This is a genomic window from Diaphorobacter sp. MNS-0 (assembly GCF_019602835.1).
Lineage (GTDB): Bacteria > Pseudomonadota > Gammaproteobacteria > Burkholderiales > Burkholderiaceae_C > Diaphorobacter > Diaphorobacter nitroreducens.
The window spans coordinates 1,660,333-1,773,602 of sequence record NZ_CP080761.1 but is presented as its reverse complement, the minus strand read 5'-3'; the positions used below and the strand labels follow the sequence as shown (position 1 = coordinate 1,773,602).

The window sequence follows — 113,270 nt, the reverse complement described above, 5'->3', positions numbered from 1 at the left end:
GGTAGCGACATTTGGTAACCCGCCTCCTGTGGACGGCCCCTAGAATCCGACGGCCGGGCGCAGATCCGGCGCGGCACGCAGCGCGTGCCCACGACCGCAGGACCGCTTTCACGGCCTGCCTTCCCGACACAGGAGCGAAGGGTGCCGCGCCGTCCTCAGGGACGGCTGGCAGTGTCGACCACTCCCAGCCAGCGCAATGCGGCCAGGCACGGCCTGGGCAGCGCATTGGACTGGTGACGAGCCCATTCCGGGTCGGGATGTGATTGGTGATGAACACGGCGGGCGGCAGGCCTGCCCAGCAATGGAGGTGCCGCGTTTTGGCAGACAAAATGGACAACCCCCGGGTGAACCCCCTCAGCCATGACGGCCGCGCGCCGAGCCTGGCCTACAACAGCGCACTGGACGGACTGCGCGGCGTGGCGATCCTGCTGGTGATCCTGTCGCACGCCCATGCGCCGCTGTTCGACGGCGCGTTCTACGGGGTGGACCTGTTCTTCGTGCTCAGCGGTTTCCTGATCACCTCGTTGCTGCTGCAGGAACTGCAAAGCAACGGCCGGCTGGACTACTGGCGTTTTTACCGCCGCCGCTTCTTCCGCCTGATGCCCGCGCTGGCGCTGTTCCTGGGGGCGTACTGCGTGTTCGCGCCGCTGCTGTGGCCGGACCTCACGGACGTGTATTCCGACGCGCTGGTGTCCCTGTTGTACCTGGCCGACTACGGCATCGCCTTCTTCGACAGCCCCGACACGCTGCTGCACATGTGGTCGCTGTCGGTGGAAGAGCACTTCTATCTGGTCTGGCCACCGCTCCTGGTGGTGTTGGCGCGTTTTACGCCGCGCGGCGCGCTGTGGCGCCCGGTGCTGGGACTGCTGGTGCTGGCGTGGGCCTGGCGCGTGCTGTGGGTGGCGCAGGGCCAGCAGTTCTACGAGATTTTCTTCCGCTTCGACACCCGCGCCACGGGCCTGCTGGCCGGCAGCCTGCTGGCTACGCTGCTGCACGAGCAACCCGCCTGGTTCCAGGCGCTGCGCCAGCGGCTGCACCATTTCATGTGGGTGGTGCTGGCCGTGCCGCTGCTGATGGCCCAGTCCTGGGACGACATGAACGCCATGCTCTGGGGCATGACGGTGGTGGAATGCGCCGCCCTGGTGGTACTACTGGCGGTGCAGCAGCACCGCGGCGCGCTGCACCAGATGCTGAGTGCACCGGCCCTGATGCTGGTGGGCAAGCTGTCGTACGGCATCTACCTGTGGCACTACCCCGTGGTGCGCTACCTGCGCGCCGACCTGCCGTGGCCGGCCGTGGTGGTGCTGGGCCTCCTGATCTCGGCGGCGCTGGCGGCGCTGTCGTACTACACCGTGGAACGCTGGGCCATGCGCTGGCGCGATGCCCGCCCCGCCCAGCGCAAGCCGGCCCCCGTGCGGACGGCGCGGCCGGCTACCGCACGCGGTTCGCTGGCGCTGTCGGCGCGCGGCGAGCGCTGATGGCTGGGTCGGCGCTATTATTTAAATAGCTGCCCACGCTTTTCCCGCGGTGGATTTCAGAAGAAAACCCTTCGGAAACCATCACAATCAAGCGCTGGCAGCTATTATTTGAGGAGCGTTCCTCCTCCCTCCCCGCGCTGCCCGCGGCACGGCGCGCAGCCCGCTACACTGCGGCCTGCGCTTGCTGGCGCCCCTGCCCTGGTACAGGCGCACGGGAGCCGCGAGCGCTTTTCGTCTCCGCCCCTCTTTTCACCGCTCCACCGCCAACCCTTTGACGCACCGCCCATGTCCACGGTCTTCAACTTCACCTTCGTTCCCTGGTTCCGGTCCGTGGCGCCGTACATCCACAAGTTCCGGCACCAGACCTTCGTGGTGGGCCTGACGGGTGAGGCCATCGCCGCGGGCAAGCTGCAGAGCATCGTGCAGGACCTGGCGATGATCCAGGCCATGGGCGTGAAGATCGTGTTGGTGCATGGCTTTCGCCCGCAGGTCAACGAACAGCTGCACGCCAAGGGGCACGCCCCGCGCTACTCGCACGGCATGCGCGTGACCGATTCCGTGGCGCTGGACTGCGCCCAGGAGGCCGCGGGCCAGCTGCGCTATGAGATCGAGGCCGCCTTCAGCCAGGGCCTGCCCAACACGCCCATGGCAGGCTCGCGCGTGCGCGTGATCTCGGGCAACTTCCTGACGGCACGACCCGTGGGCATCGTCGATGGCGTAGATTTCCAGCACTCCGGCCTGGTGCGCAAGGTGGACGTCGAGGGCATTCGCCGCACGCTGGAGTCCGATGCCATGGTGCTCATCTCGCCCTTCGGCTTCTCGCCCACGGGCGAGGCTTTCAACCTGGCCATGGAGGAAGTCGCCACACGCGTGGCCACCGAGCTCAAGGCAGACAAGCTGCTGTTCCTGACCGAAGTGCCGGGCATCCGCATCCAGCCGCTGGAACCCGAAGCCGAGGACAACCCCATCGACACCGAACTGCCCCTGGCCGCAGCGCGCCAGCTGCTGGCCCAGTTGCCGCCCGCGCAGCAGCCGACCGATGTGGGTTTTTACCTGCAGCATTGCGTGAGGGCCTGCGAGCACGGCGTGGAGCGCAGCCACATCCTGCCGTTCGCGGTGGACGGCGCGCTGCTGCTGGAGATCTACGTGCACGACGGCATCGGCACCATGGTCATCGACGAAAAGCTGGAAGAGCTGCGCGAAGCCACCATCGACGATGTGGGCGGCATCATCCAGCTCATCGAGCCGTTCGAGCGCGACGGCACGCTGGTCAAGCGCGACCGCACCGAGATCGAGCGCGACATCGCCGCCTACACCGTGATCGAGCACGACGGCGTGATCTTCGGCTGCGCCGCGCTCTACCCCTACCCGGAGGCCGGCACGGCCGAGATGGCCGCCGTCACCGTGTCCCCGCAAAGCCAGGGCACCGGCGACGGCGAGAAGCTGCTCAAGCGCATCGAGCAGCGCGCGCGCATGCTGGGCCTGTCCAGCATCTTTGTGCTGACCACGCGCACCATGCACTGGTTCATCAAGCGGGGCTTTTCGCCCGTGGACCCCGACTGGCTGCCCGACGCACGCAAGCGCAAGTACAACTGGGACCGCAAGAGCCAGGTGCTGGTCAAGAAACTCTGAGCTTCACCCTGCGGCCGCCAGCCATGCGGCCGCCAGCGACCCCACCTCGGCAATCGCCGCGTCGCGCTGCGCGGGCGCGGCGGGGCACTGCGTGAGATAGCACGCCACCACGGCCGGCGCCCCACCCTCCGGCCACACCACGCCCACGTCGTTGCTGGTGCCGTTGGCGGTGCCGGTCTTCTCGCCGATGCGCCAGCCCGCCGGCATGCCCGCGCGCAGCCGCTTGTCGCCCGTGAGGTTGCCCAGCAACCAGCCCTGCAACCGCGCCCGTGCCTCGCCAGACAGCGCATCGCCCAGCACCAGTTTCTGCACGGTGTGCACCATAGCGCGCGGCGTGGTGGTGTCGCGCAGTTCGCCCGCAGGCACATCGTTGAGCGCGGGCTCGATGCGGTCCAGCCGTGTGTGCGCATCGCCCAGCGTGCGCAGCCAGGCCGTCAGGCCGGCGGGCCCGCCCTGGCGGCGCAGCAGCAGGTTGGCGGCGCTATTGTCGCTGAGCACCATGGTGGCCTCGCACAGCTCGGCCACGGTCATGCCGGCGCCGCCCGCGTGCGGCTCGGTGCGCGGGGAATATTCCACCAGATCCTCCCGGCCATAACGCACGCGTGCATCCAGCCGCTCCAGCCCCTGGTCCGCACGCTGCAGCACCTGGCCGGCCAGCAGCAGCTTGAAGGTGCTGCACAGCGCAAAGCGCTCGTCGCCGCGGTAGGTCGCAAGGGCGTCCGAGCCCGTGTCCAGCACGGCCACGCCTAGCCGCCCGCCCACGCGCCGCTCCACCCGGCCCAGCGCGGCCTGCAACTGCTGCGCGGCCTGAGCCCTGTTTTTCTCGACCCCGGTTTGGGCACACCCCATCACGGGCAGCAGCGCGGCGCCCAGCAACCAGCTTCTTCGGTCCATTGTTTTACCTCGTCATGTGTGGAAAGAAGGCGCCACGATAAGGCGGCACAGGGGGCTTGACCATCGACAATAATCGCCACCAGCCCTTAGAAAAACTTCACCCATGCACCTGCCCCTGAATGCGCTGCGGGCCTTCGAGGCGGCGGCCCGCCACCTGAACCTGACGCGCGCCGCGGAGGAACTGCACGTCACCCAGACCGCGGTGAGCCAGCACATCCGCAACCTGGAGGAACGCGTGGGCAAGCCGCTGTTTCGCCGCCTGCCGCGCGGCCTGGCCTTGACCGATGAGGGCCGCCAGTTGGTGCCCGTGCTGTCCGACAGCTTTGCGCGCATCGGCCAGGCCCTGCAGCGCCTGGCCGACACCCGCCCGCGCGAGGTGCTGACCGTGGGCGTGGTGGGTACGTTCGCCGTGGGGTGGCTGCTGCCGCGCCTGCGCGCCTTCCATGAAAGCCACCCCTTCGTCGACCTGCGCCTGCTCACACACAACAACCGCGTGGACCTTGCGGGCGAAGGGCTGGACTGCGCCATCCGCTTCGGCGACGGCGCCTGGCACGGCACCGACGCCGAGCGGCTCATGCCCGCGCCGCTGGCGCCCCTGTGCGCGCCAGAAGTGGCTGTGCGCCTGCACGAACCCGCCGACCTGGGCGCCGAGGCGCTGCTGCGCAGCTATCGCACCGACGAGTGGCCTGCATGGTTCGCCGCTGCCCATGCACCCTGCCCCGTGCTGCGCGGCGCGGTGTTCGACTCGTCGCTGACCCTGGCCGAGGCCGCAGCCCAAGGCGCGGGCGTGGCGTTGCTGCCCGTGCGCATGTTCGAGCGCGAACTGCGCCAGGGGCGGTTGGTCCAGCCCTTCGCGTGCACGGCAGCGCTGGGCGACTACTGGCTGTGTCGTCTCAAGTCACGCGCCCCGACCGATGCCCTGCAGGCGTTCCGCGACTGGCTGTTGCGCGAGTCCGCGCCGCCGCAGTGATGCCACCCCGCCAGCAAAACCGCATCAAAAAAGCCTTTCAGGCTTATAGATCAAGCGCCGGCAGCTATAAAACTGGAAGCACCCTGGTTGAAAAATGCCTGCGCGGCGCCGCCCCGCAATGGGCATAATCGCCGCCATGAACTGGCCCCGCCTCTCGCTCACACTGCGCACCTGGATGCTGGGCTGGTTCATGGCTTCACTGGGCGTGGCCGTGGCCTCGCCGTTGGTGCATCCACAGTCCCTGCAGCTGGTGTGCTCGGCCTCGGGCGCGGTGATGCTGATGGTCCAGGCGGACGACGGCAGTGTGGGCGCCATGGGCGCGTCCGGTATGGACTGCCCCTTGTGCGCGCCCGCAGGCGCACCGCCCGCCCCCGAAACCGCGGTGGTCGAGCCGCCTCCACCTTTGGCCCATGCGCTGCGGCCCATCGAGGCGGCGCGCATTGCCGCGGCCACCGCCGCGCCGCTGCCGGCGCGCGGCCCTCCCTCGACTCTCTGACCCTGCCGGGCCGCAAGGAGCCTGCTGGCTCCCCAGGCGGCCCTTGCCACGCCCACGCACTGGGTGTGCCTTGCCGCACGAGACAGCACCACCCCCCGCACACCACTGGGGCGGCGCGCTGCACTCGTCGGCCGTTCTTCCGCAGAGACCGAGAGAGTTTTCACGCATGTTCCGTATCGACATACGCCAGAGCGCCGGCGCGTTCACCTTGGCCGCGCTGGCCGGTGCCGCCCCCGCCCAATCCACCGACCCGCTGACGCCCACCCTGCCCACCGTGGAGGTAAGCGACGCCACCCAGACCCCCGGCCTGCTGCCGCTGGACACCCCGGTGGAGACCGGCAGCCGCCTGGGCCTGACCCCGCGCGAGACGCCCGCCAGCGTCACCGTGGTGGACCGCAGCACCATCGAAGCGCGCGGCGCCCAGGACACCCAGGAAATCCTGCGCGCCATCCCCGGCGTTTCTGCCCACAACGCCCCAGGCTCCATGTCGGCCAGCTACCGTGGCTTCACCGGCAACTCGGTCACCCAGCTCTACAACGGCATCACCGTCCACTACGGCAGCGCGACGCGCGCCGTGGACAGCTGGATTTCGGCAGCGCGACGCGCGCCGTGGACAGCTGGATTTACGACCGCGTGGAGGCCGTGGGCGGTGCATCGAGCTTTCTGTATGGTTCAGGCGCCGTGGGTGGCTCCCTCAACTACATCACCAAGACGGCCGAACGCTACGATTTCAGCGAAGGCCAGCTGCGGCTGGGCCAGAACAACCTCAAGGAAATCTCGCTGGGCCTGAACCGCCGTCTGGGAAGCAGCGATGGCACGGCGGGCACGCAGCATTTCGCGCGCATCGATCTGAACCACCGCAATGCCGGCAGCTGGGTCGAAGGAATGCACACACAATCCACCCAACTGGCTACCTCGCTGCTGTCCGACTTCGGGGGCGGCTTCACGCACACCCTCGCCTACGAACTGCAAAAAGATAACGTGGACCGCCCTTACTGGGGCACACCCACACTCAATCCGACGGCCGGGGAAACCCGAATCGACCGAGCCACCCGGTTCAAGAATTACAACAGCGCCGACGGCATCTACGCTCACCAGGTGCAATGGCTGCGCTCGATTGCCCAATGGCGCACCTCCGATGCGCTGCAGTTCAAGAACACGCTCTATGCCTATGACGCGCTGCGGGACTACCGCAACGTGGAAACCTACCGTTTCAATGCCAGCAACACCCAGGTGATCCGCACGGGCACCTACCTGCAACGCCATGACCAGAAAGTGCTGGGCAACCGTTTCGAAGGCACCTACAAAGGCAGCCTGGCTGGCCGCAAGAGCGACTGGGCCTTCGGCCTGGATGTGAGCGTGAACCGGCAAACGCGCTTCCCCAACGGACTCTCCAGCATCGTGAGCACGGTGGACCCCTACCAGTTCACGACTGAGAACTTCTTCGACATTCCCGACATGCAACCGGGCTTCAACCCGGACCGCGACAACAAAACCACGTCCACGGCCTTGTATCTAGAGAACCGCACTGCGGTGCTCCCCGCCCTCCACCTCGTCACCGCCCTGCGCCACGAGCGCATCGAGCTGGACCTGACCAACCGACGCGCCGTCACGACCGCCAACCCCGCGACCTTCAGCCGCGGCTACCGCCCCACCACGGGACGCATCGGTATGGTCTGGGACATAGCTCCCGACGCGAATCTCTACGCACAGTACGCCACCGCCGGCGATCCGCCCTCCGGCTCGCTCTCCACCGCGACCTTCGGGGATGTGCGCAACAACAGCGAACTGACGACCGGGCGCCAGTTCGAGCTGGGCAGTAAATTCGATTTCTGGGACCGCAAGGGCTCCGCAACCCTGGCCGCTTTCCAGATCACACGCAACAACATCGCCTCGCAGGACCCCAACAACCCCGGCCTGACCATCCTGGTCGGCGAGCAGTCCTCCCGTGGCATTGAACTCGCGGTGGGCCTGCGCCCTTCCGTCCAATGGCAAGTGCAGGCCAACCTGATGGCAACCCGTGCCCGGTACGAGAACTTCATGCAGGGCGGGGTTTCGCTGGCCGGCAAGACCCCACGTTCACGCCCGAACGCGTCGCCAACCTGTGGGTGACCTACGCCATCACCCCCATCCTCCATGCCAGCGCGGGACTGCGCCATGTGGGCAAGACCTATGCCGACGCAGCCAACACCATTTACTGGCCGTCATACACGCTGCTCGATCTGGGGCTGTCCTGGAAGATCAGCAAGACAGCCTCGCTAACCGGGCGCCTGCGCAATGCCACCGACCGGATCTACGCCGCCGAAGGACGCCCGGGCCAGGCCTACCTGGGCGCGCCGCGCACGGCCGACGTGACGCTGCACGTCGCCTTCTGAGCAACCGGAGGCCATGATGGTGCATGCCAAACGCTGGCTGTTTCTGGTCCACCGCTGGCTGGGCGTGCTGCTGTGCGCCTTCTTCGCCATGTGGTTCGTCTCCGGCGTGGTGATGATGTACGTGGGCTATCCCAAGCTCACGCCCGCCGAACGGCTGATGCACCTGCCGCCGCTGCGCGGCGCCGCCGTGGCGCTGGAGCCCGACCAGGCCCTGGCCGCCGCCGGGCTGCAGGGCCCGCTGCGCGACCTGCGGCTGGCCGTGGCCAGCGGCGGGCGGGCGGTGTACCTGGCCACGCCCCAGCCGTCCAAGGCCGCCCCGCCCGGCAACGCACGCCCGCGCGGCGCCCCGGTGGTGATCGACGCCCGCACCGGCGCCGTGCTCACGGCCGTCGACGCGCCACGGGCATTGGCCAGCGCTGCAGCCTACGCGCAGGGTCCGTCCCATGCCGTACACGAAGGCACGCTGCAGGAAGACGCCTTCACCCACTCCCGCGCGCTGGACATGCACCGGCCCCTGCACCGCGTGCGCCTGGGCGATGCACACGACACGGTGCTTTACATCTCCGGCACGACCGGCGAGGTGGTGCGCGATGCCACACGCACCGAGCGCCAATGGAACTACGCGGGCGCGTGGCTGCACTGGCTGTACCCGCTGCGCGGCGGCCTGGTGGACCGCTACTGGGCGGACATCGTCAATGCGCTGTCGCTGCTGGGTATCGCCGCAGTGGTCACAGGCGGCGTGATCGGCATCCTTCGCTGGCGCTTCGCGGGCACCTACCGCAGCGGCCGGCGTACGCCGTTCCCGTCCGCATGGGCGCGCTGGCACCACGTGGCGGGCCTGCTGTTCATGGTCGTCACGCTCGCCTGGATCTTCAGCGGCCTGATGTCCATGAACCCCTGGCGCATCTTCGACAGCGGCGCACCCGCTCTGCGCACCAACGCCATGCACGACGGGCCCCTGCAGCTGCCGCACGCAGGCGCACCCGTGGCCGCCCTGCTGCAGGCCGCGCCCACCGACACGCGCGAACTGCGCTGGACGCGCACCGCCGGCCATACGCTGGTGCAGGCGTTGCCCGCCTCTGGCCCGCCCACGGTGCTGGACGCGCATACCGCCCTGCCCCACGCATGGCAGCCGGGCGAGCTGGAAGCCGCCGCCGCCCGGCTGGTCGATGCGCCGCTACAGCGCGTCGAGACCCTGCGCGCATACGACGCTTATTACTACACGCGGGATGCCCACACCATGACCGGCGGCACCGACAAACCGCTGCCCGTGCTGCGGCTGGTGTTCGGCGACCCGCACGCCAGCTGGGTGCACCTGGACCCACACACGGGCGCCGTGCTGGGTCGGCTGGACCGGCACCGCCGCACCTCGCGCTGGCTGTTCGGCCTGCTGCACAGCTGGGACTGGCTGCCGCTGCTGCAGCGCCGGCCGTTGTGGGACGTGCTGCTGGTGGCATTGAGTGTGGGCGGCACGGTGATCAGCCTGAGCGGCGTCGTGCTGGGCTGGCGGCGCGTACGGCGCAAGCTGGGCTGGCGTACACCTGCCGCACCCCAGGCCCCGATGCGGTGATGGACAGCGCTGCATACTCGGGCGCATGCCCGCCACGTCTGCCCTGCCCGTTCTGTATTCGTTTCGCCGCTGCCCCTATGCCATCCGCGCGCGCATGGCGCTGGTGGTGAGCGGCCAGCGCTGCGAACTGCGCGAAGTGGTGCTGCGCGACAAGCCGGCGGCGCTGCTGGCCGTATCGCCCCAGGCCACGGTGCCCGTGCTGGTGCTGCCGGGGCAGGTGCTGGAGCACAGCCTGGACATCATGCGATGGGCCTTGGCGGCCCATGACCCGCACGGCTGGCTCAACCCCGGCCGGGGCGACCTGGGCGCCATGCTGGAACTCATCGCGCAGTGCGATGGTCCGTTCAAGCGGGCGCTGGACCGTTGCAAGTACCCCAACCGCTACCCCGACGCCAGCCCGGCGGACGAACGGGCCGCCGCCCATGCCTGGCTGCGGGTGCTGGAACAGCGCCTGGCCTTGGAGCCGGGCGGGCACCTCTTCGGCCCACGCGCCGCCTTGGCCGACATGGCCATCGCGCCCTTCGTGCGCCAGTTCGCCGGCATCGACGACGCGCAGTGGCAGGCCGCACCCTGGCCGCACCTGCGCGCATGGCTGGTGCGCTGGCAGCGGTCGCCGCTGTTGCTGGGCGTCATGCACAAGTACGAGGCCTGGAAGCCCGGCGCGCCGCCCGTGGTCTTCCCACCCCCAACCGCGTGAGATGGGTTGGAGACGGGGTGAAGACGAGGTGAAGCGCCGCGGGGCGCCCGAAGGCGCCCCGCGAGAGGTCAAAAAAGACGCGTAGTTATGCCCGGGCCAGCGTGTCCGGCGCGCCGCGCCCGCCGCGCACCAACAGCACCAACAGCAGCACGGCAAACACCAAGAACCAGACAAACGACCAGTTGGCGATGGAGCCGCCGAGGAACGTCCAGTCCACTGCCGTGCAGTCGCCCGAGCCGCGGAAGATCATGGGAATGGCGCGGCTGATGGGATAGTTCTCGATCATTCCGTAGAAGTCGCGCCCGCAGGTGGCGATCTCGGGCGGATACCACTGCAGCCAGCTCTGGCGCGCGGCCGTGAAGCCGCCAAAACCCGCTGCTGCCAGCGCCAGCACTGTCCAACCCATCCACCAGCCTTTTATACCTCTAGCGCTTGCCAGTCCTGCGAAGACCGCTACACCTATGAGAGCATAGCGCTGCACGATGCACATCGGGCAAGGCTCCAGTCCCACCACATGCTGCAGGTACATGCCAAAGGCCAGCATGGCCACGCAGGCGGCACTGATCAGCGCCAGGATGCGGCCCGGGGCGGTATCAATCCAGTTCAACAACACTTTTTGTTTTCCTTGCAGGGAGCGGCCTCCGCATCCGCTCCCTTGGCAGGCAGCGGCGCTCAGATGCCGGCGGCTTCGTCCAGAAACACCTTGGCGCGCCGCGGTGTCACCACCAGCGTCTCGCCCTCACGCAGCCCCATCTCGTGGAATTGCTGCGCCGGAATCTGCGCTTCGATCAACGCGTCCGAGGGCGCATTGTCCGCCGATTGGGTATCGCCCTCGGGGATTAGTTCCAGCCGCGCGATCGGCCCCACCACGATGGCGCGCGCCAACTGCACCACGATGCCGCGCGGGCGCCCGTGCGCGTCCAGCGCCTGGCCGGGGGAATAGCGCTCCACGTCCAGGTCGTGCGGGCGCACGTACGCGAACGCGCGCGCATCGTCGGCGTGCTGGGCCTCGGGGCTTTCCAGCTGCATGCCGTCGTCCAGGTACACCCGGCCGTCGTTGGCGCGGCCCTTGAACAGGTTCACGTCGCCCAAAAAGCCATAGACGAAGGGGCTGGCAGGGTTGTCCCACACCTGCTGGGGCGTGCCCTGCTGCTCGATGCGTCCCTGGTTGATGACGACCACGCGGTCGGCCACTTCCAGCGCCTCCTCCTGGTCGTGCGTGACGAAGATGCTGGTCACGTGCAGTTCGTCGTGCAGGCGGCGCAGCCAGCGGCGCAGTTCCTTCCTGACCTTGGCGTCCAGCGCGCCGAAGGGCTCGTCCAGCAGCAGCACCTTGGGCTCCACGGCCAGCGCGCGCGCCAGGGCGATACGCTGGCGCTGCCCGCCCGAAAGCTGGGAGGGATAGCGGTCGGCGATCCAGTCCAGCTGCACGAGTTTGAGCAGGCTCATCACCTTCTCCTTGATCTGCGCTTCGGACGGCCGCTCCTTGCGCGGCTTCATGCGCAGGCCGAAGGCCACGTTGTCGAACACCGTCATGTGCCGAAACAGCGCGTAGTGCTGGAACACGAAGCCTACGCCGCGCTCGCGCACGTGCACGTCGGTCGTGTCCTCGCCGCTGAAGTGGATGCTGCCCACGTCGGGGGTCTCCAGCCCCGCGATGATGCGCAAGAGCGTGGTCTTGCCGCAGCCCGAGGGGCCCAGGAGCGCGATGAGTTCACCCGACTGGATGTCCAGGCTGACGTCGCGCAGCGCCTGGAAGTCGCCGAACTGCTTGCTGACGTTGCGGATTTCAATGCTCATGTGTTCATCCTTCAGCGCGGCGCGCCAGGCGCGGGCGCAGGCCGCTCGGGCGGCAGCGCGGCAGCAGCCTTCATTTCCTGTTCGCTCTTCCACTCGGCCACCGACTTGATGACCAGCGTGACCAATGCCAGCAGCGCCAGCAGCGAGGCGGCTGCGAACGCGGCCACCGATTGGTATTCGTTGTAGAGGATCTCCACGTGCAGCGGGATGGTGTTGGTCTGGCCGCGGATGTGGCCCGACACCACCGACACCGCGCCGAACTCGCCCATCGCCCGGGCATTGCACAGGATCACGCCGTACAGCAGGCCCCACTTGATGTTGGGCAGCGTCACGTGCCAGAAGGTCTGCCAGCCGCTCGCGCCCAGCACCACCGCCGCCTGCTCCTCGTCGTTGCCCTGCGCCTGCATCAGCGGGATCAGTTCACGCGCGATGAACGGGAACGTGACGAACACGGTGGCCAGCACGATGCCCGGCACGGCGAAGATGATCTTGATGTCGTGCGCCGCCAGCCAGGGCCCCAGCCAGCCGTTGGCGCCGAACACCAGCACATACATCAGGCCCGCCACCACGGGCGAAATGGAGAACGGCAGGTCGATCAGCGTGGTCAAGAAGGCCTTGCCCTTGAACTCGTACTTGGCGATGCACCACGCCGCGGCGATGCCGAACACCAGGTTCAGCGGCACGGCGATCACGGCCGTGAGCAGCGTGAGCTGGATGGCGGACCAGGCGTCGGGCTCGCGCAGGCCCTCCAGGTAGGCATTCACACCCTTGCGCAGCGCCTCGGTGAACACGGCGGCCAGCGGCAACACCAGGAACAGCAGCAGGAACACCATGGCAAGGCCAATCAGCGCCCACTGGATCCAGCGCGCCTCGGTCGTTCCGGCCTGCGCGCGCCGCACGGTATGGGTGTTCGCGGCGCTCATGCGGGTGCTCCTGCGTGGCGGCGCTGCCAGGCCTGCAAGGCGTTGATGACCAGCAGAAGGACGAAAGAGATCACCAGCATCACCACCGCCACGGCAGTGGCGCCTGCGTAGTCGTACTGCTCCAGCTTGCCGATGATGATCAGCGGCGTGATTTCAGACACCATGGGCATGTTGCCGGCGATGAAGATGACGGAGCCGTACTCGCCCACGGCACGCGCGAACGCCATGGCAAAGCCGGTGAGCAGCGCGGGCGTGATGGCCGGCAGGATCACGTGGCGAAAGATCTGCCAGCGCGTGGCGCCCAGGCTGGTGGCCGCTTCTTCCAACTCCTTCTCGCTGTCTTCCAGCACCGGTTGCACCGTGCGCACCACGAACGGCAGGCCGATAAAAATCAGCGCAATCACAATGCCGTTGGGGTTGAATGCGAGCTGGATGCCCAGCGGCTCCAGGTACTGCCCCACCCAGCCATTGCCCGCGAGCAGTGCGGTGAGCGAAATACCGGCGACCGCCGTAGGCAGCGCGAACGGCAGGTCCACCAGCGCATCCACGATCTTCTTGCCCGGGAACTTGTAGCGCACCAGCACCCAGGCGATGAGCAGGCCGAACACCAAGTTCACGCAGGCGGCGATGAACGAGGCACCGAACGTGAGGCGGTACGACGCCAGCACGCGCGGCGACGCCACCGCTTCCCAGAACTGCGGCCAGGTCATGGTGAACGTCTTGAGCAGCAGCGCCAGCAGCGGGATCAGCACGATGATGCTCAGGTAAAACAGCGTGTAGCCCAGCGTGAGGCCAAAGCCGGGCAATACCCTCTTGGCTCGCCTGGGGGCGCTTTTCTTGCCACTCATATGGAGTTATCCGTTATTCGCCGCCGGTCAAAAGCCGGTGCGGCCCACGCCCGCAGGCACCGCGCTTGCATGCGCGGGCACCGCCACCCTACCCGGGCAGTCAGGCCGGGGTGAAGGCGCCAGGCGGCTCAGGGGCGTGTTCACTGCTTACTTGCCAGGCGTGTAGAGCTTGTCGAACTGACCGCCGTCGTTGAAGTGCACCTTCTGCGCCTCGGTCAGCGAGCCAAAGTACTTGGCCACCGTGAACTGCTGGATGGGCTTGAACAGGTCGGCATGCTTCTTGAGCACCGCCTCGGAGCGCGGGCGGATCGCGTGCTTGGCGGCGATCTCCTGCGCTTCATCCGAGTACAGGTAGTCGAGGTAGGCCTTGGCCAGCTCGCCCGTGCCCTTCTTGGCGACCGTGCGCTCCACGATGGCCACGGGGTTCTCGGCCGTCACGCTCACCGAGGGATAGACCGCATCCACCTTGCCCTTGCCGAACTCACGCTCCACCGACACCACCTCCGACTCGAACGTGATCAGCACGTCCCCAATGTTGCGCTGCAGGAAGGTGGCCGTGGCATCACGCCCACCCTTGGCCAGCACGGGCACGTTCTTGTAGAGCTTGCCCACGAACTCGGCCGCCTGCGCGTCGCTGCCGCCCTTCTCGCGCACCGAGCCCCAGGCGCCCAGGTAGGCGTAACGGCCGTTGCCACCGGTCTTGGGGTTCACCACCACCACCTTCACATCGGGGCGGATCAGGTCGTTCCAGTCCTTGATGTTCTTGGGATTGCCGTGGCGCACCAGGAACAGCATGGTGGAGGTGGTGGGCGATGCGTCATGCGGGAATTTCTTGGCCCAGTCCTTGGCCACCACGCCGTTGTCCGCGAGGAACTGCACGTCGGTGGTGGTGTTGAAGGTGACCACGTCGGCGGCCAGGCCATCGTTCACGGCGCGCGCCTGGGCGCTGGAGCCGCCATGGGCCTGGTCTACCTTGATGTCCACGCCCTTGGTTTTCTTGTAGTGGGCGATGAAGGCCTGGTTGTAGTCCTTGTAGAACTCGCGCGCCACGTCATAGGAGACGTTCAGCAGCGCATTGGCCTGGGCCGAGGCCAGCCCGCTGGCCGCCAGGGCCAGCGTGGCGAGAAGGGTCTTGAGCTTGGTTGCCGGGGTCATGGGAGCGCCTCCACGTTGCAGGAAATCATGCATTGTGGAGAGCGCAGGTTAAAACTCAAAAGAATATATTTTTGTAAATTTATCCACGGATGAGCATATGCAATGCCATCTGGCACACAGGCTCCCGGCACCGCCATGGAAAGTCAAATGGGTCTCTAGCCCTTATGCGATAAGCGCTACCAGCTATCAAAAGCAAAGCGCCCTTACATCGATCCCCCACTGGGGATCAAGCCGCACCGCCCATGCATCCCGCGCTCTTGCGTACACCACGCGCCGCCGCATCAGCGGGGCAGTGCCGCGCCGGCCGTGGCCGTGTCGCCCCGCTCACAGACCGCAGCGGAATGGCCGGGCACGGTTTCACCCAGAAAGTCCAGGAAGCTGCGCACCGCCGGCGACAAGCCGCGCCGCGACGCAAACACTGCATGCACCACGCTGCGCGGCTGCGTCCACTGGGGCAGCAGGTGCACCAGCCGGCCCTCCTGCAATTCGGACATGCACATGTAGTCCGGCATCCAGCACAAGCCCGTGCCCGCCAACGCGGCGAATTTGAGCGTCAGCAGGTCGTCGGCCACGTAGCGCGGCGTGAAGTGCACGGTTTCCTCGCGCCCCTCGGGGCCGATCAGGCGCAGGCTGGCGCGCCCGTCGGCCGCGGACATGGCCAGCGTGTCCAGCAGCGCCAGGTCGCGCAGCGAGGTGGGCGTGCCCTGGCGCCGCAGTTGCTCGGGGCTGGCCACCAGCAGCAGGCGCACCTCGTCCAGGCGCTTGACCACCATGCTGCCGCTGTCCTCCAGCGTGGGGCGCACGCGCAGCGCCACGTCCACGCCCTCTTCCACCACGTTCACCACGCGGTTGGTGACCTGCATCTCCAGGCGCACCTGGGGGTGGCGCTGCAGGAACTGCGGCATCAGCTCGGCCACCACCGTCTGCGCCAGCGTCACCGGGCAGGTCACGCGCACGGTGCCGCGCGGTTCGGTCTGTACCTGGTCCACCGTGTCCTGCGCTGCCTGGGCCGAATCGCGCATGGCCTGGCAATGGCGCAGGTAGGCCTCGCCCACCTCGGTGAGCGAGAGCGTGCGCGTGGTGCGCTGCAACAGGCGCACGCCCAGGCGCGCTTCCAGCTCGGCCACGCGGCGCGACAGGCGCGACTTCGGGATCCCCAGCGCCCGGCCCGCCACGGCAAAGCCGCCGCGCTCGGCCACCTCGGCGAAATAAAGCATGTCGTTCAGATCCTGCATCGCGCGCCTTTCGTTCCAAATTCAGAACAATCTATCGCAGCACCGCCTGCTTATCAAACATTCAGTCCAAAACGACAATCTATCCATCGCCCCATTGCGGGTTTATCCCTATCCCCAGGAGATTTCCATGCAACTGCTGCACATTGATTCCGCCATCACCGGTGACCAGTCCGTCTCGCGCCAGCTCACGGCGCAGATCGTCGAGGCCTGGAAGGCCAGCCATCCCGCCACCCAGGTGAGCTACCTGGACCGGGTGGCCGACGCGCCTGCGCACTTCACGATGGATGCGATGGCACCGCGCACCGGCCAGACCGACGGCCTGAGCGAGGCGCAGCAGCGCGAGAACGCCGTGTCCGAGCGGCTGGTGAGCCAGTTCCTGGCGGCCGACGTGGTGGTGATCGGCGCACCGTTCTACAACTTCGCCATCCCCACGCAGCTCAAGGCCTGGATCGACCGCATCGCCCAGCCCGGCCGCACCTTCCAGTACACCGCCAACGGCCCCGAGGGCCTGGCCAAGGGCAAGACGGTGATCGTGGCGTCGAGCCGCGGCGGCGTGTATTCCACCAGCGAAGGCGGCCGCGCCATGGAGCACCAGGAAAGCTACCTGCAGACCGTGCTGGGCTTCTTCGGTGTGACCGACGTGCGCTTCGTGCGCGCCGAGGGCGTGGCCATGGGTGGCGATGCCAAGGCCCAGGCCCTGGCCGCCGCCGCCCAGGCGATCGAGGCCCACGTAAAGGCCCATGCCGCCAACCAGGACCGCGTCAGCCAGGCCGCCTGATCGGCCCCGGCGCCTCGCCAAACAAAACCCGCCTCCGGCGATGCCGGGCGGGTTTTTTCATATCAAAATGGGCTCTAACCCTTGATAGTCAAGCGCAAACAGCTATCTAATCGATAGCAATCGTCAGCCGTTGTGGCGCTTGACCCAGGCGATGTACCGGTCCATCCAGCGCTGCAAGAAGTCCTTGCTGCCCTCGCCGATGGTGCCGTCTTCGTTGAACAGGCCGTCCTTGGCATGGATGAAGGCCTCGGGCTGGCCCAGCGTGGGCATGTCCAGGTAGGCCAGCACATTGCGCAGGTGCTGCTGCGCCATCGCCGTGCCCATGGCGCCGATGGACACGCCGATCACACCCGCGGGCTTGCCCGCCCAGGCGCTCTGGCCATAGGGGCGCGATGCGTTGTCGAGGGCGTTCTTGAGCACGCCGGGGATGGAGCGGTTGTATTCCGCGGTGACGAACAACACGCCCTGCGACCCGGCGATCTCCTTCTTGAGCCGTTGCACGGACTCGGCCTGCTGGCCGTCGTCGTCCTGGTTGTACAGCGGCAGATCGTCGATGCGCACCTGGTGGAATTCGCAGTCCGCGGGCGCCATGCGCGCGAGCGCGTGGGCCAGCTTGCGGTTGAACGAATCCTTGCGAAGGCTGCCGACGACGACGGCAATGCGGTAGTGGCTCATACGGACCCTTTCTGGCAGAGGTAGGCGCCGCGCAGCGCCATCGCGATGGCGGGCGGCCGGACCATCTTACGGGCCGCCGTGGAACGCTGCTGTCAGACAAGCGGCGGTCACGGCACCGGGGCCGGGGGCCGGTCGAGGCCCCCCGCCGCGCGCCATCACCAGCCTGCCAGCACCGAGCCCTTGAACTGCGTCTCGATGAAGCGGCGGATCTCCTCGCTCTGGTAGGCCTTGACCAGTTGCGCCACCCAGGGCTTGTTCTTGTCGGCCTCACGCACCACGAGCAGGTTGACGTAGGGGCCGTCCGGGCTTTCCTGCGCGATGGAATCGGTCTTGGGGTTCAGGCCGGCGGAGATGGCGAAGTTGGTGTTGATGGCCGAGGCGTCCAGGTCGTCCAGCGAGCGCGGCAGCTGCGCAGCGTCCAGCTCCACGAACTTGAGCTTCTTCGGGTTGCCCACCACGTCCAGCGGCGTGGCCTTCAGGCCTGCGCCGTCCTTGAGCTTGATGAGGCCCTGCGCCTGCAGCAGCAGCAGCACGCGGCCGCCGTTGGTGGGGTCGTTGGGAATGCCGAAGCGCGCGCCTTCCTTCAGGTCGGCCAGCTTCTTGACCTTCTTGGAATACAGGCCGATGGGGAAGTTGACGGTGTTGGCCGCCACGGCGAACTTGTAGCCACGGTCCTTGGTCTGCGCATCCAGGTAGGGCTTGTGCTGGTAGCTATTGGCGTCCAGGTCGCCGGCGGCCAGGGCCGCGTTGGGCTGCACATAGTCGCTGAACTCCACCACCTGGATCTTCAGGCCCTGCTGTTCGGCCACTTTTTTGACCTGCTCGAAGATCTGCGCGTGCGGGCCCGCCGTCACGCCGATCTTCAGCGGCTTGTCCTGCGCCAGGGCATGGCCCGAGAGGCCGGCGGCCATTGCCAGGGCCAGGGTCGATTGGAGCAGGGAGCGCTTGGAAATCACGGGAAACCTTTCATACCGTTACAGGGAGAGCCGGCATCGTAGCCCCTGCGGCGCGCCCTCAGAACGAATACTTTTCCATATCCAAAGAACCCGCACACATGAAGAGCACCCGGGCAGCAGAGCACGTGCGAAGGTGAAAGGCCGCGCATCCTCCACCGCCCCGGGAAGGCCGCAGCGCCGCCCCGTCAGCCCTTGAGCGCCACGTTGTTGAGCTTGTCCAGCCGCGCGGGCCAGCCGCCCTCCTCGGCCGACTGCAGCAGGATGCGCGTCCAGGCGATCCAGGCGTCCCACTGCACGCGCTTGTCCCAGGCATTGCCCCAGGCGCTGAAGGCCTGCAGCGCCCCGCGTGCGGCGCACGCCGCGTCCTGCGCGCGGCCGGCCGACAGGTACAGCTGTGCCAGCACCATCTGCGGCTCGCCCACCCAGGGGTTCAGGCGCACGGCCTGCTCCAGCGTGGCCGTGGCGCCGTCCAGGTCCACCAGCGGCTGCGCCAGCTGGATCACCGACCAATACAGGGCCGTGGCGGCCGCCTCGTCCTGCGCCGTCAGGCCCTGGCTGCACTGGTCGAACACGGGCGGCAGCGGCAACTGCCCGCGCAGCCCGGGGTGCTGCAACGCCAGGCCCAGCGCCGCGATCTGGCTGACCATGCGGGCCGTGGGGCGCATGGGTCCGGGCCACAGCGACGCGGCCCAGTGCACGGCCTGCGGGCGCGAAGGATCGACGGCGGGAAAGCGCGAGTAGATGTCGTCCTGCCAGCTGAACCACTGCTCGATCGTGTCGGCCATGCTGACGATAGTGAAAGCCGCCACCTCGTAGGGTGCGAGGTGCACGGTCTGGCGCGGCGCGGGGCCGTTCTTCTCCACGACCAGCGAGCCGTCGGCCTGCAGCTCGCCGGCCAGCACCTTTTGCACGAACTGCGCGCGGCTCATGGTGCAGAACAGGTACACCAGGTGCTCGGCGCTCTCGCCCACCAGCGCCTGCAGGCGGCCGCGCTCGCTGGCCGCGTCGAACTTCACCAGGTCGACGAAGGCATTGCCGTACACGCTGTGCAGCAGCCCGAGCAGACGCACGTCCCGGGGCTGGCCCCACAGCGCCAGCGACCGGGCCACGCCCACCAGGTGATGGCGGAAGGTTCCGGCCTTGTGCCAGTCCTGCCCCACACCGCGCGCCAGCACCATGGGCAGCACGGGAGCCAGATCGGCATCGTGGGCCAGCCATTCATCGTCCAGCAGGGACTGGGCGCGCTGGAACAGCGCGTCATCCGGTGGCGCAAAGGCGGGCAGTGCGGACATGGCGGGGTCTCCTTCGTGGTAGTGGCTTTGCCATCGAGTATCGGCCAAGCCGCCCGCACACGCAGGCCTTCTGTCAAAACAGCCCGCAGCGCCCGCTGCACAAGCGCCAAAAGCTATCAAATCAGGAGCTTACACATCCCGTGTGCGCCCCCCTGTCCTGCATCAGCGGTGCGACAGGCGGCGCACGGCCCAGTCACCCAGGCTCTGGATGGCTTGCACGAAGAAGATCAGGATGACCACCACGGCCAGCATGATGTCGGGCAGGAAGCGCTGGTAGCCGTAGCGGATGCCCAGGTCGCCCAGCCCGCCGCCGCCGATGGCCCCGGCCATGGCCGAGTAGCCCGTGAGGCTCACGAAGCTGATGGTCAGGCCCGCCACGATGCCCGGCAGGGCCTCGGGCAGCAGCACCTTCCACACGATCTGGCCGGTGGTGGCGCCCATGGACTGCGCGGCCTCCACCAGGCCGTTGTCGACCTCGCGCAGCGCCGTCTCCACCAGCCGCGCCACGAACGGCGCCGCGGCGATGGTCAGCGGCACCACGGCCGCCCAGGTGCCGATGGACGAGCCGGTGATGAAGCGCGTGAACGGGATGATGGCCACCAGCAGGATGATGAACGGCGTGGAGCGCACGGCATTCACGATCCAGCCCACGATCTTGTTGGCCGGGCCGTTCTCCAGCACGCCGCCCGCATCCGTGAGGCGCAGGAACACACCCAGCGGAATGCCCACCAGGCCGCCGACGATGCCGGACACGCCGACCATGATGATCGTCTCCCACAGCGAGGTGACGAACAACTCCAGCATCATTTCAGAAAAGTTCTCGAACATCGCCCGCCCCTCAGCCTGTCACTTCCACGGTGCGCACCACCACGCCGTTGGCACGCAGATAGTCGATGGCCGCGCCGATGCGCGCCATGTTGCCGCTGGCGTACACCGCCAGCGAACCGAAGGTCTGGTCCTGGATCTCGTCGATCTGGCCATGCAGGATGGACAGGTCCAGTTCCAGCTCGCGGATCAGGTGCGACAGGATCGGCTCGTAGGCATGCTCGCCCGCATACGACAGGCGCAGCAGCTGGCCGCTCGCGCCCGGCTCCAGCCGCGCGGCCAGGCTGCGCACGCGCGCCAGCACCCCGGCGGGCAGCTCCTGGGGCACGATCTCGTCGATCAGGCTCTTGGTGATGTCCTGCTGCGGGCGGGTGAACACGTCGACCACCGGGCCCATCTCCACGATGCGGCCCGCGTCGATCACGGCCACACGGTCGGCAATCTGCTTGATGACCTGCATCTGGTGCGTGATCAGCACCACCGTCACGCCCATTTCGCGGTTCACCTGGCGCAGCAGGTCCAGGATGGAACGGGTTGTCTCGGGGTCCAGCGCGCTGGTGGCCTCGTCGGACAGCAGCACCTTCGGGTTGCTGGCCAGCGCGCGCGCAATGCCCACGCGCTGCTTCTGCCCGCCCGAGATCTGCGCCGGGTAGCGGTCGGCCAGGTGCGCCAGGCCCACCAGGTCCAGCAGCGGGTCGATGCGCTTCTTGATCTCGGCCCGCGGCATGCCCGCCAGCTCCAGCGGCAGCGCGGCGTTGTCGAACACCGTGCGCGACGACAGCAGGTTGAAGTGCTGGAACACCATGCCGATCTCGCGGCGCGCGGCGCGCAGGTCGGCGTCGGACAGTTGGGTCATGTCGCGCCCCGCCACCATCACCTGGCCGGCGGTGGGCCGGTTGAGCAGGTTGATGACGCGGACCAGCGAACTCTTGCCCGCGCCCGAACGGCCGATGATGCCGAACACCTCGCCCGGCGTGACATGCAGGTCGATGCCGCGCAGGGCTTCGACGGGGCCCTGCGGGCCCGGGTAGATCTGGGTGATACCCCGAAGGTCAATCATGAAATGCAATGCAAAGCGCGCGCAGGCTGCCCCCTCAGGGATGGCCAGCCGCGGCGGGTGAAGATCAAAACAGCGCGTGAATGTAATTGTTCGTTATGAAAAACCCAACGAACAAAAAGTAGGCACATAAGACGACCCCGTTATGAGGCGTGCTTCAGCGAGCCGGGCGCTGCCCCTGTCGGGCGGCAGTGCCACGCAGTAGCGGAGCACAGGGGCGATTTTAGGTGACGGGGCAAATCCCCGGGCCGGCGTGCGCCTGCGCCTGGGGAAGGAGCACGCGCAACTGCAGCCGTCCTGCCAGGGCGAATGGCAACCGGTGCCAACCCGCCCAGCGATGCGCAAGACTCGCCTACCACCGACAGCACAGGCGTGTGGCGCGCCACCTATCCACGGCTGCGTGGCGCGTGGGGTCTAGCGCCGGCGGCCTGCATGGGGCCCCTCGCCCACCGTACCATTCACCGTTCCCGACACGCCCCGCTGCCGGCTCCCCGTCGCCGCCGCGCCCCACCGCGCGGGCTTTCTCCCTCCACCTATGCAAGAACGCTCCTGGTCTCCCGTTGTCTGGATTGGCTATGCCATGTGCGTCGGCGTCATGGGCACGGCGCTGGCCAGCCCGCTGTACCCGCTCTACCAGCAGGCCTGGGGGCTCAAGCCCAGCGACATCACGCATCTCTTCGTGGTGTACATGTTCGGCGCGCTCACCAGCCTGCTGTTTCTGGGGCGGCTCACGCAGCGCCACGGCTTCCTGGCCATCCTGCGCACGGGCCTCGCGCTGATGACCGCGGGCGTGGTCCTGTCAGCCCTGGCGTGGAATGTGCCCGTCTTCATGCTGGCGCGGCTCATGATCGGGCTGGCGTCGGGAATGATCACCACCTCGGCCTCCATCGGCATGGTGCAGGCCCGCCCCGGGCGTGATCCACGGCGCACGGCCGCACTGACCACCGTGGCGATGACGCTGGGTTTCGGCCTGGGGCCGCTCGTGGGCGGCTTGATGGCCCAGTGGGTGCCCCACCCGCTCGTCACCGCCTACGTGCCCACGGCGGCCATGGGCCTGCTGGCGGTGTATGCGCTGCACCAACTGCGCGGGCTGCCCACAGGGGGAACGCGGGACGATGCCCTGCCGCCCGGCACCTGGCGCGGCGTGATCGCGCAGTGGATGCCGCGGCTCACGCCGCCGCCGCGCCTGCGCCGGCGCCAGTTCTGGCTGGCGAGCATGGGCGCCTTCAGTGCCTTCGGCATGTTCAGCCTGTACTCATCGCTGGCGCCCAGCTTCATGCAGGAGATCGTGCCCTGGCATGGGCCGGCCGTGAGCGGACTGTCGATCGCGATGATCCTGTTCCTGTCGTCCGCGTTCCAGTTCATGGTGCGCAACTGGCGCACCAAGCGCGTGGCCCTGGCCAGCGGCTGCGCGCTGGTGCTGTGCAACCTGCTGCTCATGGCGACCACGCTCACCGGCGCCACGCTGGTGTTTGGCGCGGCGGTGATCGCCACGGCCTTCGGCCATGGGCTGGCCAATGTGGCGGGCATGGGCGTGGTGGCCAAGCTCACCACGCCCGAAGAGCGCGGCGGCCTGCTGTCGTCCTACCTGATCGTGGGGTACCTGGGCACCATCGTGCCCATCCTGGGCATGGGCTGGCTGTCGGACCACGTGGGCCTGAACCGCGGCTTGCTGGTGTTCTGCGGCGCCATGGCCCTGCTGAGCGCCGTGGTCACCGCGCTGGGCATGCGCACCGTGGAAATCCCCGTGCCGCAGCAGCACCCTTAATTGCTGATGTCAGCGCCAGCCGATCAGCAGGATGGCAATGTTGACCAGCAGCCCCGCGCCCCACACCAGGCTGCGCGCCGTGGGCATGTCGCCCACGTACATGGTGATGTAGGACACGCGCAGCATCACGAACAGGAAGGCCAGCAGGTCCAGCATCATCTGCGGCGCGCCCAGCTGGTGCGCGATGATGACCGCGCCGATGAAGAACGGCAGCGCCTCGAAGCTGTTGGCCTGCGCCGCATTGGCACGGGCGCGCCAGCCGGTCTGGCGCGCCAGCCACGCACGCGGGTCGTGGTTGTCGCTGCCGCGAAAGCCCCCCCGCTTGGCCAGCAGCGCGCAAGCCATGGGCAGCAGCGCCGCAATCAGCACGCACCAGTAGGCCACGGTGAAGCGGGCCACATGCATTGTTGTGTTCATTTTTGCAGTGTTTTTGGCCTCCAGCGCTTATCCAACAAGCGCTAGCAGCTATTGTTTTTGATATTCAGCGCCGATCCGCCAGCGCATGAGCGATGGTGCCCAGGTCCACGTATTCCAGCTCGCTGCCCACGGGCACGCCCCGCGCCAGGCGCGTGACGTGCATGCCGCGGCGCTTGAGCGCCTCGCCGATCGCGTGGGCCGTGGCCTCTCCCTCGGCCGTGAAGCTGGTGGCCAGGATCACCTCCTGCACCACGCCGTCGCTGGCGCGCTCCAGCAGGTTGTGCACACCGATGTCGCGCGGCCCCACCCCATCCAGCGGCGACAGCCGCCCCATGAGCACGAAGTACAGCCCCTTGAACGCCGCGGTGCGCTCCATCGCGGCCTGGTCGGCGGGCGTCTCCACCACGCACAGGCGGGTGGCGTCGCGCGCCGGGTCCAGGCAGGTCTCGCACACCGCGCCCTCGGTGAAGGTGTGGCAGCGCTCGCAATGGCGTACCTGCGTTGCCGCCTGCGCGAGCGCCTGCGACAGCACCTGCGCGCTGGCGCGGTCATGCTGCAGCAGATGGAACGCCATGCGCTGCGCCGACTTCACGCCCACACCGGGCAGGCGCCGCAGGGCCTGGATCAGTGCGTCAAGGGAGCTGGTGTCGGACATGAAGAATGGATTTCGGAGTGCACATGCCGCCCCCAAGGGCGTAGCGAGCGCCTGCCAGGCGAGGCGGACGGAGCACGGCAACCGGAACGTACTTGCCTAGTACGTGAGGATTGCGAGCACCGCCCCACGACGCATGGCCGGCGCGCAGTAGCCTGCCCTCAGAAGGGGAATTTCATGCCGCCGGGAAGGCCTGGCATGCCGGCCGTGATCTTGGCCATCTTCTCCGCCGAAGTCTCCTCGGCCTTGCGCACCGCGGCGTTGAAAGCGGCTGCCACCAGGTCTTCCAGCATGTCCTTGTCGTCGGCCAGCAGGCTGGGGTCGATGGTGACGCGCTTGACGTCGTGCTTGCAGGTCATCAGCACCTTCACCAGGCCGGCGCCGGATTCGCCCTCGACCTCGATATTGGCCAGGTCATCCTGGGCCTTCTTCAGGTTGTCCTGCATGGCCTGGGCCTGCTTCATGAGGCCGGCGAGCTGTCCCTTGTTGAACATGGATGGTTTCCTTTGCGTTTCAAAAATGGTTATGCAGGCTTGATGCTGCCCGGCACGATTTTCGCCCCGAAATCACGCATCAGCTGCTGCACGTAGGGGTCGTTGTGGACGATCTCCTCGGCCACGCGCTGGCGTTCGGCCGCGGCGTGCGCGTTGCGGCGCGCGGGGCTGTCGATCACCACACCCACCTCCACGCTGATCTGGCGCGCATGGCCCGCGGCCTCCAGCGCCGCGCGCAGGCGCTCGCGCGCCGTGGGCTGGTTGAGCGACTCCCGCTCCACGCGCAGCAGCCAATGGTCCGGATCACGCGCCACCAGTTGCGACTGCAGCGCCAGTTCGCGCACCAGGGCGGTGATGGCCTCCTGGGCAATGAGCTGCTGCACGGTGGCATGCCAGACATCGCCCTCCTCCGTGCGCACCAGCCGCGCGGGTGCCGGGGCCGCCGATGGCAAGGGCTGCAGGCGCGCGCCGGGTTCCGGCGCGGTACGCACGGGTATTGCTACCGTTTCAGGAGCTGCTTGCGCTGTCTGAGCGGGCGCTGGAGGTGTTTTTTGCCTTAGATCCTCAGGGGAGCGTACGGGCAGACGCACAGGCGCTGCGGCCCGTACGGGCGCCTGGGCCGCGTCGCCGGCTTCCCACGGGGGAGATTCGCGGTCGCCCGCGTCCAACGCGTCCTGCACCGCCTGGTTCACATCGTCCGGCGTGGCTTGCGCCAGCGCGGGCGCCGCCGACGCGGCGGGCCGGGCGGGCGCGGCAGTCGCGCAGTCCATCGCGTGCGCCGCGACAGGAGCCGGGTGCACCGACACCGGCGACGGTGCGGGAGCCCGGTCCGCGGCGGCCGGCACAACCTGCGGTGCCTGGACTACAGACGTATCGGCCGGCGCATGGGCCGACGGCGCTGCGGCTTCAGGCCGCGTCAGAGTTTTTTTTTCAGCCGAGGCAGCCGCGCCGCCTTCCGAAGCCGCCGGCTTGAACGCCAACAGGCGCAGCAGCACCATGGTCAGCGCGGCATATTCGTCGGGCGCCAGACCCAGATCGGCGCGGCCGTGCAGGCAGATGCTGTACAGCAACTGCGTCTCGTCGGCCGGCAGGGCGGCAGACAGGCGCGCAACCTCTGCCGCTTCGGGGTCGCTGGCGTCCACGGCCGCAGCCATCTGCGGAACGGCCTGCAGCACGGCCATGCGCTGCAGCACGGCGCTCATGTCCTCCAGCGTGGAGGCGGCGGACAGGCCGTTGATGCGCAGGGTGTCCGCCGTCTCGACCACCGTGCGGCCATCGCCCTGCGCCAGCGCGTCGATCAGACGGAACACATGGCTGCGGTCCACGCTGCCCAGCATCTGGCGCACAGCGGCTTCCTGCAATTGGCCGCTGCCGAAGGCAATCGCCTGGTCGGTCAGGCTGAGCGCGTCGCGCATGGAACCGCGCGCGGCGCGGGCCAGCAGCCGCAGGGCCTGCGGCTCGGCGGGCACGTTCTCGGCAGCAAGCACGCGGGTGAGGTGCTCCAGCACCGTCTCGGGCGCCATGGGCCGCAGGTTGAACTGCAGGCAGCGCGAGAGCACCGTGACCGGCACCTTCTGTGGATCGGTGGTGGCCAGCACGAACTTGAGGTATTCGGGCGGCTCCTCCAGCGTCTTGAGCATGGCGTTGAACGCCGTGTTCGTGAGCATGTGCACTTCGTCGATCATGAAGACCTTGAAGCGCCCCTGCACCGGCTTGTAGACGGCCTGCTCCAGCAGCCCCTGCACCTCGTCCACGCCGCGGTTGGAGGCGGCATCCAGCTCGGTGTAGTCAGGAAACCGGCCGCTGTCGATGTCGGTACAGGCCGGGCACACGCCGCAGGGCGTGGCAGTGATGCCGCCTTGGCCGTCCGGACCCTGGCAATTGAGCGACTTGGCCAGGATGCGCGAGACCGTGGTTTTGCCGACGCCGCGCGTGCCAGTGAACAGGTAGGCGTGGTGCAGCCGCTGCTGCGTGAGCGCGTTGGAGAGCGCCTGCACCACGTGCTCCTGCCCCACCATCTCAGAGAAGGTCTTGGGACGGTATTTGCGGGCGAGCACAAGATAGGACATGGGGCGTGATTCTATGTGCGGGCCAGACACGCAGCGCGCCAAGGCTTCTAGCTGGCCCGGGCCTACGCAGGCCACCGCGCCAACCGAGGGTGATCTGCTTTCTGCCAGGATTCATACTCCCCGGGAATGACTGCAAACTGCCAGTCGCACCGTACCGCCATGTTGCCCGCCCTGCTTCCATCCCTTGCGGCCCGCAGGCGGCTATCGCGACAAGGGTTGCTGACCCGGTCGGCTGGGGTGCGTCTCGCCTGCTGGCTACCGTGTCTGTGCCTGCAGCCACCAACGCAAGCACAGGAGGATTCCCAAAACACCGCCGCTGCCGATCCGCCGACGCAGCAACAGCCATTACCTGCGGCTTTGGATGTGCGTGCGCGTAACCACCCCGAGCCAGACGGTTACTCGCTGCCCAGCACGCCCGAGTTTGGCGCCATCGGCGTGCAGCTGCAGGGCGACTCACGTTTGCTGCTGCGCGTCCGGCGCGGCGGCCCCATGCTGTACTACCGGGCAAAGTTCTGACAGGCCACGGGCAGAGCGTGGTTCGTCGTACAATCACAGGCGACGGGCCTCCCCGCATGGTGAAGCGGCCAACCGGGTCAGGTGGGGAACCAAGCAGCCCTAACTGTGGAGCCAGTGCCGGGGGTAAGGCTCGTCACCTTCTTCTTTTCTTCCCCCTTCTTTTTTTGCGTCGCCTGAGCGCTTTGCGTTTCATCGGGCGGTTGCGGCGTTGCCTGCACATGAACGCCGTGCGTCAGCTCCGTCCTACAGTGGAACAAGCACGGCGATCGCGACAAGCACGTGCCCGCGGTCCATACTGCGCCCCAGGAGTTCTCGCCACCGATCCACTTTCTTGCTGTCCCGTGCCGCCATGCTGTCTGCCATGTCCGCGCTGCTTGCAAGTCATCTGCTCCGGCCGCTGCCACGGCCGGCCATGGATTGGGGCATTGTGTGCCTGCTGTGCCTGTGCGCGGCATTTCCCGCCCGGGGCGATGAGAGCCTGGCAGACGGCGCTGCGGCCGCATTGCGACAGGCTCAGGATGAGCCTTCTTCCGCCGCCTTCACGCAGGACACCGCCACCTACCCCGACCTGAACGGCAGCGATCTTCCGCGCGCAGCATTCGGCAACAGCGTTCAGTACACGGACATCACCCGTTGGCTCACGCCGCTGCAAGCCTCACGCCTGGGGCTGACGCTGGGCGTGGTGGTTCCGTCGGACGGCGCGGCCCGCGCAGGAGCCGTCAGCCCGGCCTACCCGTCAGGCACCCCGCTGGCCTACGACCTGGGTCTGCGCTGGCGATCACAGTTGCAGCCGCGCGTACGGCTGGACCTGCAGGCCTGGGCCCGCACCCACCCGCACACGGGCCTGCACGACGCCATGGGCATGATCTGGGGTCGCGACCAGGGCAGCAACTTTGGCACCCGTCTGGAGGTGCAATGGTCCGCATCGCGCACGCGCGGTCTGGTCCCCGAGCTGGGCGCCATCGGCGTGCAGTTGCAAGGCGATGCGCGGCTGGTGCTGCGCGCCCGCCGCGGCGGGCCCATGGTGTATTACCGCGCGAAGTTTTGACCGCGCGCTCAGCAACGCTCTGGGTTGACGCCGACCTTCTTGCAATGACCGCAGAGCATGCCCTAAAGCGGCGCCCCTGCTGTACTACGCCTGCGTTGCCAGCCAGTGCGCGGCACCCGCCCCTGCCGCACGCCCGGTGGCATAGCACGCAGTCAACAGATAACCCCCGGTGGGCGCCTCCCAGTCCAGCATCTCGCCCGCGCAGAAAACCCCGGGCATGGTGCGCAGCATGAGGCGCGTATCCAGCGCTTCGAAGGCCACGCCGCCGGCCGTGCTGATGGCCTCATCCAATGGGCGTGCTGCCACCACGGTGATGGGCAAGGCCTTGATGGCATGGGCCAGCGCCACCGGGTCGGACATACCGTCCTTGCCCAGTTGTTCGTAGAGGACGGCGGTTTTGATGCCGTCCAGGCCCAGCCGGCTCTTGAGGTGGGTGGAAAGGCTGCGCGAGCCGCGCGGGTGGCGCACCTCGGCCAGCACGCGCTCGGGCGTGTGGTCGGGCAGCAAGTCCAGGTGGAAGGTGGCGTGACCGTGTGCCACGATCTCGTCGCGCAGCAGGCTGGAGACCGCATAGACCAGGCTGCCTTCCACGCCCGTGGCCGTGGCCACGAATTCCCCGCGCCGCTCAAAGCGCCGGCCCTGGCTGTCGGTGAAGGACAGCACCACCGACTTGAAGGGCTGGCCCGCGAAGCGCTCGACGAAATGCGGCGTCCAGCCGACGGCGGGCGCGCCTCGGCCGATGAGCTCCAGAAAGAACTCTCGCCGCGTCTCGCCCACGGGCGCATCCACGCGCGGTACGTCGAAACCGCAGTTGGACGGCGCCAGCGGCGCTACAGGCACGCCGCGCTGCGCCAGCAGCGGCGCCCAGGTACCGTCCGAGCCCAGGCGGCCCCAGCTGCCGCCGCCCAGGGCCAGCACGACGGCGCGCGCCCTTACCCGCACCTCTCCCGCCGGCGCGGCAAAGCGCAGCACAGGCGGCGTGATGCCATTCAATGCGTCGGCCCAGCCCATCCAGCGATGGCGCATGTGCAGCTGCACCCCCTGCCCGCGCAAGCGCTGCAGCCAGGCACGCAGAAGCGGCGCGGCTTTCATGTCCTTGGGGAACACCCGGCCCGACGTACCGACGAAGGTCTGCGTGCCCAAGGCATCAGCCCACGCGCGCAAGTCCTCGGGGCCAAAGTCTCGCAGCCAGGGCGTCAGCGCCTGCTGGCGATCGCCATAGCGCGCCATGAAGGCCGCCAGCGGTTCGGAATGCGTGAGGTTCAGCCCGCCCCTGCCCGCCAGCAGGAACTTGCGTCCCACCGAAGGCATGGCGTCGAACACCTGCACGCTCAGGCCCGCCGCTGCGGCGGTCTCGGCGGCCATCAGGCCAGCCGGCCCCGCGCCAATCACAGCGATCTCGCAAGATCGCAGATCCGTATCCATCATGGTGTTGCTTTCATCAACCCACACGCCGCAGCAGGCGCACGTGCATGGGCCGCACGAAGTGCGCTCCCTGCATCGTGCAATGCGGCGCGAAGGCCGCCGCCACGCGCTCGCGCAGGGGCGCGTCGATGCGGTGGTCGGCAAAGGTGGGGTTCATCATCCGCCGCTCAAACTGAGCGAAGTCCTCGAAATGCACAGGCATGTCGAATCGCCGTTGCGCCACCTGCTCCCAGGTGCTGCGGACGGCCAGGGCGCGGTCCAGCGCCGCCTGCGCAGCGGCGCGCACGATGCCTTCGTCGTTGTACAGGCGCACGATCTCGTTGAGCGCGCCTTCGTAGACCGGCTCCGAAACGTACAGATGCCCGCCGGGACGCAGCACGCGCGCCACTTCGGTCAGCGCCTGGTCCATCGCATCCAGCGGCACGTGGTGCAGGGACTTGAGCATCAGCGCCAGGTCGAACTGCGCGTCATCGCCTGCAATGGCCTGCGCACCACCCACGGCAAAGCGCATGCGCGGCGGCGTGTCCTGCAAGTTGATTGCGTGCTGCCGGAGGTCCACTTCCAGCCCCAGATACCGCATGTCCGGCCAACGCTGCAGCATCTGCCGCGCCATGCGCGCTCCGCCGCATCCGAGTTCGATGACGCGCGTGCCGGGGGTTGGCAGCAACTCGACCAGGACATCCAGTTCATCAGGGACGAGGGTGTGGTTCATGGGTCATCGATCAATCGGCAGAATCAACCGATGGTACCTACCCCTGCGCGCGACGCGGGGTATTCCCGTACGCCGGCCACAGGCCCGGCGCCTGCCCACCCGGTCAGAACAGCACGCCCTGCCCTGGCGCGTCCACGACCACCAGCCTCCCATCGCCCGTCAAGAAAGCCGCGCCCACCTGTTCGCCCGGAAACTGCGCTCCCACCGCTTCGCGGTACAGGCGCAGCTGGGCCATCAGCTGCGGCTGGCGCTCGGGCGCGGTGGCACTTTTGTAGTCAAGCACCCACCAGCGCGCACCCTCGCGCGGCTGGCGCAGCCGCACCAGGCGGTCCAGACGCAGACCCTGGCCCTGGTAGACCAGCGGCGCTTCGTTGAGGGCCTGCTCCACGTGATCGGGGTTCCACGCCCAGGCACCCTCGCCCTGCAGAATGCTCCGCGCCATCGCTGCGGCCTGTGCGGCAGCCTCCGTCGTGATATCGAAATCGCGCGCCAGCTGCGCCAGCCGCCGCGCGGGCCACACGCCGCCCGCCCGCGGGGCGCCGACCACGCCCGCCTGCTCCAGCAACTGGTGCATGGCCTCGCCCTGGCGCGACTGCGGGGTGGAGGCGGGAGCACCCGCCGCAGCGGCTTGTGCCCCCGGCGCAGCCCCCGCATACGGCGGAAGCTGCGGCAACGCGACGGCGGCATCGTCAGCCACATCGCCCAATGGCGCGGCGGGCGGCACTGGCGCGTCCTGCAGGGACTCGGCCAGCCGGTTCCACCAACTGCCGGGCGCGGCCGTGCTGGACTGCACCGCCGACAAGGCCAGGCAATGCTTGGCGCGTGTCATGGCCACATAGAGGGTGTTGAGCTCCTCGCGCTGGCGCTCCGCCAGTTCCGCCGCCAGCAGGTCCACCGCACTGGGCGGCGGGTTGGATTCGCTGGCCAGAAAGACAAAGCGCAGCGGAGCGGCCTGCTCGCCCGGCCAGTCGACCAGCGCGCCCATGGTCTCGGCCTTCTGCGCGCGCGCATCGGTGTCCAGCAGCAGCACGCTGTGCGCCTCCAGCCCTTTGGCGCCGTGGATGGTGAGCAGGCGCACGGCCTGCGCCTCCACGCGGCCGGGTGCGCGCATGCCCGGGCGCTTCATGGCGCGCACGAAGGCATAGGCCGTGAGGTAGCGTCCCCCGCCCTGCTGCAGCGCCGCGGCCAGCAAAGCGCGCAGGTTGGCCAGCACGCCCGCACGCTGCGAGGCGGGAGCCGCGGCGGCAAAGCGCGCGGGCACGTCGCCGTGTTCGTAGATGGCATGCAGCGCATCGTGGGGGGGGCGTGTTTCCACCCATCGCTTGTATTGAGCCAAAACAGGCGCCAGCGCTTGCAGGTCGGTCGGAAGCAGCTCACTTTTTTGAAGTACGTCGAACCAGCTGCACGGGGATCCTTCTGCGGCCGTCTGGCGTACCCGCAGCGCAATCTGCACCAGCGCGTCATCCGTCAGGCCGAACAGCGGCGAGCGCAGCGCACGCGCCAGCGAAAGGTCATGCCCCGGTGAGACCAGCGCATCCAGCAGCGCGACGATGTCCTGCACCTCGGGCGCCTCGCCCAGCTCGGCCTTCTCGGGCTGCACGCAGGGCACGTGCAGCGCGCGCAGGGCCTCCTGCAGGGAGGCCAGCCGGTCGCGCTTGCGCGCGAGCACCATGATCTCCTGCGGCTGCACGCCCGCGGCGATCTGCGCCGCCACCCATTGCGCAGCCTGCGCGCATTCGCGCATGCGCAGGGTTTCCTCGGCTTCATGGCGCGGCTGGGTCAGAGTGTCGCGCCACTCGGGGGCAGTGGCCGCGGCGGCATCACCCCCGTCAGGCGCCGTGATCGGGGGCAGGCGCAGCAGTTGCCCCGGGTCGCGCGATTCGGTGGTGTGGTCGCGAAAGCCCGCGTACTCACCCTGTGCCTGCGCCGCCTGCATGGCCTGGTTCACCGCTGCGATCACGCCGATGGCGTTGCGCCGCGTGTGGTCGCAGGCCAGCAGGTCGCCCCCCAGCCCCTCGCGCACGAAGGCCTGGGCGGCCTTGAAGACCTGCGGCTCGGCGCGGCGAAAGCGGTAGATGCTCTGCTTGGGGTCACCCACGATGAACACGCTGGGCGGCTGCTGGCCGCCGCCCGCGCCCGCGTAACCGGCCAGCCAGGCATGCAGCGCCTGCCACTGCAGCGGGTTGGTGTCCTGGAACTCATCCACCAGCAGGTGGCGCACGCGCGCGTCCAGCCGCTCCTGCACCCAGCCCGAGAGGATGGGGTCGGACAGCATGACCAGCGCCGTGCGCTCCACGTCGTTCATGTCCACCCAGCCGCGCTCGCGCTTGAGCTGGGCGAACTGCGCGATGAGCGCACGCGCCAGCCGCGCCATGCGCTGCTGGTGCAGCCAGGCCTCGTGCTGGCGGCGCGCGGCGCACAGGCGCTGCAGTTCGCCCTCGGCCTCCTGCGCGGCGGCGAACTTCTCCAGATTCTTGGACAGGCGGTCCTCGCTGGCCACGAAGAAGGCCTTGCGCAGCGTGTCCAGACGCTGGCCCAGGTCGTCGCACAGCCAGGCGTCGATCACCGCGTTGGCGGCCTTCTGCGGCGTCTTGTTCGCCTGAGCCCCCAGCACCTGGGCCCAGGCATGCCAGCGCTGGCGCGCTGCGTCGCTGGCCAGCGCATCGGCCGGATGGTGCAAGCCGGCAAGGTCCGAGAACTGCGTGCCGAAATGCGGGATCGATGCGTCCACCACGCCCGCCTCGTCGGCCAGCGCGAACTCCACGCGCTTGGCCAGCGCGCCTTCAAGCGCCTTGTGCGTCTGCGAGCGGCCGTGATGTGCTACGCAGGCTTCGTAATCCGCGCGCAGCGCGGCGTCCTGCGCCACGGCGGCGAGGTAGGGGCGCCAGACCTCGCGCACTGCCTCGGCGTCATCCTCCAGCAAGTCGTAATGGGCGGGCAGGCCCTGCTGCTCCAGCACCGCCAGCGGCGCCGTGCCCAGCAGCGCCGCAAACCAGCTGTGAAAGGTGCGTATCTGCACGGGGCGGCCCGCGTCCAGCGTCTGCCGATATAGTTTTTGTAGCTGCTCGCGCTTGTCCAGAGCGCGCTGCGGCCCGATTCCTCTTGCAATCAGCTCCTTTTCCAGATCGGGCAGCGGCTTGGCCGCAAACTCCTGCAGCCATTCCTGCAGGCGCTGGCGCATTTCGCCGGCTGCCTTCTTGGTGAAGGTGATGGCCAGGATCTCGTGCGGCGCACAGCCGTCCAGCAGCGCGCGCAGCATGCGCGAGACCAGCATCCAGGTCTTGCCGGCGCCGGCGCAGGCCTCCACGGCCACGCTGCGCTGCGGGTCGCAGGCAATGGCGTAGAAGGCCTCCCGCGTGACCGGTTGGCCGTTGTGTTCGTAGGCGGCTTGCGCGGCAGCTTCACTCATTCCAGAAATCCTTGCGGCACAGACCGCGCGCGGCGCACCATTCGCACACGCTGCCCTCGCCCAACGCGGGCAGCGGCGCGCCGGCGGCAATGCGCTGCATGTCGTGCGTGATGCCGTCCAGCAGCAGGTCGCGCAGGTGCACCACGTCGTCCTGCTCGTGCAGCCGGGTTTCGCCGCGCTCACCCACATTCACGTACGCGGCCCGCAAGGTGTCGTCCTGCAGCAACGCGGCGTAGAAGGCCAGCTGCGTGTCCTCGGCCCCGGCCTTGATGCGCTCGCGCGTGAGGGCGTCGCTCTCGGTCTTGTAGTCGATCACCAGCGTGAGGGGTTCGCCGCCGCCCTGCGGACGCACGGCGTCCACACGGTCCAGTGTGCCGACCAGTTCCAGCGCGCCCAGCGGCTGGCGCGCGCGCAGCTCGGCCTGGCGAAAACAGGCGCCAGCGGCTTCGTGCTTGCCCAGCCATTCCAGATAGCCGGCGCGCAGCGCGGGCCAGCCCGAGGCGTAGGGCAGGAAGTCGCCCTCCTGCAGCCCCAGCTCGCGTGTGGCGCGCGCAGCCGCCTCGTCCATGAGCGCCGTGCGCGCCGCGGCGTCGCCCGTGGGCGCGTCCTGCAACGCCTCATGGAAGTGCTGCAGCACGGCATGCAGCCAGGTGCCGAAGTCACGTTTGTCCAGCCCGGCGTCCAGTTCGTCGTCTTCCTGCAGCTGCAGTTGGCGCAGCGCGAAGAAGCGGTAAGGACAGTGGCGCAGGTCGGAATATGCCGAGGACGATAGCCGCTGCACCGGCAGCTGCGCGCCCACCGGCAGCGGACGCGCCGTGGGTGCCACGGGCACGCTGCGCGTCACCCGGGGATCGGCACCGTCCGTGCCGGGTCCGTCCAGCCGAAGCGCCTGGACCAGCGGACTCGGCAGGAGGGGTTCGCCCCCCTCGTCACCCACGCGCCACAGGAGGTCGACACGCGCAATACGCAGGGCCTGCCGCCAGGCGGCGCGCTGCGCGGCGGCCAACAGGTCGCGCGTAGGCAGCCCCAGTCCCTCGCGCTGCGCCTGCGTCCAGGGGCCGGGCGGTTCAGGCGCGGCCTGCAGGCGTTTCTCATCGCAGCCGGGCAGCACCAGCGCAGCGAACGGGCGCGCCAGCAGCTGCGGCAGGGGCAGAACCACCACGGGTGCATCGTCCACATAGGCCGGTCGATAGCGCGCGCATTCCAGCACCTCCCCCACCCAGCGTGTGAAGTCCGCCAGCGCCATGCGCGCACCGGCCCCGTCCATGTCCTGCAGATCGTCCTGCAGGCCCTCGGGCAGGCGCAGCTCGGCCAGCACGCGCGCACCGGCCTCGTCCTGCTGCAGCCCGTCCCACAGGCCGCAGTCCTGCAGCAGCACGCGCAGCGACTGCAACCACTGGGCCAGCGGCCGCGCGGCCCGCAGCTGCGCGCGCCAGACCTGTACCTGGTCCGCCAACGCGGCCTCGGCCGGGCGCCGCTCAGCCAACGCCTGCAGTTGCGTCGCCGCGCCGCTCCAATGCCGGGCGCCCGCACGGCGCAGCCAGTGCTCCAGCGCGCGCAGTGCGGCCCCATCCACCGCGGGCGACTGCTTGAGCCAGTCGAGCACGGCATCGGCGGTGGCGTCCCAGGCACAGGCCTGCAACACCGCCATCAGCCGCGCCGCAGCGTGGGTGGTGGAGAGCAGCCAGCCGTTTTCGTCGTGCACAGCCACGCCTGCGCCGCCGAGCAAGGCGCTGATGCGGCGGGTGAGCGCGCGGTCGTTGGCCACCAGTGCCACGGGCGCCTGTCCCTGCGCCAGGTGCTGCAGCACACAGGCGGCGGCACGCTGGGCCTCGTCCTCGGCATCGGGCACGGCATGCAAGGTTGGCACGCCGGCCTTCCTGCCGTCCATCACCTGCGGCAGGTCCACGACAAGGCCCGCCTCCGCCCAGTGCCGTGCCAGCGTGCGGGCCAGGGGGTCGGGTTGGAAGCCCTGCACCACCACCAGCAGCGGCACGGCCGCACGCACGCCAGACTCGAACAGCACATCCCCCACGTGGCGCGAGGCCAGCACCCATTCCAGGGCGATGCGCGCTGCGGCGGCCTCCAGCCGGAGCGCGCCACCGTCGCCCGCCGCCGGCAGCAGGGCGCGCGCCGCTTCGCCCCAGTCCGGGCGCCGGTCAGGAGCCACGGCCGCTGCCACCACCGCCAACTGCGCGGCCATCTCCAGCAGCGGACCGCTGAGGACTTCGCGGTGCGCGGCAAGACCGGCGCGGTCGAGCAATGCACGTGCGGTGACCGCATCGCGCGCCATATCGCCCGCGTACTCGCTGCCCTCCGCCAGAGGCGCGCCCAGCTGGGAAGCCCAGTTACGCGTGGTCTCGAAGCGCGGCGCGAAACCCTGCGGGTAGGCGCGCTGCCATTGCCGGCGCGCCTCGCCCATGAGCTGGGCGTACGGCACCAGCACCACGGTGGCCGCCAGGTGCGCGCCGCGCTGCGCAGCCGCTGAGCGCACCTGCTCGAAAACCGCGCGCCACCCCGCGCTGCACGCTGCGGCGTGATCGTCTTTTGCTATGGGTGTCATAGCGTTACAAGCACCGGCCATATGAGGATGCGGGGATTCGGTTTCTGTCACAATGACTGGACTTTATACGTATCGGCATCGCCCACTGCTCACACAAGGAACCAAGGAACGCGCCATGGCCAGCGAACTCATCAAACATCTCTCCGACGCCAGCTTTGAAGCCGACGTGCTGAAAGCCGGCACTCCGGTGCTGGTGGACTACTGGGCCGAGTGGTGCGGCCCCTGCAAGATGATCGCCCCCATCCTGGACGAGGTGGCTGGCGCCTACCAGGGCAAGCTCACCATCGCCAAGATGAACGTGGACGAGAACCGCGAGATTCCCGCCAAGTTCGGCATCCGCGGCATTCCCACGCTGATGCTGTTCAAGAACGGTGAACTCGCCGCCACCAAGGTAGGCGCCATGAGCAAGGCCCAGCTCACCGCCTTCATCGACCAGCAATTGGCCTGATTCCCTTCTTGCCGGCCGCCCGCCGCGGCCGGCAGTCTTCCGAGGTGCGCAGCACCCGGGCAACCTGCGAATAGCGCAGAACTTTTCCTGTCATAATTCGCGCTGATCGCCTCGCCGCACGTGCACCCAGCGGCCGGCTCCGGATCACAGGCTCGCCAAGTCCGCCATCACCCATGGCCCGCACGAAACGCAGCCCTTCCCCTCACACAGACATTTCCACTCCGCCCAGGAGTCACTCCATGCACCTTAACGAACTCAAGGCACTGCACGTGTCTGAAGTCCTCAAGCAGGCCGAAGACCTGGAAATCGAAAACGGCGGCCGCATGCGCAAGCAGGAGCTGATGTTCGCCATCATCAAGAAGCGTGCAAAAGCCGGCGAGCAGATTTTTGCCGACGGCGTGCTTGAGATCCTGCCCGACGGCTTCGGCTTCCTGCGCAGCCCCGACACCAGCTACACCGCGAGCACCGACGACATCTATATCAGTCCGAGCCAGGTGCGCCGCTTCAACCTGCACACCGGCGACATGATCGAAGGCGAGGTGCGCACGCCCAAGGATGGCGAGCGTTACTTCGCGCTGACCAAGCTTGACTCCGTCAACGGCGGCCCGCCCGAGCAGAACAAGCACAAAGTGATGTTCGAGAACCTCACGCCGCTGTTCCCCAAGGAGCAGATGCGGCTGGAGCGCGAGATCAAGGGCGAGGAGAACATCACCGGCCGCATCATCGACATCATCGCCCCCATCGGCCGCGGCCAGCGCGCGCTGATCGTCGCGCCTCCGAAGAGCGGCAAGACGGTGATGATGCAGCACATCGCCCATGCCATCACGGCCAACAACCCCGATGTGCACCTGATGGTGCTGCTGGTGGACGAGCGCCCCGAGGAAGTGACCGAGATGCAGCGCTCGGTCAAGGGCGAAATCATTGCGTCGACCTTCGACGAGCCCGCCGCACGCCACGTGCATGTGGCCGAGATGGTGATCGAGCGCGCCAAGCGCCTCGTGGAACTGAAAAAGGACGTGGTGATCCTGCTGGACTCCATCACCCGCCTGGCCCGCGCCTACAACAACGTGGTGCCCTCCAGCGGGAAGGTGCTCTCCGGCGGCGTGGACTCCAACGCCCTGCAACGCCCCAAGCGCTTCTTCGGCGCAGCGCGCAAGGTCGAGGAAGGCGGCTCGCTGACCATCATTGCCACGGCGCTGGTCGATACCGGCAGCCGCATGGACGAAGTGATCTTTGAAGAATTCAAGGGCACGGGCAACTGCGAAATCCACCTGAGCCGCCGCCTCTACGAAAAGCGCGTGTTCCCGGCCATCGAGCTCAACAAGAGCGGCACACGCCGCGAGGAACTGCTACTGGCACCCGAGATCCTGCAGAAGACGCGCATCCTGCGCCAGTTCATGTACAACATGGACGAGATCGAGTCCATGGAACTCATGATCAAGAAGATGAAGGAAACCAAGACCAACGTGGAGTTCTTCGAGGCCATGCGCCGCGGCGGCTGACCTGCTCCACCGCTTTTGCCCAGCCCCGCCTTCGTGCGGGGCTTTTTCATGGCCGCCCATTGCCCCTCGCTGTGCGCAGGCGTGACTCCCCGCCCACCGCTCACTTGATTCGCCTCAAGACACGGCGCGACGCGCCGGCCCATACTGGCTGTCATCTCATTTCGATAGCATGGTGGCCCGCAATGGGGCGCCCAAAGGACCGGGCGCTGCGAACGAAATTGCGGATTACCATCGCCGGCCTGCGTATGCCCTTCGCCCTCCCCGCCCTCGTGTCGCTCCTTGACAGCCCAGCGCTGCGCACGGGCCTGCTCGGGATCTGCGTCACAGTCGCCGGATGCATGGCAGGGGTGCGAACGGACGTGCCCTCCCCTGCGCTGCTGCCCGCCGCATGGCCCGTGCCACCCGTCGCCTTCGATGACAGCACCGTCAGCGTTGACGATCAGGCCGAGTGGGGGATGTTCTACCGCGACCCCACACTGCAAGGCCTGGTGCGCCAGGCGCTCGAGAACAACCGCGACCTGCGCCTGGCAATGCTGCGCGTGGACGAGGCGCGCGCCGCCCTGGGCCTGCAGTCCGCCGAACGCTGGCCGACCCTGGCCGTGGGCAGCAGCCACACCCGCGCACGCGTGCCGGGGGACCTGAACGTGAGCGGCCGCGCCGTCACCACCGGCGAGCACCGCGTGGGCCTTGCCATCAGCAACTGGGAGCTGGATCTGTGGGGCCGCGTGCGCAGCCTGGAGGCGGCAGCGCAGCAGGCCTACTTCGCCTCCGCCGAAGGCAGCCGCGCCGCCCAGGCCGCACTGGTGAACCAGGTGGCACGCAACTATCTCGCATGGCGCGAAACGCAGGAACGCATCGCGCTGACAGAAGACACCATCGCCACGCGCCGCGAGAGCCTGCGCATCTTCGGGCGCCGCCACGCGGCCGGCGCCATCTCGCGCCTGGCGCTGACGCAGGTGGAATCTCTGCTGTACCAGGCCGAATCCATCGGCACCCAGCTCGCGCAGCAGCAGGCACTGCAGGCCCATGCGCTGGCGCAGCTCGTGGGCGTACCGTGGGATGCGCTGGCCCTGGCGCCGCCCCAGGCTGCCGTCGCCCTTCCCACCGTGCCCGCGGGATTGCCTTCCGACCTGCTGCTGCGCCGCCCCGACATTGCCGCCGCCGAGCACACCCTGCACGCCGCCAACGCCCGCGTGCAAGCCGCGCGCGCAGCGTTCTTTCCGCGCATCGCTCTGACCACGAGTGCGGGCACCGCCAGCGCGCACCTGGACGGCCTGTTCGACAGCGGCAGCCGCGCCTGGACGTTCGCTCCCAGCGTCTCTCTGCCGCTCTTCGACGGCGGGCGCCTGCAGTCCAACCTGGATCTGAGCGCCGCACGCCAGAACATCGCCGTGGCCGACTACGAAAAGACCGTGCAGACGGCCTTCCGCGAAGTGTCAGATGCGTTGGCCACGCGCGCCACGGCAGCGCGCCAGATCACGCTGCAGCAGGCCCAGCGCGACGCCTTGCATGAACGCGCACGTTTGGCGCAACTGCGCTACGACCACGGCGCCACGCCCTATTTCGAAGTGCTGGATGCCCAGCGCGACCTGCTGGCCGCCGAGCAGCAACTCGTGCAAGCACGCTATGCGCTACAGGCAGCACACATCGCCGTCTATGCCGCGCTGGGCGGCGGCGCGCCCGCGCGCTGACAACCCAACGGGACCCTCGCATGACCATTCCCAAGAAAATCCTCATCGCCGCAGCCGCAATCGCTGCCATCGCCGCACTGGGCGGCTACGCCTGGCTGCAGTGGAAGGAAACGCAGCAGAACGCCGGCCTTGTGGGCGGCAACGGGCGCATCGAGGCCACCGAGGTGGACGTGGCCACCAAGTACGCCGGCCGCGTGGCCGAGATCCTGGTGCAGGAAGGCGACTTCGTGCAGGCCGGCCAGACACTGGCGCGCATGCAGGTGGACAGCCTGCTGGCCCAGCAGCGCGAGGCCGAGGCCAGCCGCGACCGCGCCCTGCAGGCCGTGGCCTCCGCGCGCGCCCAGGTGGCACTGCGCGAGAGCGAGCACACGGCCGCCCAGGCCCTGATCGCCCAGCGCGAGGCCGACCTGGACGCCGCTCAGCGCCGCGCGGCACGGTCGGAGACGCTGGCGCGCGAGGGCGCATCCTCCGAGCAGGAACTGGACGATGACCGGGCCCGCGTGCGCAGCGCACAGGCCGCGCTGAAGGCCACGCAGGCACAGGCGCAGGCCGCGGGCGCGGCCATCGTTGCGGCGCGCACCCAGGTGGCCGGCGCCGAATCGGCGGTAAAAGCCGCCGATGCGACCGTGCAGCGCATCAACGCCGACCTGGCCGACAGCGAACTCGCCGCCCCGCGCGATGGCCGCGTGCAGCTGCGCCTGGCCCAGCCCGGCGAAGTGCTGGGCGGCGGCGGCAAGCTGCTGAACCTGGTGGACCTGACCGACGTGTACATGAGCTTCTTCCTGCCCGAGACCGTGGCCGGCCGCGTAGCGCTGGGAACCGAGGTGCGCATCGTGCTCGACGCCGCACCGCAGTATGTGATCCCGGCCAAGGTGTCGTTCGTCGCCAGCACGGCGCAGTTCACGCCCAAGACCGTGGAGACGGCCAGCGAGCGGCAAAAGCTCATGTTCCGCGTGCGCGCGCGCATCGCACCCGAGCTGCTGCGCAAGCACATCACGCAGGTGAAGACCGGCCTGCCCGGCCAGGCCTGGATCAAGCTGGACGAGGGCCGCGACTGGCCGGCGCACCTGCACAACGTCGTGGCCCCCTGACGGACCGTAACGCCCGGCTGCTCCATGCCCCAGCACCTTGAGACCGCCACCCCCGTGGCCCGGCTGCGGGACGTGCAACTGCGCTACGGCGCGGCCCAGGCCCTGCGCGGCATCACGCTGGACATACCGACCGGCCGCATGGTGGGCCTGATCGGGCCGGACGGCGTGGGCAAGTCCAGCCTGCTGGCGTTGATGGCCGGCGCGCGCGCACTGCAGCAGGGCAGCGTGCAGGTGCTGGGCGGCGACATGGCGCGCAAGGCGCACCGCGACGCGATCTGCCCGCGCATCGCCTACATGCCGCAGGGCCTGGGCAAGAACCTCTACCCCACGCTGTCGGTCGAGGAGAACCTGCAGTTCTTCGCGCGCCTGTTCGGCCACGGCGCGGCCGAACGGCGCAGGCGCATTGACGACCTCACACGCAGCACAGGCCTGTACCCCTTCCTCGCGCGGCCCGCGGGCAAGCTCTCGGGCGGCATGAAGCAAAAGCTGGGGCTGTGCTGCGCGCTGATCCATGACCCTGACCTGCTGATCCTGGACGAGCCCACCACCGGCGTGGACCCCCTTGCACGCGCGCAATTCTGGGAGCTGATCGCCCGCATCCGCACCGAGCGCGCGCACATGAGCGTGATCGTCGCCACCGCCTACATGGACGAGGCGCAGCGCTTCGACTGGCTGGTGGCCATGGACGATGGCGCCGTTCTTGCCACGGGCACACCGCAAGAGCTGCTGCAGCGTGCTGGCGTCGACACCCTGGAGGAAGCCTTCATCGCCCTGCTGCCCGAAGCCAGGAAGCGCGGCCACAGCCCGGTGGTGATTCCACCGCTGCCGACCAACGGCGAGGACGACATTGCCATCGAGGCGCAGGGCCTGACCATGCGCTTTGGCGACTTCGTGGCCGTGGACCAGGTGAGCTTTCGCATCCGACGCGGCGAGATCTTCGGCTTTCTGGGCTCCAACGGCTGCGGCAAGTCCACCACCATGAAGATGCTCACCGGACTGCTGCCTGCGTCCGAGGGCCGTGCCTGGCTGTTCGGGCAGGCGGTGGACCCGCACGACATGGCCACGCGCCGGCGCGTGGGCTACATGTCGCAGGCGTTCTCGTTGTATGGCGAGCTGACGGTGGAGCAGAACCTGGTGCTGCACGCGCGTCTGTTCCATGTGCCGGAAGAACAGGTGACAGCGCGCGTGGACGAGATGCTGCAGCGCTTTGCCCTGCAGGACGAGCGTGCCACCCTGCCCGCCAACCTGCCGCTGGGCATGCGCCAGCGCCTGTCGCTGGCCGTGGCCATGGTGCACCGGCCCGAGTTGCTGATCCTGGACGAGCCCACCTCCGGCGTGGACCCGGTGGCGCGCGACGCCTTCTGGCGCCTGCTGGTCGAACTGTCGCGCCGCGACCGTGTGACGATCTTCATCTCCACCCACTTCATGAACGAGGCCGAGCGCTGCGACCGCATGTCCATGATGCACGCGGGCCGGGTGCTGGACAGCGACACGCCGGCCGCGCTGATGGCCCGGCGCGGCGCCCAGACGCTGGAGCAGGCGTTCATCGGCTACCTGCTGGAGGCCGCTGGCGAGCCCGCGGCCGATGACGGCGCTACAAAAACAGGAGCTTTCAGCGCTCAATCGACGGTCGTATCAAACGCAAAAGAGTTTGAAACACCCGCAAATCAAGCGGCAGCAGCTCCTGAAATAGAAGCACCCCGGCACCGCGCCTTCAGCCTGCAGCGCATGCTGAGCTACATGTGGCGCGAGTCGCTGGAGCTGCGCCGCGACCCGGTGCGCGCCACGCTGGCGCTGGCGGGCTCGTTGATCCTGATGTTCGTGATCGGCTACGGCATCAACATGGATGTGGAGAACCTGCGCTACGCCGTGCTCGACCGCGACCAGACCACGCTGAGCCAGAGCTATGCCAACGCGCTCTCGGGATCGCGCTATTTCATCGAGCAACCGCCGCTGTCGGACCATGCCGAGCTGGACCGGCGCATGCGAAGCGGCGAGCTGTCGCTGGCCATCGAGATCCCCAGCGGCTTTGCCCGCGACGTGCTGCGCGGCAAGAACGTGGAGATCGGCGCCTGGGTGGACGGCGCCATGCCCATGCGCGCGGAAACCGTGCGCGGCTATGTGCAAGGCATGCACCAGCATTGGCTGGCCGCGCAACTGCATGAGCGCACGGGGCAGCGCCTGGCCAGCAGCGTGACCGTGCAATCGCGCTACCGCTACAACCCCGACGTGCGCAGCCTGCCCGCCATGGTGCCGGCGGTGATTCCACTCTTGATGCTCATGCTGCCGGCGATGCTCACGGCGCTGGCCGTGGTGCGCGAGAAGGAGATGGGCTCCATCCTCAACCTGTACGTGACGCCCGTCACACGCACCGAATTCCTGCTGGGCAAGCAACTGCCCTACGTGTTGCTGGCCATGCTGAACTTCCTGCTCATGTGCCTGCTGGCGGTGACCGTGTTCGGCGTGCCCATCACCGGCAGCTTTGCCACGCTGGCGCTGGCAGCGCTGGTGTTCTCGGTCACCTCCACCGGCATGGGCCTGCTGGCCAGCAGCGTCACGCGCAGCCAGATTGCAGCCATGTTCTTCGCACTCATCGGCACGCTGATACCGGCGGTGCAGTTCTCGGGCCTGATCGATCCCGTCTCGTCGCTGGAGGGCAGCGGCCGCCTCATCGGCTCGGTCTACCCGGCCACGTACATGTTCATGATCAGCCGCGGCGTCTTCAGCAAGGGACTGGGACTGGCCGACCTGCAGGGCGCGCTGCTGCCGCTGCTGGCGTCGGTGCCCGTGGTCATGCTGGGCGCGATTGCGCTGCTGAAGAAGCAGGAGCGCTGACCAATGCCCGGCTCCTCCTCATCCGTGCGCCTGCACCTGCTCAACATCTACCGCCTGGGCGTGAAGGAGTTGTGGAGCCTGCTGCGCGACCCCACCATGCTGGTGCTGATCGTGTATGTGTTCACGCTGTCGGTGTACGCCGCCGCCACGGCCATGCCCGAAATCCTGCACAAGGCGCCGATTGCGATCGTGGACGAGGACCAGTCGCAACTGTCGCAGCGCATCGTTTCGGCCTTTTACCCGCCGCAGTTCAACACGCCGGCGCTCATCACCGCGCGCGAGATGGATGCGGGCATGGACGCGGGGCACTACACCTTCGTGCTCAACATCCCGCCCGACTTCCAGCGCGACGTGCTCGCGGGCCGCGCAGCGGAAGTACAGCTGAACGTGGACGCCACGCGCATGAGCCAGGCCTTCAGCGGCAATGCCTACGTGCAGCAGATCGTGCTGAGCGAGGTCAGCGAATTCGTGCAGCGCTACCGCGGCACCGCAGCCCCACCCGTGGATCTGGCGCTGCGCATGCGCTTCAACCCCGCGCTGGACAAGGCATGGTTCGGCAGCCTGATGGAGATCATCAACAGCGTGACCATGCTGTCCATCATCCTCACGGGCGCGGCGCTAATCCGCGAGCGCGAGCACGGCACCATCGAGCACCTGCTGGTCATGCCTGTCACGCCCACCGAGATCATGCTGGCCAAGGTCTGGTCCATGGCGCTGGTGGTGCTGCTGGCGGCCACGACGTCGCTGGTCCTGGTGGTGCAGGGGCTGCTGCGCGTGCCCATTGGCGGCTCACTGGGGCTCTTCCTGGCCGGCGCGGCGCTGCACCTGTTCGCCACCACCTCCATGGGCATCTTCATGGCCACGGTGGCGCGCAGCATGCCGCAGTTCGGGCTGCTCATGGTGCTCACGCTCATCCCGCTGGAGATGCTGTCGGGCGGCACCACGCCGCGCGAGAGCATGCCGGCGCTGGTGCAGGACCTGATGCTGGCAGCCCCCACCACGCACTTCGTGGAGCTGGGCCAGGCCATCTTGTACCGCGGCGCAGGCATGGACGTGGTGTGGCCGCAGTTCCTGGCGTTGGCGGGCATCGGCTCGGTCCTGTTCGCCCTGTCGCTGGCGCGCTTTCGCCGCACCATCAGCAGCATGGCCTAGCACCGCTGAATCAGCTTGTGCGATAATTGCGGGCTTTTTTGCGGAAAGTACACTGGAATAGGCTGGTGCGGCTCCCGCTGACTTGAGGAAGAAGATCATGAAAGAAGGCATCCACCCCAATTACCGCGAAGTGCTGTTCGTTGACCTGTCCAACGGCTTCAAGTTCGTGACCCGTTCCTGCGTGAACACGAAGGAAACCGAGACCTTCGAAGGCAAGGAATACCCCCTGTACAAGCTGGACACGTCCTCCGAATCGCACCCCTTCTACACCGGCACGCAAAAGTCGGTGGACAACATGGGCGGCCGCGTGGAGCGTTTCCGCAACCGCTTCGGCAAGACCGCAGCGAAGTAAGCAGCAAGGCCTGCCCCGTGCAGGCCCGTGCAGGCAGGTGGCGAACCCATTCGCCGCACCTGCACACACTAGGCAGCCCGGCTTCTCCGCGCTGCCTTTTTTATTGCGCACTCCGCTATCCTCGGCCCAACGCCATTTCCCCCCGCCCGCGTGATACACCCGACCCCCGCCATCGTTGCCCAGAGCGCCGTGCGCCCGCTGCCGCGTTGGGCCTTGCTGCTGCTGTGCCTGGCCTATGCCGTTCCCGGCTTCGTGGGGCGCGACCCGTGGCGCAATGCGGACATCGCCTCGTTCGGCTACATGCGCGAACTGGCCCTCGGGCACACCTCCTGGATGGACCCGCTGCTGGTGGGCGTGCCGCCGGATGGCGACGGACTGCTGCCCTACTGGCTGGGCGCGTGGGCCATCCAGGCGCTGGACGGCTGGCTGCCGGCGGAGCTTGCCGCGCGCCTGCCGTTCGTCGCTCTGCTGCTGCTGACCCTGGCGGCCACCTGGTACAGCGTGTACTACCTGGCGCGCAGCCCCGGCGCACAGCCCGTGGCCTTTGCCTTCGGCGGCGAGGCGCAGCCCGCCGACTATGCCCGCGCCATGGCCGACGCCGGCCTGCTGGCCTTCATCGCCTGCCTGGGACTGGCCCAGCTGTCGCATGAAACCACGAGCTACCTCACCCAGCTGTGCTGCACCGCGCTGCTGTTTTACGCTGGCTCCGCAATGCCTTGGCGCACGGCGTGGCCCACCTTCACCGCCATTGCCGGTCTGCTGGGGCTGGTGCTCAGCGGCGCCCCCACGCTCGCAGTGCTGCTGGGCCTGGGCTGTGCCTGGCTGGTGGCCTGCACGCGCGGCGCGACACTGCGCAGCCGCGCAGTGGCAGCGGGCGTGCTGCTGGCCGCCACAGTGGCCGCTGCCGCGCTGGCGCTGCAGTTGGACCTATGGCGCTGGCGCATCGTGCGCTTCGAAGATCTGAAACAGTGGCAAAGCCTGGTGCGCCTGTTCATCTGGTTCAGCTGGCCCGCCTGGCCCCTCACGCTGTGGACGCTGTGGCGCTGGCGGCAGCAGATCCTCAGCCGCGAATGGCACCGGCACCTGTTACTGCCGCTGTGGTTTGCCCTCGTGGCCGTGACAGCCACACTGACCACCCAGCCGGCCGACCGCGCACTGCTGCTGGGCCTGCCCGCCCTGGCGGCGCTGGCCGCCTTTGCGCTGCCGACGCTGCGGCGCAGCATCGCAGCGCTGATCGACTGGTTCACCCTGCTGTTCTTCAGCGCCTCGGCCATCGGTATCTGGGTGGTGTGGCTGGCGGTGCAGACAGGGGTGCCGGCCAAGCCCGCGGCCAACGTGGCCAAGCTGGCGCCCGGCTACGTGCCGTCGTTCTCGCTGTTGGCCTTCGGCGTGGCGCTGGCCGCCACGGCTGCGTGGTGCCTGCTGGTGGTCTGGCGCGCGGCACGCAACCGCCCCGTCATCTGGCGTAGCCTGGTGTTGCCCGCAGGCGGCGCCACGCTGGGCTGGCTGCTCATGATGACCTTGTGGCTGCCGCTGCTGAACTATGGCCGCAGCTTCGCACCCCAGGTGGCCGGCGTGGCTGCCGCCATCACCGACCGCGACAGCTGCGTGGTCGGCTACGGGCTCAACCGTGCGCAGTTGGCCGCGCTGCTGCACCATGGGCAACTGCACATGGTGCCCACCGAACAGCTGGCGCAGTGCGACTGGGTCATCGCAGACGCCTCCGCCGCACCGCTGGTGAGCGCGCTGCTGCCCCCGGCGCAGTGGCAGGAGATGGCGAGCGTCAGCCGCCCCACGGACCGCGGCGACCGCATGCTGGTGCTGCGCCGCACGGCCCGCAAGCGCTGATGTCCGAGCTGTCCACCATTGCACGGCACGCACTCACCGTGCTGGCCGGGCAGCTTGCGGTGATGGCCTTCGGGGTCACCGACACCATCGTTGCCGGACGCCATTCGCAGGAGTCCCTGGCCGCCCTCTCCATCGGCTCAGCCGTGTTCGTGAGCGTGTACGTGGCGCTCATGGGTGTGTTGCAGGCCTTGCTGCCCATCTGGGCCGAGCAGCGCGGCGCGAACGCACAGGCCGGCATGGGCGCCAGCGTGCGCCAGTCGCTGTACCTGTGGGCGGGTGCCGCGGTGCTGGGCATGGCCGTGCTGCTGTCGCCAGGCCCGCTCCTGCAATGGACCGAGGTGCCGCCGGCGCTGCGCGGCGAGGTGCAGGCCTACCTGGCCATCCTCGCGTTCGGCCTGCCGCCTGCATTGCTGTTTCGCATCTACAGCACCCTCAACCAGGCTTTGGGGCACCCGCAGCTCGTCACCTGGCTGCAGGTCGGCTCGCTGGCGGTCAAAGTGCCGCTCTCGGTCTGGTTCACCTTCGGCGGTGCCGGTCTGGCGCCGCAGGGTGCTGCAGGCTGCGCGTGGGCCACGCTGGCCGTGAACTACGGCCTGATGCTGCTGGGCTGGTGGATGCTGCGTCGCCACACGATGTACGGCCCGCTGCGGCTGTGGCGCCCGTTGGAGCGGCCCGACCCCGCGCAGATTGCGCGCTTTCTGCGGCTGGGCCTGCCAGCGGGCTTGTCCATCCTGGTGGAGGTGACCTCCTTCACGCTGATGGCGCTGTTCATCGCACGCCAGGGGGCGTTGGCCTCGGCTGCGCACCAGATCGCTTCCAACCTCGCCGCCGTGCTCTACATGGTGCCTTTGTCGCTGGCCATTGCCGCAAGCGCCCGCGTGAGCTTCTGGCGTGGCGCGGGGAACGAGCACCAGGCCGCTGCCGTCGCCTTGAAGGGTTTTTGGCTTGCAGCGCTTATGGGATTTGCGCTAGCAGCTATGTTATTAATAGCAAAAGGCACGATCACGGCCTTGTACTCCACCAGCGCGGAAGTCGTCGCCATGGCAGGCGCGCTGGCAGTATGGGTGGCCGCCTACCATGTGGCGGATGCCCTGCAGACGCTGTGCATCTTCGTGCTGCGCAGCTACCGCATCACGCTGGCGCCATTGGCGGTCTATTGCGTGCTGCTGTGGGGCGTGGGACTGTATGGAGGCTACGTGTTGGCCTACCGCGGCCTGGCGGGTTGGGGTCCGATGCATTCCCCTTCGCCTTTTTGGGCCGCCAGCGCTGCCGCTCTAGGCGCGACGGCGTTGATTTTCACGGCCCTGCTGCTGGGCGTGCTCAGGCTGCAGACACGCCGGGCGGCTCCGCCGCTACCGCAGGAACCCCACCGCTGAGGCCGCGCGGCGGCGTCCGCAGGCGCGACGGCGGAAACACCACCGTGAACGTCGAGCCCTGCCCCACCACGCTGGCCACCTGCAGCGCTGCGCCATGGCGCTGCACCACATGCTTCACGATGGCCAGTCCGAGGCCCGTGCCGCCCGTGTCGCGCGAGCGGCTGCGGTCCACGCGGTAAAAACGCTCGGTGATGCGCGGCAGGTGTTCCGGCTCAATGCCAGGCCCTGAGTCGCGCACCATGAAACGGGCGCTGCCATCAGGCTCCACGTCCCACGCCACGGTGATGCTGCCTCCGGGTGGCGTGTAGCGCACGGCGTTGTTGACCAGGTTGGCCAGGGCGCTTTGCAGCTCGGCCGCATTGCCGGCCACCTGCCCGGCCGCCTGCGCTGCTTCGGCCGTGGGGAACGTGATCTGGTGAAGCTTGCCGGGCTGGTTCTGCGTCAGCAGGGCCGAGAGCGCGCGCCCCTCGTCCTCGCAGCGGCGCAGCAGCGTCGAGACCGCGACCCATTCGTGCATGCTGGGCGGAGGGCTTCCCTCCAGGCGCGACAGCGTCAACAGGTCTTGCACCAGGTTCTGCATGCGCACGGCCTGCTGCGACATCATGCGCAGGTAGCGCGCACGCTCCTCGTTGCTGAGCTGCAGGGTCTGCAGGGTTTCGACAAAGCCCATCAGCACGGTGAGCGGAGTGCGGATCTCATGCGACACATTGGCGACGAAGTCGCGCCGCATGGCCTCGGCCTGCTCCAGCGCCGTCACGTCGCGTGACAGCAGCAGCTTGCGGCCATCGCCATACGGGTGCAGGTGCACCGATACGCGCACCGGCCGCGAGGGCGTGCTGGCGCGTCCGGGCAGCACCACGTCGCGCGTGTAGTCCTTGGACGCGTAGTAGGTACTGAAGTCCGGGTCCCGCACGAGGTTGCCGATGGATTGCTGCGCATCACGCTCCGCATCCAGGCCAAAGTGCTCCTCGGCCATCTGGTTGCACCATTCGATATGGCCTTCGGCATCCAGCAGCATCACGCCATTGGGCGATGCCTGCAGCGCCTGGAGGATTTCCTGCAGGCGCGCATCGCCAGCCTGCGCCTTCAACTGGCCCTGGCGCACCAAGCGCCGTGCGCGGTCCGCTGCTTCTCCCCACAGGCCGCTCAGGCGTGGCGTTTGCGTGGGGTCTCCCTGTCGCAACCAGTTCAGCACGCGCGCGCCGCGCCACAGATCCCAGGCAAACCACAACCATGCGGCGAAACAGGCGCCGATGCCTGCACCCCAGGGGCCCGCCTGCCACCAGCCCAGCGCACCGCCGATCAGTTGGCACAGCAGAAAGAAAAAGAAGCGCAGGAGCATGGCCGCAGGGCTCAGGTCAACAACAAAAAAGCGCCCGCATCATCTCCGGGCGCCTGAAAAAACACGGGGGCGTCGGGCACCCGCCATCACGCCCGCATGAGTGCCTGCGGCTGCGCGGTGAGCCGGTACCCCGCTCCACGCACGGTCTCCACCATGGCGCCGCCTACCCCCAGCGCTTCACGCAAGCGTTTCACGTGCACGTCCACCGTACGCTCCTCGATGAAGACGTGGTCCCCCCAAATCTTGTCGAGCAGTTGCGCGCGGCTGTGCACGCGCTCCGGGTGCTTCATCAGGTAGTGCAGCAGCTTGAACTCTGTCGGCCCGACCTTGAGCTGCTGGCCCTGGTAGCTGACGCGATGCGTGGCCGCATCCAGCACCAGCTCACCAATAGAGACGCTGTCGCTGACCTGCTCGGGCGCACGCCGGCGCAGCACGGCGCGGATGCGCGCCAGCAGTTCCTGCGTGGAAAACGGCTTGGTGATGTAGTCGTCGGCGCCGGCATCCAGCCCGGCCACCTTGTCGGGCTCGTCGCCACGCGCCGTCAGCATGAGGATCGGGATCTGCTTGGTGCGGCTGTCGGCACGCCACTTGCGTGCCAGTTGCAGGCCACTTTGGCCCGGCAGCATCCAGTCCAGCAAGATGACATCGGGCAGCACCGCGTCCAGTTCGCGCTGCGCCGACTCGCCGTCTTCCGCCCAGATGGGCTGAAAGCCGTTGTGGCGCAGGTTCACGGCCACCAATTCTGCGATGGGGGACTCGTCCTCGACGATGAGTACCCGGGGAAGCTTCTTCATCGGTTCACCGCCTTTCTCAGGCCACGGCCGACTCGATCTCGTCCAGCGCCGTGTGGCGCACGTCCTTGCCCTTGACGAGATAGATGATCAGCTCGGCCACGTTCTTGGAATGGTCGCCGATGCGCTCGATGGCCTTGGCCAGGAACAGCAGGTCCAGGCTGGCGGAGATGGTGCGCGGGTCTTCCATCATGTAGGTGATGAGCTTGCGCACGAAACCGTCGAACTCCCGGTCGATGAGATCGTCTTCCTTCAGGATGGCAACAGCGGCCTTGGTGTCCAGGCGGGCAAACGCATCCAGCGCCTTGCGCAGGAGCCCCGAAGCCAGGTCGGCCGCCACACGCAGGTCGCTGGACGGTAGCGAACGGGCGGCCCCGCTTTCGATGATGGACTTGACCATGCGCGCCATGCGCGTGGCCTCGTCACCCATGCGCTCCAGATTGGCGATGGCCTTGGAGAACGCCATCAGCAGGCGCAGGTCGCGTGCGGTGGGCTGGCGGCGCGCGATGACGGAAGCCAGCTCATGGTCGATCTCGACCTCCATGGCGTTCACGCGGCGCTCCAACTGCTCCACCTGTTCCACGGCTTCCAGGTTGAAGTGGGAAAGCGCATAGATGGCTTGGCGAATCTGCGACTCCACCAGGCCGCCCAGTTCCATGACGCGGGAGGAAATGTTGTTCAGTTCGCTGTCGAACTGTGAAGAAAGATGTTTGTCTGCCATGTCCCGTACCTCCATCAGCCGAAGCGGCCCGTGATGTAGTCCTCTGTCTCCTTGCGCTGCGGCTTGAAGAACATCTGCTCTGTGTCCCCGAACTCCACCAGGTCGCCCAAATACATATAGGCGGTGTAGTCACTGCAGCGCGCCGCCTGCTGCATGTTGTGCGTGACGATGACCACGGTGTAGTCGTCTTTCAGTTCAGCGATCAATTCCTCGATCTTGGCGGTCGAGATGGGGTCCAGCGCCGAGCAGGGCTCGTCGAGCAACAACACTTCCGGCTTGATGGCGATGCCGCGTGCGATGCACAGGCGCTGCTGCTGGCCGCCGGACAGGCCCGCGCCGCTCTGGTCCAGCTTGTCCTTGACCTCATTCCACAAGGCCGCCTTGCGCAGCGCCCATTCCACGCGGTCGTCCATGTCGCTCGCGCTCAGGCTCTCGAAAAGCTTCACGCCAAAGGCGATGTTGTCGTAGATCGACATGGGAAACGGCGTGGGCTTCTGGAACACCATGCCCACCTTGGCGCGGATCAGCGCCACGTCCTGCTTGCTGGTGAGCAGGTTCTCGCCGTCGAGGATGATCTGCCCCTCGGCGCGCTGCTCGGGATACAACTCGAACATGCGGTTGAAGGTGCGCAGCAGCGTGGATTTGCCGCAGCCCGACGGCCCGATGAAGGCGGTGACCTTCTTCTCGGGAATGTCGAGGTTGATGCTCTTGAGGGCATGGAACTTCCCGTAATAGAAGTTCAGGTCACGGACCGTGATCTTGGATTGCACGGGCGCGGAGGTCTTGGTGGAGGGCATGAATGTCTTCCGGAGGCAATAGTTACTTTTGGCGCGTGACCACACGGGCCAAGATGTTCAGGCCCAGCACCGCAAGGGTGATGAGGAACACGCCAGCCCAGGCGAGCTGCTGCCAGTTCTCATAGGGGCTCATGGCGAACTTGAAGATGGTCACCGGCAAGCTGGCCATGGGCTTGGACAGGTCGCCATTCCAGAACTGGTTGTTCAGTGCAGTGAACAGCAGGGGCGCCGTCTCGCCTGCGATGCGTGCCACCGCCAGCAATATGCCGGTGATCACGCCGGCGCGGGCCGCGCGCAGCGTCACCATGGTGATGACCTTCCATTTGGGTGTGCCCAGGGCGTAGGCCGCCTCGCGCAGACTGGCCGGAACGAGGATCAGCATGTTTTCGGTGGTGCGGATCACCACGGGGATGACGATGAGCGCCAAGGCCATGATCCCGGCGTAGGCCGAGAAGCTCTTGAACTGGGCGACCACCACGGCATAAACAAACAAGCCGATCACGATGCTGGGTGCGGACAGGAGGATGTCATTCACAAAGCGCGTCGTGGATGCCAGCCAGCCGCGTGCGTCGTATTCCGCAAGGTAGACGCCCGCCATGATGCCGATGGGCGTGCCTACGAACGTCGCCAGCAGCACCATGACGAAGGAACCGAAGATCGCGTTCGCGATACCACCGGCTTCGTTGGGCGGGGGCGTCATCTGCGTGAACAGCGCCACGCTCAGCCCGCCCACGCCCAGCCGGATGGTTTCCCACAGGATCCAGACCAGCCAGAACACGCCAAACGCCATGGCCAGAAGCGACAGCGTCAATGCGATCTGGTTCAGGCGCTTGCGCGACGCATAGCGCGCCTGGCGCACCTGGGCCAGCTCGGCTGCGGAGATCAGTTTTTGCGACGTGCTCATGCGCGGGCCCCTTCGTTCTTCTTGAGGCGCGCCAGCAGCAGCTTGGACAAGGCCAGCACCACGAAAGTGATGAAGAAGAGCACCAGTCCCAGATAAATCAACGACGCCTGGTGCAGGCCCTCGCCGGCTTCGGCAAATTCGTTGGCCAGCGCGGAGGTGATGCTGTTGGCCGCCTCGAACACGGACAGTGAATTGAGCTGGTTCATATTGCCGATCACGAAGGTGACCGCCATGGTCTCGCCCAGCGCACGGCCCAGACCCAGCATGATGCCGCCCAGGACACCGGACTTGGTATAGGGCAGCACCACCTTCCACACCACCTCCCAAGTAGTGGAGCCCAGGCCGTAGGCGGACTCCTTGAGCAGCGCGGGAGTGACTTCAAACACATCGCGCATGACCGACGCGATGAAGGGGATGATCATGATGGCCAGGATGATGCCGGCCGACAGAATGCCGATACCCACGGGCGGCCCCGACACCAGCGCGCCAAGGTAAGGCACGCCGTGGAACAGCGACTGCAGCGGCTGCTGCACATAAGTGGCAAGAATGGGGCCAAACACCATCAGGCCCCACATGCCGTAGACGATCGAAGGCACAGCCGCCAGCAGTTCGATGGCCGTTCCCAGAGGACGCTTGAGCCATGCAGGGGAAAGCTCCGTCAGAAACAGCGCAATGCCGAAACTGACGGGCACGGCGATCAACAGCGCGATGATGGAGGTCGTCAGGGTGCCATAGACCATCACCAGGCCGCCGTACTCGTTCTGCACGGGATCCCAGACGCTGCTCGTCAGGAAGCCCAGGCCGTACTGCTGGATCGATGGCCAGGCACCGTGCACGAGCGACGCCATGATGCCCAGCAAAAGCGCCAGGGTCAGCACGGCTGCGCCGCGCGCCAACCAACCGAAGATGCGATCGGCAATCACGCCGGAAAACAGGGTGGTACGGGGCGGGGGGGAACCCCTGGATGCGCCAACAGCCGCATCAAGCGGCGGGGCCTCGTGGACGGGCATGGTACTGGACACGTCTGATTGCCTTGTAAAACAGAGGAACCGGCAGCCTGCCCGCCAGGGCAGGCGGCCGTATCAGCTTACTTCAGGGCGATGGATTTGCCCGAAGTGTCCTTGATCTCGCCCCACGACTTCATGATCACTGCCTTCACATTTTCCGGCATGGGCACATAGTCCAGGTCAGAAGCGGTCTTGTCGCCCGACTTGTATGCCCACTCGAAGAACTTCAGTGCCGTAGCAGCCTGCACCGGCTTGTCCTGCGACTTCTGCATCAGGATGAAGGTGGCGGAGGTGAGCGGCCATGCATCCTTGCCGGGCTGGTTCGTCAGGATCTGGTAGAAGCTCTTGGTCCACTCCGCACCCGCGGCGGCGGCCTTGAAGGTGGCCTCATCAGGCGACACGAAGTTGCCAGCGCTGTTCTGCATCTGCGCGAACGTCAGCTTGTTTTGTTTCACGTAGGCGTACTCCACGTAGCCGATGGAGTTGGGCAGGCGTCCCACGAACGCGGCCACGCCTTCGTTGCCCTTGCCGCCCGCGCCGGTGGGCCAGTTCACGGCAGTGCCTTCGCCCACCTTGGCCTTCCACTCGGCGTTCACCTTGCTCAGGTAGTTGGTGAAACCGAAGGTGGTGCCGGAGCCATCGGCACGGCGCACCGGGGCGATGGCGGCATCAGGCAGGTTCAGGCCCGGGTTCAAGGCCTTGATGGCTTCGTCGTTCCACTTGGTGATCTTGCCCAGATAGATGTCGCCGAGCAGTTGGCCGTTGAGCTTGAGTTGGCCGGGCTGAATACCCTTGATGTTCACCACGGGAACGATACCGCCGATCACGGTAGGGAACTGCACGAGCCCCTTCTTGGCCAATTCTTCGTCTTTCAGGGGCGCATCGGAAGCGCCGAAATCAACCGTCTTGGCCTCGATCTGACGCAGACCGGCGCCCGAGCCGACGGACTGGTAGTTGATCTTGACGCCCGTGGCCTTGTTGTAGTCGGCCGCCCACTTGGAATACAGGGGTGCAGGGAAGCTGGCGCCAGCGCCCGTTGCTTCCTGCTGTGCCCAGGCGCCAGAAAACGCGCCCATTGCCACAACACCAGACACCAGAACGCGAATCGCGGAGAGTTTCATGGAAGAGACCTCTTGGTTGAAAAAACTCAATGCTGCGACTCTAAAAGCCGTTTGTGACATCACCGTGACATTCATTCTTGACCGTCATACACCGTCCGCAGCGCTGCCCCACTTCCTTGTCACGGAACTGTCGCACGGGGAACGTACGCTCCCGCCACCGACAACAGTCGGTAACAAACACACCTCTACGGGAGAACCACATGTTCCGTCGCCTGACTCTTCAAACCACCCTGGCCCTCGCGATCGTCGCGACCCTGGGCGCCTGTTCTACCCCCGCGTCTGCCCCTAACACGGTGGGCGGCGTGGTGGCCAAGACCAAGAACCTCAGCACCTTCAACCAATTGGTCGCCGACGCAGGCATGGCAGCCACGCTGAACGGCTCCGGCCCCTACACGGTTTTCGCCCCCAGCGATGCAGCCTTCCAGGCGCTTCCTGCGAAGACGCGTGACGCCCTCAAGAACGACAAGGAACAGCTGAAGGCCGTGCTGAGCTATCACATCGTGCCGGCACACGTCACCGCAAGCGCCAAGGCCGGCAAGCTGAAGACCCTGCAGGGCTCGGACATTGCTCTGGCACGCGCCGCAGACTTTGTGACCGTGGAGGACGCCCTGGTGGAACAGGCCGACCTGAAGGCGGGCAACGGTGTCGTGCACGTGATTGATCGCGTGCTGGTGCCTCCCCGCAAGAAGTAAGCCGCTCCACGCCAACCTGTCCTTCCAGACCATGCATCCTCCCCTTTCTTGCAGCCTGCGATTGCAGCGGCGCGCCCTGTTGAAGGCGGCGGGCGCTGCCTGCGCCATCGGCGCAGCGGCATATGCGCCCGTGGCGCGGGCGCAGGAGCCACGCGCTCTCGCAGTCACACAGATCGTGGATCTGTCGCCACAGAACCAGGACGTCAGCCGTGACTTCCTGATCGGGTCCCGGGCTGCATGGACGGACCTGAACGCTCGTGGCGGCGGCATTCGCGGCCGCTCCGTCCAGCATGTGGTGGTGGAGACCGACGGGTCGGCTGCCGCAGTTCGCACGGCCTGGAAGGCGGCATACGACAACGCCGCGTGTGTGGCATTGTCCGGGTGCGTGGGGGACAGCACGGCGGCCGCCATCGCCACCCTTCAGACGGGCGAGGCCGCACTGGCCCACCTGGCACCCTGGCTCTTGCGGCAATGGAAGGACGACAGCGACACCGTCTTTCCCATCTTTCCCAATTACCGTGCCCAGATGACCCATGCCATTCGCTCTCTCGCGGTCATGGGAGTGCAACAGGCAGGTGCGGTCTACGCCAATGCGACACTCCAGCAGCAGTTGCAGGGTCTGGTCACCGAAGTGGGCAAGGCCATGGGGTTGCGCATCCAGCCCCTCTCGCCCCAGGAGCAACGCGGAATTCCCCCTGCCATCGTGCTGTTCATCGGGGGCACTCCGGAGCTTCACGAATATGTAAGACACCTGACCCTGCCCCAGGGCCGGCAATGCTATGTAGTGGCCCTTGCCGATGCGAATCTGCAGGTGCTGGCGCAGTTGGGTGGCATTCCGCGCGGCATTTCCGTCATCGCCACGCAACCGGTTCCCTTGGTGTCGCACGGCATGTCCATCGTGCGCAACTACCGCGAGGTCATGGCCAAGCTCTACGACGAGCCCCCCTCGCCTCAGGGGCTGGCGGGCTTCATCGCCGCACGGTATACCGCAGAGGTGCTGCAGTCGGTGGCCGGGCCGGTCACACGCGCTAGCGTTCTCGCCGCGTTGCGTAAACGCGTAGAAATCCAGGTCGGCGGCTACCTGGTGGCCTACGAAGACAGACGCCTGGCCAATGCCCACGTCACACAAAGCATGCTCACGGCCGACGGACGCATCGTGGGCTGAGACGTGGCCGCCCTGCAGTCGTTTTCTCCCCGGCGCCGATGCTATGCTGCACCGCTGGAAAACCTGCGCACAGCGTGCATCCCCATGCAAGATGGAATACTGCTGGCAGCCGTGGATCTGGGCTCCAATAGCTTTCGCCTGGAAATCGGCCGCCTCGAACACGGGCAGATCCGCCGTGTCGAATACCTGAAAGAAACCGTTCGCCAGGGCGGCGGCCTCGATGAGGACCGCAACCTCACGCAGGACGCCATGCAGCGTGGCTGGGATTGCCTTGCCCGGTTTGCAGAGCGGCTTGCGGGTTTTCCAGCTGCTCATGTCCGTGCGGTGGCGACGCAAACCTTGCGCGAGGCACGCAACCGGGAAGAATTCATTACCCGAGGAAGCCGGATTCTGGGCTTTCCCATCGACGTCGTGTCCGGGCCTGAAGAGGCGCGGCTCATCTACCAGGGCGTGGCAAGACTGCTGCCGCAATCCGACGAAAAGCGCCTGGTCGTGGACATCGGCGGTCGCTCGACGGAATTGATTCTGGGGCAGCAGTTCACGCCAGGTACCGTGGCGTCCTACCGCGTGGGCAGCGTGGCTTGGTCTGCCCGCTACTTCGCTGACGGTTCCTTCACGCGCCACGCTTTCGAAGCCGCTGAGATCGCCGCCAAGGCCGTGCTGGACGAGGCGATGGACAGTTACCGGCGCCAGACGTGGGATGTGGCCTATGGCTCATCAGGCACCGTCGGGGCCGTTGGCTCCATCCTTGCTGCCGCTGGCGGTGAGGAGGGTGTGATCCGCCGGGAGGGCCTCGACTGGCTGCAGGACCAGCTGATGCGTGCGCGCCATGTAGACCGCCTGCGACTGGACGGCCTCAAGGACGACCGCAAGGCGGTGATTGGAGGGGGCGTCAGCATCGTGCGTGCGATCTTTGATCTGCTGGATATCGAACGCATGACCGTGGCGCAAGGCGCCCTGCGTCAAGGTGCCCTCTACGATCTTCTGGACCGCGACCAGCCCGAAACGGATTTGCGCTCAGCTACCGTGCGCTCGCTCATGCACCGTTTTACGGTGGACCACGCCCATGCCGAGCGCGTTGCCGAACTGGCCTGCCGCCTGTTCCGCGAGGCTTCCCCGCAAGGCAGCGAACGTGCCGCCCGCAAGCTCGGCTGGGCCGCCTGCCTGCACGAGATCGGGTGCCGCATTTCACACAGCGACTACCACCATCACGGCGCCTACATCCTGGACCATACGGATGCAGCCGGCTTTGCCTTGCCCGAACTGCACCATCTGGGGCTCCTGGTGCTGGGCCACCGGGGGAAGGTGCGCAAGCTGGAAGCCGCGAATCTCGCCGATCCGGTCTTTGCCTTGCAGCTCATGTGCCTACGCGCAGCAGTGGCCCTGTGCCACGCGCGGCGCCCTCCAGACGTAGAAGGTATCCATCTGCAGGTGGAAGGCCGCCGCTGTACCGTGCAGTCGCGCACCGGCTGGGCAGCGGCCTATCCGCAGTCTGCACACCTGCTGCGGGAAGAATCCGATGCATGGCAAAAAACGCCATGGGAATTCGTGACCGAGCTTTCTTGATGTGATGGCGCCGCAACATAAAACGATATAAACTGTTTATATCGTTTTTCAGTCAGGCAAAGTATATGGCACGAACTCCCGCTACCGACACAGCGGCCCCGGCCGCGCAGGCCCCGGCTCCAACTCCGGCAAAAGATCTGGCAACAGAAGCGCCAGCGGCTTCGCTGAAGAAGTCGCTGGCAAAGCCTTCCAGGGCACACGTAAAAGCGCCCCTCAAAGCGGCCACCAAGGCAGCACCATCTGCGGCCGACAAAGAAAAAGACATGAAGGCTAAGAAGCCCAAGCTGGTGCGCGATAGCTTCACCATCCCGAAGGACGAGTACGCTGTCATCGAAACGCTGAAGGAACGCACGGCCCGCTTGTCGACGCCTGCCAAGAAGAGCGAGTTACTGCGGGCCGGCCTCAAGTTATTGTCGCAACTGGACGATGCCACCCTGCAAAAGGCAATGCAGTCCATACCCGCCATCAAGACCGGGCGCCCTAAGTCGGACAAGAAATAGTCTGCTTTGCAGGGCAGGTTGGAAGATCGCCTGCCCTGTCCTGCGCTCCAGCTACAGGAATTCGGGCGATTGCACCGCAAGCAGGATGGTCTCGCTGGCATCCTGTCGTTGCCGATGGCGCAGCCACCATACGGCTCCCTTGCGGATGGAGCATTCATCGGCACGCAAGCCCAGGAGCCGCGCCACCGTTTGCCCCAGCATCGGCTGATGGCCCACTATCAGCACTGCCCCCCGCGAACGCGGCCACTGGGCCAGTTCAAGTAGCTCATCGGGTTGTCCGCCCGGCAACAGTTCTGCACGCAGCTTGTATTTGCGGCCCAGTGCTTTTGCGGTCTGCTCGGTGCGCCGTGCGGGGCTGGCAAGCACGCGCAATCCGTCGGGCAGTTGGCGATCGAGCCACACCGCCATGCGCGCCGCCTGTTTTTCGCCACGCTGCGTCAGCGGCCGGTCCAGGTCGTCTTCGTTCTCACCGGCATTTTCCGCCTCGGCATGGCGCCAAAGTATGAGATCCGTCATGCGCTTTCTTTCCGGGGCACAGGCGCAGCTACGGGGGCGTAGCGCGCCATCAGGGCATTTTGGGCTCCCGCGCCATCCAGCACATGCGGCGCGCGGGAATAACTGCCATCGCTCTCCAGGCTCCACGCATCACGGTTGTCGTGCAGGTAGGCCACAAGGCATTCGTCAATGATGCGCTGGCGCAGCTTCTTGTCCGTCACCGGCCACGCCAGTTCCACGCGGCGCAGCATGTTGCGGTTCATCCAATCGGCGCTGGACAGGTAAAGGTCTTCCCGCGTACCGCTGCGGAAGTAAAACACGCGCGTGTGCTCCAGGAAGCGACCGATGACGGAACGCACCCGGATGTTCTCCGTGGCGCCCGCCACCTGTGCGGGGAGGATGCATGCGCCGCGCACGATGAGGTCAACGCTTGCGCCACGCTGGCCCGCGCGGATGAGCGCCTGCACCAATGCCTCATCGGTCAGCGCGTTCATCTTGGCGACGATGCGGCCGCCCTCGCCGCGCTCAGCCGCCAGCCCTGCCTGCTCAATTTGCTCCAACAGGAACGAGTGCAGGTCGAAGGGCGCCATGACCAACTGCTTCAGCGGTGGCAGCCGGTTCTGATTGGCCAGATGGTCAAAGACGAGATCCATGTCCGCCGTCAGGTCCGCATCCGCCGTCAGATAGCTTAGATCGGTATAGAGCCGGGCCGTGCGTGGGTTGTAATTGCCAGTGGACAGGTGCCCGTAGCGCCGCAGGCGCCCTCCTTCGCGGCGCGTCACCAAGAGCATCTTGGCATGGGTCTTCAAGCCCACGACGCCATACACCACCTGCGCGCCGATGGACTCCAGCGCTTCGGCCCAGTTGATGTTGGCCTCCTCGTCAAAGCGTGCCTTCAGTTCCACGACTGCCGTCACTTCCTTGCCGCGACGCACCGCCTCACGCAGGAGCTCCATGAGTTCCGAATCCGAGCCCGTGCGATAGATGGTCTGCTTGATGGCCAGCACCTGCGGATCGTTGACCGCTTCGCGCAGGAATGCCAGCACTCCGTCAAAACTCTCGAAAGGCTGGTGGATGAGCAGGTCTCTGCGGCGCAGCTCCGCCATGATGGAGCTGGAGCGCGGCAATTGCACTGGCCATGCCGGGCGCCACGGAGGGAACAGCAAGGCTGGCACATTAATCAGTTCCACCATCTGCACCAACCGCACCAGGTTGACAGGGCCATGCACCCGGTACAGCGCCGCGGCAGGCAGAGCGAACTGGGATTGCAGGAATTCGGCCAGGAATCGCGAGCAACCGGAAGACACCTCCAGGCGCACCGCTTGACCGAAGTGCCGCTGCTGCAGTCCCTGCCGCAGGGCGGTGCGCAGGTTGCGCACGTCTTCCTCATCCACAGCGAGGTCCGAGTGACGGGTGACGCGGAACTGCGAAAATTCGTACACCTCGCGGCCCGGAAACAGGTCCACCAGGTGCGTGCGGATGATGCTGGAGAGGCTGACGAACTGCATGCCCGTGGGCGCCACATGTGCGGGCAGGCGCATGATGCGCGGCAATACGCGCGGCACCTTGACAATGGCGATCTCGTTTTCACGCCCGAAGGCATCGCTGCCGCGCAGGCGCACGATGAAGTTCAGGGATTTGTTCGCCACTTGGGGAAATGGGTGCGCCGGATCCAACCCCACCGGAATGAGCAGCGGGCGCACATCGCGCTGGAAATACTCACGCACCCACCGCCGCTGCGCCGCCGTGCGCTCGCCATGCGAGACCATGCGTATGCCCTGCGCGGCAAACGCGGGAATCAGCGAATGGTTGTACAGGGCGTATTGCCGCTCGACCAGATCGTGGGCTTTGCGTGCCAGCGCCTCAAACGAATGCAGGCTGTAGCCTTGCTTGGCTTCACCACCGTCCGCCGCGGCAAGATGGGCAGCGGCACGTACTTCGAAGAACTCGTCAAGGTTGGAAGAAACGATGCACAGGTAGCGCAGCCGCTCCAGCAGCGGCACGTCTTCCCGCATCGCCCAGTCCAGCACCCGTTCATTGAAAGCAAGAATGCTGTGGTCACGGTCCAGCAACGGCACGCCAGCCACGGGAACCGGCAAAGCGGCGGCGGCCCCCTTCTTTTCCACGCCGGTATCCGGTTCCTCGTCGATCTGGCGAGAGACAGCGGACGGAGTCACGGAAGAGGACATGGGAGCACAAAGAAGAAGAAGTGACTGCCAGTATTCGCCATGCCAATGACAAATTCATGACATTGACTTGTTTCTGTCATGCGTTGCTCGGGATACCTTTCCGAAGGCGTACTCGTCAATGTCCCAGGAAGTGCTTCCGGTAGCGAGGGGGTAGATCCACCAGGCGCATCAGCATGGGCAGGTCGGCCGTGTTGAAATCCGGGTCCCAGGCAGGCGCTCCCAGAATCTTGGCACCCAGGCGCAAATAGCCCTTGATCAACGCTGGCGGCTCCACATCCATGCTGCTGTCCAGGTGCTCGACAGGCAGCGGCAAGCGGGGCAAGACATGGTATTCGATGGGCGCGAGATGCGTCTGGCGCAATTGGTGCCAGATGCTGGCGGCCACGTCGCCCGTGACAATGCCGCCGTGCAGCATCGGGATGCTGGCGCAGCCGATCATCGTGTCCAGCCGGTTGCGGGCCATGAAGTCCGCCAGTGCGCCCCACAGCGCAAGAATGACGCCGCCATGGCGATGGTCGGGGTGAACGCAACTGCGGCCCAGTTCCACCATGCGCTCACGCAGGCCGCGCAGGCGCGTCAGGTCGAACTCGGTATCGCTATACGTGCTGCCCACGCGCTGGGCCTGCGCAGGCGTCAAGACCCGGTAGGTGCCGATCACTTGCCGCGACTGCGTGTCGCGCACCAGTAGATGCTCACAGTAGTCGTCAAAGAGGTCCACATCATGGCCGGGCAGCGCGGTCTGCAGACGTGCGCCCATTTCCGAAGCGAAGACATCGAATCTCAACCGCTGCGCTTGACGGACTTCATCGAGATGCCGCGCCCAGGCCACCTCCACACCGCCGTGCGGCGCTGCACCGTGGCCCACACCTTCCGTGCTGCGTGGGCGGTGAAGTGACCCCCTGGGAAGGGTCACGGGGCTCAAGGGCATGGTGGGGTTCGGCAAGTCGCTCATTGGCACTCCTGATGTCGCAAGGACCACGCGTGCCTGCCCGAAGAGGCCGGAGCACCGCATTCCTTGGACATGACTGTGCATACGGCCCGTGACGGCGCGGTGTCGCCTTCGTGGCGACTTTGTGTCATGGGACTAACCCTGCCAAAAAGAGATGGCCGAAAACGCCCCGCCGCTAATACAATTGCTACAAATCAGGATTTCCAACGTCACCATCTTCGGACTGCTGGTCCATGTCGCACCCGTCCACCGCCCTGGCGCAGGACCCAGGGCAGGTTTCTCCCGGGGCGATGCAGCGCGTCCTGCGGGAACAGCAGACCTTGCTGGACAGCGCGGGTGTCGGGATCGTGTTCATTCGCAACCGCGCTTTGGTGCGGTGCAACCAGCGCTGCGCCGAGATCTTCGGGCTACCCTCGCCCGAAGACGCGATTGGCCGAAGCAGCGAAGCCCTGCACCCAAGCCGGGGAGCGTTCCGCGAACTCGGCCGCGCCGCTTATCCGACCCTCGCGCGCGGTCAGGCGTATCGCACGGAGCGCCAGCTGAAACGCTGCGACGGCCAACTGTTCTGGGCGCACCTCACCGGGCGATTGATCAACCCCCGGGACAGCCGCGAAGGGTCCATCTGGATCATCGACGACATCGACGAGCAAAAGCGCGCTCAGGCGCAGTTGCAGGCGGCCTTGTGGGAAAAGCAGGTGCTGTTCGACAGTGCCATGGTGGGCATCGTCTTCCTGCAAGAGCGGCGCATGACACGGTGCAACCGCCATTTCGAGCAGATCCTGGGGTACGGCCCGGGCGAACTGGCAGGGTCCTCGTCGCGGCGGTGGTATTTGAGCGACGAAGACTGGCACGAGGCCGGGGTGCGCTGCTATGCGCCGCTGGTGCAGGGACAGGCCTTCGAAGGCCAGATGGTCTTGCGCACCCGCGATGGGCGCGCCATTGAATGTGAGGTACGCAGCAAGGCCGTCGATCCGTCGAATGTCGCGCAGGGCTCCATCTGGATCGTGATGGATGTGAGCGAGCGATTGCGCATTCAGAGGCAGCTCGCGGGCATGCATGGCGAACTGGAGCAGCAAGTGCGCGACCGCACGCGCGAGTTGCAGGAGACAGTGGGCAACCTGCACCGCGAGATCCAGGACCGTCAACGCGACCAGGAACGTATCTACTGGATGGCGCACTACGACGCGCTCACCGAACTGCCCAACCGCGTCCTTCTGGCCGAGCGCGGTCAGGACGCGATCCGCCAGGCGCAAGAGTCCGGTGCGCCCCTGGCCGTGATGTTCCTGGACTTGGACAACTTCAAGCACGTGAACGACTCGCTGGGCCATCGCATCGGCGATGCACTGTTGGTGGAAATCGCACAGCGCCTGCGCACCACGGTGCGGCAAAGGGACACCGTGGCGCGTCTAGGGGGTGACGAGTTCGTGCTCCTGCTACCCGGCGCCAACGCGCAAGGCGCCGCGCGGGTGGCGGCCAAGATGCAGGAAGCAGCCCTGCAGCCGGTGCACATCCAGCACCATGAATTGTCGCTGGCCCTGTCCATGGGGATTGCGCTCTTTCCTGAGCATGGGAGCGATTTCGAGACCCTGATCCAGTCGGCCGATACCGCGATGTACCGCGCCAAGGCGGACGGACGCAACAGCTTCCGGTTCTTCACGCCCACGATGCAGGCGCAGTCGGCCCGAGCGCTGCAATTGACCAACGCGCTGCGGCGGGCTCTGGAGCGCAACCAGTTGTCGCTGCATTACCAACCCCAGGTGTCCATCGCGACGGGCCGGGTCTGCGGCGTGGAGGCGCTGCTGCGCTGGCATCACCCAGAACTGGGCGCGGTATCGCCGGCAGAATTCATTCCGGTGGCAGAAGACACTGGGCAAATCCTGCCCATTGGCGAGTGGGTGCTGCGCACGGCGCTGGCGCAGTTGCGCACCTGGCATAGCCAGGGACTTCCGGCCCTGACGATGGCAGTGAATCTGTCCGCCGTGCAGTTCCGCCAGCCGCAGTTGCTGGAGCTGGTGGACCGGCTTCTCGCCGAGTACGGAGTGCAGCCCCACCTGCTGGAGCTGGAGCTGACCGAGAACGTGGCCGTCGCGGACCCCCACGCCGCGATCGCGACGATGGACCAGCTCCACGCCAAAGGCGTGCGCCTGTCGATGGATGACTTTGGTACCGGCTATTCGTCGCTGAGCCATCTCAAGCGATTCCAGATCTACCGGCTGAAGATCGACCAGTCCTTCGTGCGCGACCTGGACCATGACGGCAACGACCGCGCCATCGTCAGCGCCATCATCCGCATGGCGCAGGCGCTGGGCATGCGCACCACGGCCGAGGGGGTAGAAACCGCCCATCAGCTGACGTTCCTGCGCGAACAGGGCTGTGATGAAGCCCAGGGTTTCTATTTCAGCCGGCCCCTGGGGGCCCCGCATCTGCAGCAGTATCTGCTGCAGCGCCCAGCCTGAATGAACAGTCAAAAGTGCCTGTAGCGCCCGTCTATCAAGCGCAAGCAGCTACAGTAACAATAGCAAATCAGCCCGCACGCGCCGCGTCTGCCATGCGTTGTGCGCAGCGGTTCGCCTGCTCGGCCTCACGTGCCTCCACCATCACGCGCAACAGTGGCTCCGTGCCGCTGGCGCGTACCAGCACGCGGCCATGGGCGCCCAATTCGGCCTCTGCGTCGCGGATGGCATCCGCGAGCACAGGGTTGGTTTTCCAGTCCTGGCCCGGGTTCAAGCGCACATTGAGCAACACCTGGGGAAACAACGGCACGTCCGCGAGCAGCTGTGCCAGCGTTTTGCCGCTGCGCACGCACGCCTGCAACACCTGCAACGCGCTGATCAGGCCATCGCCCGTGGTGTGCCGGTCCAGCGCGAGCAGGTGGCCCGAGCCCTCCCCGCCCAACAGCCAATGCTGGCGCTGGAGTTCTTCCAGCACATAGCGGTCCCCCACCTTGGCGCGCATGAATTTCACGCCGCGCCGCTGCAGGGCTTCTTCCACGGCCATGTTGGTCATCAAGGTGCCGACTACGCCGGGCACATGCTCGTCGCGCGCCAGCCGGGCGGCGACCATCACGTAGAGCAGTTCGTCACCGTTGAAAAGCCGCCCCGCCGCATCCACCATTTGCACGCGGTCCGCGTCGCCATCCAGCGCAATGCCGTAGTCAGCATGGTTGGCACGCACGGCTCGCACCAGCGCGTCCGGATGCGTGGCGCCCACCTGATGGTTGATGTTGAGTCCATCGGGCGCGCACCCGATCGCCAGGACCTCGGCCCCCAGTTCATGGAACACCTTGGGCGCGATGTGATAAGCCGCGCCATGTGCGGCATCCACGACGATCTTCAGGCCCCGCAGCGTGAGGTCGTTGGCAAAAGTGCTCTTGCAGAATTCGATGTAACGGCCGGCGGCGTCATCCAGCCGTCGCGTCTTGCCCAGCGATGCGGAATCGGCCCACACGGGCGGTTGCTCCAGGGCGGCTTCCACCTCTTCTTCCCATGCGTCGGGCAGCTTGGTGCCTTGCGCACTGAAGAACTTGATGCCGTTGTCGGGGTATGGATTGTGGCTGGCGCTGATGACCACGCCCAGACTCGCACGCTGGGCACGCGTGAGGTAGGCCACACCCGGCGTAGGCAGCGGCCCCAGCAGCACGACATCCACACCCGCCGAGTTGAAGCCCGATTCCAGCGCGCTTTCCAGCATGTAACCGGAGATGCGCGTGTCCTTGCCGATGAGCACCGTGGGACGCTCCTGCGTGCGGCGCAGCACACGCCCTACCGCATGTGCCAAGCGCAGCGCGAAGTCGGGGGTGATGGGCGACTGTCCCACCGTGCCGCGGATGCCATCGGTGCCGAAATACTTGCGGGTCATGAAATTCCTTGATTACTGGGAAATGGCGGCGCCGGTGTCCTGCTGCCGCATCGCGCTCCACACCGCCAGCGCCGCCACGGTCTCGCGTACGTCATGCACACGCACCACCCGCGCACCGCGCTCCACGGCAAGCACGGCCGCGGCAACGCTTGGTGCCATGCGTTCGTGCACAGGCAGGCCAGTGACGGAACCGATGGACGATTTGCGCGACCAGCCGGCCAGCAACGGGTAGCCCAAGGCCAGGAGCTCGGGCTGGCGGGCCAGCAGGGCGAAATTCTGCTCGACTGTCTTGCCGAACCCAATGCCATAGTCGAGCACGATGCGGGCCTTTTCCACGCCCAGCGCTTGCAGTTCCTGCGCTGAGCGCTCCAAAAAATAGAGCACTGACGGCACCACATCTTCCTCCATGGGCGTGGCCTGCATGGTCTGCGGGTCCCGGTGCATATGCATCAGGCACACGCCGCAGCGCGGATGGGCGGCGACGATCCCGGCCGCCCCTGGCTGGCGCAACGCCCAGATGTCGTTGACGATGTCCGCCCCCAGGTCCAGCACCGCCTGCATGACCTGGGGCTTGTAGGTGTCGACCGAGACTGGCACCCCCAGGCGCACCGCCTCCACCACCAGCGGCACGACGCGCGCCAGCTCTTGCTCCAGCGGCACCGCCGGGCTACCCGGGCGCGTGGATTCACCGCCGATGTCCAGGATATCCGCGCCATCCTTGATCAGCTGCTCGCAGTGCCGCAACGCTCCCCGCGTATCGACATGCCGGCCGCCGTCTGAGAAGGAATCTGGGGTGACGTTGACGATCCCCATGACCTGGGGACGCGTGAGGTCCACGTCGAAACGTGTGGTTTGCCAGCGCATGCGTGAGTGAGAGCCGTGAAATACAGAAAACGGGGCGCGAGGCCCCGTTGTTCATGCCAAACCGCTGTCAGGCGGCGGAGGGCGCCGGGTCCGGCTTGACGGCCGGAGTGCCGCCGCTGGAACCATCACCACCCGAAGGAGGGGTGCGCGGCGTCCAGTCCTTGGGCGGGCGAGGCGCCCGGCCGGCCATGATGTCGTCCAGCTGTTCGGCATCGATGGTTTCCCACTCCAGCATGGCCTTCGCCATGGCGTGCATCTTGTCCTGGTTCTCTTCGATCAGGCGGCGTGCCAATCCGTACTGCTCGTCGATGATGCGACGCACCTCGGCATCCACCTTCTGCATGGTTTCTTCGGAGATATTGGTGGTCTTGGTCACCGAACGGCCCAGGAACACTTCGCCTTCGTTCTCCGCGTACACCATGGGCCCCAGGGCCTCGCTCATGCCGTAGCGCATCACCATGTCGCGCGCGATGGACGTGGCGCGTTCGAAGTCATTGCTGGCTCCCGTGGTCATCTGGTTCATGAACACTTCTTCGGCAATGCGCCCGCCGAACAGCATGGCGATCTGGTTCAGCATGTACTCCTTGTCGTAGGAGTAGCGGTCCTTCTCGGGCAGGCTCATGGTCACGCCCAGCGCGCGGCCGCGCGGAATGATGGTGACCTTATGTACCGGGTCGCACTTCGGCAACAACTTGCCGATCAGCGCATGGCCTGCTTCGTGGTAGGCCGTGTTGCGGCGCTCTTCCTCGGGCATGACCATGGTCTTGCGCTCGGGGCCCATGATGATCTTGTCCTTGGCCTTCTCGAAGTCCTGCATCTCCACGGTGCGCGCATTGCGCCGTGCAGCCATCAACGCTGCTTCGTTGCACAGGTTGGCCAAGTCTGCGCCGGACATGCCGGGCGTTCCGCGCGCAATGATGGCGGGGTTCACGTCCTGCCCTACCGGAATCTTGCGCATGTGCACACCCAGGATCTGCTCGCGCCCACGAATATCAGGCAGCGTCACATAGACCTGGCGGTCGAAACGGCCGGGGCGCAGCAAGGCAGCGTCCAGGATGTCGGGACGGTTGGTCGCAGCCACGACGATCACGCCCAGGTTGGTCTCGAAGCCATCCATCTCGACCAGCATCTGGTTCAGTGTCTGCTCGCGCTCGTCATTGCCACCGCCCAGGCCAGCGCCACGCTGACGACCCACGGCGTCGATTTCATCGATGAAGATGATGCAGGGGGCGTTTTTCTTGGCGTTCTCGAACATGTCGCGCACACGCGCCGCACCCACGCCGACGAACATTTCCACGAAGTCGGAGCCCGAGATGCTGAAGAACGGCACCTTGGCTTCACCTGCGATGGACTTGGCCAGCAGCGTCTTGCCGGTGCCGGGTGGGCCGACCAGCAGCAAGCCGCGCGGAATGCGGCCGCCCAATTTCTGGAATTTCTGCGGGTCTTTCAGGAAGTCGACGACTTCCTTCACCTCTTCCTTGGCCTCGTCGCAGCCCGCCACATCCGCGAAGGTGACGGTGTTGTTGTTCTCGTCCAGCATGCGCGCCTTCGACTTTCCGAAGCTGAAGGCACCACCCTTGCCGCCGCCCTGCATCTGGCGCATGAAGTACACCCACACGCCGATCAGCAGCAGCATGGGGCCCCAGCTGACCAGCAGGGTCATGAGCAGCGAGCCTTCTTCGCGCGGCTTGACGTCGAACTTGACGTTGTTGTTGATCAGGTCGCCCACGAGGCCGCGGTCGAGGTAGGTGGCCGTGGTGCGGATGCGGCGGTCATCATTGGTGACCGCCACGATCTCGGTGCCGCCCTGCCCTTCCTGGATGGTCGCGCTCTTGATGCGGTTGCTGCGCACCTCTTCCAGGAATTCCGAATAGCCGATGGTTCCGGCGCCCGCGCCCGCACGGGTGTCAAATTGTTTGAACACCGTAAAGAGCACCATGGCAATGACCAGCCAGACGGCGACTTTTGAAAACCACTGATTATTCAAGCGGAACTCCAGATTCAGAAGTGGGAGGCCGGCCACGACACTGTCATGGAAACGTCCTAACGCAATTGGGGTTCATTTTAGGCGTTTCAACCCGCCAGCACTGCCCATTAACCCCGGCACAGGCCATGGTCAAGGCGCTGCGGTCAACCTTGACGCTTGAGCCCCATGCCCACCAGAAAGGTCTCCGATGACTTGTCGCGCGAGGCCTTGGGCTTCATCGGCTTGACCACGCGAAAGGTGTCCTTGAAGAGTTGCACCAACTGGGAGTAACCGCTGCCGTGGAACAGCTTCACAACCAGTGCCCCCTCAGGCTTCAGATGGTGCACGGCAAAGTCCACCGCCAGCTCGATCAGGTGCGCGATACGCACGGCATCCACCGACTCCACGCCCGACAGATTGGGAGCCATGTCCGACACCACCACATCCACGGGCCGCCCTTGCACGGCCTCCTGCAAGCGTGCCAGCACCTCTTCCTCCCGAAAATCCCCCTGTAAAAAGGTGACGCCTTCAATCGGTTCCATCGGCAGAATGTCCAGCGCGATGATGACGCCGTTGAGTTGCCCCACGGCAGCCCCGTCCGGCGACAGCCGCCGGCGCACATACTGGCTCCAGGCCCCCGGAGACGACCCGAGATCCACCACCACATGGCCGGGCTTGATCAGCCCGAGCTGTTCGTCGATCTCCTTGAGTTTGTAGGCGGCGCGTGCGCGGTAGCCCTCCTTCTGGGCGAGCTTGACGTAGGTGTCGTTGACATGGTCGTGAAGCCATGCCTTGTTCACCTTCTTGCTTTTGGTCTGGGCTTTCATGGATAGATCGGTGCGCCGCCCCGGATCGGGGGACAGCAGTATGCCGGCCATTGCCGGGGCGTTGAGATAATACGGGTATGCCTCAAATTCAACTGACTCCCGCCGAGCGCCGGGAACACCGCGCCAATGCCCACCATCTGGACCCCGTGGTCCTGATCGGTGGCGACGGACTTACGGCCGCCGTTCAAAAGGAGATCGATGCCGCACTCAAGGCCCATGGCCTCATCAAGGTGCGCGTCTTCAACGACGACCGCGCCGCACGCGAGGAGATGTATCAGCAACTGGCCGATGCGCTGAACGCCGCACCCATCCAGCATATCGGCAAGCTGCTGGTGCTGTGGCGGCCCATTCCTGCGAAAGAGAAAGCCATCGACGAAGACCGCATGCCCGGTCCCCGCGATGTGAAGGTACTCAAGTTCAGCAAGCGCGGCGGCCAGCGCCCCGAGGTCAAACAACTGCGTGTGCTGGGTAACCAGCGTCTGACGCCTGGCGGGCAGATCAAGCGTGCCAAGCCCAAGCAGAAGTCGGTAAAGAAACGCCAGGCCGATTGACCCTAGATCCCATGAACGCACCGCAGCCGCAGCAGCACCAGCGCCACATCCTTTGCATGAAGTGGGGCACGAAATATGGCCCCGAGTACGTCAACCGGCTTTACGCCATGGTGCGCCGCCACCTGAGTGGCGAGTTCAACTTCGTCTGCCTCACCGACGACGATGCGGGCATACGCCCCGAGGTGCAGTGCCTGCCCATCCCGCCGCTGAATCTGCAACTGGCGCCCGGCCAGCGGGACGGCGCCTGGAAGAAGCTCACGACCTTCGAGGCCGACCTGCACGGCCTGCGCGGCACAGCGCTGTTCCTCGACCTCGACGTGGTGATCGTGGGCGGGCTGGATCCCTTCTTCGAGCAGCCGGGTGAATTTCTCATCATCCACGACTACCCCCGTTTCTGGCGCTTTGGCCAGCGGATCACGGGCAACTCCTCGGTCTACCGCTTTGAACTGGGCGCGCATGCCGATGTGCTGGCGTACTTTCGCACGCACATGGACGAGGTGCAGGCCAACTATCGCAACGAGCAGGCCTTTCTGTCACGCTTCCTGCATGCCCAGGGCAAGCTGTCGTACTGGCCTGAAGGCTGGTGCCCGAGCTTCAAGTACGACGGCATTCCCGCGTGGCCGAGCAACTACTGGCGCGAGCCCTTCGTGCCCGAAGGCGCACGCATCATGATCTTCCACGGCGAATGCAATCCGCCGGATGCGCTGGAGGGACGGCGCAACAAGCGCTTTCACCACATCCAGCCCGCACGCTGGGTGGCGCGCCACTGGCGCGAATGACGAGGTCACCCCGCCATGAAGCGGGGCGGACAGGAACCGTCAGCGCCAAGGCGCCGGTTAGGCCGTCGGAACGCCGTGCAACGGCCGGCCCGTCAATCGCGTGAGGATCGCCAAGGGGCTCGCTTCCCGGTCATACCCATGCGACGCGGGCAGGTGCAATGTCTGCTCCAGCATGTATTGGCCGGACATGACCGCATGCGTGGCTTGGTCCGAAAAGCACATCCATACCGAACCCGCCGGAAACGGCACCGTTTCCTGCGGACTGGTGCGCTGGTACTCCAGGTCGCCCTTCATGCCGTCGTGCAGTTGCAGCATCAGGTGGTCGTACTCGCTGCGAAAGGACTTGGTCACACGCAGCGCCTGCAGCACCTTGGCCTGCCACGCCGAATACGGCTTGGCGCGTGGCAGGAACTTACGCGCCATGGCTTCGAAGGGCTCACCCACGCGCCACACACGGGGCGCCCCGTCGGGGTTGACGTTGGCAAACACGCGCAAGATGCGTTCGCCATAGTTGGGGCGCGAGGGAAACGCATCCACGTGCAGCCGCCGGTCGTCGGCCCGCCAGGATTGCTGGCGGCTTTCCACCTGCATCGGCCGGTAGCTGGTGGGGGCCAGTCGCAGCGCAGAGGTGTAATGCGGCAGCAGTGCCTCGATCAAGCCCAGCGCCTGCGCCCGAAAGCGCGTGATCATGGCCGTCAACTGCGCCTGGGTGGCGGCGTCGCCCACCGCGCCCTTCAGGCTGCCGTCAACATTCAGGCTGATGTTGCGCGCACCAGGGTCGCGGATGTCGGGCCGCAGCAGGGCGCGCTCGTCAGGCTGCACCTCGAAGGCGAGGTTGGGAAAGAACAGCACCTTGCCGCCCTCCAGCGCAGCGCGCCAGGCGTCGGTCCCCGGTACCGACCAATCACGGGATTCGATGCGTACGACCTGGGATTCCATGCTCGCTCACCCTCCTTGCCTGGCAGTTTTCCACAACGTAATACCCGCGCAGAGCCATTGCACCAGATACATGGCACTGCCCACGCTGTGCCACAGCCGCAGGTTCTGGCGCGCCACGATGCGCGGCGCCACGCCATATTGCACCAGCAAGGCCAGCAGCAGGCCGAGGATCACAAAAACCATAGCTGCTCGCGCCCACTGCTCCTCGGTTTCCGCGTGTTTTCTTTTGGAAAGCACCAACAGACAAGCGCAACACGCTATCGAAATATAAGTCTGCGCCTCGAACAAACGGGCTGCCATCTGCCCCGCCATACTCGGCGTGGGCAGGTAGACGAACAGCATCGGCACGGCCACGAAGCCCATGGCCGTGAGGCTACCCCACCACAGGGCCGCAGCCAGCACGGGCAGGCGTTCGCGCATGGCGTGCACCCTCAGATGTAGCTGACGGCCACCACTTCGTAGCGCCGCACGCCCCCAGGCGCCTGCACCTCGGCCGTGTCGCCCTCTTCCTTGCCGATGAGCGCGCGCGCGATCGGGCTGGAAACATTGATCAGGCCGTGCTTCAAGTCGGCTTCGTCCTCGCCCACGATCTGGTACTTCACGGCGTCGCCCGTGTCCTCGTCCTCCAGCTCCACCGTGGCGCCGAAGACCACGCGACCGCCAGCGTCCAGCGCCGAGGGGTCGATGATCTGGGCCGCCGACAGCTTGCCTTCGATCTCCATGATGCGGCCTTCGATGAAGCCCTGGCGGTCCTTGGCGGCTTCGTACTCGGCGTTTTCGCTCAGATCGCCCTGCGCGCGCGCCTCCGCAATGGCGCTGATCACGGCAGGCCGCTCGACGGTCTTGAGGCGGTGCAGTTCCTCCTTGAGTTTCTCTGCGCCGCGCTTGGTGATGGGAATGGTGGCCATGGGTCCGTCTCCAGATTCCAAATGCAAAAAGCAAACCGCCGCGCGTTGCCGCGCGGCGGTCTCACAAATCAAGGGCGATTATGCCGCGTTTGCCGCGGCGGTCATCCCCTAAAACCCGGTGCCGCGCTCAGGCTGCAGCCGCCAGGCGGGCGTGCAGTTCCTGCACCGAATACACGTCCAAGTTGTCGAGGTGCTTCATGCCTTCCACGGCCGCCTCGGCGCCGAAAATGGTCGTGAAGGTGGTCACGCGTGCCAGCAGCGAGCTGGTGCGGATCGCGCGCGAATCGGCAATCGCGTTGCGGCGCTCCTCCACTGTGTTGATGACCATGGCGATCTCGTCGTTCTTGATCATGTCCACGATGTGCGGGCGGCCTTCGGTCACCTTGTTGACCACCTGCACCGGCACGCCGGCGGCCTCGATGGCCGCGGCCGTTCCCTTGGTGGCCAGCAGCTCGAAGCCCATGGCCGCCAGGTCGCGGGCAATCGCCACCGCGCGCTGCTTGTCGGCGTTCTTCACGGTGAGGAACACCTTGCCCGAGCGCGGCAGGCGCGTACCCGCACCCAGTTGGCTCTTGACGAAGGCCTCGCCAAAGGTCTTGCCCACGCCCATGACTTCGCCGGTGGACTTCATCTCGGGGCCCAGAATGGTGTCCACGCCCGGGAACTTGACGAAGGGGAACACGGCCTCCTTCACGCTGAAGTACGGCGGCGTGACTTCTTTGGTGATGCCCTGGCTGGCCAGGGTCTGGCCGGCCATGCAGCGCGCCGCCACCTTGGCCAACTGGATGCCCGTGGCCTTGCTGACGAACGGCACCGTGCGCGAGGCGCGCGGGTTCACTTCCAGCACGTAGATCACATCACCGTCGTCAGTTTCCTGAATTGCGAACTGCACGTTCATCAGGCCCACCACATTCAGGCCATGGGCCATGGCCGTGGTCTGGCGCTTGATCTCGGCCACCGTCTCGGCCTTCAGGTAGTACGGCGGCAGCGAACAGGCGGAGTCGCCCGAGTGCACGCCAGCCTGTTCGATGTGTTCCATCACGCCGCCGATGAACACGGCACCGGAGGCATCGCGCACACAATCCACATCGCATTCGATGGCATTGGAGAGGAAGCGATCCAGCAACACTGGCGAATCGTTGCTTACCTTGACGGCTTCACGCATGTAGCGTTCCAGGTCGCGCTGCTCATGCACGATCTCCATGGCACGGCCGCCCAGCACGTAGCTGGGGCGCACCACCAGCGGGTAGCCCAGGGCAGCGGCCTTCTCCAGCGCCTCGGGTTCGGTACGCGCGGTGGCGTTGGGCGGCTGGCGCAGGCCCAGGTCGCCCAGCAGCTTCTGGAAACGCTCGCGGTCCTCGGCGGCGTCGATCATGTCGGGGGTGGTGCCAATGATCGGCACGCCAGCGGCCTCCAGGCCCAGCGCCAGCTTCAGTGGCGTCTGGCCGCCGTACTGCACGATCACGCCCTCGGGCTTTTCCTTGTCCACGATCTCCAGCACGTCTTCCAGCGTCAGCGGTTCGAAGTACAGGCGATCCGACGTGTCGTAGTCGGTCGAGACAGTCTCGGGGTTGCAGTTGACCATGATGGTCTCGTACCCGTCCTCGCGCATGGCGAGGGCGGCATGCACGCAGCAGTAGTCGAACTCGATGCCCTGGCCGATGCGGTTGGGGCCGCCACCCAGCACCATGATCTTCTTCTGGTTGGTGGGCTCGGCTTCGCATTCGTCCTCATAGGTCGAATACATGTAGGCGGTATTGGTGGCGAATTCGGCGGCGCAGGTATCCACGCGCTTGTACACCGGGCGCACATTCAGCGCATGGCGCGCTTCGCGCACAGCCTTCTCGTTGGTTTTGAGCAGCTTGGCCAGGCGGCGGTCGGAGAAGCCCTTCTTCTTGAGAGCGCGCAACGTGTCCGCATCCAGCGAGGCCAGCGCGCCCTCGCCCTTCTCGGCCGTGAGTTGGTCCAGGTCGAGTTCGATCTTCACGATCTCCTCGATCTGCACGAGGAACCACTTGTCGATTTTGGTGAGGTCATGCACCTCGTCCACCGACAGGCCCATGGCGAACGCGTCACCCACGTACCAGATGCGCTCAGGTCCCGGCTCGCCCAGCTCCTTCTCGAGCAGTTCGCGGTCCTGCGTCTTCTCATTCATGCCATCCACACCCACCTCCAGGCCGCGCAACGCCTTCTGGAAGGACTCCTGGAAAGTGCGGCCCATGGCCATCACCTCGCCTACGGACTTCATCTGCGTGGTCAGGCGGCTGTCGGCCGCTGGGAATTTCTCGAACGCAAAACGCGGGATCTTGGTGACGACGTAGTCGATGGAGGGTTCGAACGACGCAGGTGTGGCGCCGCCGGTGATCTCGTTCTTCAGTTCATCGAGCGTATAGCCCACGGCCAGCTTGGCAGCGACCTTGGCGATCGGGAAGCCCGTGGCCTTGGAGGCCAGCGCCGACGAGCGCGACACGCGTGGGTTCATCTCGATCACGATCATGCGGCCGTCCTTCGGGTTCACCGAGAACTGCACGTTGGAGCCGCCCGTGTCGACGCCGATCTCGCGCAGCACTGCCAGGCTGGCGTTGCGCATGATCTGGTATTCCTTGTCGGTCAGCGTCTGCGCGGGTGCCACGGTGATCGAGTCGCCCGTGTGCACGCCCATCGGGTCCAGGTTCTCGATCGAGCACACGATGATGCAGTTGTCCGCCTTGTCACGCACGACCTCCATCTCGTACTCCTTCCAGCCGAGCAGCGACTCTTCGATCAGCAGCTCGTTGGTGGGTGAGGCTTCCAGGCCGCGCTTGCAGATGGTTTCGAATTCTTCCGGGTTGTAGGCGATCCCGCCGCCAGTGCCGCCCAGCGTAAAGCTGGGCCGGATCACGGTGGGGAAGCCCACGTTCTTCTGCACGGCCCAGGCCTCGTCCATGCTGTGGGCAATGCCGGAGCGCGCCGACCCAAGGCCGATGCGGGTCATCGCATCCTTGAACTTCAGGCGGTCTTCGGCCTTGTCGATGGCCTCGGGCGTCGCGCCGATCAGTTCGACCTTGTACTTGTGCAGCACGCCGTTGCGCCACAGGTCCAGCGCGCAGTTCAGTGCAGTCTGGCCGCCCATGGTGGGCAGGATGGCGTCGGGGCGCTCCTTGGCGATGATCTTCTCGACCGTCTGCCAGGTGATGGGCTCGATGTAGGTGACGTCGGCCGTGGCCGGGTCGGTCATGATCGTCGCAGGGTTGCTGTTGATCAGGATGACCTTGTAGCCCTCCTCGCGCAGCGCCTTGCAGGCCTGCACGCCCGAGTAGTCGAACTCGCAGGCCTGGCCGATGATGATCGGGCCGGCACCGATGATGAGGATGCTTTTGATGTCTGTGCGTTTTGGCATGGTATGTCTGTCAATCGGTCGCTGGGGCGGAGGCTGGGGCGGCAGACACCGCTGCGGGGCGCCGCGTATTCAGCCTGTCCAGCAGCGCCTGGGCCCGCTCGGCGGGGAGGTTCTTTTGCATCAGCTGCAGCAGGCCGTCGCCCTGAACCAGGGGTCGCAACACTTCGGCTTCTGCCTCGTAGAACGTCACGTCCCACTCCTGCATGGCCTCTGCGAAGGTCGCATCGTCCCAAGTCTTGCCCTTGGCGATCAGCGTAACCAGGGGCATGGCCTTGTTCTCGACGAAAGACTTCTTATAGGGCTTTTGCTGCCAGCGTTCGGTGAACCACTCGCGGTGCATTGGAGGCAATGTCAGCACACGCTTGTGAATGGCTTTCTCAAGCGCTGCAGCCGGGAAGCTGAAGAGTTTCATGGCGCCGGTTTCCTTTTGGGCTTACTGGGCCTTGGCGGCCTGCATCAGAGTGGTGAAGCGGTCGAACAGGTAGGCAATGTCGTGCGGACCGGGTGACGCCTCGGGGTGCCCCTGGAAGCAGAAGGCCGGCTTGTCCTTGTGTTCCAGGCCCTGCAGCGTGCCGTCGAACAGGCTGATGTGCGTGGCGCGCAAGGTGGCCGGCAGCGATGCCATGTCCACCGCGAAACCGTGGTTCTGGCTGGTGATGCTTACCCGGCCGCTGTCCAAGTCCTTCACAGGGTGGTTTGCGCCATGATGGCTGTTGTCCATCTTGAAAGTCCTGGCGCCACTGGCCAGCGCCATGATCTGGTGGCCCAGGCAGATGCCGAAGGTAGGTACGCCGCTGTCGATGATCTGCTTGACTGCCGTGATCGCGTAGTCGCAGGCCGCCGGGTCGCCCGGGCCGTTGGACAGGAACACGCCATCGGGATTCATGGCCAGCACCTCTGCCGCCGGGGTCTGCGCGGGCACCACGGTGAGCCTGCAGCCGCGTTCGGCCAGCATGCGCAGGATGTTCAGCTTCACGCCATAGTCATAGGCCACGACGTGAAAGCGCGGGGCCGTCTGCGTGCCGTAGCCTTCGCCCAGCTTCCACTCAGTCTGGTCCCAGGCGTACGCGGCACGCGTGGTCACGACCTTGGCCAGATCCAGCCCGTTCATGTTGGGCGCCGCCTTCGCCGCGGCCACGGCTTCGTCGATGCGCGCCTGGGTCACGGCCTCGCCAGCCGCCAAGCCGACGATGGCGCCATTTTGCGCGCCCTGGGTGCGCAGCAGGCGGGTCAGTTTACGGGTGTCGATGTTGGCGATGGCCACCGTCTTGGCACGCACGAGGTACTCGGGCAGCGTCTCGGTCATGCGGAAGTTGCTGGCCAGCAGCGGCAGGTCCTTGATGATGAGGCCTGCGGCGTGGACTTTTTCAGCCTCGATATCCTCTGCGTTGACGCCGTAGTTGCCGATGTGCGGATACGTCAGGGTGACGATCTGCTGACAGTAGCTGGGGTCCGTGAGAATTTCCTGGTAGCCGGTGATGGCGGTATTGAAGACCACTTCGCCGACCGTGGTGCCGGCGGCACCGATCGAGTTACCGATAAAGACCGTGCCGTCTGCGAGCGCCAGGATGGCGGGCGGGAAGGTTCCCTTGAGAGACAAAAGCACTGGGTTCTCCGATGGTTTACGGGTCGCCCGGGAGCCGCAGGAACGGCGATGTTCCTGAAGGCTACTGCTTGTTGAAAATTGCTTTGGATGCGGCCGGGCGACTTGTTTGCGGGAAAGCCTCTCATTGTAGCGCGAGAGACGCATGCCCACTGCGCACAAGACATTGGTCCCGCCAAGGATCCAAACGCGCCAAAGAAGAAAGGGACCACCGTTTTTACGGTGGTCCCTTTGGCATAAATGGTCGGCGTGGCGGGATTCGAACTCGCGACCCCTTGCACCCCATGCAAGTGCGCTACCAGGCTGCGCTACACGCCGACAAGATTTGGATTCTATACCGAAAAATCAGGCCGTAAGAAGAAGTGCGCGAATTTCTTCCAATTCTTTTCGCAGGGTCGCCGCATTCAAAGGAACCGCCTGCGCGACGCTTATCCCCTCGTTCGCACCCTGCGCGGGTACAGCCGCCTCCAAGCCATCCGCATGCGGCGCACCACCATCGCGCAGCAGCGCCTTGTCCGCATGGGCCAGCTCCTGCAACCGGTTGCGCGCACCGCTGATGGTGAAGCCTTGGTCATACAGCAGGTCGCGAATGCGGCGGATCATCAGCACCTCATGGTGCTGGTAATAGCGCCGGTTGCCGCGCCGCTTCATGGGGCGCAACTGCGTGAATTCCTGTTCCCAGTAGCGCAGGACATGGGGTTTGACGCCACAGAGCTCCGCCACTTCACCAATCGTGAAATAGCGTTTGGCCGGAATGGGTGGCAGCAAGGTGCTCATGGGAATGGCGCAAAAAACGGGCAGGACTGTGGAGCGTACTGCAGCCCCTTACCGGCGGCCAGGATCTCTGGGCCAAAAACACCGGTTCGGGTCAACTACTTCAAGCTTTGTCCTGCCCCTGGATCTGCTCCTTGAGTTTGGTGCTGGCATGAAAGGTCACCACGCGTCGCGCCTTGATGGGGATGGCTTCGCCAGTGCGCGGGTTACGCCCCGGGCGCGGCGCCTTGGTGCGGATCTGGAAATTGCCAAACCCCGACAGCTTCACGTCCTGGCCGTCGACCAGGCTTTGCACGATCAGGTCGAAGAAGGCGTCCACCATGTCCTTGGACTCGCGTTTGTTCAGGCCGATGTGCTCGAACAGCAGATCCGCCAGCTGCGCTTTGGTCAGCGCAGGCGATTCCAGGCTTTCTACGGCGAACTCCACCGGCCCCGGCTCCATCCCCCGAGTCATCGCAACCTCGCTCCTGTGTGGGTACCCAGCGCCTGCAGCACCGATTGCACTGCGGCTTCGATCTCAGCGTCCGTCAACGCGGCGGCGTCGCTGCCCAGCGTCAGGCGAATGGCCAGGCTCTTCTCGCCCTGCGCCAGAGCGCCCGCCGGCACGGCCTCGCCCGCACGCTGCGGCTGGGGCCGGAAGACATCGAACAGCACCGCGGAGCGCAGCAGATCGCCCGCCAGCGCACCGCCAATGGCACGCATCACCTCATCGTGCGAGACCCGCTCGGCCACAACCACGGCAATGTCCCGCTCCACCAACTGGCGCTTGGCCACGGGGCGAAAGCCCGGCACCTTGCGCTGCAGCACGGCGTCCAGCTCCAGTTCAAACATCATCGGCGCAGCCGGCAGGTCCCAGGACTGGCGCCATTGCGGATGCAATTCGCCCACAAAGCCGATGGGCTGGCCCTCCAGCAGCACGCGCGCGCAGCGGCCCGGGTGCAGTGCCGGATGCGCTGCTGGCTCGAACGTGGGGCGCAGCGGCGCGAGCAGCGCTTCCACATCACCCTTGGCATCGTAGAAGTCCACCGCCTTGTCCTTGCGGCCCCACTGCAGCGCATCGGCCGCACCATAGGCCAGGCCCGCGACCCGCATCGGCTGCGCGAAGCCTTCCACCGTGCGGTCGGTGTTCTGCACGCTCGCATCACGCAGGAACACCCGCCCGAGTTCGAACACGCGCACGCGGCCGGCCTTGCGGTCCAGGTTGAACTTGAGCACCTGCAGCAAAGAGCCCAGCAGCGACGAGCGCATGACGCTCAGGTGGCTGGCGATAGGGTTGAGCAGCTTGATCGGCGCGGCGTTGCCGGCCAGTTCCTTTTCCCAATGCTCTTCGACAAAGCTGAAGTTGATGGTCTCCTGGTAGCCCAATGCCGCCAGTTCACGGCGCACCGCGAAGCTGCTGCGGCGCGATTCTGCGCGCAGCTTGGGCGTGATCGGCGCCAGCGGCGGGGTGGTGGGCAGGTTGTTGTAGCCCACCACGCGCGCCACTTCCTCGATCAGGTCTTCCTCCAGGCGCAGGTCGAAGCGGAACGACGGTGGCGTGACCGTCACGGCACCCTCTTCCTCCTGCAGCGGCAGGCCCAGGCGCCGCAGCGCATCCACGCACTGCGCCTGCGTGAGCGGCATGCCGATCACCTTGGCCGCACGCGCGATGCGCATGCGCACCGGTGTTTGCGCGGGCATGTTGACGCGCTGATCATCAATGGGAGCGCATGCCGTCTCTGGCGTACCGCAAATGTCGACGATCAGCTGCGTGATGCGCTCGATGTGCTCCACGGTCAGCTCGGGATCCACGCCGCGCTCGAAGCGATGGCCGGCGTCGGTGGAGAAGTTGTAGCGGCGCGAGCGGCCGGCTACGGCCTCTGGCCACCAGAAGGCCGCCTCGACGTAGATGTTGCGCGTGTCATCCGACACAGCCGTGGCGTCACCACCCATGATGCCGGCGAGCGACTCCACCTCGCGCTCGTCGGCGATCACACCCACCTTCTCATCGACGGTGACGGTGTTGCCGTTGAGCAGCTTGAGTTGTTCGCCGGCCTTGCCCCAGCGCACTTCCAGGCCGCCATGGATCTTGTCCAGATCGAAGATGTGCGACGGGCGGCCGAACTCGAACATCACGTAGTTGGAGATGTCCACCAGCGGCGAGACACTGCGCTGGCCGCAGCGCGCCAGGCGGTCCACCATCCACTGCGGTGTGGCGGCCTGGGTATTGACGTTGCGCACGACGCGGCCGGAGAAGCGCCCGCACAGGTCAGGCGCGCTCACGCGCACGGGCAAGCGGTCATCGATCGCGGTGGCCATGGTGGGGAACTGCGGCGCCTTCAGCGGCGCGCCCGTCAGCGCGGACACCTCGCGCGCGATGCCGTAGACACTCAGGCAATGCGCCAGGTTGGGTGTGAGCTTGAGCGTGAACAGCGTGTCGTCCAGGTTCAGGTACTGGCGGATGTCCTGGCCCAGCGGCGCGTCGGCCGGTAGTTCCAGCAGGCCGCCATGGTCCTCCGACAGTTTCAGCTCGCGCGCCGAGCACAGCATGCCAAAGCTCTCCACACCGCGCAGCTTGCCCACCTTGATGAGGAACGGCTTGCCATCCTCGCCGGGCGGCAGCTCCGCACCCACCATGGCGCACGGCACCTTGATGCCCACGCGGGCATTGGGCGCGCCACAGACGATGGTCAGCGGCTCGCCCTGCCCCACATCCACCTGGCACACGCGCAGGCGGTCGGCATTGGGGTGCTGCTGGGCATCCTTGATCTCGCCGACGACGATCTTCGTGAACGGCGGCGCGACGGGCTGCAGCTCTTCGACCTCCAGCCCTGCCATCGTCAGGGTGTCGGCCAGTTCTTGGGTGGTGAGCGGAGGGTTGCAGAACTCGCGCAACCAGGATTCGGGGAATTGCATAGTCAGACTTCTTTGGCGTGCTCTTGAAAAGAGAGCTGCTAGCGCTTGCTACCTATTGTTTTCCACATGAAAACATATTGAAGAGTAAGCTTAACAAGCGCTGGCAGCTCACTTTTTTGCATTACTGGAACTGCGACAGGAAACGGATGTCGCCGTCGAAGAACAGGCGCAGGTCGTTCACGCCGTAGCGCAGCATGGTCAGTCGGTCCGGCCCCATGCCGAAGGCAAAGCCGATGAAGCGCTCGGGGTCCAGCCCCATGTTGCGCACCACGTTGGGGTGCACCTGGCCGGAGCCCGCCACCTCCAGCCACTTGCCGGCCAACGGGCCCGACTGGAACTGGATATCGATCTCGGCGCTGGGCTCGGTGAAAGGGAAGAAGCTGGGGCGAAAGCGCAGCACCAGGTCGTCGCTTTCAAAGAAGGTCTTGCAGAAGTCCGTGAACACGACCTTCAGGTCCTTGAAGCTCACGTTCTCGCCGATCCACAGGCCTTCACATTGGTGGAACATGGGCGAGTGCGTGGCGTCGGAGTCCACGCGGTAGGTGCGGCCCGGAGCGATCACGCGGATCTCGGGCATGGCCTGGCCGGCGTCGATCAGGCCACGGTGTTTCTTCACATGCTGCACGGCGTAGCGCACCTGCATCGGGCTGGTGTGCGTGCGCAGCAGGTTGGGGGCTTCGGGTGTGCCGCCTTCCACGTAGAAGGTGTCGTGCATGGACCGGGCGGGGTGGTCCTCGGGCGTGTTCAGCGCCGTGAAGTTGAACCAGTCGGTCTCGATCTCGGGGCCGTCCGCCACCTCGAAGCCCATCGAACCGAAGATCCGCTCGATGCGCTCCAGCGTCAACGACACGGGATGCAGGCCGCCGCGGCCGCGCTGGCGGCCCGGCAGCGTCACATCCAGCGCCTCGGCCTTGAGCTGTGCCTGCAGCTCGGCGTCCGCCAGCTCCTGGCGGCGTGCGGCGAGGGCTGCCTCCACGGCCTGCTTGGCCACGTTGATGGCGGCGCCGCGGGTTTTCTTCTCCTCGGGCGAGAGCTGCGCCATGCCCTTCATGAGCTCGGTCAGGCGGCCTGACTTGCCCAGGAACTGCGCCTTGGCGTTCTCCAGTTCGGCAGGGGTTGCGGAACGCGCGAACGACTCGCGCGCGCTCGTCACCAAGGAATCCAACTCGTTCATATCGACTCTTGAAAAAGAAACAAGGGCTAGTGCCTTTTCAAGCCCTAGCCCTTGTTGTTTGCGCGCTAGTAGCTATAAAATTTATAGCTACCAATCGTGAACTCAAGCAGCCAGCTTGGCCTTGACTTGCTCCACGATGCTGCCAAAGGCAGCCTTGTCATGCACCGCGAGGTCGGCCAGCATCTTGCGGTCGATCTCGATGGATGCCTTCTTCAGGCCGTTGGCGAACTGGCTGTAGGTCAGGCCCAGTTCACGGGCCGCGGCGTTGATACGGGCGATCCACAACTGGCGGAACACGCGCTTCTTGGTGCGGCGGTCACGGTAGGCATATTGCCCCGCCTTCATCACCGCCTGCTTGGCGATGCGGAAGACGTTACCGCGGCGACCACGGAAGCCCTTGGCAAGGGCGAGGACCTTCTTGTGACGGGCGCGGGCCGTTACACCACGTTTGACGCGAGGCATGTGTTTTCTCCTTGTTCGTCAGTTGATTACAGGCCAGCGGAGGGCAGCATCTTTGCGATGGAACCCATATCGCCTTCGTGCACGTTCACAATGCCACGCAGGTGGCGCTTGTTCTTCGTGGTCTTCTTGGTCAGGATGTGGCGCTTGAAAGCTTGGCCACGCTTGACCGTACCGCCTGGACGAACGCGAAAACGCTTCTTCGCGCTGCTCTTGGTCTTCATCTTGGGCATGTGAATGCTCCTGTTGGTTGTGCTCGTGAGGCGTTTGCACACCGCTGTGCAACCTTGTTGGCCCCGAGCCACTTTTTCAAACGACGCGCCTTGCGGCTCGCCGTGCGGCGGCACTTGCATGCCGCCTATCGGCCGGCACCCTTTTTTAGGGGGCGCCCGCCAAATCTCCTTGCTTACGCAGCGTTGTCGCCAGCGGCGGGAGCGCTTTCGGCGGCAGGTTTACCTGCCGGCTTCTTGCGGGCCGGCGCGATCATCATGATCATTTGGCGACCTTCCAGCTTGGGAAACTGCTCCACCAAAATGGTGTCGCCCAGGTCATCCCTCAAGCGGTTGAGCAATGCCAGGCCCAGCTCCTGGTGCGTGATCTCGCGGCCACGGAAGCGCAGCGTGATCTTGCACTTATCGCCCTCCGCCAGAAAACGGCGGATGTTGCGCAGCTTGATGTTGTAGTCGCCATCGTCCGTACCAGGGCGGAACTTGACTTCCTTGATCTCGATGACCGTTTGCTTGGCCTTGGCCTCGGCCGCCTTCTTCTGCTCCTGATACTTGAACTTGCCATAGTCCATCAGGCGGCAGACCGGGGGATTAGCCGTGGCTGCAATTTCAACCAAGTCCACATCCAGCTCGCCCGCCATGCGCAGGGCCTCTTGCAGGCTGACGATGCCCAGGGGCTCGTTGTCCGGACCGGACAAGCGCACTTCAGGCGCCATGATTTCACGGTTCAGTCGATGCTTGCGCTCCTCGCGCTGGCGACGGTCACGAAATTCGGTAGCGATGGCTCTCACCTTCAATTAAAAAGCTACGAAAAGCGTAGCAGCTTACGCACCAGGGATGCGCTTCAAGCGATGATTCAGACTTTGGAGGCAATGTCCTGCGCGATCAGATCGACGAATGCGTCGAGGGACATCACGCCGAGGTCTTTGTTACCCCGGGCACGCACTGCCACAGCCCCTGCAGCCTTTTCCTTGTCGCCGGCGACGAGGATGTAGGGCAGCTTTTGCAGCGAATGCTCCCGTATTTTATACGTAATCTTCTCGTTACGCAGATCAGTCACCACCCTAAGGCCTTGATTCGGCAACGCTTTTTGCAGCTTTGCGGCGATTTCACGACAGTAATCGGACTGTGCATCGGTGATATTGAGCACCGCCACCTGTACGGGCGCAAGCCAAACGGGCAAGGCCCCGGCGTGTTCTTCGATCAGGATGCCGATGAAGCGCTCCAGGCTGCCCACGATGGCGCGGTGCAGCATCACCGGCCGATGGCGCCCGCCATCCTCGCCCACGTACTCTGCATCCAGCCGCTCGGGCATCGAGAAGTCCACCTGCATGGTGCCGCACTGCCACTGCCGTCCGATCGCGTCCTTGAGCGTGTACTCGATCTTCGGGCCATAGAAGGCGCCATCGCCGGGAGCGATCTCGAATTCGCAACCCGACGCGCGCAGGCTTTCCATCAGCGCATGCTCGGCCTTGTCCCAGCTCTCGTCGGAACCGATGCGTGCTTCGGGGCGCGTGGCCACCTTGTAGATGATGTTGTGGAAACCGAAGTCCTTGTAGACCTTTTGCAGCAACGCTGTGTAAGCCGTGCATTCGGCCAGGATGTGGTCTTCCGTGCAGAAGATGTGACCATCGTCCTGCGTGAAACCGCGCACGCGCATGATGCCGTGCAGGCCACCCGTGGGCTCGTTGCGGTGGCACTGGCCGAACTCGCCGTAGCGCAGCGGCAGGTCGCGGTAGCTCTTGATGCCCTGCTTGAAGATCAGGATATGGCCCGGGCAGTTCATCGGCTTGAGAGCGTAGTCGCGCTTCTCGCTCTCAGTGGTGAACATGTTGTCGCGGTACTTGTCCCAGTGTCCCGTTTTCTCCCACAGCGTCTTGTCCAGGATCTGCGGGCCCTTGACCTCCTGGTAGCCGTTGTCGCGGTACACGCGGCGCATGTACTGCTCCACCTCCTGCCACAGCGTCCAGCCCTTGGGGTGCCAGAACACCGTGCCGGGCGAATGCTCGTCGATGTGGAACAGGTCAAGCTCACGGCCCAGCTTGCGGTGGTCGCGCTTCTCGGCCTCTTCCAGCATGTGCAGGTACTGCTGCAGTTCTTCCTTCGTGGCCCATGCCGTGCCATAGACGCGCTGGAGCATCTCGTTGCGGTGGTCGCCGCGCCAATAGGCGCCCGCCACCTTCATGAGTTTGAAGAACTTGAGCTTGCCGGTGCTGGGCACGTGGGGGCCACGGCACAGGTCTTCAAAGCCGCCCTCGCGGTACAGGCTCACGTCCTCATTCGTCGGGATGCTGGCAATGATCTCGGCCTTGTAGTGTTCGCCCAGGCCCTTGAAGTACGCCACCGCCTCGTCCCGAGGCAATACACGGCGCACCACTGGCTCATCCTTCGCAGCCAGTTCCGCCATACGCTTTTCAATGGCGGCCAAGTCTTCCGGCGTAAACGGACGCTTGTACGAGAAGTCGTAGTAGAAGCCGTTTTCGATCACCGGCCCGATGGTCACCTGCGCATCGGGAAACAGTTCCTTGACCGCATAGGCCAGCAGGTGGGCCGTGGAGTGGCGGATCACCTCCAGGCCGTCGGCATCCTTGGCCGTCACGATGGACAGCGGGCTGTCTTGCGTGATCTGGTAGCTGGTATCCACCACCTTGTCCCCGATCTTGCCGGCGAGCGCCGCTTTGGCCAGGCCCGAACCGATGGAGGCAGCCACCTCCGCCACAGTCACGGGACCAGCAAACTCTCGCTGGGAACCGTCGGGAAGCGTAATGTGAATCATGGAAGTCCTTATCGAGTCTTTTTCGGTAGGTGAGCTGCGCTTGATTTGGGTTCAGAAAGCAAAAAGCGCGGTACAGGTCCGCGCTTTTATGGGGGCGAGATAAATCTCGTGCAGGCGCGAACGGCCAGCCTCAGCGGCTGGAACAGATCTCCGTCGTAGTTCGCGGTGTCATAACCAGATTGCCTTTCTCGCCCTTGTTGGTGAACAGATGTGGCATTTTACCCTGCAGCAATAGAAAAGCCCGAGGCGGGGGCCCCGGGCTTCTCGCATCAACCAAGAAGATCAGTGGAACTGCTCTTCTTCGGTGGAGCCGGTCAGCGCCTTCACGCTCGAAGAACCACCCTGGATCACGGTGGTTACGTCGTCGAAATAGCCTGCGCCCACCTCCTGCTGGTGCGACACGAAGGTGTAGCCCTGCTCACGTGCGGCGAACTCGGGCTCCTGCACCATGTTCACATAGTGCTTCATGCCTTCGCCGCGGGCATAAGCATGGGCGAACTGGAACGTGTTGTACCAGTTGATGTGGATGCCGGCCAGCGTGATGAACTGGTACTTGTAGCCGAGTGCCGACAGCTCGTCCTGGAACTTGGCGATGGTCTTCTCGTCCAGGTTCTTCTTCCAGTTGAAGGACGGCGAGCAGTTGTACGACAGCAGCTTGCCGGGGCACTTCGCATGCACGGCCTGGGCGAACTCGCGGGCAAAACCCAGGTCGGGCGTGCCGGTCTCGCACCACACCAGGTCGGCGTAGGGGGCGTAGGCCACACCGCGGCTGATGGCTTGCTCCAGACCATTCTTCACGCGATAGAAGCCTTCCTGCGTACGCTCGCCCGTCAAGAACGGCTTGTCGTTGGCGTCGTGGTCGCTGGTGATCAGGTTGGCGGCCTCGGCATCGGTGCGGGCCAGCACGATGGTGGGCACGCCCATCACGTCGGCAGCGAAGCGGGCAGCGATCAGCTTTTCGATGGCTTCCTGTGTAGGCACGAGGACCTTGCCGCCCATGTGCCCGCACTTCTTCACGGCAGCCAGTTGGTCTTCGAAGTGCACGCCGGCCGCGCCAGCGGCAATCATGTTCTTCATCAGTTCGAAGGCGTTCAGCACACCGCCGAAGCCGGCTTCGGCGTCGGCCACGATGGGCAGGAAGTAGTCGATGAATTCCTTGTCGCCGGGATTGATACCGCGGCCCCACTGGATCTCGTCGGCACGCTTGAAGGTGTTGTTGATGCGGCGCACCATCGTGGGCACCGAGTCATAGGCATACAGCGACTGGTCGGGGTACATGGTCTCGCTGGTGTTGCCGTCAGCGGCCACCTGCCAGCCCGACAGGTACACGGCTTCCAGGCCCGCCTTGGCTTGCTGCATGGCTTGGCCGGCGGTGATGGCGCCGAAGGCATTCACATAGCCCTTCTTGGCGCCGCCATTGATCTTGTCCCACAGCTTCTCTGCGCCACGCTTGGCCAGCGTGTATTCGGGCTGGAGGCTGCCACGCAGACGCACCACGTCAGCTGCTGTGTAGCCGCGCTTCACGCTCTTCCAGCGGGGATTCTGGGCCCAGTCCTTTTCCAGGGCTGCGATTTGCTGCTCACGGCTCAGTTGTGCGTTCAGGGAATCTGGCATGTTGCTCTCCAAGAGATGAAGGAATGGGCGGGTACCGCTCCCGGGACCCTTGGACACAACTTTAAGTCTTCTATAAGACCACATCAATCTCTTATGTCTTATATAAGAGATAAATTTAAGCCATAAAAATCAATGGCTTATGCTCTATATATCTCTATATGAAAATTCATTTCTCGTATCGAGAAATTTTTCCGCAACGCAACAAACAAAATTTTCGCAATGAGAAATTAGACTTTCTCCATGCGAAATAGCAGGTCTGGTGAGTTCCTTTCCATGGGCTGCCCCGCGCTCATGCATGATGGAGCCTCCGTTCGGAATCTTCATCAGATGCCAAACCGCCCCACCGCATACCTTTGCCTGGCGCTCAGCATGATGCTGGTGGGTGCCTACGTGGCGCTCTCCAAGCCGCTGGCCGCGGCGTTCCCCGTGCTTTTGCTGGCGTGGTTGCGTTTCGGTATCGGCGCAATGGCCATGCTCGGATGGTTGAAGAAGCCGCACCAGGAGCCACCTCTGACGCGGCAGACCCAAGGCCTGCTTTTTCTGCAGTCGCTGCTGGGCAACTTTCTGTTCACCGTTTGCATGATCTACGGCGTGAGCCTGACCAGCGCCACCTCTGCCGGGGTGATCATGGCGACCATCCCCGCATGTGTGGCGGTCATGAGCTGGCTGTTCCTGCGTGAACAGGTGGCGACCCGCACCTGGGTGGCGGTGGCCTGCGCAGTGGCGGGTATTGTGCTGTTTGCGCTATCCAAACCAGAGCACTCCGCACACGCCAGCAATGCCCTACAGCCCGAAAATGCCCAAAACTTGCAATGGCTGGGCTATGCCCTGCTGCTGGCCGCATCGCTGTGCGAGGCCGCCTATTCCGTCATCGGCAAGAAGCTCACCGGCGCGCTGGGGCCACGGCGCATCACGGCGCTGATCAACCTGTGGGGCTTCATGCTCTCGATGCCTTTCGGGCTGTATTTCGCCCTGTACTTCGACTTCACGGCCGTACGCTGGCCCACTTGGTTGCTGCTGGTGTTCTACGCCATGGCAGCATGCATGTGGAGCGTGTGGCTGTGGATGACCGGCCTGAAGACCGTCCCCGCCGCGCAGAGCGGCGTATTCACCGTGCTGCTGCCGGTGAGCGCGGCGCTCGTGGGCGTGCTGGCGCTGGGCGAGCGCTTCACGACCATGCAGTTCATGGCCTTTGGCATCGCACTGGCCAGCGTCGTACTGGCCACGATGCCCGCACGGCTGCCGTGGCGCACCGGCCGCGATATGCGCGCCTGACCGGCGACGTTACAGCGCGTGGTCGCTGATCACGATGCCGTCGGCATCCGCATACAGCCAGTCGCCCGGCCGCACCCACACGCCCTGTACCTGCACCGCCACGTCAGAAAGCCCTTCGCCCCGCTTTTCGGTGGGCAACGGCATGAGTGCGAGTGCGCGGATACCCACGCGCTCGGCATTCAGTTCTGCCACGTCGCGCACGCAACCATTCACGACGATACCGGCCCAGCCATTGCGCGCCGCGCTGGCTGCCAGATTGCCCCCCACCAGCGCGCGACGCAGCGAAGCTCCACCGTCCACCACCAACACGCGCCCGTTGCCCGGCGAATCCACGGCCGCCTTGACCAGCGTGTTGTCCTCGAAGCACTTCACCGTGCTCACGGGGCCGCTGAAAGCGGGCAGCGCTCCGTAGCTCTGGAACACGGGCGGCAGCACGCGGAACGCGCCACTGTCGTCACCCTTGTGGGCGTCGCAGAGATCGCAGGTGCTGATGGCCGGGGTCGGGTGTGCGGACATGGAAGGGAAGCCTTTCTGTGCATAAAGGGGATGGTGCGCCGCAGCAAGCTGCGGTCGCGCATTCTCGCGCGTGCCGGCAGTTGGCCGCCAGAGCAACAAATCGAGGCAAAAAAGAGGCAGCTCGCCTTGGAAACCGGTTTTTTTCCCAGTAGCATCACCGCTGCCAGTGGAGCTGCGGCGTTCGCTGGTGACATATTTCATTTCCAACAAGGAACAACCCAACATGGCAACTGCAAAGACCGCGTCCGCAGCACCCGCAAAGAAGCGCACCCCCAACGCCGCTTTCATGAAGCCCCTGACCCCCAGCCCCGCTCTGGCGGCCGTGGTCGGCGCCACCCCGCTGCCGCGCACGGAGATCATCAGCAAGCTGTGGGTGTACATCAAGGCGCACAACCTGCAGGACGCCTCCAACAAGCGCATGATCAACGCGGATGCCAAGCTCAAGGAAGTGTTCGGCAAGCCCCAGGTCTCGATGTTCGAAATGGCCGGCCTGATTGGCAAGCACGTCAAATAATCTGCCCTGCCAGGCTCTCTGCGAGAGCCAGGCGAACAAAAACCGGCATGCGCATGCCGGTTTTTTTCGCCTGCAAGGCACTCGGCAATGGTTTCTTACACGGCAGTGGGGTCAAGGACTGCAAATGCGATGAATTCGCATTTATAATCAGTTCATCGTCCATAGCCAGCCACGACTGCCTGCACCATGATCGTCTGTGTTTGCCACCGCGTTTCCGACCGGGAGATTGCACGCCACGCGCGCGCAGGTATGAGCTTCGATGAGATTCAGTTCGAGTTGGGCGTCGCCACCCAGTGCGGCCGCTGCGAAGACTGTGCCCGCGATGTCGTGGCGCAGTGCTGCGCATCGCAGCCGGTGGCCGCCCTGTACAAGGACACCGATCCCACAGCCGTCCAGCTTGCCACCCTCATCCCGGAAGGCAAGGCATGCAACTGTTCTACGCACTCGCAGGAAGTCTGATCATCGTCATATGCTCGGTCTGGTGGATCCTGCATAAATAGACCGCCTATTCAAGGCTTTTTTGGCCTTCCGACCAAGCTGGACAAGCGCCAGCAGCTATCATTTTTATGTCCTCTGACCGATACGGCTCCCCCGGGGGCTTGAGCCGCAATGCCGTGATCGCAGGCTCCGTGGTGGTGCTGCACGTGGCCGGCCTGTGGGCCCTGCAATCGGGTCTGGTGCGCAAGACGGCGGAGATCATCATCCCTGCTGAGGTGTTGAGCGAATTCATCGCGCCGCCCGCGCCTCCGGCCCCACCGGCCCCCCCCGCTCCGCCGCCGCCCAAACCAGCCCCGGCGCCGCCCAAACCCGTGGCGCCCAAGCCGCGCCCCGCTCCCATGCCCGTGGCGGTCCCCGACCCGACACCCGCCCCCGCCGCGCCCACGGGCGTCGTAGAGCCTCAGCCCCCGGCCCCACCGGTTGCGGCCGCCGCGCCCGTCACCGCACCGGCGGCCCCCGCGGCTCCACCGGCGCCGGCCGCACCCAGCATCGAGTTGCCCTCCAGCGACGCGAGCTACCTGAACAACCCCAAGCCCGTCTACCCCGCCGTGAGCAAGCGGCTGGGAGAACAAGGCAAAGTGATGCTGCGCGTGCTCATCGGCACCGACGGACTGCCGCAGAAAGTGGAGGTCAAGCAGTCCAGCGGTTTCGAGCGCCTGGACCGCCAGGCCATCGACGCCGTCATGCGCTGGCGCTTCGTACCCGGCAAGCGCAACGGCGTGCCAGAAGCCATGTGGAATCTGGTCCCGATCAATTTCGTTCTCCAACAATAAGTCTCGCAGGAGTTTTCATGGAATCGCATTTCGGCATTGCCAATGTCTGGGTACAGGGCGACTTCGTCACCCGCGCCGTCGCTGTGCTGCTCATCGGCATGTCGCTGGCATCGTGGATCGTCATCATCATCAAGGCGCTGGACATCCTGAAGTTCAAGAAACACGCCCGCCAGGCACGCGACTTCTGGCACAGCGAAGACTTCGCCGCCGGCCTGACCAAGCTGGGCTCCGACCCGAGCAACCCCTTCCGCCACCTCGCCTTGGAAGGCCGCGAAGCCACGCAGCACCACCGCAACACGCAGGCCCATCTGCATGACAGCCTGGACGTGAGCGACTGGGTCACGCGCTGCCTGCGCAACTGCATCGACGAGTTCACGGCGCGCGTGCAGGCGGGCCTGGCCATCCTGGCCTCCGTGGGCTCCACGGCGCCATTCATCGGCCTCTTCGGCACCGTGTGGGGTATTTACCATGCGCTGGTGGCCATCGGCGCCTCGGGCCAGTCGACCATCGACAAGGTGGCCGGCCCGATCGGCGAGGCGCTGATCATGACCGCGCTAGGCCTGGCCGTGGCCATTCCCGCCGTGCTGGGCTACAACGCCCTGGTGCGGGGCAACAAATCCATCCTGCACAGCCTCAACAGCTTTGCGCACGATCTGCACGCCTACTTCGTCACCGGCGCGCGCGTTTCGGTACACGGCGAGGCAGCCAAGGTGCTGCCCATCAAGAAAGGCTGATGCGCCATGGCTTTCGGAACCCAGGACGATGCCGACGAGGTGATGAACGAAATCAACATGACGCCGCTGGTGGACGTCATGCTGGTGCTGCTCATCATCTTCATCATCACCGTGCCGGTGATGAAGCACGCGGTGCCGGTGGACCTGCCGCGTGCATCCAACGAGCGCGAAATCATCAAGCCCGAAACCATCCGCCTGTCGGTGACGGCCGACGGCAAGTACCACTGGAACGAGACCACGATCGGAGACGACGAGCTGGAGCCGCGCCTGCAGGCCGAGGCCCGCAAGGACCCGCAGCCGGACCTGCACATCCGCGGCGACAAGGACGTGCGCTACGAGCGCGTGGCGCAGGCGATGTCGGCGGCGCAACGCGCGGGCGTGCGCAAGATCGGCTTCGTGACCGACCCGGCGCCCTGACGCACCACGGCCGCGCCGGCGCGCCGGCCTTCACAGCAGCAGCCCCACGGGCGGCGCAGCAGCGTCTCCAGCGCCACCTGCGGGGGCTGCCTCTTGCATCTGGATACGAATCGACAGGAAATTTTCAGCCCCGGATGCTTGATCTTTAATTGAGAATGGTTATCATTTGATCACCGTAACGCACCGAGACTTCACCATGCATGCCAGCCTGACCGCACCGTCCGCACTGACCGCACCCCGCATGTTCGCAGTGCCCGCCGATTCCAGCCCGGCGTCCCACGCCGAAGGCCGCGCGGTCGACAGCAGCACCCTGCTGCGCGGCCAGAAGGCCGTGGCCATCGTGCACAACGGCGCCGTCTACCGGCTGCAGGCCACCAAACTCGGCAAGCTGATCCTGACCAAATAAGTTTCATCGTGGGGCGACTCCAGGACCTCGGTCCGAAGGGTCGTATTGGCCAGCCAACGGGCATGCCCGCGTAGCCAGGCTTTTTTTCCCTGCACACCCATGCAAAAAACCGGAGCACGCGCCGGTTTTTCTGTTGGAACCCAATATGTTTTTGGTCCCTAGCGCCCTTCCAACAAGCGCTAGCAGCTATCAAAACAATAGCAATCCAGTCCCGATGAGTGCTTACAGCCCGATCGCCGCAATCCCCGCGCGCGCAATCTGCGCGTCCTCATGGGACTTCACGCCGCTCACACCCACGGCGCCCAGGCACTGGCCGTTCTTCATGATGGGTACGCCGCCTTCCAGCATGCCCTGCAGCGCAGGCGCGCTCAGGAAGGCCGTGCGGCCGCCGTTGATCACGTCTTCATAGCCCTTGCTCTCGCGGCGGCCCAAGGCGGCAGTGTGGGCCTTGGCCGGCGCGATATGCGCGGACACCGCTGCGGCCCCGTCCAGGCGCTGCAGCCACAGCAGATGTCCGCCGTCGTCCACGATGGCGATGGTCACGGCCCACTGGTTCTTCAGGGCCTCGGCCTCGGCGGCGGCGGCGATCAGCTTGACGTCGGAGAGTTCAAGTTCGGGTTTGGTCTTCATGAGGCAGTCCTGCAGGAGGTGGGTGGATGCGCCCGGCCAGCCGGCAGGGCGCGCAACGGAAAACGAAAAGCATAGTGCCAGCGGGCCCGCCCAGTGCCCCGCCTCAGGGCAAAAGAATGCAACCCATAAAGTACGGGATGGTGCGCGGGTATTGCATTCGGCGCCAAAAGCCACCACCTAGAATCATTCGGGTCTGCGCTGTGCAGGCCAATCAGGAGAGAAACCAGATGAACCCAGAAATCACCAGTGTCGGCTCCGCGGGCTATGGCATCTCGCAGGAGCAGCGCCACCGCGTGCTGCGCAACACGTACTGGCTGCTGGCGCTCAGCCTGCTGCCCACCGTGCTGGGCGCCTGGATCGGCGTGGCCACGGGCATCACGCAGTCGCTGCGCGGCGGCCTGGGGCTGATCGTGTTCCTCGGCGGCGCCTTCGGCTTCATGTTCGCCATCGAGAAGACCAAGCGCTCTGCCGCGGGCGTGCCGGTGCTGCTGGCCTTCACCTTCTTCATGGGCCTGATGCTGTCGCGCCTGATCGGCATGGTGCTGGGCTTCAAGAACGGCACCGACCTCATCATGACGGCCTTCGCCGGCACGGCGGGCGTGTTCTTCGTCATGGCCAGCCTGGCCAGCGTCATCAAGCGCGACCTGTCGGGCATGGGCAAGTGGCTGTTCGTGGGCGCGCTGGTGCTCATGGTGGGCGCCATCATCAACGTGTTCGTGGGCTCGTCGGCCGGCATGATGGCCATCTCGGTGGCGGCGATCGGCATCTTCAGCGCCTACATGCTGTACGACCTGAAGCAGATCCTGGACGGCGGCGAGACCAACTACATCAGCGCCACACTCGCGCTGTACCTGGACATCTTCAACGTGTTCCAGAGCCTGCTGGCCCTGCTGGGCATCATGGGCGGCGAGCGCGACTGAACGGCGTTCCCACCGCACATGCGTCGCAAGGCCCCGATTTCCGGGGCCTTTTTCACGTCCGCCCTTGGCTGACAGCCTCAACTTGACGGCACGCCTGCCGATAACCCCTGTACATGCTGCCTCGCCACCCCCCCCTCCTTGCCGCCGGCGCTCGCGCCGCCCTGATCGCTGCCGCGCTGCTGCCGCTGGCGGGTTGTGAGATTCCCGGCATGGGGCCGGACCCGCGCGTGGCCCAGCGTGAGGCCGAGGCCAAGGCCATCGGTGGCGCCTGCCGGCATGCGCTGCGCGGGCTGGAGGACTGCTTCACGCTGAACCCCAAGGCCCCGAAGGCCCAGGTGTTCGCGGGCTGGAAGGACATGGATCTGTACATGCGCGAGAACAAGATCGAGGGCACGGCCTCGGTACTCACGCAGTTGGAGAAAAAGCCCGCCAGTCGCCGCGCAAGCGACGAAGAGGCGGACCTGCAGACCGAGGGTCGCACCTCCCGCAACCGCAGCTGATGCTATCCAAACGATAGCTGCTGGCGCTTGCTAGGCAAGCGCCCCTGGCCAAAAACGTCTTGAGCCACCGCGGGCGTCAGCCCCGCTCGAACACTGCCATGCTCTCCACATGGGCCGTGTGCGGAAACATGTTGACCACCCCCGCCGCCACGCAGCGGTAGCCCGCCTGGTGCACCAGCAGGCCCGCGTCCCGCGCCAGCGTGGCGGGGTTGCAGCTCACGTAGACGATGCGCCGGGGCGGCTGCCAGCCTTCGTGCCCAGCGGGCAGCGGCGGCGCGTCCTCGGCACCGATGCGCGCCTGGTGGATGTCCGCCAGCGCCTTGGACAAGGCGAACGCCCCCTCGCGCGGCGGGTCCACCAGCCATTTGTCGGAGGCGCCATCGGCAATGAGCATCTCAGGCGTCATCTCGAACAGGTTGCGCGCTACAAAGCTGGTAGCTGCCAGCGCAGATCCATCTTGCCTTTGGGCCTGATTTGACTGGTAATTCTCGCGCGAACGCGCCACCAGCGCCTCGCTGCCCTCAATGCCCAGCACCTCGCGCGCCTGGGTGGCGATGGGCAGCGTGAAGTTGCCCAGGCCACAGAACCAGTCGATCACGCGCTCGTCCTTGCGCGCGTCCAGCAGGCGCAGCGCGCGCGTGACCAGCACGCGGTTGATGTGCGGGTTGACCTGCGTGAAGTCGGTGGGTTTGAAGGGCATGGTGATGCCGAAGTCGGGCAGCCCATAGGCAAGCGGCTCGCCGCCCTCGTCCAGCAGATGCACCGTTTCCGGCCCTTTGGGCTGCAGCCACCATTGCACGCCATGCACGGCGGCAAAGGCGCGCAACTTGTCTTTGTCCTCCGGGGACAGCGGCTCCAGGTGGCGCAGCACCAGCGCCGTGACCGTATCGCCGCAGGCCAGCTCGATCTGCGGGCAGGTGTCGCGTGCGGCCATGCTGCCGATCAGGGCGCGCAGCGGCATCAGCATGGCGTCCACATGCGGCGGCAGGATCTTGCAGGTCTCCATGTCGGCGATGTAGCGGCTCTTGCGCTCGTGAAAGCCCACGAGCACCTTGTCCTTCTTGGGCACGTAGCGCACGGACAGGCGCGCGCGGTAGCGGTAGCCCCAGGCAGGGCCTTCAATGGGGCGCAGGATGGTCTCGGCCTTCACTTTCCCCAGGTGCCAGAGGTTGTCTTCCAGCACGCGCTGTTTCACGGCCACCTGTGCCGCCACGTGCAGATGCTGCATCTTGCAGCCGCCGCAGGCGCCCGCGTGCAGGCCGAAGTGCGGGCAGCCGGGCTGTACGCGCTGGCTGGACTGGCGGTGGACTTCCGTGAGGCTGGCCTGCTCCCAGTTGTTCTTCTTGCGGTGGGTGTTGGCGCTGACCAGCTCGGTGGGCAGTGCGCCGTCGATGAACACCACCTTGCCATCGGGCTTGCGCGCGACGCCTTGGGCGTCCATGTCCATGGCGGTGACTTCGAGCCAGCCGGGGGGAAGAACCGTGGAGGTGGGCGGTGGTGGGCTGAATTCTGTGGGGTCGCTCATGCCTCGATTGTCTCAGGCCGGCCCACCCCTGCCGCCGCGCGGGCGGCTTTCAGCTGCGGCTGGCGCGCGGCGCACGGGGCGCGGTGGGGGCGCCTGCAGCGGCATCCTTGCGGACCGCAGCCACATTGGAAGGCAGGCGGTTGACTTCCACCTCGCAGCCATAGTTGTCCAAGGAAAACACCAGCGTGCCGCCGGGCGCGACCTGGGGCAGGGTTTCGTGCAGGTTGCGCGACAGGTCCACAGGGGGGGTCTGCGAGCGGTAGATGACCTGCTGGTCTGCGCCATAGATCACGTAGCAAGTAGCCCACGCGCCCGGTGCAAACAGTCCGGCAATCATGGCGGCGGCGGAGGTGGCAAAGCGAATGGCTCGCATGAGGGTTCCCTTCCTTCTTGTGCTGTGAATGCGGCGCATTATTGCGGAGTTTGCGCCCGCCCCGGTAAGCGGCTGTTCCCGGCCCCGTGTCGACGGTTTCATGGAACTTTTGCTGCGGCCCTGCGTTGAAAGAGGCAATGCGTCCCCTGAGCCACCTTGAAGAAAGCGACTGCATCGCCCGCGCCCAGTGCGGCGAGGTCGCGGCGTTCTCCGAACTGGTGGCCCGCTATCAGGACCGCATCTACCGTTTTTTGTTCCGTATGACGCGCTCGCAGGAGGATGCGCGCGAACTCGCCCAGGAGACTTTCTTGAACGCCTACCAGGCACTGCCCCGCTGGCAGCCGGACGCACAACTGTCCACCTGGCTGTTCGCATTGCGCGCAACCAGGCGTTGGACCTGTTGCGCCGCGCGCAGCGTGTCGCGTTCGTGGAACTGGACGAGACCCTGTCCGAGCAGGTGCCGGCGGCCACGCCCACGCCCGAGGCTGCACTGCAGGCCCGCCAGCGCATCGAGGCGCTGGAAGGCGCGCTGCAGCGGCTCTCGGTAGAGCACCGCGAGATCCTGCTGCTGCGCGACATCGAAGACATGGCCTACGAGGACATCGCCGAGGTGCTGGGCATCAGCCTGGGCACCGTCAAATCCCGCATTGCCCGCGCACGCGTCGGGCTGCTGCAACTCATGCCACGCTGAACGCAAGGAGCCGCCATGAACTGCCCTCGCACCGAAGACCTTTCCGCTTTGATCGACCATGCGCTGCCCGCGCATGCGCAGGTCGCGCTGCAGCAGCACCTGCACGCCTGCCCCCTGTGCAGCCAGCACCTTGCCGCATTGCAGGCACAGCGCCAGCAATTGCTGGCCCTGCCCTCGCCCGCGCTGGGTTTCGACCTGGCGGCGCAACTGCAGGACCGCCTGGCACACGACCTGGCGCAACGCCCCACCCGGTCCCGGCGCACCGGCTGGAGCCTGCTGGGCTGGATGCCCACGGGCCTCGCCGCGGGGGCCGCGCTGGTGTCCGGCGTCTGGCTGGGGGGGCTGCTGCTGGGCACGGGCGCGGCCCTTCCGGCTGCCAGCCCTGCCATGGCGCGCGTGTTCGACCCTGTGCCGCCAGGCGGGCTGTGCGCCGCCGCCGAAATCTGCCGTTTGCCGAGAACCCTGCCATGAAAAACCCTGCCTGGATTCGCACCCTGCTGGCGATCTCGCTGGCGCTCAACCTGGGCGTGGTTGCCGCACTGGTGCTGCGCACTGCGCCGGACACGGTGCCCGAGGGCGGCGCGCCTCCCGTGGTCCACCTGCCCGAGTATCTGAAGCTCACCCCCGAACAGCGCGCGCGCTGGGAAGGAATGGAAACCCCCTTCCTCCATGACCTGTCGTCCAACTGGAGTGACATACGCCGCCACCGCGAAGCCCTGGTGCGCCACATCTTTGCTGATGCACCAGAGCGCACCGCCATTGACGCCGAGCAGGCCGCCATCGCCCGCCTGCAGGCCACGCAGCAACAGCGCGTGATTGACCAACTCTTGGCCGAGCGCGCCATGCTGAACGACGCCCAGCGCACGCGGCTGCTGCAATTGCTGCTGACCCGCTATGCAGAAGAAGCCACCGAGGAGGAAATGCTGCACCGCAAGTGAACGCCGAGATGAGAGAAGGAAAAAGGTGCAAATCAGATGGAACATTGAGGCACCCCCTTCGTTGAAGTAGGCAAGGCAGCCACACATTCCCTTGAGCGGCTGCCTTGATGGTTCAACTTTTCAACGGAGCATTCTCATGAACACCTTCACCGCACTGCTGCTGTCCGCCGCCCTGGCATCCCCGCTGGCCGTTTACGCCGCCGACGCACACAACCATGGCGGCAGTGCCGAAACCCACCAACTGCAGCTCAACGCCGGCAAGAAGTGGGAAACCGACGCGCCGCTACGCAAGGCCATGACGGCCGTGCGCGGATCGGTCACGCAGATCCTGCCCGCCGCCCACTCGGGCAAGGCCACTCCGGCCGATTACGACGCCTTCGCCAACACCGTCAACCAGCAGGTCGCCTACATGGTGGAGAACTGCAAGCTGCCGCCCGCCGCCGATGCACAGCTGCACATCATCGTGGCCGACCTGATGGCCGGTGCCGAGGCCGCGCAAGGCAAGCACGGCGAGGACAAGCGCGCCGAGGGCGTGGTCAAGGTGGCCCAGGCCTCCAATGCCTACGGCAAGTACTTCAGCCACAGCGGCTGGAAGGCCATCCCGCTGTCCCACTAAGGGGCACACCGCAAGTACCGGAGGGGGGCTGCACACCCCGGTGCATGCCAGCCCCTTCCAAGCATTCATCTGCTGTGAGCGCCCCTTTGCGCCCCCCTGCGCAAGGGCGGGATATGCACGCTCCGGCAAACCAACACAGGATATTGAACATGACGGGTCGTCGACTTCCCCTTTTCTCCGTGATCGCAAGCGTGGCTGCCGTCGCAGCACTCGGTCTGCCAACGATGGCATCTGCTGGCTACTGGCACCCTGCCAACAACGAAGCGGGCGTGGTCGTTCACCCCGAGCACTTCAAGAGTGATCGGACCCGTGAGCAAGTCAGGGCAGAAACCGAGACCGCAGTGCGACAGGACCGCCTGTCCTATGGGCAAAGCAGCTTTCCGGAACCGGCACCCTCAACGACTTCGACCAGGACCCGCCAGCAGGTGATCGATGCGATGCGCAACGAAACATCGGCACAACACAGGCAACGCCCATCGCTGTACCCGGCGGGCTGATGGGAAACACAACGCCCGCACGACGCGGGCGTTGCGTCTTCCGTACCGAAGGGCTTCAACCCAGGTACAGGTGGTTGGAGTGCTTGACCTCTTCCATCACCGCGTAGGTGCGCGTCTCGCGCACGCCGGGCAACTGCCACAACACGGCGCCGGCGAACTGGCGGTAGGCATTCATATCGGCGCAGCGCGTCTTGAGCAGGTAGTCGAAACCGCCGGCCACCATGTGGCATTCCATGACCTCGGGATGCACCTGCACCGCGGCCTTGAACTGGTCGAACACGTTGGGCGTGGTGCGGTCCAGCAGCACCTCCACGAACACCAGCATGCCCGCGCCCAGCTTGAGGGGATTGAGCCGCGCCTCATACCCCAGGATGTAGCCTTCGCGCGTGAGCCGCTGCACCCGCGCGAGCACGGCAGTGGGCGACAGCGCCACGGTCTCTGCCAGCTTGAGGTTGGAGATGCGCCCATCGTCTTGCAGGATCTTCAATATCCTGCGATCGATGCGATCCAGATCAGTGGGAAATTGGCCGGTCATTGAGCAAAAATTCGGTGGTGCTTGCCGATTTTAGTGATTCATTCGCCATTCACCCAAGGATGATGCGACCCCATGACAAACGCCGCCCCCCACGCCGCCCACTTTTCCCCTCGCCCCCGCGACACCGACCCGCTGCGCCTGGCGGTCACCCAGGCTTGCCGTCCGCCCGAGCCTGAGGCACTGGCGCCGCTGCTGGCGCAGGCGCGCCTGCCCGCTGCCATGGCGCAGGACATCCAGGCGCGTGCCCTGCGCCTGGCGCAAGGGCTGCGCCAGCGCGAACATGCCAGCGGGCGGTCCGGCCTGGTACAGGGGCTGCTGCAGCAGTTCGCGCTGTCCTCGCAAGAAGGCGTGGCGCTGATGTGCCTGGCCGAAGCGCTGCTGCGCATTCCCGACGCGGCCACGCGCGACGCGCTGATCCGCGACAAGATCGGTACGGGCGACTGGGCCGCGCACCTGGGCAAGAGCCCGTCGCTGTTCGTCAATGCGGCCACCTGGGGCCTGCTGCTCACCGGACGGCTGGTGACCACGCACAGCGAAGGGGGCTTGAAGGATGCGCTGCGCCGCATCACCGCACGCGGCGGAGAGCCGCTGATCCGCAAGGGCGTGGACGTCGCCATGCGCATGATGGGCGAGCAGTTCGTCACCGGCGAGACCATCGAACAGGCGCTGGGCAAGGCGCGCACCCTGGAGGCACGGGGCTTTCGCTATTCCTACGACATGCTGGGCGAGGCCGCGCTCACGGGGCACGACGCCGATCGCTACATGCAGTCCTATGTGGATGCCATCCACGCCATCGGCCGCGCCAGCGCGGGCCGCGGCGTGTACGAAGGGCCCGGCATTTCCATCAAGCTCAGCGCGCTGCACCCGCGCTACGCACGCGCGCAGTGGCAGCGCGTGATGGACGAGCTGTACCCGCGCGTGCTGCAACTGGCGGAACTGGCGCACGGCTACGACATCGGCCTGAACATCGACGCCGAAGAGGCCGACCGGCTGGAACTGTCGCTGGACCTGCTGGAGCGCCTGTGCCATGCGCCGTCCCTCGCGGGTTTCAAGGGCATCGGCTTCGTGATCCAGGCCTACCAGAAGCGCTGCCCGCGCGTGATCGACTACTGCATCGATCTGGCGCGCCGCAGCGGCCACCGCCTGATGATCCGGCTGGTCAAGGGCGCGTACTGGGACAGCGAGATCAAGCGCGCCCAGGTCGATGGCCTGGCGGACTACCCCGTGTACACGCGCAAGGCGCACACCGATATTTCCTACATCGCCTGCGCACGCAAGCTGCTGGGCGCACCCGACGCGGTGTACCCCCAGTTCGCCACGCACAACGCGCAGACGCTGGCCACCATCTATGAGCTGGCGGGCCCCGCGGACTATCGCCCCGGCCAGTACGAGTTCCAGTGCCTGCACGGCATGGGCGAGCCGCTGTACGAGCAGGTGGTGCCCGAGCGCCCCTGCCGCATCTACGCCCCGGTGGGTACGCATGAAACGCTGCTGGCGTACCTGGTGCGCCGCCTGCTGGAAAACGGCGCCAACACCTCGTTCGTGAACCGCGTGGCCGACGCCACGCTGCCGCTGGAGGCGCTGATCGACAACCCCGTGGACACGGTGGATGCCGAGGCCCGCGCCGAAGGTGCCACCGGCCTGCCGCACCCGCGCATCGCGCTGCCCCCGCAGCTCTACGGCCCGGCGCGTGCCAATTCGCAGGGCCTGGACCTGGCGGCCGAGCCCACGCTGCAGTGCGTGGCCGACGCGCTGGCCGCCAGCGCCGCCACGCCGCTGGAAGCCACACCCCTCATCGCCGCCGGCGCTCCCGCCGGCCCGCGCGCCCCGGTGCGCAACCCTGCCGATGCCACCGATGTGGTCGGGCAGGTGCAAGAAGCCACCACCGCCGATGTGGACGCCGCGCTGCGGGCTGCCGCCGCGGCGCAGCCCGCCTGGGCTGCCACGCCACCCGCAGAACGTGCACGGCTGCTGCGCGCCGCGGCCGATGGGCTGGAACGCGATATGCCCGCCCTGCTGGCCCTGCTGATGCGCGAAGCCGGCAAGACCTGCGCCAACGCCGTGGCCGAGGTGCGCGAGGCGGTGGACTTCCTGCGCTATTACGCGGCGCAGGTGGATGGGCACTTCGACAACGCCACCCACCCGCCGCTGGGGCCGGTCACCTGCATCAGCCCCTGGAACTTCCCGCTGGCCATCTTCATGGGGCAGGTGGCCGCCGCACTGGCCGCGGGCAACGTGGTGCTGGCCAAGCCGGCAGAGCAGACGCCCCTCATTGCCTGCCAGGCCGTGCGCCTGCTGCACCAGGCCGGCGTGCCTGCCGCCGCCGTGCAGCTGCTGCCCGGCCGCGGCGAGACGGTGGGCGCGGCGCTGGTGGGCGACGCGCGCGTGATGGGCGTGATGTTCACCGGCTCCACCGAGGTGGCGCGGCTGCTGCAGCGCAGCCTGGCCGCACGGCTGGACGCCAGCGGCCGGCCCATTCCGCTGATTGCGGAGACAGGCGGGCAAAACGCCATGGTCGTGGACTCCTCCGCCCTGCTGGAGCAGGTGGTCGCGGACGTGCTCACTTCGGCCTTCGACAGCGCGGGCCAGCGCTGCTCCGCCCTGCGCGTGCTGTGCGTGCAGCGCGACTGCGCGGACCGGCTGCTGGAGATGCTGCGCGGCGCCATGCAGGAACTGCACATGGGCAACCCCACGCAACTGGCGGTGGACGTAGGCCCGGTGATCGACGAGGAGGCGCGCGCCACGATCGCGCGCCACATCGAGCGCCTGCGCGCCAGCGGCCGGCCGGTGTTCCAAAGCCATGCCGGTGGGCAGGGCACGGCGCATGGCACCTTCGTGCCGCCCACGCTGATCGAGCTGAACAGCATCACCGAGCTGGAGCGCGAGGTCTTCGGCCCCGTGCTGCACGTGGTGCGCTACGAGCGCGGCGAGCTGGACGCGCTGCTCGCGCAGATCAGCGCCACGGGCTACGGCCTCACCCAGGGCCTGCACACCCGCATCGACGAAACCGTGGCCCAGGTGCTGGCCCACAGCACGGCCGGCAACGTCTATGTGAACCGCAACATGGTGGGCGCCGTGGTCGGCGTGCAGCCTTTCGGCGGCGAGGGCCTGTCGGGCACGGGCCCCAAGGCAGGCGGCCCGCTGTATCTGTTGCGCCTGCTGTCGCGCCACCCGGCCAACGCCACGCACGGCGCGCTGGCGGCGACGGCCGTGCAGGTGCCCGACGCCAGCGCACAGCCCGCGCTGCTCGCCCCGCTGTCGGCGCTGGAGCACTGGGCCCATGCGCAAGGCAACGCAGCGCTGGCACAGGCCTGCGCGGCCCAGGCGCAGGCCAGTTGCGCGGGCCTGGCCTGCACCCTGCCCGGCCCCACCGGCGAGCGCAACACCTATCGGCTGCTGCCGCGCGAACGCGTGCTGTGCCTGGCCGACACGGACGAGGCGCTGCTGCTGCAGTTGAGCGCGGTGCTGGCCGCGGGCGCGCTTGCGCTCTGGCCGCAGGACGCGCAGGCCCTGTGCGCCACGCTGCCGAGCGAGGTGCAGGCGCGCATCGCCCTGGTGTCCGACTGGCGCGGCGATGGCCTGGGCTACGACGCCGTGCTGCACAGCGGCAGCCCGGAAACGCGCCGCGTGGAATGCCAGCGCGTGGCCCTGCGCCCCGGCCCCATCGTGGGCGTGACGGCGGTGGACGGCGCCGCCGATGCGCTGCAGGCGCCCCTGCGCCTGTTGCTGGAGCGCGCGGTCAGCATCAACACCACGGCGGCAGGCGGCAATGCCAGCCTGATGACCATGGCGTGATGCCAGAGTAAATTGGCCTCTAGCGCTTATCCATCAAGCGCCAACAGCTATATAAACAATAGCAATCAATCCGCCAGCGGCCACTCGCCCAGCACCTCGTAAGGGCCGGGCGAGCCGCGCAGGTTGTGCAACAGCACGAAGCGGCGCACCGTCCATTCCAGCGGCGGCACGGGTTGCTCGGGCGCGGCCTGGCGGCTGTAGCACAGCGTCATGTGCGGGGTGATGTGCGGCGCATGGGGCACGCCGTCCAGCCCCCGCACCTGCGACCACAGCGCCGTGTGCAGCGCCTCGTACAACGCGATGAAGCCCTGCTGCCCGTCGGCGGGGCCGCAGAGCACGCAGGGCCGCTTGGCCTGCGGCGCGCGGCGAAAGCTCAACACCCGATCGAACCGCAGCGAGAACGCCCTCGCCCGCACCTGCTGCGCCGCGTCGCGCGCCCACTGCAGATGCCGGGGCGACAGCGCAGGCTCCCACCCCAGCGACAGCAGCGTGGCGTGCAGGCGCTGCGCGCGCACCTGCGCCTGCAGGTCGTGCCGCGCAATCAGCGTCTGCGCCAGATCGGCCGCAGCCTGCGCCGCTCCGGGCTCGGGCAGCACGGCAAAGAAAAGATGGTGGTTGGGGCGTGGCGCATCGGGCTCCACGCCGGCGAGCGGCAGTTGGTGAGCGTCCATGCGTCCCACTGTAGCGCCGCCCCTTGCCTTTGTGGGTAACAGGCACTCCGCCGGCGCGGGCAATAACCGATATTTTTAATCGGAATGGCGGCAATTGAGGCACATCGCCTCACCGCCCATTCATCGGCAATTTTCGGATTTTGGTACCCAGGATGGCATTCGTATCCCAAGCCCAGAAGGCTGATTTCCCGCGGGGCCCGGAACCCGCACGCACAGACGTTTGCAGCCCCTCCACATTCCATACGCAATTGCTCGGGATTATTTAATATTTCATTAATTTTCAATTAATAAAATAAAAAAGTTTAACCAAAATAATCCAATAAGAATATCAACGAAGTCATTTGACGTTAATCAAATAGATAATCGAGATGCGGGGAGAATAATGCATCTACGCAGTAAATATTCAAAGGTATTTATGTCAAAAAGTACCCCCTCCCCCACCGCCTGCGCCGCGCCGCAACCCGGCAAGCGCACCTTCCTGCAAGAACTCGTCGGCCTGGCCACCGCCTTTGGCCTGGCCGGCGCCAGCCAGGCCGCCACACCCTTCGCGCCGGGCCAGCCGCCGCGCCGCCCCGGCATGGAGGGCAAGCGCTTTGGCATGCTGGTGGATTTGCGCAAGTGCATCGGCTGCCAGGCCTGCACGGTGAGCTGCTCGGTGGAAAACCAGCCGCCCATCGGCCAGTTCCGCACCACGGTGCTGCAGTACGAGATCGACAAGGATGACGGCAGCGCGCCCGCCATGGTCAGCCTGCCGCGTCTGTGCAACCACTGCGAGGAGCCGCCCTGCGTGCCCGTGTGCCCGGTGCAGGCCACCTTCCAGCGCACCGACGGCATCGTGCTGGTGGACAACGAGCGCTGCGTGGGCTGCGGCTACTGCGTGCAGGCCTGCCCGTACGACGCGCGCTTCATCAACCACGAGACGCAGACCGCCGACAAGTGCACCTTCTGCGAGCACCGCCTGGAGGCCGGCCTGCTGCCCGCCTGCGTGGAGAGCTGCGTGGGCGGCGCGCGCGTCATTGGTGACCTGAATGACCAGGGCAGCGAGATCAACCGCCGCATGGCCGAACACAAGGAAGACCTCAAGGTGCTCAAGCCCGGCATGAACACTGCGCCGCGCGTGTACTACATCGGCCTGCCGGATGAGTTCGTCAACGGCGTAGACGGCCAGGCCAGCGTGCGCCTGCTGTCCGACCACTGAACCCCAAGGAGCGCACCATGCAAATCATCGAACTCCTGACCCCGCACTACGAGGCGGCCTGGCTGCCCTGGGCGGTGCAGTACTTCTTCCTGGTCGGCGTGGCCACCGGCGCCGCCATCCTGGCTGCGCTCTGCGCCTGGGGCAAAGACGGCGGCACGCTGCAGCGCCTGCTGCCCGCGGCCGTGCTGACGCTGGCCGTCAGCAGCATTGCCGCCCCCGTGTCGCTGCTGGCCGACCTGCACCAGCCCGCGCGCTTCTGGCACTTCTATGCGCACTTCACGCCCTGGTCGTGGATGTCGGTCGGCGCGCTGCTGCTGCCGGTGTTCGTCACGCTCAGCGTGGCCATGTGCGCCGCCTGGTGGCTGGGCAAGACCGGCTGGATGCGCCTGCTGGCGCCGCTGCTCGTGCTCTCGGCGCTCACCATTTCGGTCTATACCGGCGCCGAGATGATGGTGGTGCGCTCGCGCCCGCTGTGGAACACGCTGTGGGTGCCCGTCAACCTGGCGCTGACAGGCTGGCTGGCCACCGTGGGCGCGGCCTTCGTGCTGGAGCGCTTCCTGCCCGCCGCGCTGCGCCCTGGCGCTGAAGCGCTGCAGACGCTGCGCGGCATGGGCCTGGCGCTGGCCGGCGCGCTGCTGGTGGTGGCGCTGGCCTGGGCCGCGAGCGGCTTGGGCGGCGACAGCCCCTCGTTCAACGCCGCACTGCGTTTGTGGAACGACTTCCCCGTGTGGCGCCTGACGATGGTCGGCTCGGCCATTGGTGGTGCCGCCGTGCTGGGGGCGCTGCTGCGCGGGCGCCACCGCCTGCAGGCCAAGGGCTACACGCTGGTGCTGGGCCTGGGTCTGGCGGCCGCCGCCTGGGCCTTCCGTTGGGCGCTGTTCATGGGCGTGCAGGGCGTGCCCAAGTTCGGCGCGGGCCTGTACCTGTACCACATGCCCCTGGGCGGCGACGGGCTGCTGGGCATGGTGGGTGTGGCAGGCCTGTGCGTGGCACTGGTCGGGCTGGCGAGCTGGGCGCTGGAGCTGTTCCCGGCCCGCCAGGCACCCACGGCCACCGCCGCCTGAAATTCATAGACAAATCGGCCTTTAACGCAATATCAGCAAGCGCGAGCAGCTATCAATACTGAAGTGATACCCGCTGGCGCTGCCCTTGAAGGTACAGACCATGACTGACAAGAAACCGCATTCCTCTCCCGAGACCGAGGCCCACCCCGACGCCAACCGCCGCCGCCTGCTGCTGCGCGGCGGCGCGGTGGCCGGTGGCCTGGCGGCCTTTGCCGCAGGCTACGGCGAAACCGTGGCCAAGGGCGCCAAGGGGCTGGTGACCGGCACCTCGGGCACTGCCACCAAGAGCGCCACGCGTGGCAATTCGCTCACGCCCGAGTTCCGCATCGACCCCGTGACCGGCCAGCTCACCACCCAGCCGGGCCAGGTGGTCAGCCCCAGCAGCTGCCTGGGCTGCTGGACGCAGTGCGGCGTGCGTGTGCGCGTGGACACCGAGCACAACAAAATCATCCGCATCGCCGGCAACCCCTACCACCCGCTGGCCACCACGCACCACGCACCCATGGAAACGCCCGTGCGCGAGGTGTACGCCCTGCTGGGCGGCGACAACGGCCTGGAGGGCCGCGCCACCAGCTGCGCGCGCGGCTCGGCCATGCTGGAGCACCAGACTGCGGCCCACCGCGTGCTCACCCCGCTCAAGCGCGTGGGCCCGCGCGGCTCCGGCCAGTGGAAAAGCATCTCGCTGGAACAGCTGGTCAAGGAAATCTGCGAGGGCGGCGACCTGTTCGGCGAAGGCCACGTGGACGGCCTGGCCGCCATCCGCGACGTGCAGACGCTGATCGACCCCGAGAACCCCGAGTACGGCCCCAAGGCCAACCAGCTGCTGGTGACCGACGCCTCCAACGAAGGCCGCACCCCGCTCATCAACCGCTTTGCGCGCCAGTCCTTCGGCACGGTCAACGTGTCCAACCACGGCGCCTACTGCGGCCAGACCTACCGCGTGGGCACGGCGGCGGCCCTGGGCAACATCCCCGGCATGCCGCACGGCAAGCCGGACTGGAAGAACTCGCGCTTCGGCCTGTTCCTGGGCACCGCACCCGCGCAGGCGGGCAACCCGTTCCAGCGCATGGGGCGCGAGCTGGCCGAGGCCCGCTCGCGCGACGACAACACCTACCGCTACGTGGTGGTGTCGCCCGTGCTGCCCATGTCGTCCAGCCACGCCGCCGGCGACAACAACCGCTGGCTGCCCATCAAGCCCGCCACCGACCTGGCGCTGGCCATGGCGCTGATCCGCTGGATCATCGACAACGAGCGCTACGACGCCAAGTACCTGACCCAGCCCGGCCCGGCCGCCATGGCCGCCGCCGGCGAGGCGAGCTGGAGCAACGCCACCCACCTGCTCATCAACGACCCCAAGCACCCGCGCTACGGCCAGTTCCTGCGCGGCGCCGACCTGGGCCTGCCCATGCCCGAGCCGGTGGACGAGAAAACCCCGGCCGAAGACGTGTACGTGGTGCAGGTGGCCGACGGCAACGGCGGCTTCAAGCTGGTGCCCCACACCGTGGCGCAGCCGGCCGAGCTGGTGGTGGAACGCGAGTTCACGCCCCTGAAGGCCGCGGGCGCCACCGAGGAGCCCGCGCCGATCGCCGTGTGCACATCGTTTGTCAAGCTGCGCGAGGAAGCGCGCCGCAAGACGCTGCAGGAATACTCCGACCTGTGCGGCGTGCCGGTGAAGGACATCGAGGACCTGGCGCGCGAATTCACCAGCCATGGCAAGCAGGCCGTGGCCAACTCGCACGGCGGCACCATGAGCGGCGCGGGCTTCTACACCGCCTACGCCATCGCCATGCTCAACAACCTGATCGGCAACCTGAACGTCAAGGGCGGCTGGGTGCTGGACGCCGGCCCGTTCGGCCCCTTCGGCCCCGGCCCGCGCTACAACTTTGCGCAGTTCGAGGGCGCGGTCAAAGCCACGGGCGTGGCGCTGTCGCGCACGCGCTTTCCGTACGAGAAGACCAGCGAGTTCAAGCGCAAGAAAGAAGCCGGCCAGAACCCCTACCCCGCCAAGGCACCATGGTACCCGGCGCCCGGGGGCCTGAGCAGCGAAATGCTGGCCGCCGGCCTGCTGGGCTACCCCTACCCGGTGAAGGCGTGGATCAACCACATGAGCAACCCGGTGTACGCCATCTGCGGCTTCGAGAACACCCTGGTGGACGCCATCAAGGACCCGAAGAAGCTGCCGCTGTTCGTCTCGGTCGATCCGTTCATCAACGAGACCTCGGCCCTGGCCGACTACATCGTGCCCGACACCGTGACCTACGAAAGCTGGGGCATCGGCGCCCCCTGGGCCGACGTGATCGCCAAGAGCAGCACCGTGCGCTGGCCCACCGTGGAGCCCGCCACCGCCAAGACCGCCGACGGCAAGCCGGTGAGCTTTGAGAGCTTCGTCTTCGCCGTGGCCAAGCAGCTGCAGCTGCCCGGCTTTGGCAAGGGCGCGATGAGCACCAAGGACGGCGAGCCGCTCGACCTGGAAAGCGCCGAAGACTTCTACCTGCGCGGCATGTGCAACATCGCCTACCAGGCAGGCAAGCCCGTGCCCGAAGCCAGCGACGACGACATCGCCCTGACTGGCGTCACCCGCTGGATGCCCGAGGTGGAAAAGCGCCTCAAGCCCGAGGAAGTGCGCCGCGTGGCCATGGTGATGAGCCGCGGCGGGCGCTTCGACAAGATCGAGGACGCCTGGAAGGGCGAGCAGATCAAGGCCGCCTACAAGTTCCCCGTGCAGCTGTGGCACGAAGGCCTGGCCAAGATGCGCCACTCCATGACCGGCGAGCGCTACGTGGGCTGCCCCACCTGGTTCCCCACCCGCTTTGCCGACGGCAGCAGCATGCGCGAACGCTTCACCGAGCAGGACTGGCCGCTGACCATGAGCAGCTACAAGTCCAACCTGATGAGCAGCATGTCGATTGCCGCCTCGCGCCTGCGCCAGGTGCACCCGCACAACCCCATCAGCCTGAACAAGGACGATGCGGCCAAGCTGGGCATCGCCAACGGCGACCGCATCGAGGTCAGCACCCCCGGCGCCAAGCTGCAGGGCGTGGCCCTGGTGCGCAGCGGCATCGCCCAGGGCGCCCTGGCCATCGAGTATGGCTACGGCCACAAGCAGCTGGGCGCGGTGGTGCACACCGTGGACGGCAAGCCCATGGCCCACAACCCGCAACACGGCAACGGCGTGAACCTGAACGCGCTGGGCTTTGCCGACCCCACCCGGCCCGCCAAGGACAACGTGTGGATCGACTGGGTGTCGGGGGCCGTGGTGCGGCAGGGGTTGCCGGTGAAGGTGCGGAAGGTGTGATGCCTGCCGGGTGCTGAGCACCGGGCGCTTGCGGGCGCAGGTGCTCTTGAATGTAAAAGCTCATCGCAACTGCGATGGGCTTTTTTTATCAGCGGCGGCTTTCGACCCTGAGCCGCCGTCCGATCTGTAACGAGCAACGGCTGCTTTGCAGCGGTTGCTGTCGGTCGCGGCCGTGACCTGAGTTCACGGTGCCTGGCACAAAGCTGTCATTGGCTCACCCAGCAGCGCGGCAGCATCGATGACCGGTATCGAGGGAGCTGCAGTCATGGTCTAGCACACGTCTCCCCATGAACGGGCACGACCCTACGCCTACCTGCGCGATGTCATGGCACGCCTGCCCATGCAGCCCGCCACCCAGATCGGCGAGCTGCTGCCATACCGCTGGCAGTCAGCCTGACAGCGCATATTCAGATACACGACCGCGCCCCGCAGTCAAGATGGGATCGCCGCGCGATTACGGGCGTCCTACAACCCTTAACTTAAGTCGGCCTACAGGCGAACAGTTGCCCCTCGGTCCCATGCCCCACGGCTGCATGGAATCCAAGTTCCATACCTAGGCAATTTTCTGACTTACGCTATGCGCCAAACCCAGGAAGGTCGAGATCAGAGGAGCTTGATGCCGCTCCTTTCTACAGATGAAGTGCACCTGTGTCGCCATGCTGGTGTCTGAAATAGTTAACTTAACAAGGCGAGGATCTGGCCTGTAGGCTGTTTCCGCCACGACGCCTAGGCCCAGCCCCTCCGCCACCGCCTCTCGAACGGACTCGCGGCTGCCCATCTCAAGCGCAACCTGAACCTCAATGCCTCGCTCCTTTAGTTCTTGTTCAAACACGCGTCTGGTCGTCGATCCTTCCTCTCGGATGACGAACCTCTGACCCTGCAGATCACGCAGTTTGAGAGTGGCCCGTTGCGCGAGTGGGTGTTGGGTGTTGCCGAATATCACCAATCGCTGGGTACGGTAAGCCGCGCCAAATAGATCTGGGTGAGCGACGTGATTGAGCACCATGCCCACGTCTCCCTGGTAGTCAAGAATCTTTTCAGTGATGGTTCGCGAGTCGCCTACGCCAACAGCCACGTTGACCTGGGGGAACTGTTTCATGAACAGCTTCAACACGGGCAGCACGTTGTGCGGCCCGATGGCATGGATGACCAGTCGCCCTACGTATTGATTTTTCGCAGCAGCGAGCAGTGCGTGCGCATCTTCCTCGCCACTGAAGGTACGCCGGGTGTAGTCCAACAGAGTGCGTCCAAAGGACGTGAGTTCAAGCCGCCGCCCGCGCCGATGAAAAAGCTCCACGCCGAAGTCGACCTCCAGGCGCTGTATGTGTGAAGAAACAGTCGGTTGTTGAATAGCGAGCACTCTCGCGGCAGCGGTCATGCTGCCGGCTCGGGCCGTTGCGTCAAAGGCCTTCAAGGCTGCGAGGAGGCTGAGTCCAGACATTGATGTGATCTATGGGTGCCCTCATTTTTAGGGATGAAAGTTTCATATTCATGACACCTTGGTCACCCAGACTTGAGCTGTGCTTCCACTGAAGCTGTTTCTTCCAGAACCTCCTCTTTCCCGAGAGATACCTCTGACCACTTGAGTCCTGGTGTGCGTCTAGCGCACCACAACAAATGAAACCGAGCTATGAAAACTGCAATTCGCGAGAGCTATCTGAGCTTGCGGGGTATCACGGTGACCTATGCCGATGGTCACACGGCGCTTGCGCCCACCTCGCTGGAGGTACAGCATGGCGCGTTCCTTGTGCTGCTGGGCGCGTCGGGCGCGGGAAAGTCAACGCTGCTGCGCAGCATCAATGGCTTGGTTAGCCCCACAGACGGAGAGGTGTCGGTGGCCGATCTGCCGGGCGGCACCGTCTCAAAACGCAACCTTCTTGAGCATCGGCGCCACTGCGGCATGGTGTTCCAGCAGCACCACCTGATCGGGCGGCAAAGCGTGCTGGCCAATGTGTTGATGGGCAAGCTCGCCACCCGCGGATCTCTGGCGTCGTTGTGGCCTTGGAGCAAGGCTGACAAGCTGGAGGCGCTGG

At 66.2% G+C, this 113,270-nt stretch carries 102 protein-coding genes, 1 tRNA gene, 1 other RNA gene and 3 pseudogenes (1 of these 107 running past the window's edge); 49 read left to right on the top strand and 58 right to left on the bottom strand.

Going from position 1 to position 113,270, the window contains the following annotated elements:
- Positions 1 to 329 precede the first annotated feature (329 nt).
- Together K2L43_RS08550 and argA are read left to right on the top strand one after the other, a co-directional pair.
- A complete protein-coding gene (locus tag K2L43_RS08550) occupies positions 330 to 1,478 on the top strand; it encodes an acyltransferase (protein ID WP_220638863.1) in 1,149 nt (382 codons plus the stop codon).
- A gap of 285 nt (positions 1,479 to 1,763) precedes the next feature.
- Positions 1,764 to 3,110: an amino-acid N-acetyltransferase gene (gene argA, locus K2L43_RS08545; protein ID WP_103738333.1), complete on the top strand. Its 1,347-nt coding sequence runs from the start codon at positions 1,764 to 1,766 to the stop codon at positions 3,108 to 3,110.
- A 3-nt stretch (positions 3,111 to 3,113) separates the two neighbouring features.
- On the opposite strand, the gene bla is transcribed toward argA, so the two are convergent.
- Positions 3,114 to 3,959, bottom strand: a complete 846-nt coding sequence (gene bla, locus K2L43_RS08540; protein WP_304515503.1) for a class A beta-lactamase — start codon at positions 3,957 to 3,959, stop codon at positions 3,114 to 3,116.
- Positions 3,960 to 4,107: 148 nt separating this feature from the next.
- Between bla and K2L43_RS08535 the strand changes: the two genes are divergently transcribed.
- From K2L43_RS08535 to K2L43_RS08515, 5 genes and pseudogenes are all read left to right on the top strand, one after another.
- The gene (locus K2L43_RS08535) at positions 4,108 to 4,974 is read left to right on the top strand and encodes a LysR family transcriptional regulator (protein ID WP_220638861.1); all 867 of its coding nucleotides are present in this window, start codon (positions 4,108 to 4,110) and stop codon (positions 4,972 to 4,974) included.
- Positions 4,975 to 5,110: 136 nt separating this feature from the next.
- Positions 5,111 to 5,470 carry a DUF2946 family protein gene (locus K2L43_RS08530; protein ID WP_255580566.1) on the top strand — a complete coding sequence of 120 codons (360 nt, stop codon included), beginning with the start codon at positions 5,111 to 5,113 and terminating at the stop codon, positions 5,468 to 5,470.
- Positions 5,471 to 5,636: 166 nt separating this feature from the next.
- Positions 5,637 to 7,845: pseudogene (locus K2L43_RS08525) on the top strand (TonB-dependent receptor).
- A 16-nt stretch (positions 7,846 to 7,861) separates the two neighbouring features.
- Positions 7,862 to 9,415, top strand: coding sequence for a PepSY-associated TM helix domain-containing protein (locus K2L43_RS08520; protein WP_220638984.1), 1,554 nt, complete (start codon positions 7,862 to 7,864; stop codon positions 9,413 to 9,415).
- Between the two features lie 25 nt (positions 9,416 to 9,440).
- Positions 9,441 to 10,112 (top strand): glutathione S-transferase, encoded by a 672-nt coding sequence (locus tag K2L43_RS08515; protein ID WP_220638859.1) that lies wholly within the window; start codon positions 9,441 to 9,443, stop codon positions 10,110 to 10,112.
- Between the two features lie 85 nt (positions 10,113 to 10,197).
- Here the strand turns inward: K2L43_RS08515 and K2L43_RS08510 are convergent, their stop codons facing one another.
- From K2L43_RS08510 to K2L43_RS08485, 6 genes are all read right to left on the bottom strand, one after another.
- Entirely contained in the window at positions 10,198 to 10,725 is a 528-nt protein-coding gene (locus K2L43_RS08510; protein ID WP_220638858.1) for a disulfide bond formation protein B, read from the bottom strand.
- Between the two features lie 59 nt (positions 10,726 to 10,784).
- The gene (locus tag K2L43_RS08505) at positions 10,785 to 11,912 is read right to left on the bottom strand and encodes a sulfate/molybdate ABC transporter ATP-binding protein (protein WP_011805541.1); all 1,128 of its coding nucleotides are present in this window, start codon (positions 11,910 to 11,912) and stop codon (positions 10,785 to 10,787) included.
- An 11-nt stretch (positions 11,913 to 11,923) separates the two neighbouring features.
- Positions 11,924 to 12,835, bottom strand: a complete 912-nt coding sequence (gene cysW, locus K2L43_RS08500) for a sulfate ABC transporter permease subunit CysW (protein ID WP_088886958.1) — start codon at positions 12,833 to 12,835, stop codon at positions 11,924 to 11,926.
- Positions 12,832 to 13,683 (bottom strand): sulfate ABC transporter permease subunit CysT, encoded by an 852-nt coding sequence (gene cysT / locus K2L43_RS08495; RefSeq protein WP_103738326.1) that lies wholly within the window; start codon positions 13,681 to 13,683, stop codon positions 12,832 to 12,834. The genes cysW and cysT overlap by 4 nt, the downstream gene beginning before the upstream one ends.
- Before the next feature lie 147 nt (positions 13,684 to 13,830).
- The gene (locus tag K2L43_RS08490) at positions 13,831 to 14,838 is read right to left on the bottom strand and encodes a sulfate ABC transporter substrate-binding protein (protein WP_015913096.1); all 1,008 of its coding nucleotides are present in this window, start codon (positions 14,836 to 14,838) and stop codon (positions 13,831 to 13,833) included.
- A gap of 281 nt (positions 14,839 to 15,119) precedes the next feature.
- Positions 15,120 to 16,073 (bottom strand): LysR family transcriptional regulator, encoded by a 954-nt coding sequence (locus tag K2L43_RS08485; protein ID WP_220638857.1) that lies wholly within the window; start codon positions 16,071 to 16,073, stop codon positions 15,120 to 15,122.
- A gap of 127 nt (positions 16,074 to 16,200) precedes the next feature.
- Between K2L43_RS08485 and K2L43_RS08480 the strand changes: the two genes are divergently transcribed.
- Positions 16,201 to 16,851: an FMN-dependent NADH-azoreductase gene (locus K2L43_RS08480; protein WP_220638856.1), complete on the top strand. Its 651-nt coding sequence runs from the start codon at positions 16,201 to 16,203 to the stop codon at positions 16,849 to 16,851.
- Between the two features lie 123 nt (positions 16,852 to 16,974).
- On the opposite strand, the gene K2L43_RS08475 is transcribed toward K2L43_RS08480, so the two are convergent.
- The 5 genes from K2L43_RS08475 to K2L43_RS08455 all read right to left on the bottom strand — a co-directional run bounded on the left by K2L43_RS08475 (position 16,975) and on the right by K2L43_RS08455 (position 21,659).
- The gene (locus tag K2L43_RS08475; protein ID WP_011805547.1) at positions 16,975 to 17,526 is read right to left on the bottom strand and encodes an NADPH-dependent FMN reductase; all 552 of its coding nucleotides are present in this window, start codon (positions 17,524 to 17,526) and stop codon (positions 16,975 to 16,977) included.
- Positions 17,527 to 17,681: 155 nt separating this feature from the next.
- Positions 17,682 to 18,482, bottom strand: coding sequence for a MetQ/NlpA family ABC transporter substrate-binding protein (locus tag K2L43_RS08470; protein ID WP_220638855.1), 801 nt, complete (start codon positions 18,480 to 18,482; stop codon positions 17,682 to 17,684).
- 185 nt (positions 18,483 to 18,667) lie between these two features.
- Entirely contained in the window at positions 18,668 to 19,774 is a 1,107-nt protein-coding gene (locus tag K2L43_RS08465) for a DUF6817 domain-containing protein (protein WP_220638854.1), read from the bottom strand.
- 162 nt (positions 19,775 to 19,936) lie between these two features.
- Entirely contained in the window at positions 19,937 to 20,602 is a 666-nt protein-coding gene (locus K2L43_RS08460) for a methionine ABC transporter permease (RefSeq protein WP_011805550.1), read from the bottom strand.
- A 10-nt stretch (positions 20,603 to 20,612) separates the two neighbouring features.
- Entirely contained in the window at positions 20,613 to 21,659 is a 1,047-nt protein-coding gene (locus tag K2L43_RS08455) for a methionine ABC transporter ATP-binding protein (protein ID WP_220638853.1), read from the bottom strand.
- A 532-nt stretch (positions 21,660 to 22,191) separates the two neighbouring features.
- Between K2L43_RS08455 and K2L43_RS08450 the strand changes: the two genes are divergently transcribed.
- Positions 22,192 to 23,424, top strand: a complete 1,233-nt coding sequence (locus tag K2L43_RS08450; protein ID WP_255580565.1) for an MFS transporter — start codon at positions 22,192 to 22,194, stop codon at positions 23,422 to 23,424.
- Between the two features lie 9 nt (positions 23,425 to 23,433).
- On the opposite strand, the gene K2L43_RS08445 is transcribed toward K2L43_RS08450, so the two are convergent.
- The 4 genes from K2L43_RS08445 to dnaX all read right to left on the bottom strand — a co-directional run bounded on the left by K2L43_RS08445 (position 23,434) and on the right by dnaX (position 27,056).
- On the bottom strand, positions 23,434 to 23,841 hold the full coding sequence (locus K2L43_RS08445; RefSeq protein WP_011805553.1) for an MAPEG family protein: 408 nt from the start codon (positions 23,839 to 23,841) through the stop codon (positions 23,434 to 23,436).
- A gap of 64 nt (positions 23,842 to 23,905) precedes the next feature.
- The gene (recR, locus tag K2L43_RS08440; protein WP_220638852.1) at positions 23,906 to 24,496 is read right to left on the bottom strand and encodes a recombination mediator RecR; all 591 of its coding nucleotides are present in this window, start codon (positions 24,494 to 24,496) and stop codon (positions 23,906 to 23,908) included.
- A 158-nt stretch (positions 24,497 to 24,654) separates the two neighbouring features.
- The gene (locus K2L43_RS08435; protein ID WP_011805555.1) at positions 24,655 to 24,987 is read right to left on the bottom strand and encodes a YbaB/EbfC family nucleoid-associated protein; all 333 of its coding nucleotides are present in this window, start codon (positions 24,985 to 24,987) and stop codon (positions 24,655 to 24,657) included.
- Positions 24,988 to 25,016: 29 nt separating this feature from the next.
- Positions 25,017 to 27,056, bottom strand: a complete 2,040-nt coding sequence (gene dnaX, locus K2L43_RS08430; RefSeq protein WP_220638851.1) for a DNA polymerase III subunit gamma/tau — start codon at positions 27,054 to 27,056, stop codon at positions 25,017 to 25,019.
- A gap of 363 nt (positions 27,057 to 27,419) precedes the next feature.
- Between dnaX and K2L43_RS08425 the strand changes: the two genes are divergently transcribed.
- From K2L43_RS08425 to K2L43_RS08415, 3 genes are all read left to right on the top strand, one after another.
- Entirely contained in the window at positions 27,420 to 27,572 is a 153-nt protein-coding gene (locus K2L43_RS08425; protein ID WP_172751387.1) for a hypothetical protein, read from the top strand.
- 41 nt (positions 27,573 to 27,613) lie between these two features.
- An RNA gene (gene ffs / locus K2L43_RS08420) (signal recognition particle sRNA small type) lies at positions 27,614 to 27,710 on the top strand.
- Between the two features lie 274 nt (positions 27,711 to 27,984).
- On the top strand, positions 27,985 to 28,620 hold the full coding sequence (locus tag K2L43_RS08415; protein ID WP_220638850.1) for a hypothetical protein: 636 nt from the start codon (positions 27,985 to 27,987) through the stop codon (positions 28,618 to 28,620).
- Between the two features lie 84 nt (positions 28,621 to 28,704).
- Here K2L43_RS08415 and K2L43_RS08410 read toward each other — a convergent pair whose 3' ends face one another.
- From K2L43_RS08410 to K2L43_RS08395, 4 genes are all read right to left on the bottom strand, one after another.
- A complete protein-coding gene (locus K2L43_RS08410; RefSeq protein WP_103738319.1) occupies positions 28,705 to 30,048 on the bottom strand; it encodes a TIGR03862 family flavoprotein in 1,344 nt (447 codons plus the stop codon).
- Between the two features lie 13 nt (positions 30,049 to 30,061).
- Positions 30,062 to 30,757: a class I SAM-dependent methyltransferase gene (locus K2L43_RS08405; protein ID WP_220638849.1), complete on the bottom strand. Its 696-nt coding sequence runs from the start codon at positions 30,755 to 30,757 to the stop codon at positions 30,062 to 30,064.
- 103 nt (positions 30,758 to 30,860) lie between these two features.
- On the bottom strand, positions 30,861 to 34,166 hold the full coding sequence (locus K2L43_RS08400) for an exodeoxyribonuclease V subunit beta (protein ID WP_220638848.1): 3,306 nt from the start codon (positions 34,164 to 34,166) through the stop codon (positions 30,861 to 30,863).
- The gene (locus K2L43_RS08395) at positions 34,159 to 36,729 is read right to left on the bottom strand and encodes a PD-(D/E)XK nuclease family protein (RefSeq protein WP_220638847.1); all 2,571 of its coding nucleotides are present in this window, start codon (positions 36,727 to 36,729) and stop codon (positions 34,159 to 34,161) included. Before K2L43_RS08395 ends, K2L43_RS08400 begins: the two co-directional genes overlap by 8 nt.
- Positions 36,730 to 36,844: 115 nt before the next feature.
- Here K2L43_RS08395 and trxA point away from each other — a divergent pair, with 115 nt between their 5' ends.
- From trxA to K2L43_RS08350, 9 genes are all read left to right on the top strand, one after another.
- Positions 36,845 to 37,177 (top strand): thioredoxin TrxA, encoded by a 333-nt coding sequence (gene trxA, locus K2L43_RS08390; RefSeq protein WP_011805563.1) that lies wholly within the window; start codon positions 36,845 to 36,847, stop codon positions 37,175 to 37,177.
- Positions 37,178 to 37,416: 239 nt separating this feature from the next.
- Positions 37,417 to 38,679: a transcription termination factor Rho gene (rho, locus tag K2L43_RS08385; protein ID WP_011805564.1), complete on the top strand. Its 1,263-nt coding sequence runs from the start codon at positions 37,417 to 37,419 to the stop codon at positions 38,677 to 38,679.
- A gap of 245 nt (positions 38,680 to 38,924) precedes the next feature.
- On the top strand, positions 38,925 to 40,370 hold the full coding sequence (locus K2L43_RS08380; RefSeq protein ID WP_370633105.1) for an efflux transporter outer membrane subunit: 1,446 nt from the start codon (positions 38,925 to 38,927) through the stop codon (positions 40,368 to 40,370).
- A 20-nt stretch (positions 40,371 to 40,390) separates the two neighbouring features.
- The gene (locus K2L43_RS08375) at positions 40,391 to 41,461 is read left to right on the top strand and encodes an HlyD family secretion protein (RefSeq protein WP_011805566.1); all 1,071 of its coding nucleotides are present in this window, start codon (positions 40,391 to 40,393) and stop codon (positions 41,459 to 41,461) included.
- A gap of 24 nt (positions 41,462 to 41,485) precedes the next feature.
- The gene (gene rbbA, locus K2L43_RS08370) at positions 41,486 to 44,296 is read left to right on the top strand and encodes a ribosome-associated ATPase/putative transporter RbbA (RefSeq protein WP_011805567.1); all 2,811 of its coding nucleotides are present in this window, start codon (positions 41,486 to 41,488) and stop codon (positions 44,294 to 44,296) included.
- A 3-nt stretch (positions 44,297 to 44,299) separates the two neighbouring features.
- The gene (locus K2L43_RS08365; protein WP_011805568.1) at positions 44,300 to 45,448 is read left to right on the top strand and encodes an ABC transporter permease; all 1,149 of its coding nucleotides are present in this window, start codon (positions 44,300 to 44,302) and stop codon (positions 45,446 to 45,448) included.
- Between the two features lie 97 nt (positions 45,449 to 45,545).
- A complete protein-coding gene (locus tag K2L43_RS08360; protein ID WP_011805569.1) occupies positions 45,546 to 45,800 on the top strand; it encodes a type B 50S ribosomal protein L31 in 255 nt (84 codons plus the stop codon).
- A 150-nt stretch (positions 45,801 to 45,950) separates the two neighbouring features.
- The gene (locus K2L43_RS08355) at positions 45,951 to 47,648 is read left to right on the top strand and encodes a hypothetical protein (RefSeq protein WP_220638845.1); all 1,698 of its coding nucleotides are present in this window, start codon (positions 45,951 to 45,953) and stop codon (positions 47,646 to 47,648) included.
- Positions 47,648 to 49,024 (top strand): MATE family efflux transporter, encoded by a 1,377-nt coding sequence (locus tag K2L43_RS08350; protein WP_103737601.1) that lies wholly within the window; start codon positions 47,648 to 47,650, stop codon positions 49,022 to 49,024. Before K2L43_RS08355 ends, K2L43_RS08350 begins: the two co-directional genes overlap by 1 nt.
- Here the strand turns inward: K2L43_RS08350 and phoR are convergent.
- The 7 genes from phoR to pstS form a co-directional block, all read right to left on the bottom strand.
- Positions 48,969 to 50,366 carry a phosphate regulon sensor histidine kinase PhoR gene (phoR, locus tag K2L43_RS08345; RefSeq protein WP_220638844.1) on the bottom strand — a complete coding sequence of 466 codons (1,398 nt, stop codon included), beginning with the start codon at positions 50,364 to 50,366 and terminating at the stop codon, positions 48,969 to 48,971. The genes K2L43_RS08350 and phoR overlap by 56 nt on opposite strands.
- A gap of 86 nt (positions 50,367 to 50,452) precedes the next feature.
- Positions 50,453 to 51,160, bottom strand: a complete 708-nt coding sequence (gene phoB / locus K2L43_RS08340; protein ID WP_103737599.1) for a phosphate regulon transcriptional regulator PhoB — start codon at positions 51,158 to 51,160, stop codon at positions 50,453 to 50,455.
- Between the two features lie 16 nt (positions 51,161 to 51,176).
- Positions 51,177 to 51,878 carry a phosphate signaling complex protein PhoU gene (gene phoU, locus K2L43_RS08335; protein ID WP_011805574.1) on the bottom strand — a complete coding sequence of 234 codons (702 nt, stop codon included), beginning with the start codon at positions 51,876 to 51,878 and terminating at the stop codon, positions 51,177 to 51,179.
- 14 nt (positions 51,879 to 51,892) lie between these two features.
- The gene (gene pstB / locus K2L43_RS08330; RefSeq protein ID WP_011805575.1) at positions 51,893 to 52,675 is read right to left on the bottom strand and encodes a phosphate ABC transporter ATP-binding protein PstB; all 783 of its coding nucleotides are present in this window, start codon (positions 52,673 to 52,675) and stop codon (positions 51,893 to 51,895) included.
- 22 nt (positions 52,676 to 52,697) lie between these two features.
- The gene (gene pstA / locus K2L43_RS08325) at positions 52,698 to 53,579 is read right to left on the bottom strand and encodes a phosphate ABC transporter permease PstA (protein WP_011805576.1); all 882 of its coding nucleotides are present in this window, start codon (positions 53,577 to 53,579) and stop codon (positions 52,698 to 52,700) included.
- Positions 53,576 to 54,589 (bottom strand): phosphate ABC transporter permease subunit PstC, encoded by a 1,014-nt coding sequence (gene pstC / locus K2L43_RS08320; RefSeq protein ID WP_011805577.1) that lies wholly within the window; start codon positions 54,587 to 54,589, stop codon positions 53,576 to 53,578. The genes pstA and pstC overlap by 4 nt, the downstream gene beginning before the upstream one ends.
- Positions 54,590 to 54,666: 77 nt before the next feature.
- A complete protein-coding gene (gene pstS, locus K2L43_RS08315) occupies positions 54,667 to 55,707 on the bottom strand; it encodes a phosphate ABC transporter substrate-binding protein PstS (RefSeq protein WP_220638843.1) in 1,041 nt (346 codons plus the stop codon).
- A 200-nt stretch (positions 55,708 to 55,907) separates the two neighbouring features.
- Between pstS and K2L43_RS08310 the strand changes: the two genes are divergently transcribed.
- The 4 genes from K2L43_RS08310 to K2L43_RS08295 all read left to right on the top strand — a co-directional run bounded on the left by K2L43_RS08310 (position 55,908) and on the right by K2L43_RS08295 (position 59,630).
- Positions 55,908 to 56,399: a fasciclin domain-containing protein gene (locus K2L43_RS08310; RefSeq protein WP_015913072.1), complete on the top strand. Its 492-nt coding sequence runs from the start codon at positions 55,908 to 55,910 to the stop codon at positions 56,397 to 56,399.
- A gap of 31 nt (positions 56,400 to 56,430) precedes the next feature.
- Positions 56,431 to 57,564 carry an ABC transporter substrate-binding protein gene (locus K2L43_RS08305; RefSeq protein WP_172206705.1) on the top strand — a complete coding sequence of 378 codons (1,134 nt, stop codon included), beginning with the start codon at positions 56,431 to 56,433 and terminating at the stop codon, positions 57,562 to 57,564.
- An 84-nt stretch (positions 57,565 to 57,648) separates the two neighbouring features.
- The gene (locus tag K2L43_RS08300) at positions 57,649 to 59,130 is read left to right on the top strand and encodes an exopolyphosphatase (RefSeq protein WP_011805581.1); all 1,482 of its coding nucleotides are present in this window, start codon (positions 57,649 to 57,651) and stop codon (positions 59,128 to 59,130) included.
- Positions 59,131 to 59,195: 65 nt separating this feature from the next.
- Positions 59,196 to 59,630: a hypothetical protein gene (locus K2L43_RS08295; protein WP_220638842.1), complete on the top strand. Its 435-nt coding sequence runs from the start codon at positions 59,196 to 59,198 to the stop codon at positions 59,628 to 59,630.
- Between the two features lie 51 nt (positions 59,631 to 59,681).
- On the opposite strand, the gene K2L43_RS08290 is transcribed toward K2L43_RS08295, so the two are convergent.
- From K2L43_RS08290 to K2L43_RS08280, 3 genes are all read right to left on the bottom strand, one after another.
- Positions 59,682 to 60,146: a histidine phosphatase family protein gene (locus tag K2L43_RS08290; protein ID WP_015913070.1), complete on the bottom strand. Its 465-nt coding sequence runs from the start codon at positions 60,144 to 60,146 to the stop codon at positions 59,682 to 59,684.
- Complete coding sequence (gene ppk1, locus K2L43_RS08285) at positions 60,143 to 62,314, bottom strand: polyphosphate kinase 1 (protein ID WP_220638841.1); 2,172 nt, start codon at positions 62,312 to 62,314, stop codon at positions 60,143 to 60,145. Before ppk1 ends, K2L43_RS08290 begins: the two co-directional genes overlap by 4 nt.
- A 115-nt stretch (positions 62,315 to 62,429) precedes the next feature.
- Complete coding sequence (locus K2L43_RS08280) at positions 62,430 to 63,266, bottom strand: GNAT family N-acetyltransferase (protein ID WP_011805585.1); 837 nt, start codon at positions 63,264 to 63,266, stop codon at positions 62,430 to 62,432.
- A 230-nt stretch (positions 63,267 to 63,496) separates the two neighbouring features.
- Here K2L43_RS08280 and K2L43_RS08275 point away from each other — a divergent pair, with 230 nt between their 5' ends.
- Positions 63,497 to 65,719: an EAL domain-containing protein gene (locus K2L43_RS08275; protein ID WP_049756525.1), complete on the top strand. Its 2,223-nt coding sequence runs from the start codon at positions 63,497 to 63,499 to the stop codon at positions 65,717 to 65,719.
- A 67-nt stretch (positions 65,720 to 65,786) separates the two neighbouring features.
- Here the strand turns inward: K2L43_RS08275 and glmM are convergent, their stop codons facing one another.
- The 4 genes from glmM to K2L43_RS08255 all read right to left on the bottom strand — a co-directional run bounded on the left by glmM (position 65,787) and on the right by K2L43_RS08255 (position 70,778).
- Positions 65,787 to 67,121, bottom strand: coding sequence for a phosphoglucosamine mutase (gene glmM / locus K2L43_RS08270; protein ID WP_123676411.1), 1,335 nt, complete (start codon positions 67,119 to 67,121; stop codon positions 65,787 to 65,789).
- 12 nt (positions 67,122 to 67,133) lie between these two features.
- The gene (folP, locus tag K2L43_RS08265) at positions 67,134 to 67,985 is read right to left on the bottom strand and encodes a dihydropteroate synthase (protein ID WP_011805588.1); all 852 of its coding nucleotides are present in this window, start codon (positions 67,983 to 67,985) and stop codon (positions 67,134 to 67,136) included.
- Positions 67,986 to 68,052: 67 nt separating this feature from the next.
- The gene (gene ftsH, locus K2L43_RS08260; protein ID WP_011805589.1) at positions 68,053 to 69,972 is read right to left on the bottom strand and encodes an ATP-dependent zinc metalloprotease FtsH; all 1,920 of its coding nucleotides are present in this window, start codon (positions 69,970 to 69,972) and stop codon (positions 68,053 to 68,055) included.
- A gap of 143 nt (positions 69,973 to 70,115) precedes the next feature.
- Entirely contained in the window at positions 70,116 to 70,778 is a 663-nt protein-coding gene (locus K2L43_RS08255; protein WP_015913064.1) for an RlmE family RNA methyltransferase, read from the bottom strand.
- A gap of 77 nt (positions 70,779 to 70,855) precedes the next feature.
- Here K2L43_RS08255 and K2L43_RS08250 point away from each other — a divergent pair, with 77 nt between their 5' ends.
- Both K2L43_RS08250 and K2L43_RS08245 read left to right on the top strand, forming a co-directional pair.
- Positions 70,856 to 71,329 (top strand): YhbY family RNA-binding protein, encoded by a 474-nt coding sequence (locus tag K2L43_RS08250; RefSeq protein WP_011805591.1) that lies wholly within the window; start codon positions 70,856 to 70,858, stop codon positions 71,327 to 71,329.
- 11 nt (positions 71,330 to 71,340) lie between these two features.
- The gene (locus K2L43_RS08245; protein WP_220638840.1) at positions 71,341 to 72,108 is read left to right on the top strand and encodes a glycosyltransferase; all 768 of its coding nucleotides are present in this window, start codon (positions 71,341 to 71,343) and stop codon (positions 72,106 to 72,108) included.
- A gap of 57 nt (positions 72,109 to 72,165) precedes the next feature.
- Here the strand turns inward: K2L43_RS08245 and K2L43_RS08240 are convergent, their stop codons facing one another.
- The 16 genes from K2L43_RS08240 to aceA form a co-directional block, all read right to left on the bottom strand.
- Positions 72,166 to 73,047 (bottom strand): Kdo hydroxylase family protein, encoded by an 882-nt coding sequence (locus K2L43_RS08240; RefSeq protein ID WP_172206699.1) that lies wholly within the window; start codon positions 73,045 to 73,047, stop codon positions 72,166 to 72,168.
- Positions 73,048 to 73,053: 6 nt separating this feature from the next.
- Complete coding sequence (locus K2L43_RS08235; protein WP_220638839.1) at positions 73,054 to 73,467, bottom strand: DUF4149 domain-containing protein; 414 nt, start codon at positions 73,465 to 73,467, stop codon at positions 73,054 to 73,056.
- An 11-nt stretch (positions 73,468 to 73,478) separates the two neighbouring features.
- Complete coding sequence (gene greA, locus K2L43_RS08230) at positions 73,479 to 73,955, bottom strand: transcription elongation factor GreA (protein ID WP_011805595.1); 477 nt, start codon at positions 73,953 to 73,955, stop codon at positions 73,479 to 73,481.
- Between the two features lie 127 nt (positions 73,956 to 74,082).
- Entirely contained in the window at positions 74,083 to 77,334 is a 3,252-nt protein-coding gene (gene carB / locus K2L43_RS08225) for a carbamoyl-phosphate synthase large subunit (protein ID WP_220638838.1), read from the bottom strand.
- A gap of 10 nt (positions 77,335 to 77,344) precedes the next feature.
- Positions 77,345 to 77,746: a hypothetical protein gene (locus K2L43_RS08220; RefSeq protein ID WP_011805597.1), complete on the bottom strand. Its 402-nt coding sequence runs from the start codon at positions 77,744 to 77,746 to the stop codon at positions 77,345 to 77,347.
- Between the two features lie 21 nt (positions 77,747 to 77,767).
- Complete coding sequence (gene carA, locus K2L43_RS08215; protein ID WP_011805598.1) at positions 77,768 to 78,940, bottom strand: glutamine-hydrolyzing carbamoyl-phosphate synthase small subunit; 1,173 nt, start codon at positions 78,938 to 78,940, stop codon at positions 77,768 to 77,770.
- A 238-nt stretch (positions 78,941 to 79,178) separates the two neighbouring features.
- Positions 79,179 to 79,255 (bottom strand) — tRNA-Pro (locus K2L43_RS08210).
- A 27-nt stretch (positions 79,256 to 79,282) separates the two neighbouring features.
- Positions 79,283 to 79,714, bottom strand: coding sequence for a MerR family transcriptional regulator (locus K2L43_RS08205; RefSeq protein WP_220638837.1), 432 nt, complete (start codon positions 79,712 to 79,714; stop codon positions 79,283 to 79,285).
- Positions 79,715 to 79,814: 100 nt separating this feature from the next.
- Positions 79,815 to 80,165 carry an integration host factor subunit alpha gene (locus tag K2L43_RS08200; RefSeq protein WP_103737589.1) on the bottom strand — a complete coding sequence of 117 codons (351 nt, stop codon included), beginning with the start codon at positions 80,163 to 80,165 and terminating at the stop codon, positions 79,815 to 79,817.
- Positions 80,162 to 82,606, bottom strand: a complete 2,445-nt coding sequence (gene pheT / locus K2L43_RS08195) for a phenylalanine--tRNA ligase subunit beta (protein WP_220638836.1) — start codon at positions 82,604 to 82,606, stop codon at positions 80,162 to 80,164. The genes K2L43_RS08200 and pheT overlap by 4 nt, the downstream gene beginning before the upstream one ends.
- Before the next feature lie 121 nt (positions 82,607 to 82,727).
- Complete coding sequence (pheS, locus tag K2L43_RS08190) at positions 82,728 to 83,780, bottom strand: phenylalanine--tRNA ligase subunit alpha (protein WP_011805602.1); 1,053 nt, start codon at positions 83,778 to 83,780, stop codon at positions 82,728 to 82,730.
- Positions 83,781 to 83,882: 102 nt separating this feature from the next.
- Positions 83,883 to 84,242, bottom strand: coding sequence for a 50S ribosomal protein L20 (gene rplT / locus K2L43_RS08185; protein WP_005795139.1), 360 nt, complete (start codon positions 84,240 to 84,242; stop codon positions 83,883 to 83,885).
- Between the two features lie 26 nt (positions 84,243 to 84,268).
- Complete coding sequence (gene rpmI / locus K2L43_RS08180) at positions 84,269 to 84,472, bottom strand: 50S ribosomal protein L35 (protein ID WP_011805603.1); 204 nt, start codon at positions 84,470 to 84,472, stop codon at positions 84,269 to 84,271.
- Between the two features lie 173 nt (positions 84,473 to 84,645).
- A complete protein-coding gene (gene infC, locus K2L43_RS08175) occupies positions 84,646 to 85,257 on the bottom strand; it encodes a translation initiation factor IF-3 (protein ID WP_083766753.1) in 612 nt (203 codons plus the stop codon).
- A gap of 65 nt (positions 85,258 to 85,322) precedes the next feature.
- A complete protein-coding gene (gene thrS / locus K2L43_RS08170) occupies positions 85,323 to 87,242 on the bottom strand; it encodes a threonine--tRNA ligase (protein ID WP_220638835.1) in 1,920 nt (639 codons plus the stop codon).
- Positions 87,243 to 87,524: 282 nt separating this feature from the next.
- On the bottom strand, positions 87,525 to 88,856 hold the full coding sequence (gene aceA / locus K2L43_RS08165; RefSeq protein WP_103737648.1) for an isocitrate lyase: 1,332 nt from the start codon (positions 88,854 to 88,856) through the stop codon (positions 87,525 to 87,527).
- 327 nt (positions 88,857 to 89,183) lie between these two features.
- Between aceA and K2L43_RS08160 the strand changes: the two genes are divergently transcribed.
- Positions 89,184 to 90,131 carry a DMT family transporter gene (locus tag K2L43_RS08160; protein WP_041836013.1) on the top strand — a complete coding sequence of 316 codons (948 nt, stop codon included), beginning with the start codon at positions 89,184 to 89,186 and terminating at the stop codon, positions 90,129 to 90,131.
- Positions 90,132 to 90,140: 9 nt separating this feature from the next.
- On the opposite strand, the gene rraA is transcribed toward K2L43_RS08160, so the two are convergent.
- The gene (gene rraA, locus K2L43_RS08155; RefSeq protein WP_103737647.1) at positions 90,141 to 90,647 is read right to left on the bottom strand and encodes a ribonuclease E activity regulator RraA; all 507 of its coding nucleotides are present in this window, start codon (positions 90,645 to 90,647) and stop codon (positions 90,141 to 90,143) included.
- Positions 90,648 to 90,870: 223 nt separating this feature from the next.
- Here rraA and K2L43_RS08150 point away from each other — a divergent pair, with 223 nt between their 5' ends.
- Entirely contained in the window at positions 90,871 to 91,161 is a 291-nt protein-coding gene (locus K2L43_RS08150) for an SWIB/MDM2 domain-containing protein (RefSeq protein ID WP_011805609.1), read from the top strand.
- Here K2L43_RS08150 and K2L43_RS08145 read toward each other — a convergent pair.
- Entirely contained in the window at positions 91,154 to 91,324 is a 171-nt protein-coding gene (locus tag K2L43_RS08145; protein ID WP_220638834.1) for a hypothetical protein, read from the bottom strand. The genes K2L43_RS08150 and K2L43_RS08145 overlap by 8 nt on opposite strands.
- 23 nt (positions 91,325 to 91,347) lie before the next feature.
- Here K2L43_RS08145 and K2L43_RS08140 point away from each other — a divergent pair, with 23 nt between their 5' ends.
- From K2L43_RS08140 to hemP, 5 genes are all read left to right on the top strand, one after another.
- Positions 91,348 to 91,620: a bacterioferritin-associated ferredoxin gene (locus K2L43_RS08140; RefSeq protein WP_015913041.1), complete on the top strand. Its 273-nt coding sequence runs from the start codon at positions 91,348 to 91,350 to the stop codon at positions 91,618 to 91,620.
- Between the two features lie 107 nt (positions 91,621 to 91,727).
- Positions 91,728 to 92,432, top strand: a complete 705-nt coding sequence (locus K2L43_RS08135) for an energy transducer TonB (RefSeq protein ID WP_220638833.1) — start codon at positions 91,728 to 91,730, stop codon at positions 92,430 to 92,432.
- Positions 92,433 to 92,449: 17 nt separating this feature from the next.
- Complete coding sequence (locus K2L43_RS08130; protein WP_103737583.1) at positions 92,450 to 93,166, top strand: MotA/TolQ/ExbB proton channel family protein; 717 nt, start codon at positions 92,450 to 92,452, stop codon at positions 93,164 to 93,166.
- 6 nt (positions 93,167 to 93,172) lie between these two features.
- Positions 93,173 to 93,583 (top strand): biopolymer transporter ExbD, encoded by a 411-nt coding sequence (locus K2L43_RS08125; protein ID WP_011805613.1) that lies wholly within the window; start codon positions 93,173 to 93,175, stop codon positions 93,581 to 93,583.
- Positions 93,584 to 93,779: 196 nt separating this feature from the next.
- The gene (hemP, locus tag K2L43_RS08120) at positions 93,780 to 93,989 is read left to right on the top strand and encodes a hemin uptake protein HemP (protein WP_011805614.1); all 210 of its coding nucleotides are present in this window, start codon (positions 93,780 to 93,782) and stop codon (positions 93,987 to 93,989) included.
- A 222-nt stretch (positions 93,990 to 94,211) separates the two neighbouring features.
- On the opposite strand, the gene K2L43_RS08115 is transcribed toward hemP, so the two are convergent.
- On the bottom strand, positions 94,212 to 94,619 hold the full coding sequence (locus K2L43_RS08115; RefSeq protein WP_011805615.1) for a heme-binding protein: 408 nt from the start codon (positions 94,617 to 94,619) through the stop codon (positions 94,212 to 94,214).
- A 227-nt stretch (positions 94,620 to 94,846) separates the two neighbouring features.
- On the opposite strand from K2L43_RS08115, the gene K2L43_RS08110 reads away from it, so the two are divergent.
- Positions 94,847 to 95,539: a Bax inhibitor-1/YccA family protein gene (locus K2L43_RS08110; protein WP_011805616.1), complete on the top strand. Its 693-nt coding sequence runs from the start codon at positions 94,847 to 94,849 to the stop codon at positions 95,537 to 95,539.
- A 113-nt stretch (positions 95,540 to 95,652) separates the two neighbouring features.
- On the top strand, positions 95,653 to 96,039 hold the full coding sequence (locus tag K2L43_RS08105; RefSeq protein ID WP_011805617.1) for a hypothetical protein: 387 nt from the start codon (positions 95,653 to 95,655) through the stop codon (positions 96,037 to 96,039).
- A gap of 76 nt (positions 96,040 to 96,115) precedes the next feature.
- Here the strand turns inward: K2L43_RS08105 and rlmD are convergent, their stop codons facing one another.
- Together rlmD and K2L43_RS08095 are read right to left on the bottom strand one after the other, a co-directional pair.
- A complete protein-coding gene (gene rlmD / locus K2L43_RS08100; RefSeq protein WP_220638832.1) occupies positions 96,116 to 97,564 on the bottom strand; it encodes a 23S rRNA (uracil(1939)-C(5))-methyltransferase RlmD in 1,449 nt (482 codons plus the stop codon).
- A 49-nt stretch (positions 97,565 to 97,613) separates the two neighbouring features.
- Positions 97,614 to 97,937, bottom strand: coding sequence for a hypothetical protein (locus K2L43_RS08095; RefSeq protein ID WP_135148895.1), 324 nt, complete (start codon positions 97,935 to 97,937; stop codon positions 97,614 to 97,616).
- Positions 97,938 to 98,074: 137 nt separating this feature from the next.
- Between K2L43_RS08095 and K2L43_RS19205 the strand changes: the two are divergent.
- The 6 genes and pseudogenes from K2L43_RS19205 to K2L43_RS08070 all read left to right on the top strand — a co-directional run.
- Positions 98,075 to 98,248 (top strand): annotated as a pseudogene (locus K2L43_RS19205) (sigma factor); the annotation flags it as partial.
- 89 nt (positions 98,249 to 98,337) lie between these two features.
- Positions 98,338 to 98,628 (top strand): RNA polymerase sigma factor, encoded by a 291-nt coding sequence (locus K2L43_RS19040; RefSeq protein ID WP_255580557.1) that lies wholly within the window; start codon positions 98,338 to 98,340, stop codon positions 98,626 to 98,628.
- 15 nt (positions 98,629 to 98,643) lie between these two features.
- A complete protein-coding gene (locus tag K2L43_RS08085; protein ID WP_220638831.1) occupies positions 98,644 to 99,099 on the top strand; it encodes an anti-sigma factor in 456 nt (151 codons plus the stop codon).
- Positions 99,096 to 99,566, top strand: a complete 471-nt coding sequence (locus K2L43_RS08080) for a Spy/CpxP family protein refolding chaperone (RefSeq protein ID WP_041836016.1) — start codon at positions 99,096 to 99,098, stop codon at positions 99,564 to 99,566. The genes K2L43_RS08085 and K2L43_RS08080 overlap by 4 nt, the downstream gene beginning before the upstream one ends.
- A 136-nt stretch (positions 99,567 to 99,702) precedes the next feature.
- Positions 99,703 to 100,182 (top strand): hypothetical protein, encoded by a 480-nt coding sequence (locus K2L43_RS08075; protein ID WP_011805622.1) that lies wholly within the window; start codon positions 99,703 to 99,705, stop codon positions 100,180 to 100,182.
- 149 nt (positions 100,183 to 100,331) lie between these two features.
- Positions 100,332 to 100,679 carry a DUF4148 domain-containing protein gene (locus K2L43_RS08070; RefSeq protein WP_220638830.1) on the top strand — a complete coding sequence of 116 codons (348 nt, stop codon included), beginning with the start codon at positions 100,332 to 100,334 and terminating at the stop codon, positions 100,677 to 100,679.
- 55 nt (positions 100,680 to 100,734) lie between these two features.
- On the opposite strand, the gene K2L43_RS08065 is transcribed toward K2L43_RS08070, so the two are convergent.
- A complete protein-coding gene (locus tag K2L43_RS08065) occupies positions 100,735 to 101,214 on the bottom strand; it encodes an Lrp/AsnC ligand binding domain-containing protein (RefSeq protein ID WP_011805624.1) in 480 nt (159 codons plus the stop codon).
- A 72-nt stretch (positions 101,215 to 101,286) separates the two neighbouring features.
- Between K2L43_RS08065 and putA the strand changes: the two genes are divergently transcribed.
- Positions 101,287 to 105,009 (top strand): trifunctional transcriptional regulator/proline dehydrogenase/L-glutamate gamma-semialdehyde dehydrogenase, encoded by a 3,723-nt coding sequence (gene putA, locus K2L43_RS08060; RefSeq protein ID WP_220638829.1) that lies wholly within the window; start codon positions 101,287 to 101,289, stop codon positions 105,007 to 105,009.
- 65 nt (positions 105,010 to 105,074) lie between these two features.
- Here putA and K2L43_RS08055 read toward each other — a convergent pair whose 3' ends face one another.
- Positions 105,075 to 105,680 carry a 2'-5' RNA ligase family protein gene (locus K2L43_RS08055; RefSeq protein ID WP_172206682.1) on the bottom strand — a complete coding sequence of 202 codons (606 nt, stop codon included), beginning with the start codon at positions 105,678 to 105,680 and terminating at the stop codon, positions 105,075 to 105,077.
- 415 nt (positions 105,681 to 106,095) lie between these two features.
- Between K2L43_RS08055 and dsrO the strand changes: the two genes are divergently transcribed.
- The 4 genes and pseudogenes from dsrO to K2L43_RS08035 all read left to right on the top strand — a co-directional run.
- Positions 106,096 to 106,878 (top strand): sulfate reduction electron transfer complex DsrMKJOP subunit DsrO, encoded by a 783-nt coding sequence (dsrO, locus tag K2L43_RS08050; protein WP_220638828.1) that lies wholly within the window; start codon positions 106,096 to 106,098, stop codon positions 106,876 to 106,878.
- Positions 106,879 to 106,895: 17 nt separating this feature from the next.
- Entirely contained in the window at positions 106,896 to 107,942 is a 1,047-nt protein-coding gene (gene nrfD, locus K2L43_RS08045; protein WP_220638827.1) for an NrfD/PsrC family molybdoenzyme membrane anchor subunit, read from the top strand.
- Between the two features lie 100 nt (positions 107,943 to 108,042).
- Entirely contained in the window at positions 108,043 to 111,237 is a 3,195-nt protein-coding gene (locus tag K2L43_RS08040; RefSeq protein WP_220638826.1) for a tetrathionate reductase subunit A, read from the top strand.
- A 287-nt stretch (positions 111,238 to 111,524) separates the two neighbouring features.
- Positions 111,525 to 111,634, top strand: a pseudogene (locus tag K2L43_RS08035) (transposase domain-containing protein); the annotation flags it as partial.
- Positions 111,635 to 111,790: 156 nt separating this feature from the next.
- Here K2L43_RS08035 and K2L43_RS08030 read toward each other — a convergent pair.
- On the bottom strand, positions 111,791 to 112,678 hold the full coding sequence (locus K2L43_RS08030) for a LysR substrate-binding domain-containing protein (protein WP_220638825.1): 888 nt from the start codon (positions 112,676 to 112,678) through the stop codon (positions 111,791 to 111,793).
- 189 nt (positions 112,679 to 112,867) lie between these two features.
- Between K2L43_RS08030 and phnC the strand changes: the two genes are divergently transcribed.
- Positions 112,868 to 113,270 carry the beginning of a phosphonate ABC transporter ATP-binding protein gene (gene phnC / locus K2L43_RS08025; RefSeq protein WP_015913024.1) on the top strand. The gene runs 419 nt beyond the window's last position, so the window shows 403 of its 822 coding nt (coding positions 1-403); its start codon is at positions 112,868 to 112,870; its stop codon lies beyond the right edge, outside the window.

Coding starts and splice junctions, on each gene's coding strand:
- K2L43_RS08380 (WP_370633105.1), top strand. CDS start 38,925: ATGCCCTTCGCCCTCCCCGCCCTCGTGTCGCTCCTTGACAGCCCAGCG.
- K2L43_RS08435 (WP_011805555.1), bottom strand. CDS start 24,987: ATGTTCAACAAGGGACAGCTCGCCGGCCTCATGAAGCAGGCCCAGGCC.
- pstA (WP_011805576.1), bottom strand. CDS start 53,579: ATGAGCACGTCGCAAAAACTGATCTCCGCAGCCGAGCTGGCCCAGGTG.
- rho (WP_011805564.1), top strand. CDS start 37,417: ATGCACCTTAACGAACTCAAGGCACTGCACGTGTCTGAAGTCCTCAAG.
- K2L43_RS08255 (WP_015913064.1), bottom strand. CDS start 70,778: ATGAAAGCCCAGACCAAAAGCAAGAAGGTGAACAAGGCATGGCTTCAC.
- cysT (WP_103738326.1), bottom strand. CDS start 13,683: ATGAGTGGCAAGAAAAGCGCCCCCAGGCGAGCCAAGAGGGTATTGCCC.
- K2L43_RS08360 (WP_011805569.1), top strand. CDS start 45,546: ATGAAAGAAGGCATCCACCCCAATTACCGCGAAGTGCTGTTCGTTGAC.
- K2L43_RS08445 (WP_011805553.1), bottom strand. CDS start 23,841: ATGAACACAACAATGCATGTGGCCCGCTTCACCGTGGCCTACTGGTGC.
- hemP (WP_011805614.1), top strand. CDS start 93,780: ATGCATGCCAGCCTGACCGCACCGTCCGCACTGACCGCACCCCGCATG.
- phoU (WP_011805574.1), bottom strand. CDS start 51,878: ATGGCAGACAAACATCTTTCTTCACAGTTCGACAGCGAACTGAACAAC.
- K2L43_RS08520 (WP_220638984.1), top strand. CDS start 7,862: ATGGTGCATGCCAAACGCTGGCTGTTTCTGGTCCACCGCTGGCTGGGC.
- K2L43_RS08250 (WP_011805591.1), top strand. CDS start 70,856: ATGCCTCAAATTCAACTGACTCCCGCCGAGCGCCGGGAACACCGCGCC.
- K2L43_RS08105 (WP_011805617.1), top strand. CDS start 95,653: ATGCTGCCTCGCCACCCCCCCCTCCTTGCCGCCGGCGCTCGCGCCGCC.
- glmM (WP_123676411.1), bottom strand. CDS start 67,121: ATGACCCGCAAGTATTTCGGCACCGATGGCATCCGCGGCACGGTGGGA.
- rplT (WP_005795139.1), bottom strand. CDS start 84,242: ATGCCTCGCGTCAAACGTGGTGTAACGGCCCGCGCCCGTCACAAGAAG.
- ppk1 (WP_220638841.1), bottom strand. CDS start 62,314: ATGTCCTCTTCCGTGACTCCGTCCGCTGTCTCTCGCCAGATCGACGAG.
- K2L43_RS08490 (WP_015913096.1), bottom strand. CDS start 14,838: ATGACCCCGGCAACCAAGCTCAAGACCCTTCTCGCCACGCTGGCCCTG.
- rpmI (WP_011805603.1), bottom strand. CDS start 84,472: ATGCCCAAGATGAAGACCAAGAGCAGCGCGAAGAAGCGTTTTCGCGTT.
- pstB (WP_011805575.1), bottom strand. CDS start 52,675: ATGCCCTCCACCAAGACCTCCGCGCCCGTGCAATCCAAGATCACGGTC.
- K2L43_RS08110 (WP_011805616.1), top strand. CDS start 94,847: ATGAACCCAGAAATCACCAGTGTCGGCTCCGCGGGCTATGGCATCTCG.
- K2L43_RS08235 (WP_220638839.1), bottom strand. CDS start 73,467: ATGCGCGAACGCCTGCCCGTGCTGGCTGCGGCCCTGTGGTGGGGTAGC.
- K2L43_RS08305 (WP_172206705.1), top strand. CDS start 56,431: ATGCATCCTCCCCTTTCTTGCAGCCTGCGATTGCAGCGGCGCGCCCTG.
- bla (WP_304515503.1), bottom strand. CDS start 3,959: ATGGGGTGTGCCCAAACCGGGGTCGAGAAAAACAGGGCTCAGGCCGCG.
- K2L43_RS08475 (WP_011805547.1), bottom strand. CDS start 17,526: ATGAGCCACTACCGCATTGCCGTCGTCGTCGGCAGCCTTCGCAAGGAT.
- K2L43_RS08365 (WP_011805568.1), top strand. CDS start 44,300: ATGCCCGGCTCCTCCTCATCCGTGCGCCTGCACCTGCTCAACATCTAC.
- rbbA (WP_011805567.1), top strand. CDS start 41,486: ATGCCCCAGCACCTTGAGACCGCCACCCCCGTGGCCCGGCTGCGGGAC.
- K2L43_RS08275 (WP_049756525.1), top strand. CDS start 63,497: ATGTCGCACCCGTCCACCGCCCTGGCGCAGGACCCAGGGCAGGTTTCT.
- K2L43_RS08465 (WP_220638854.1), bottom strand. CDS start 19,774: ATGTCCGCACTGCCCGCCTTTGCGCCACCGGATGACGCGCTGTTCCAG.
- K2L43_RS08405 (WP_220638849.1), bottom strand. CDS start 30,757: ATGAACCACACCCTCGTCCCTGATGAACTGGATGTCCTGGTCGAGTTG.
- pheS (WP_011805602.1), bottom strand. CDS start 83,780: ATGAACGAGTTGGATTCCTTGGTGACGAGCGCGCGCGAGTCGTTCGCG.
- argA (WP_103738333.1), top strand. CDS start 1,764: ATGTCCACGGTCTTCAACTTCACCTTCGTTCCCTGGTTCCGGTCCGTG.
- K2L43_RS08290 (WP_015913070.1), bottom strand. CDS start 60,146: ATGACGGATCTCATACTTTGGCGCCATGCCGAGGCGGAAAATGCCGGT.
- K2L43_RS08295 (WP_220638842.1), top strand. CDS start 59,196: ATGGCACGAACTCCCGCTACCGACACAGCGGCCCCGGCCGCGCAGGCC.
- K2L43_RS08140 (WP_015913041.1), top strand. CDS start 91,348: ATGATCGTCTGTGTTTGCCACCGCGTTTCCGACCGGGAGATTGCACGC.
- K2L43_RS08135 (WP_220638833.1), top strand. CDS start 91,728: ATGTCCTCTGACCGATACGGCTCCCCCGGGGGCTTGAGCCGCAATGCC.
- K2L43_RS08115 (WP_011805615.1), bottom strand. CDS start 94,619: ATGAAGACCAAACCCGAACTTGAACTCTCCGACGTCAAGCTGATCGCC.
- K2L43_RS08160 (WP_041836013.1), top strand. CDS start 89,184: ATGCCAAACCGCCCCACCGCATACCTTTGCCTGGCGCTCAGCATGATG.
- thrS (WP_220638835.1), bottom strand. CDS start 87,242: ATGATTCACATTACGCTTCCCGACGGTTCCCAGCGAGAGTTTGCTGGT.
- K2L43_RS08240 (WP_172206699.1), bottom strand. CDS start 73,047: ATGGAATCCCAGGTCGTACGCATCGAATCCCGTGATTGGTCGGTACCG.
- dnaX (WP_220638851.1), bottom strand. CDS start 27,056: ATGTCCTATCTTGTGCTCGCCCGCAAATACCGTCCCAAGACCTTCTCT.
- K2L43_RS08455 (WP_220638853.1), bottom strand. CDS start 21,659: ATGATTGACCTTCGGGGTATCACCCAGATCTACCCGGGCCCGCAGGGC.
- aceA (WP_103737648.1), bottom strand. CDS start 88,856: ATGCCAGATTCCCTGAACGCACAACTGAGCCGTGAGCAGCAAATCGCA.
- K2L43_RS08200 (WP_103737589.1), bottom strand. CDS start 80,165: ATGACTCGGGGGATGGAGCCGGGGCCGGTGGAGTTCGCCGTAGAAAGC.
- putA (WP_220638829.1), top strand. CDS start 101,287: ATGACAAACGCCGCCCCCCACGCCGCCCACTTTTCCCCTCGCCCCCGC.
- K2L43_RS08515 (WP_220638859.1), top strand. CDS start 9,441: ATGCCCGCCACGTCTGCCCTGCCCGTTCTGTATTCGTTTCGCCGCTGC.
- rlmD (WP_220638832.1), bottom strand. CDS start 97,564: ATGAGCGACCCCACAGAATTCAGCCCACCACCGCCCACCTCCACGGTT.
- K2L43_RS08550 (WP_220638863.1), top strand. CDS start 330: ATGGACAACCCCCGGGTGAACCCCCTCAGCCATGACGGCCGCGCGCCG.
- K2L43_RS08150 (WP_011805609.1), top strand. CDS start 90,871: ATGGCAACTGCAAAGACCGCGTCCGCAGCACCCGCAAAGAAGCGCACC.
- K2L43_RS08075 (WP_011805622.1), top strand. CDS start 99,703: ATGAACACCTTCACCGCACTGCTGCTGTCCGCCGCCCTGGCATCCCCG.
- rraA (WP_103737647.1), bottom strand. CDS start 90,647: ATGTCCGCACACCCGACCCCGGCCATCAGCACCTGCGATCTCTGCGAC.
- K2L43_RS08070 (WP_220638830.1), top strand. CDS start 100,332: ATGACGGGTCGTCGACTTCCCCTTTTCTCCGTGATCGCAAGCGTGGCT.
- K2L43_RS08505 (WP_011805541.1), bottom strand. CDS start 11,912: ATGAGCATTGAAATCCGCAACGTCAGCAAGCAGTTCGGCGACTTCCAG.
- K2L43_RS08145 (WP_220638834.1), bottom strand. CDS start 91,324: ATGGACGATGAACTGATTATAAATGCGAATTCATCGCATTTGCAGTCC.
- K2L43_RS08395 (WP_220638847.1), bottom strand. CDS start 36,729: ATGACACCCATAGCAAAAGACGATCACGCCGCAGCGTGCAGCGCGGGG.
- K2L43_RS08130 (WP_103737583.1), top strand. CDS start 92,450: ATGGAATCGCATTTCGGCATTGCCAATGTCTGGGTACAGGGCGACTTC.
- K2L43_RS08300 (WP_011805581.1), top strand. CDS start 57,649: ATGCAAGATGGAATACTGCTGGCAGCCGTGGATCTGGGCTCCAATAGC.
- K2L43_RS08460 (WP_011805550.1), bottom strand. CDS start 20,602: ATGTTCGAGAACTTTTCTGAAATGATGCTGGAGTTGTTCGTCACCTCG.
- K2L43_RS08040 (WP_220638826.1), top strand. CDS start 108,043: ATGACTGACAAGAAACCGCATTCCTCTCCCGAGACCGAGGCCCACCCC.
- K2L43_RS08205 (WP_220638837.1), bottom strand. CDS start 79,714: ATGAGCACCTTGCTGCCACCCATTCCGGCCAAACGCTATTTCACGATT.
- K2L43_RS08375 (WP_011805566.1), top strand. CDS start 40,391: ATGACCATTCCCAAGAAAATCCTCATCGCCGCAGCCGCAATCGCTGCC.
- K2L43_RS08450 (WP_255580565.1), top strand. CDS start 22,192: ATGCAAGAACGCTCCTGGTCTCCCGTTGTCTGGATTGGCTATGCCATG.
- K2L43_RS08125 (WP_011805613.1), top strand. CDS start 93,173: ATGGCTTTCGGAACCCAGGACGATGCCGACGAGGTGATGAACGAAATC.
- K2L43_RS08065 (WP_011805624.1), bottom strand. CDS start 101,214: ATGACCGGCCAATTTCCCACTGATCTGGATCGCATCGATCGCAGGATA.
- K2L43_RS08220 (WP_011805597.1), bottom strand. CDS start 77,746: ATGAAACTCTTCAGCTTCCCGGCTGCAGCGCTTGAGAAAGCCATTCAC.
- K2L43_RS08410 (WP_103738319.1), bottom strand. CDS start 30,048: ATGATGGATACGGATCTGCGATCTTGCGAGATCGCTGTGATTGGCGCG.
- carB (WP_220638838.1), bottom strand. CDS start 77,334: ATGCCAAAACGCACAGACATCAAAAGCATCCTCATCATCGGTGCCGGC.
- pstC (WP_011805577.1), bottom strand. CDS start 54,589: ATGCCCGTCCACGAGGCCCCGCCGCTTGATGCGGCTGTTGGCGCATCC.
- dsrO (WP_220638828.1), top strand. CDS start 106,096: ATGTCAAAAAGTACCCCCTCCCCCACCGCCTGCGCCGCGCCGCAACCC.
- K2L43_RS08080 (WP_041836016.1), top strand. CDS start 99,096: ATGAAAAACCCTGCCTGGATTCGCACCCTGCTGGCGATCTCGCTGGCG.
- K2L43_RS08280 (WP_011805585.1), bottom strand. CDS start 63,266: ATGAGCGACTTGCCGAACCCCACCATGCCCTTGAGCCCCGTGACCCTT.
- K2L43_RS08485 (WP_220638857.1), bottom strand. CDS start 16,073: ATGCAGGATCTGAACGACATGCTTTATTTCGCCGAGGTGGCCGAGCGC.
- K2L43_RS08400 (WP_220638848.1), bottom strand. CDS start 34,166: ATGAGTGAAGCTGCCGCGCAAGCCGCCTACGAACACAACGGCCAACCG.
- pstS (WP_220638843.1), bottom strand. CDS start 55,707: ATGAAACTCTCCGCGATTCGCGTTCTGGTGTCTGGTGTTGTGGCAATG.
- recR (WP_220638852.1), bottom strand. CDS start 24,496: ATGTCCGACACCAGCTCCCTTGACGCACTGATCCAGGCCCTGCGGCGC.
- K2L43_RS08310 (WP_015913072.1), top strand. CDS start 55,908: ATGTTCCGTCGCCTGACTCTTCAAACCACCCTGGCCCTCGCGATCGTC.
- phoR (WP_220638844.1), bottom strand. CDS start 50,366: ATGCTCCTGCGCTTCTTTTTCTTTCTGCTGTGCCAACTGATCGGCGGT.
- K2L43_RS08535 (WP_220638861.1), top strand. CDS start 4,108: ATGCACCTGCCCCTGAATGCGCTGCGGGCCTTCGAGGCGGCGGCCCGC.
- K2L43_RS08350 (WP_103737601.1), top strand. CDS start 47,648: ATGTCCGAGCTGTCCACCATTGCACGGCACGCACTCACCGTGCTGGCC.
- greA (WP_011805595.1), bottom strand. CDS start 73,955: ATGGCCACCATTCCCATCACCAAGCGCGGCGCAGAGAAACTCAAGGAG.
- K2L43_RS08530 (WP_255580566.1), top strand. CDS start 5,111: ATGAACTGGCCCCGCCTCTCGCTCACACTGCGCACCTGGATGCTGGGC.
- pheT (WP_220638836.1), bottom strand. CDS start 82,606: ATGCAATTCCCCGAATCCTGGTTGCGCGAGTTCTGCAACCCTCCGCTC.
- nrfD (WP_220638827.1), top strand. CDS start 106,896: ATGCAAATCATCGAACTCCTGACCCCGCACTACGAGGCGGCCTGGCTG.
- K2L43_RS08055 (WP_172206682.1), bottom strand. CDS start 105,680: ATGGACGCTCACCAACTGCCGCTCGCCGGCGTGGAGCCCGATGCGCCA.
- trxA (WP_011805563.1), top strand. CDS start 36,845: ATGGCCAGCGAACTCATCAAACATCTCTCCGACGCCAGCTTTGAAGCC.
- K2L43_RS08245 (WP_220638840.1), top strand. CDS start 71,341: ATGAACGCACCGCAGCCGCAGCAGCACCAGCGCCACATCCTTTGCATG.
- folP (WP_011805588.1), bottom strand. CDS start 67,985: ATGCGCTGGCAAACCACACGTTTCGACGTGGACCTCACGCGTCCCCAG.
- phoB (WP_103737599.1), bottom strand. CDS start 51,160: ATGAAGAAGCTTCCCCGGGTACTCATCGTCGAGGACGAGTCCCCCATC.
- cysW (WP_088886958.1), bottom strand. CDS start 12,835: ATGAGCGCCGCGAACACCCATACCGTGCGGCGCGCGCAGGCCGGAACG.
- K2L43_RS08480 (WP_220638856.1), top strand. CDS start 16,201: ATGCAACTGCTGCACATTGATTCCGCCATCACCGGTGACCAGTCCGTC.
- K2L43_RS08085 (WP_220638831.1), top strand. CDS start 98,644: ATGAACTGCCCTCGCACCGAAGACCTTTCCGCTTTGATCGACCATGCG.
- K2L43_RS08415 (WP_220638850.1), top strand. CDS start 27,985: ATGGATTGGGGCATTGTGTGCCTGCTGTGCCTGTGCGCGGCATTTCCC.
- K2L43_RS08030 (WP_220638825.1), bottom strand. CDS start 112,678: ATGTCTGGACTCAGCCTCCTCGCAGCCTTGAAGGCCTTTGACGCAACG.
- K2L43_RS08095 (WP_135148895.1), bottom strand. CDS start 97,937: ATGCGAGCCATTCGCTTTGCCACCTCCGCCGCCGCCATGATTGCCGGA.